This window comes from Celeribacter sp. ULVN23_4 (assembly GCF_054788345.1).
The window spans coordinates 1-112,320 of the sequence record NZ_JBTVYO010000007.1 but is presented as its reverse complement, the minus strand read 5'-3'; the positions used below and the strand labels follow the sequence as shown (position 1 = coordinate 112,320).

Here is a 112,320-nt window from a genome sequence, read left to right as displayed (position 1 = left end):
CGACGTCGTGGACCTTCTGGAACAGGCGGGGGAGCGCCTCGACCAGATCATGATCCCGAAAGTGGGCTGCGCCGAAGACATCTATGCCGTTGACGCTTTGGTCACGGCGATCGAACGCGCTAAGGGGCGGGAGAAAAAGATAGATTTCGAGGTTATCATCGAATCCGCCGCCGGCATCGCCCATGTCGAAGAGATCGCAAAAAGCTCTCCGCGTCTCGTCGCCATGAGCCTTGGGGCGGCGGATTTCGCCGCGTCCATGGGGATGCAGACCACCGGCATCGGCGGCACGCAGGAGAATTACTACATGCTTCATGGCGACACCCGGCACTATTCCGATCCGTGGCACTGGGCTCAGGCCGCCATCGTCGCTGCTTGCCGCACCTATGGCGTGCTGCCCGTGGATGGCCCGTTCGGCGATTTCTCCGATGACGAAGGCTACCGGGCACAGGCTCGCCGCTCCGCGACGCTGGGCATGGTCGGCAAATGGGCGATTCACCCGAAACAGATCGCGCTCGCCAATGAAGTTTTCACCCCCTCGGAAGCCGCCGTCACTGAAGCGCGCGAGATTCTCGCCGCGATGGAAGCGGCAAAAACGTCCGGCGCTGGCGCAACTGTTTACAAAGGCCGTCTGGTTGACATAGCCTCAATTAAACAAGCGCAAGTGATCGTGGCTCAGGCCGAACTGATCGCGAAGTCCTGACATCACTCCGGTTGGGAGGGGAGGCCCGACTGTTGAGGTGGTAACGCCCCGAGGTTCTGCTTCGGGGCGTTTTTATTCACTCACTGAATCGGCGCGCAGATCAACGTCACCAAATCTTCGGGTGCGGCATCCGTCGGCGTGTTCTCATAAATCTCGAACGGTGGCCCGTCGCGCGGCTCCTCGCCACTTTCGGGCAACCATTTGCCGTAGAGATAGTCATAGGCCTGACGCAGCCCCGGATAAGGCCCGACATGGCGCAACACGGCATAACGACCCCCACTGAGCGCAAAGGATTCGAGCGGCGGCTCAAGCGGCGCGTCCCCTGACAGGATGAACCCCGCCATGCTCCGCATCTCCTCAACCGGCACCTCGCCGGGGTTCGAGAAATACACCCCGACCATCGGCCCAAGCACCGGCCCCATCCCCCGCGACAGCGCGGTTTTCGCCGCCACGTCGAACGCCTGACTGATCCCCATATAATCGCCCTTATGGGCAACACCCGCAAAAGACGCAGGCGCACGGTCCTCGGTCGTGATCTCATACATAATGTAATCTCCTTTTTCATTGAGCCGCAAAGGCGGCATCTCGACGCCGCGCGCCCGAAAGACGGTGGGCGTCAGTCCAAAGGCATCTTGAAAGGCGCGGGCAAAACTGCGCGGATTGGGGTAGCCGCAATGGAGGGCGATATTCTCGATCTCATCATCGGTACGCACCAACAGATGCGATGCCTTGAACAGCCGCACCCGCCGGATGAACCCCGCCACAGTCTCGCCGGTCATGCCAGAAAACACCCGATGAAAATGGAACCGCGACAAGGCTGCGACATCCGCGAGCGTATCGAGCGATAGATCGCCATCGAGATGGGCATAGACGTGATCCAACACCCGCAAGAGGCGATCTTCATAAGCATGCCGCGTCATTGTATCCCGTTGTCCTTTCAACATATCCACGGCCAGAGAGATATCATTTCAACAGATCACAAATCTTGCTGAGTTGCACCCGCGCGCGAAAATAGCCATATACGGCATCGAAACCGTTCGGAGGTCCGCATGACTCACTATCTCGAATTCGAAAAGCCGCTCGCCGAAATCGAGGGGAAAGCCGAAGAGCTGCGCGCTCTGGCCCGCAACAATGAAGAGATGGACGTTGAGAAAGAAGCCGCTGCGCTCGACAAGAAAGCCGCGGATATGCTCAAGGATCTCTACAAAGGTCTGACCCCCTGGCGCAAATGTCAGGTTGCGCGTCACCCCAACCGTCCGCATTGCAAAGACTACATCGAAGCGCTGTTCACGGAATACACCCCTCTGGCCGGGGATCGTAACTTTGCCGACGATCACGCCGTGATGGGTGGCCTTGCCCGTTTCAACGATCAGCCCGTCGTGGTGATCGGTCAGGAAAAAGGCCATGACACCACCTCCCGTATCGAGCGCAATTTCGGCATGGCCCGTCCCGAGGGCTACCGCAAAGCCATCCGCCTGATGGATCTCGCCGACCGCTTTGGTCTCCCGGTGATCGCGCTTGTCGACACCCCCGGCGCCTATCCGGGCAAAGGTGCGGAAGAGCGCGGCCAGTCCGAAGCCATCGCGCGTTCGACCGAGAAATGCCTCAACCTCAAGGTTCCGATGATCTCCGTCATCATCGGCGAAGGTGGCTCCGGCGGTGCTGTGGCCTTTGCCTCGGCCAACAAGCTCGCCATGCTCGAACACTCTGTTTACTCGGTGATTTCCCCGGAAGGCTGCGCCTCGATCCTTTGGAAAGACGCGGAGAAAATGCGCGAAGCCGCTGAGGCCCTGCGCCTGACCGCTCAGGATTTGCAAAAGCTCGGCGTGATCGACCAGATCATCCCGGAACCGCTCGGCGGTGCGCAGCGAGATCGCGACGCGACGATTGCTGCCGTGGGCAAAGCCATCGAGGCCATGCTCGCCCCGCTGCAAAAGAAAAAGCCCGACACCATTCTCAAAGACCGTCGCAAGAAGTTCCTCGACATGGGGTCCAAAGGTCTCGCGGCCTGAGTTCAAGTCTTTGACCTGCAATAAAAAGGCCGTGCGACAGCGCGGCCTTTTTCGTTACCACATGCTGTTCGCCGCGCGCTCCGGCCATTCCGCGTCATAGGCCTTGCCACCGACTTCCCCGGCGGTGAGAGCCGCGAGAATATCGCCCACGCTCGGCAGACCTTCACTGTCGTCGCGCCCCTGCCAAAGCCCTGCCCGCATCAGGGCGCGGGCGCATTGGGTGTAGATCTCAGCAATCTCAAACACGATGACGGAGCGCGGATGCTTGCCATTGACCTCGAAGGACTGGCGCAGTTCATCATCCAAAGTCACAAACGCCCGCCCGTTCATCCGCACCACATTGTTCGATCCGGGAATGAAGAACATCAAAGACGCGCGCGGATCGCGGACGATATTGCGCAGGCTGTCGATTCGGTTGTTGCCTTGCCAATCGGGCAGCGCCAGCGTTCCGGGATCCAGCTCACGCACCACAGGTTCCTTGTCACCGCGCGGCGTCGCGTCCGTGCCTTCGGGACCAACGGTCGAAAGGATGCAAAAGCGGGACCGCTCCAGCCAGATGCGAAACTCCGGCGTTATCCGGCGCGCGACCTTCTCCGTCGCCGCAGGACCGGGCACACCATAGAGCGCTTCAAGTTCAGAAATATCTTGGACAGGTGTCATCATGCCAGGGCTTTACCCGACCAATGTCACCGCAAGATGACGGTTCAGGATTTCGGCGGCACCTGAAACCCGGCGTCTTCCATCAACGTGTCGGAAGCCGTTTCAACCGCTTCCTCCAGTTCCGACATAACCTCTTTCATGTCGCGTCCGGCCTCAATGCGCGGCAGGAATTCGACCACAGCTGTTCCGCGCCCGCGATACACGCCATGACGCGGCCAGAAGACACCGACATTGGTCGCGGCAGGCACAAGGTCCTGCCCGGTTTGCTCATAAAGCACCCCGGTGCCGATCTTGTACGGCAAATGCGCCCCGGCGGCGACGCGGGTGCCTTGCGGGAAAATGATCAATTGACCGGGCAAGGATGCGCCGGATTTCACATCGGAAATCATCTTCTTGATCGCTGCGCCGCGTTTACCACGATCCACGGCGACACAGCCGATGCGCTTGGCGTAATAGCCGACGATGGGCGCCCAGATGAGCTGCTTTTTCATAATGAATTTCGGACGCGGCACCGCCGAGACGATCAGAATAATGTCGAAGAAACTCTGATGCTTCGCCCCGATCAACACCTCGTCGGTCGGCACTTCGCCACGGATTTCAGATTTCAGCCCCACGATCACCCGCGCGGAGAAACGCACCCAATGGCAATAGGTATGCGCCGCCTTAAAGGCCCAATCGCGTTTGATCATGGCCAAAGGCGTGAAGAAAATCGCGAGAATGAACATCGCAAGATACATCTGGATCACGAAGATCAGCGACAGCAACCATTGGATCGGGTAAGGCATCACATCAATCTCCGAAGGGTTTGGATCGCCGCCACGCGCGTAGCGACAAATGCAACCAGAGCCGCAAGAACGGGAATTGTCAAAGGCCAGACCCACTGCCCGCCCGTAAATCCGAGCCCCGTGAGGAAGCTCCCGGCCTCCTCCGCACTCGGCAGCAGCGTGATTGCAAACATCCCGAGCACCGTCCCGATCACAGCCCCCATCAACCCGCGCAGGGTGAAGCGGCGCACGAAAGCGGCTGCGATGAAACTGTCAGTCGCGCCCACCAGACGGAGCGTGCGGATCACCTGCCCATTGGCGGCAAGAGCCGCGTTGGCCGCAAGCGTGATCATCCCGGCGGTGACGCCCGCGATCAGAACCAGCGAGACAACACCAAGCAGTCGCAGCCGTTCCGCCGCGCGCAGCAAGGGGCGCCGCCAGCGGCTGTGATCGTCCAGCACCGCGCCCGGCGCTTCCCCGGCCAACCGCAGGCGCAAGCCCTCCGCATCAAACCCATCGGAGGTTTCGCGCACGTCGATCAGGGCCGGCAAAGGCAGCGAATCGAGCGGCAGGTCCGGGCCGAACCACGGCTCCAGAAGATCGGTCTCTTCCTCTTCCGCCAGCAAGCGCGCTTCGGCCACGCCCGGCGTGGTTTCCAGCACTTTGAGCGCTGCGGCGACCTGTGTGTCGAGTTGGTCTGCCGGGGCGGAAATACGCACGGTGGAGCCGCGCGCCAATTCATTGCCCCAGCGTTCCGCCAAACGCCCGGTCGCCAAGGACAGTGCCATCGCGAACACCGCGAGAAACGCCATCGCGGCGGAGGTGAGAACGGTCAGTTGCGCCGTAAAGCCGGACGGCGGCACAACACGGCCAGAGGCTTTGTCGCCGAGATTTTGAAAGGAGCGAAGAATGAAATTCACAGATCCGCTCCCGATTGCTGAATGCGCCGATTGGAGATTCGCAGCACGCGCGCCTGAACCTGTGCCTTGGACTGACGGATCAAATGCAGGTCATGGGTGGCGATCACGACGGTCTTGCCCATGCGGTTCAACTCGATGAGAAGTTGCAACAGCCGCTGGGACATCTCCCAATCGACGTTCCCCGTCGGCTCATCGGCGAGGATCACATCCGGCGACATGATCACGGCCCGCGCCAGAGCCGCGCGTTGACGTTCGCCACCGGACAACTCCGGCGGACGGGCATTCACTTGCTCCGACAGTCCAACCCAAGACAATAGATCGCCGAGATCGTCCTCATTGCACGGCTGCCCGGCCACGGTCAGCGGCAGCGCGACATTTTCCGCAAGGCTCAGATGATCGAGAAACTGGCAATCCTGATGCACGACCCCGATCCGGCGACGCAGGGTCGCGACATCGTCGCGTTCCATTCTGCGCGTGTCCTCGCCAAAGATCGAAACCCGCCCTGCCGTCGCGTTCAACTCACGATAGCAGAGCTTCAAAAAAGTTGTTTTCCCAGCGCCCGATGGGCCGGTCAAAAAATGAAAAGACCCCGGCGCAAGCGTCAGGGACATTCCCGTCAGAAGCTCGCGCCCCCCATAGCCGTAACCAGCGTCATGAAACTCGATCACTTGGCACCTCTGTGAACCCCTTCGCTTTTCGCGACAGTTTTGCCTCACCGTTCAAAAGCTTTCAATCCAACTGTCGCAAAAACATGGACAATTCGGACATGGGCGTTAAGAATTACGAGAATTCGCGTACACTTTTACGTATACATCTCTCTGTGGCAGGAGAAAACATGCGGCTGATCTGTCCCAACTGCGGCGCTCAATACGAGGTCGATGCTCGTGTCATTCCGGACACAGGGCGGGATGTTCAGTGCTCGAACTGCGGTCATAGCTGGTTCCAGAGCCCCGCGCATCTCGATGCGGAGCTTGCCGACGAGCTTGGCTATGAGCTTCCGCCAGAAGCCGAAGCTGAGGACGTTCAGCCATCTACTGCCGAGACCGAAGCAAGTATTGACGCGTTCGAGGCCCCGCCCGAGGTTTCTGACACCGTCGAAGCAAAACCTATTCCGGAACCGGTTGAGGATGTCATCGAGGCTCCCATTGAGACACCCGAGGACTCTTTTGAAGCCCCTGTCGAGGTTGAGGACCCTGCTCAACCCGAGGAGAGCTTTGAAGAGGAACCGAAGCCAGCGCCGGGAGAAATGCCTTCCGCAGAGCCCGAACCGGTTGCCGAGATCGAACCGGAAGAGCCGGAAGTCGAGGACGAACCTGAGTTCACGGAACCGGACGACGACGAAGAGGACGCATTCGCCCCGCTCGCAGAGCCGCAAAACGGCGCGGGCCTGAAGGCCAGCGTCCGCGACATTCTGCGCGCCGAGGTCGAATTCGATCAGTCCATGCGCCAATCCGAAGGCGAAACGCTTGAGACCCAACCCGATCTTGGGCTTCAGGAACCGGAAGAGGACAACGCCAAGAAAAGCCTTCGGGATCGCATGGCGCGGCTGCGCGGCCTTGATCCCGCCGACAGCGGCATTGTCGCCGGAAGCGTCGCCGCCGCAAGCGGCAAGCGCCGCGATCTTCTGCCCGACATTGAAGAAATCAACTCGACCCTGAGCGCCTCGTCAGAACGTGACGACGATGGCACTGTGCCGGATGATGACACGCGCAAAGCACGTTCGGCGCGCGCGGGCTTCCGGACCGGCTTTCTCGTTGTGGTGCTTGCTGCGGCGATGCTCGTGGTGCTCTACGCCCTCGCCCCGCTCATTGCCGCGAAAGTGCCGGCGCTTGCGGATGCGATGGAAACCTATGTGACCACGGCCAATGCGTTCCGCCTCTGGCTGGATCACCTCCTGGCCGAGGCCAGCACACGGCTCAACACGCTTCTCGGGCAGTTGAACACAGAAAATTAAACGCAGGCAATTAAACGTGGTGAATTAAACGCGGGCAACCAAGCCCGCGTTCGCGTTTCATCTCACGCTCAATATTGATCCAGAAGTCGGTTCAAGTAATCGCGCTCTTCGGCTTGGCGTTCCTGATCGCCAGAGCGGCGACGGATTTCGTCCAAAAGCTCTTCTGCGCGGCGATACACATCGTCGCCCTCATAGAACTCTTCGTCACTCCCAAACCGTCCCGCATCTCCCGGCGCACGTCCCAGCGGATCGCGCTGCGCCATATCGGTTCCCGACTGCGCCCCGGCCTCGCCCTGCTGGCCCTCTTGGTTCTGCTGGTTCTGGGCCTGTTGTTCTCCAAGACGGCGCATGCCCTCGCGCAGGGCTTCCATCGCCTCCGCCTGACGTCCAAGCGCCCCGTTGAGATCGCCGTCGCGCAACGCGTCTTCGGCTTCCCGCATCGCCCCATCCGCGCGCTCAAGCGCACCGCCGGGGCTGTCGTCAGATTCGCTCTGGCCTCCGGGGATACTCCCACGTTGCCGCTGTAGCTCATCGCGCAGCGCCTGCTGGCGTTCCGACAGGGAAGAGCCATTCTCCCCCTCGCCGTTCTGCTGCCCCTCTTGCTGACCCTGACCATTCTCGCCCTCCTGATCTTGCGGTCCGTTTCCGAACTGCTCCTGAAGATCGGAGAACGTGTCATCGTTGAGCTGCTGCTGACCGCGCAGCATGTCCTGCAAGCCTTGAATCCCTTGCTGGCCCTGACTGCCGTTCTGCCCCTCACCCTTGGTGACGCGCATATTTTCAAGCATCTCGGCCAGCATATCCATGAGCTGCTGCGCCTCGGCCATGCGGCCCTGTTCCATCAGTTCCTGAATGCGGTCCATCAATTCCTGCAACTGATCCTGCGTGATCTGCTGGCCCTGATCCTGACCCTGATCGGGCATGTCGGTGTTGTCTTGCTGGTCGCCCTGCTGCTCCGCCAATTGCTGCATATACTCGCGCGTCGCATCGCGGAGTTCCTGCATCAGACGGTCGATCTCTTCCGGCGTCGCCCCGTCGCGCATCGCCTGTGACAGCCGCTCCTGCGCCCGGTGCAACCGCGCGAGTGCTTCTTTGAGCTGGCCGTCTTCCAATTCCAGAGCGATATCCCAAAGGCTCGCCGCGATCGTATCGACCTCTTCGTCGCTCAACGCCCCCGCGCGGCCTTCGATCTGGCCGATGGTTTCGCGAAGGCGGAAATAGGTGCTCATCTGGTCAAACATTTCGGTCGGATTGACCGACACGGCCCGCAGCACCTGCGCCGCGCGCGCCGCGTTTTCCCGGTTCCACAAAAGCTCCCGCCGCTGATCCGCAATCGCCGCCGCGAGCGGGTCGAAAAACCGGCGTGTCGGCAGAATGCTTTGCCCGAGAGCCGCCGTGCTTTCCTGCCCCGCCGCATCCCATGCGATCAGGCTCAGTTTCACCGGCAGCCCTGCAAACGGGTGCTCCGCCAAGTTCTCGGCAATCAGCCCCTCGATCTCCGTGCGATCCCCGGTTTGCGGCAACATGACCGGAAGCGTGACAGCCTCCCGCGGCTCTGGCGGCAGAGCAAAACCGTAGAGCCGATCCATTGCCTCCGGATCCCGCGTGATCGTCAGCTCCGCGCGCGAGACGCCGAAATCGTCGCTCAGTCGAAAGTCTTGGCGCGCCTCACCTGAGGGAGCGCGTGTCATCGGACCGATCAGTTCCGCGACGGGCGGTTGATCCGGCTGCAAGGCCACATCCCAAAGCCGCCCGGTCGGGCCGTCGATCTCGATCTCCCCAGCATGGCGGATGATGAAATCACGAAGCGCCGCCGGATCATCCCCGGACACGGTTTCGCGCAGCGTGAGCGCTCCGTCTTCGCCATAAAAGCGCAGGGTCACGTCAGAGCCTTTCGGCACTTCAAAACTCGGATCAAGATCGCCCAGATACAGCGTCGGCTTGCCGGAGTAGGCCGGAGGGCGCACCCAGCCCTCCCAGTTCGGCCCGGCTGCAATCTGCGTGCCGTCCTCGCCAAGTTCACGCAGCGAGCCCGCCCGTTCAAACGAGCCGAACAACAGCCCCATGGCCAAGGTCGTCAGCGCCATGAAGCGCAAAGCATAAGGATCGTGCGTCGAGAGATGGAGCTTCGGCCCCACGGCATGGACGCCACGCAGGCGCTCCGCCATGCGGCGACGGTGCGCCGCCCAGAGCGCCTCTGATCCGGCATCCCCCGCCCCGATGAGCGGCGTATCCAAGAGCGCCTGCAAAGGCCGCCCCGGCATGTCCGCATCGACACGCGCCATCGTCTCTGACGCACGCGGCAGGGACAGGTGCCGGAAGCCGAGGACCAGAGCCAGAAAAAGCCCCAGCCCAAACAGACCGGCAAGAGACCAGAGGAGCCAGAGCGGCAAAGCGTCCTGAACCCCGAGCATCGCCAGCCCGAGGCCGAAAAAAATCAGCGAAAAGAACGGCCAAAAGACCTGCGCCAGACGCTCGAAAGCAAAGCCGACCCGCGTGACAAACAGCGAAAACCTCACCCGTCGGGCGAGGTTAGGGCCAAGGCTTTTGTAAAACTGTCGGTCAATTGCCATACATCGCGCCCGGGTCCGGCCACGGGCGCGCATCAGGATGATCCGCGCTCAGAGCCACGTAGGGATCGTATCGCGGTTTATCATCTCGTCAAAGCTCGGACGCTTGCGAATGACAGCGAATTGATCACCTTTCACCAGAACCTCCGGGATCAGAGGCCGGGAATTGTACTCCGACGCCATCACCGCGCCATAGGCCCCGGCGGAACGGAAGGCGACAAGATCCCCCTCGCCAAGCTCCGGCATGTTGCGCGCCTTGGCAAAAGTATCCCCGGTTTCGCAGACCGGCCCGACGATATCCATCGGTCCCTGCTCTGCCCCGGCGGTCGGCTCCAGCACCGGCACGATGTCGTGGTAGGCGTCATACATCGACGGGCGGACCAAATCGTTCATCGCCGCATCGACAATCAGGAAATCGCGACCTTCGCCGTGTTTCAGGTAGATCACGGAGGACACGAGAATACCGGCATTTCCGGAAATCAACCGGCCCGGCTCGATCTCGATCTCGCAGCCGAGATGGCCGACGGTACGGCGGATCACATCGGTATATTCCACCGGCAGCGGCGGCGCGGTGTTCGAGCGTTCGTAGGGAATGCCAAGCCCACCGCCCAGATCGAGACGGCGAATGTCATGCCCGTCGGCGCGCAGCGCTTCGGTCAACTCAGCCACCTTGGTGAAGGCCAGTTCAAACGGTTCAAGCTGCGTCAGCTGCGAGCCGATATGCACGTCGATGCCGATGACATCAATGCCCGCCATCTCGCCCGCGCGCGTGTACACTTCACGGCAGGTCGCGATCGGAATGCCGAATTTGTTCTCGGACTTCCCGGTCGCAATCTTGGCATGGGTTTTCGCATCCACATCCGGGTTCACCCGAAGCGCAATCGGGGCTTTGACGCCAAGCGAGGTAGCCACTTCATTGAGCGCCACAAGTTCCGGCTCGCTTTCGACGTTGAACTGACGAATGCCGCCTTCGAGCGCGATGCGCATTTCCTCGCGCGTTTTACCGACGCCGGAGAACACGATGCGCTCGCCCGGAAAACCGGCGGCCTTGGCTTTGAGATATTCCCCGATCGACACCACATCGACCCCGGCCCCCAGCTCGCACATGAGTTTGAGCACGGCGAGGTTCGAGTTCGACTTCATCGCGAAACAGACGAGATGGTCCATCCCGCCCAGCGCCTCGTCAAACAGCTTGAAGTGACGGGTCAGCGTCGCGGTGGAATAGACATAAAACGGCGTGCCGACCTGCGCTGCGATATCGCTCACGGCAACGTCTTCGGCGTGCAACGCGCCGTCTTTGTAGAGGAAATGGTCCATCAGGTCTTTCTCGGATTAATAGCGTCAGTTGGCCGGGAAATGGATATTGATCTCAGTATCCGTGAACCCGCCGTGGTTCGACACGCCAACAGTGGTTTTGCCGCTGACCTCCGGCTTGACGGGCTCCCCGTCCACGCCGCAGCTGGCCAGAAACGCGAAAGCGAACATGGCTGTCACAAGTGATTTCATCCGAGCACCTCTTTCCAACGGGCGATCTGCGCACGCACCTGCGCGGGCGCGGTTCCCCCGTAGCTTGTGCGCGAGGCGACCGAGTTTTCAACCGTCAAGACGTCGTAGACGCCGTCGGTGATCGCATCGTGAACGGATTTCATCTCTTCAAGGCTCAGATCAGGCAGATCGACGCCTTTCTTCTCAGCCATCGCGACCAGCGCGCCGGTGACATGGTGGGCGTCGCGGAACGGCAGTCCCGCCTCGCGCACCAGCCAGTCCGCGAGGTCGGTCGCGGTCGAGAAGCCGGAAGCGGCAGCGGCGCGCAGGTTGTCGGTCTTGGCGGTCATGTCCGACACCATCCCGGTCATCGCGGCGAGCGCCAGCATCAGGTTGTCGGCAGCGTCAAACACCTGTTCCTTGTCTTCCTGCATGTCCTTGGAATAGGCGAGCGGCAGGCCCTTCATCACCATCATGAGCGCGACATTCGCCCCGAAGATACGCCCGATTTTCGCACGGATCAGCTCGGCGGCGTCGGGGTTTTTCTTTTGCGGCATGATCGAGGAACCGGTGGAGAACCGATCCGACAGTGCCACGAAGCGGAACTGCGCGGAGGACCAGATCACCAGCTCCTCGGCAAAGCGCGAAAGGTGCATCGCACAGATCGAAGCGCAGGACAGGAATTCCAGCGCGAAATCGCGATCAGCCACGGCATCGAGGGAGTTCGCCGTCGGGCGATCAAAGCCCAGCGCTTCCGCGGTCATATGACGATCAATCGGGAAACCGGTCCCGGCGAGCGCGGCGGAGCCCAGCGGGCTTTCGTTCATCCGGGCGCGGGCGTCTTTGAAACGCGACATGTCACGGCCGAACATTTCGACATAGGCCATCATGTGATGTCCCCAGGTGACCGGCTGCGCGGTTTGCAGGTGCGTGAAGCCCGGCATCACCCAATCGGCGCCCGCTTCGGCCTGAACCATCAGCGCGCGGATCAGCGCGTCGAGGCCCGAGATGGCCGCATCATATTGCTCGCGGGTCCAGAGTTTGAAATCGGTCGCGACCTGATCGTTGCGCGAGCGCGCCGTGTGCAGACGGCCGGCGGCTTCGCCGATGATCTCTTTGAGGCGCGACTCGACATTCATGTGAATGTCCTCAAGCGCCGTCGAAAAGACGAATTCACCGGCTTCGATCTCTGACAAAACCGTGAGCAGGCCTTCCCGAATGGCCTCTGCATCGGTATCGGTAAGGATGCCCTGTTTGGCGAGCATCGCCGCATGGGCACGCGAGCCTGAGATGTCTTGGGACGCCAGCCGCTTGTCGAAATCGATGGAGGCGTTGATGGCTTCCATGATGGCGTCAGGTCCGGCAGCGAACCGGCCGCCCCACATCGCGTTGGATTTCTTATCGGTCATGGACGTGTCCCGCATGTTGAAAAAGCTGATTGCCGCAACCCTTTATACGGCCCTGAGCCTCGGCGCAATTCCTGCCTCCGCAATGGACCTGAGCACCGCTGCGGCCCTTCGGGACGGCAGCATGCAAAAGCTCGCCTTTCACAGCGAGGCCAAGGACGTCAGCGCCCTGCCTTTTACGACCGTCGATGGTGTCGAAGAAACGCTTGCGGATTACCAAGGGCAGCTTGTGCTGTTGAATTTCTGGGCCACATGGTGCGCGCCCTGCCGCAAGGAAATGCCAGCCCTCGATCAACTCTCGGAGGCCTATGGCGACAAAGGCCTGGTCGTGTTGCCGATCGCGACCGGGCACAATCCCTTGCCCGCGATTCAGAAATTCTATGAGAAAGCTGGCGTCAAAAGTCTGCCGCTGCGCCTTGATGCCAAGGGCGCTATGGGCCGCGACATGGGCGTGCTCGGATTGCCGGTGTCGATCCTGATCTCCCCGGAAGGAAAAGAGATCGCCCGCATGACCGGGGATGCCGAATGGTTTTCGCCTTCTGCGCAGGCGATTGTCACCGAACTGCTAAGCCAGACTTCCGCGTCGCCGCTTGATACTGCAGAGAGCCATTGAAGCTACGCGGCATCGCCGCTTCCACAAGCGCCTTGATCCGTTCGGCCAATGCCATGATCCGCTCCAATGTCGCGTCGATCTCGACATGGAACGTGTCGAGTTGATTGATCACGGGCATCAGCGCGGCGGATTGCGGCCCGAGCCGACCAGCCTCGACCCGACACAGCACGCGAATCGAATCAAGACCGGTCACAAGCTGCCTCAAATCCTTGGCCGAGCGCGCCAGCGCCGTGACATCGTTAAACACAGAGATCAGCACCGTGCCCGAGTCGATCATGTAACTGTCGAGCAAGGTGGTCAGAACATCCGCCTCATGATGGAACCCTTCTTGCTCTGACCCTTTGTCGAGCGCCTCCACGGCATTTTCCTTCACCTCCCGTTGAAGACGCGAAGCCGCCATCATGAAAAGGCCGCTATAGACACGTTTCATCACGGACTCTGTGAGGCTTTTAGCACCGTTCTCCACCCGAAATCCGCCGAGATGATTGGTCACCTCATCCGACATGAGGCGATAATTCTGTGAGATCGCTGAAATCGGCCCGCCCGCCGGTTCAAGGCGCGAGGCGACGATCCGCATGTTGGACGGAATACCGCGGATTTTCTCAAAAGACGTAAAGAGCGCCCGTTGCTCGCCATCCAGCGCGGTGAGCGTTGGCAGCAAGTCTTTCAAACTGCGCAGACGACCGTCCTCCATCCGCGACAGGGCCGCATCGCGCGCACTCATTTCATGGGCAATCGCATAGGAACTATAGGCCCCGTAGCTTGGAAAGTTTAACGCACGCAGCCTCTCCCGAATAAGTGCGGCGCTTTCCTCCGGGGTGATCCCGGTTTCCTGCTCAAGCTTCAATATCTCTTGATAGACGGTCTTCGCGCCGTCGAACACGGTCGAGCTTGGCTTCATCCGGACAGAGACGAAGCCCCCCTCAATCGGGGAAACCACAGCGTAGACCCAATAAAACCGCCCGTCTTTCGCGCGATTTTTGACATAAGCACCGGTCGCGAGGCCCTTTTGGATGCGTTCCCAGAGGATGTAGAAAACGCCCTTTGGCATGTCAGCATGGCGAATGATTTTATGTGGCGCGCCAACGAGCTCCTCCCAAGAATAGCCCGAGATTCGGCGGAACACCTCGTTCCCCGCCGCGATCACCCCGCGCGGATCCGTGCGGGAGAAAAACAATTCTTCAATGCCGAAAGCCGCTTCATCGGCCTTCTCCGCAAAACGCGCGTCGGAATATTGGAGCGTCATCGCAAATCCTATTCTGTCGGTTGCGTCTCAGTTGACCAAAGCGAGCTTTCCATCCGGTTAATGCTGCGCCCTCCCCCGCAGAATGCGCACCGCGCAAAGGGAAAACCCGACATGAAAGAGGGTTGCATTCGAGACAAATCCGAATGGTTTCGCATCTTTGCCAAGGCACAGCGTGAAAAACGGCGAAAAATCAAAGCTCTGAACAATTGAGTAGAATTTAACGAAACAGATCGAAAAATTGTCGAATTTACCCGCCGTTATCCCAACCGCTTCAAACTGCCTCCTGCACAACGCAAGCGGGACAAGGTGACGGGATGAGCTATTCTGGCTATGGGAACAACGACATGGAGAGCCCTCTCTCCGTAGCGCTCGCCAACCGGGATCGGAAAACGATGGAAATGGTGCAGGAGGCCCTGCGCAAAAAGCAGGTCATGCTGGCCTATCAACCCATCGTGCAGACGTTACGCCCGGACCGCCCCGCCTTTTATGAGGGCCTCATTCGCGTGCTTGATCATTCCGGACGCGTCATCCCCGCGCGCGAATTCATCGGCGTCGCGGAAACCACGGAAACCGGGCGCAAACTTGACTGCCTCGCGCTTGAACTTGGCCTCAAGGCGCTGGATGAACACAAAACCCTGCGCCTTGCGATCAACATGTCCGCGCGCTCCATCGGCTATCCGCGCTGGAAGGCGACGCTTGAGGCCGGTCTTAGCAAAGACCAAACCATCGCGGAGCGGCTGATTCTCGAAATCACCGAAAGCTCGGCGATGATCATGCCCGATCTGGTCTGTGTCTTCATGTCGGAGCTGCAGGCGATGGGCATCTCCTTTGCGCTCGACGATTTCGGCGCGGGCTACACCGCGTTTCGCTATCTCAAGGAATTCTATTTCGACATGGTTAAGATTGATGGCGAGTTCATTCGAGGCATCGCCTCCAACCCTGACAATCAGGTTCTCACCCAAGCGCTGGTGTCCGTCGCCAAACATTTCGACATGTATACCGTCGCCGAATTCGTCGAAAACGCCGCCGATGCGAAATACCTCACGGAAATTGGAATCGACTGCATGCAAGGCCATTATTTCGGCGCAGCGACCATCGATCCGATATGGCGTGACCGCACATCGCGGCAAAAAGCCGGGTAAATCGGCGTCAAAGCGCCTCATCGCGTCCATGAAGGTTGAAAATGCTGCGAACGCAACATAGAGCTTTCACTGGGGAGCAAGCAACATTGTTGCAAATTTTACGGCCCTTGGGCAATCTCCCCATGAACTTTATGGGAGAGAGACAATCATCATGACCAATGTCGTTATCGCATCCGCAGCACGGACAGCCGTCGGCAGCTTTTCCGGCTCCTTCGCCAACACCCCGGCCCATGAGCTGGGCGCCTGTGTCCTCGAAGCGCTGGTGGAACGCGCGGGGATCGAAAAGGGCGACGTGTCCGAAACCATCCTTGGTCAGGTTCTGACCGCCGGTCAGGGACAAAACCCCGCCCGCCAGGCCCATATCAAGGCCGGTCTTCCGATCGAATCCGCCGCCTGGGGCATCAATCAGGTCTGCGGCTCCGGTCTGCGCACGGTCGCGCTGGCGGCCCAGCACATCATGCTCGGCGATGCGGATATCGTCTGCGCCGGTGGTCAGGAAAACATGTCCATGTCGCCCCATGTCGCCAACCTGCGCGCGGGTCACAAAATGGGCGACATGAAATTCATCGATTCGATGATCAAGGACGGCCTCTGGGACGCGTTCAACGGCTACCACATGGGGATCACCGCCGAGAACGTCGCCAAGAAATGGCAGGTGTCCCGCGAAATGCAGGACGCCTTCGCCCTCGCCTCCCAGAACAAAGCCGAAGCCGCGCAAAAGGCCGGTAAGTTCGCCGATGAGATCGTGCCCTTCACGGTGAAGACCCGCAAAGGCGAGACCATCGTCGATCAGGACGAATACATCCGCCACGGCGCGACCTTGGCCAACATGGAAAAACTGCGTCCGGCATTCGACAAGGAAGGCTCCGTGACCGCGGGCAACGCCTCCGGGATCAATGACGGCGCCGCCGGTGTGCTTTTGATGTCCGCCGACAATGCCGAGAAGCGCGGCATCCAACCCCTCGCGCGCATCGCCTCCTACGCGACGGTCGGCCTTGACCCGTCGATCATGGGCGCGGGGCCGATCTACGCCTCGCAAAAGGCGCTGGCGAAAGCCGGCTGGAAAGCCAGCGATCTCGACCTGGTGGAAGCCAACGAAGCTTTCGCGGCGCAGGCCTGTGCCGTGAACATGGACATGGGCTGGGATCCGGCCATCGTGAACGTGAACGGCGGTGCGATTGCCATCGGTCACCCGATCGGCGCTTCTGGCGCACGTATTCTCAACACGCTGCTGTTCGAGATGGTGCGCCGCGACGCCAAGAAAGGCCTCGCCACGCTCTGCATCGGCGGCGGTATGGGCGTTGCCCTCTGCGTCGAACGCGATTGATCAATGGGGGCGGGACCCATGGTCCCGCCCTAATCTCACCATCAGATTCAGAATTTCTGCATTTGCATGGCAATATTGTTGCGAATGCAGAATATTTTAGATAACAAGATTTCGAACAAGGATTGATAGGGAGGAGTATCATGTCCAGAGTCGCTCTTGTGACCGGAGGGTCGCGCGGGATTGGCGCCGCGATTGCCAAGGCTTTGAAAGCTGCGGGTTATACCGTCGCAGCCAACTATGCAGGCAATGAGGAAGCTGCCGCTAAATTCACCGAAGAAACCGGCATCAAAACCTACAAATGGTCCGTCGCCGATTATGATGCCTGCGCAGAAGGCATCGCCAAAGTCGAAGCCGATCTCGGCCCGATTGACGTGCTTGTGAACAATGCGGGCATCACTCGCGATGCGCCGTTCCATAAGATGACGCGCGAGCAGTGGACGCAGGTGATGGACACGAACCTGTCGGGCGTGTTCAACATGACCCACCCGCTCTGGCCCGCCATGCGCGAGCGTAAATTCGGCCGTGTGATCAACATCAGCTCGATCAACGGTCAAAAGGGTCAGTTCGCGCAAGCCAACTATTCCGCCGCCAAAGCGGGGGACATCGGCTTCACCAAAGCGCTGGCTCAGGAAGGTGCGCGCGCGGGCATTACCGTGAACGCGATTTGCCCGGGTTATATCGCCACCGAAATGGTCATGGCAGTACCGGAAAAAGTGCGCGAGTCCATCATCTCCACCATTCCGGTCGGACGGCTTGGCGATCCGGATGACATCGCGCGCTGCGTGGTCTTTTTGGCCTCCGACGACGCGGGGTTCATCACCGGTGCAACCATCACCGCCAATGGCGGCCAGTACATGACCTGACCCAGACAGACGTAAATCTGTGCAGGATCGCAGGATGAGGGGTCGCCGTTTCGGCGACCCTTTTCTGTTGCAGAGCGGAGAAACTCTGGCTTAATCGCGTCATGACACGCACAACCGCCACCGCCATCGGATTTATCGCCGTCCTTCTTTGGGCACTGCTCGCTCTTTTCACTGTCGGCGCAAAGGAAGTGCCTGCCCTGCAACTCAACGCCGTCTGCTTTGCCATCGGCGGGGCCATCGGGGTGATCTGGACCACAGCAAGCAAGCGGTGGCACGAGTTGCGCCATGTCCCGCTGTCGATCTATGCCTTCGGCACCGTGGGACTTTTCGGCTATCACTTTCTGTATTTCTCGGCACTCAAGGCCGCACCGCCCGCGGAGGCAGGGCTGATCGCATATCTCTGGCCGCTTCTGATCGTGCTCTTTTCCGGCCTGCTTCCGGGGGAGCGTCTCGGCCCGCTGCACTTGGTCGGGGCCGCCGTGTCCTTCGTCGGCGCCGCCCTGATCGTTGCGCAGGGCGCCTCGTTTTCCGGCGGGCATATGGCGGGCTATCTCTTGGCCGCAGCCTGCGCTTTAACCTGGTCCTGCTATTCCGTGATCTCGCGCCGGTTTCAATCCGTGTCCAGCATGGTCGTGACGGTCTATTGCCTCGCAACTGCCGTGCTCTCACTCATCGCGCATTTGGCTCTGGAAGACACGGTGTGGCCCTCCACGCAAATGGGCTGGGCCAGCATGATCGCACTTGGCCTCGGGCCTGTCGGCGCGGCTTTCTATGTCTGGGATATCGGGGTGAAACGCGGCAACATCCAGTTGCTGGGAACCGCGTCCTATGCAGCGCCGCTCTTGTCGACGCTGGCTCTGGTTGGCGCGAAGATCGCGGAACCCCGCGCCAGCCTGATCATATCTGCCGTGCTGATCACGGCGGGGGCCGGTCTGGCCGCCTATCAAAGCCGCCGGACCGGGTGATTCATCACGTCAAGCGGCGCTCAGACGTGCGATTTCTTCCTTGATGCGGAGTTTCTGTTTTTTGAGGCTGGCGATCCGAAGGGCGTCGATACCGGGCGAACGCTGGGCGTCTTCAACGGCCTCCGAGAGGGATTGGTGCTTTTTCTTCAGTTCCTGGATGTGGGACGTCAAGCTCATGTCTTCTCCTCTCTGAATGTGGCAGCTATGTAAAAGCTGTATGACAAGTGCAGCATAGAAACCGAGTCGTGTCACGGCTTTGTTTTGAAACAAAGTGACTGAAAAATTAAGCTGTGCGAAATATCGCCAAAATCAGCCGGACCACGGCAAAGCTTGGCCGCCTCGCAAAATCTTGACGGCTTGTGGGCTGTAATCGTCGCCATCGTGCTTATGTAACGCGCCCTCGTGCATCATGAGCGGCGCTTCGAGCGTAAAAGCCGCCCGCCCGCCCTTGCGCGCCTGCAAGATGACAAGTTCCGCAACGCGCCCCTCGCGCGGCTGCACCGGGCGAATACGGATGGAACCAAGACGGCTGTCGCAAGCCGCGAGCATATCCGGCAGACGATCCGCCTTTTGGATCATGGTCAGATAGCCCTTCTGCTTGAGCCGCCGTGTCGCCGCATCGAACCAATCCGACAAGGGCGTTTCCCCAGCCAAGGCCACATCGCGCCCAGCGTCCGAGGCCGCCGTGGAGCGGTGGCGTTCGTAATAGGGCGGGTTGGCGAGAACGTGATCGAAATGGCGCTCTTTCAATGGCGTAGGCAAATGACGCAGATCGGCCTCGAAGACCTCCATGTCAGTCTCATTTTCTACCGCGTTACGCCGGGCAAGATCGGCATAGAAGGCCTGCAATTCCACGCCGACACAGGACAGCCCCTCGACCCGCGCGGCCAGACAGAACGAGGCCACCCCGGCCCCACAGCCAAGCTCCAACACGGATTGCCCCGACCGCGCAGGAACCGCAGCGGCCAAAAGCACCGGATCAACACCGGCCCGGTAGCCTTTGACCGGCTGAAAGACATGGATACGCCCACCGAGAAATGCATCCCGGCTGAGATCGCCCGAAAGCTCCGAAGCCCCGGTCACAGATCCTCCAGATCGAATTTATTGTCCTTGAGGATGCGCCGGGCCTGAGCAAGGTCGCCATCGCGCACCATCAAACGGCGCGGCAAAATGCCGAGGCTGCCCTCAAGGACGCTCATATGGACGTCCATTTCAAAGCAGTCTATATCCTCTCCGGACAAGAGTGCTTTGGCGTAGACGATCTGGGATGGGTCGGTTGTACGTAGAAGCTGTTTCATCGCCGATGATTTAACGGCAGACCCACGGGTTTGTCGAGCCGAGGAGGTCCCATGGGACTGGATAAAGCCGCTGTGAAACCGCATGAGAGACTGGCCGCCGCGCTGGCGACCGAGCTTGAGGACGTGAACGCGCTGATCCGTGAGCGTATGTCTTCGAAACATGCCCCTCGCATTCCGGAAGTCACAGCGCATCTCGTGGAAGCTGGCGGCAAACGCCTGCGCCCGATGCTGACGCTCGCTGCGGCCAAGGCCTGCGGCTACACCGGCCCCTTTCACATCCATCTCGCGGCCACCGTGGAATTCATCCATACCGCAACGCTGCTGCATGACGATGTGGTCGACGAAAGCACCCAGCGCCGCGGGCGTCCGACGGCCAACCTGCTTTGGGACAACAAATCCTCTGTTCTGGTCGGCGACTACCTGTTCGCCCGCTCGTTCCAGTTGATGACCGACGCCGACAACATGCGCGTCTTGAACATCCTGTCGAACGCCTCCGCCACGATCGCCGAAGGCGAAGTGCTGCAGCTCACCGCCGCCCAAGACCTCAAGACGGATGAAGACGTCTATATTCAGGTCGTGCGCGGCAAAACGGCGGCGCTTTTCGCAGCGGCGACCGAAGTGGGCGCGGTGCTTGCCGAGGCCGATGAGAGCGTGGTGAAAGCGCTGTTCGACTATGGCGACGCGCTTGGGATCGCTTTCCAGATCGTCGATGACCTTCTCGATTACTGGGGGTCCGAGCAAACCGGCAAAAACGTCGGCGACGATTTCCGTGAACGCAAGCTGACCCTGCCGCTGATCAAAGCCGTCGCCAAAGCCGACGACGAAGAGCGCGCCTTCTGGGTGAAAACCATCGAGAAGGGCAAACAGGACGAGGGCGATCTCGAACATGCCATCGCGCTGCTCAACAAGCATGACGCTTTGGAAGAGACCCGTGTCATCGCGCTGGACTGGGCCGACAAGGCGAAAGACGCGCTGAAATCGGTGCCGGAAGGCGAGATTGTCGAGATGCTGTCGGATATCGCGGATTACGTGGTCGCGCGCCTGCGCTAAGCCTGACACCACAAGCAGATTAAAAAAGAGGCGGCCTAAGGTCGCCTTTTCTTTTGCGCCGGATCAGCCCGGAAGCGTGCTGGCGGATTTCACCCACCACCACGAGTTACCCTCGGCCAGCTGCAAGGCGGCGACATCGGCGGCGTAGCGATCCGCGAACAGGGCAAAACACGTCGCCCCGGACCCGGACATGCGCACCAGCTGCGCGCCGGGCGCGAGGGCCAATGCAGCCAAAGCCGCCGCCACTTCAGGAACGAGTTTCACCGCAGGCGGTTCGAGATCGTTGCGCTGCGCAGACAGCCAATCGATCAGCGCCAGCGTGTCCGGCCAGTGTGGCAGCTTGTCCGGCATCTCCGGGTTGGTCTTGCTTTCCAGGCGTTTGAACACGTCAGGGGTCGAGACCTCCACCCTCGGATTGACCAGAACCATGTGCAAGGCAGGCATGTGAACCGGCTCCAATGCCTCTCCGATCCCGCGCATGCGCATCGGTTTCGAGCGCAGGCACACCGGAACATCCGCCCCCAAGGCAAGCACCTCTTCCGCAGAGACAGGATCAGCCCCCAACCGCGCCGCAGCACGCAAGGTGGCCGCCGCATCGGCAGAGCCGCCGCCTATGCCCGAACTGGGCGGGAGATGTTTATCGAGGGTCAGTGCCATCGGCGTCCCTGAAAGCTCGGCGGCTTTCAGGACCAGATTGCTTTTGTCGGTCGGAACGCCCTCCGCAAACGGCCCTTCCACCGCGAGCGACGACTGCCCCGCAGAACGCGCTGTCACCTGATCGCCGACATCGACAAAGGCCACAAGGCTATCCAGAAGATGATAGCCGTCCTCGCGTTGTCCCGTGACATGCAGGCTCAGATTGATCTTGGCCGGTGCGAAGACCTTAACCGTCATTTCCGCCCCGCGTCGGCTCTTCGCCCTCTTCGATCAGAACCTTGTCGAGACCGATGTCGAGTTTGCGGCGAATACGGTTCGCTTCCTCCTCTTCCGGCTCGAACGACAGGGCGCGTTGCCATTGGAACCGCGCCTCGCGCTCGCGCCCGACCGCCCAGTACACGTCCCCAAGGTGATCGTTCACGATGGCATCGACCGGCATCAGCTCCACGGCGCGCTCCATCGGTTCCACCGCCTCGTCATAGCGGCGCAGACGATAGAGGCCCCAAGCGAGACTGTCGGTGATATAGCCATCTTCCGGACGCGCTTCGACGGCCTTGCGGATCATGTCCATTGCCTCATCGAGATTGGTTTTCATCTCAAGATAGGAATAACCAAGGTAGTTCAATACACGCGGCTGATCGGGCTCCAGCTCCAACGCCTGACGCAGATCTGCCTCGGCCTTGTCCCATTCCCCCATCCGCTCATACGCGGTCCCGCGGGTGAAATAGAGCGGCCATTGCATCCGCGTCGGCGGCTGGTGACGGTCGATCACCACGGAATAGGCCTTCACGGCCTCCGCGTAGTTTTCATCGCGGCGCAGAGCATCCCCGAGCGCCGTCTGCGCCTCGTCCAGTTCCGGGTGCGATTTTGCCAGTTGGCGCAAAACCTCAAGCGAGGCCTCGGAATTGCCGGATGCTCTCAGCGTCTCGGACCGGGCCAGACTTGCGATCGGGAAGGCAGGATCGTCCGCCGGGATCGTATCCAGCGCCGCCGTGGCGAGATCGTAATTCTCCAACCGCTCCAAAAGCGTCGCAACGCTCAAAACATAGCTGGCCTCATCCGGACGCAGCTCTTCGGCGATGCGGGCATAAAGCAGCGTGTAAGCATCATCGAGCCCACCATCGAGCGCGGAGGCAACGGCAAAGAACACATCCGCGATCCCGTCACTGGCGCTGCGCACGACGGTGAACGGCGCGGTGTCTCCGGCTTTGAGCGCTTTGCGCAGACTTTCGAGCTTCAGGTCCAAAGCACCCGAGCCGAAACTCTCATTGAGAAGCGTCAGCGCCTCGTCATCCCGTTCGAGCTGGCTGAGAATTTCCACCCGCGCGATCACGAAAAACCGGCTTTGCGGCATGTCAGGTTGCGACAGGGTGTCAAGCGCGCCCTCGTAATCGCCGACGAGCGCAAGGGCGAGCCCCTTGTTATACGCACCGAAATTCTCGAACTCCTGCCCCATGTCGGAGCCCTTGTCGAAAAGCTTCAAGGCGCCAGACATGTCGCCCTGACCAATATGCGCCCAAGCGAGCATGAGACCGTCCACAACGGAGCTGATGCTCTGCCCGCTTTCAAGTGCGGCCACCAGACCATCGAAATCGCCGTCGCGCGCCAGAAGCGTCAATTGCGCCATAGCCGCCATCTGGTTCGCGGGTTCGATCTCTGCCAGTTGGCTGGCAAATTCTTTGACCGGATCGAACTCACCCATGGAAATATGGGCGGAAATCACGGATTCGAGCAGGGCCGGGTTTTGCGGATCGCTGGCAACTGCGCGGGTGGCATAGTCGGCAAGCGCCGGGAAACTGCGATCCATCGTGGCTTGGCGGGCGGCCAGATACGGTCCCGCATCGGCGCGAACAGGAGATGGCAAGGCCACGCTTCCAAACAAAAGCCCCAAGGCAGTGAGGGCGGAAATCATGCGGCCGGCGCGGTCTGTCACCTGTCGTCTCCTTATGGTTCGTTCCGGCGAGCCTACCGTCCAAAGTGCCCCGCCGCAATGCAAACGGGGACCGCAATGGTCCCCGTCGCATGCTTTAAAAACACGTTGCCGTGAGAGGCTTACATGTTTGGATAATTAGGCCCATCGCCGCCCTGTGGGACGGTCCAAGTGATGTTCTGGCTGGCTTCCTTGATGTCACAGGTTTTGCAGTGAACACAGTTCTGGAAGTTGACGACGAACTTCGGCTCCTGACCTTCCTCGGTGAGGTATTCGTAGACGCCTGCCGGGCAATAGCGCTGCGACGGACCGCCGAATTCCTTGTAATCCACGTCAATCGAGACCTGCGGATCTTTGAGCTTGAGGTGACAGGGCTGGCTCTCTTCGTGGTTGGTTGCCGCGAAGGACACGTTGGTCAGCCGGTCAAAGGAGATCACACCATCGGGTTTCGGATAGTCGATCGGCTTGAACTTCTTCGCCTTGCCGGTCGCTTGCGCGTCGGTTTTGCCGTGTTTGACGGTGCCGAACAGCGAGACGCCGAACAGGTGATTGGTCCACATATCGAAACCGCCGAGCGCCAGAGAAGCGGTCAGACCGAACTTGGACCAGAGCGGTTTCACATTGCGCACACGCTTGAGGTCTTTGCCGACCGCGCCCTCGCGCAGCTCGGCCTCGTAGCTCTCAAGCGTATCGCCAGAGCGCCCCTCTTTGATCGCAGCGGCCACATGTTCCGCAGCCGCTTTGCCCGAGAGCATCGCGTTGTGGTTGCCCTTGATCCGCGGCACGTTGACGAGGCCAACGGAGCAGCCCAACAAAGCGCCGCCGGGGAAGGCCGCTTTCGGCATGGACTGATAGCCACCTTCGGAGATTGCGCGTGCGCCATAGGCAACGCGTTTACCGCCCTCCAAAAGCTCTTTCACCAGCGGGTGCTGCTTGAAACGCTGAAATTCCATGTAGGGGAAGAGATAGGGGTTTTCGTAGTTCAGGTGGACCACGAAGCCCAGATAAAGCTGATTGTTCTCCGCGTGGTAGACGAAGCCGCCACCGCCCGCATTCGAACCAAGCGGCCAGCCCATCGAGTGCCAAACCTTGCCCTCTTTGTGCTTCGCGGGATCGATCTCCCAGATCTCTTTCATGCCGAGACCGAATTTCTGGACGTCACGATCCTTGGAGAGGTCGTATTTCGCGATGATCTCTTTCGCCAGCGAGCCACGCACGCCTTCGGAAATCAGCACATATTTGCCGTGCAGCTCCATCCCCGGCTCGGAATCCGGACCGATAGACCCATCGGCTTCAAGACCGAAGACACCGGCCACCACGCCTTTGACTTCGCCATTTTCGCCATAGATCAGCTCGGAACAGGCCATGCCCGGAAAAATCTCGACGCCAAGCTCTTCGGCCTGCTCAGCCATCCAGCGGCAGACATTGCCCATTGAGACGATGTATTTGCCGTGGTTCGACATGAACGGCGGCAGGGGGAAGTTCGGAATGCGGATCGATCCGGCTTCGCCCAGAACATGGAAATGATCTTCCGACACCTCGGTGGTGATCGGCGCGCCTTTTTCCTTCCAATCCGGAATAAGCGCATCAATCCCGCAGGGATCGAGCACAGCGCCGGACAGAATATGTGCGCCAACCTCAGACCCTTTTTCCAGAACGACGACGCTCAGGTCTTCGTCCAATTGCTTCAGCCGGATCGCAGCAGACAGGCCCGCAGGACCGGCCCCGACGATCACGACATCATATTCCATCGACTCGCGCTCGATATTCGACATTAAATTTCCTCTGGCTTGAGCGGCTCTCCGGCGTCTACCTAACCGTTAAGCAAGGGCTGGGTCAATTTGAGACCCCTGTTTCGTTGCGTTAAAGCGTCATACGTTTCATTTGGGTCACCCGATGTCTTGAAGAAATGCGACAGGATCGGGAAATATTTGGACCTGAGCATGCATCTGGACGCCATATTCACGGGGGTTGCATGAGCTTGATCCCGACAGAAATTCTTTAAATCCACGCTACCCCCTTGCAATGGCCCTGCATTCCGGGTCAGGTAGTCCAACAATAAACGCAACACCACAAGCACGCGGCCGGCCTTGCCGACGCAGTGCTTTTTTCGTGCAGATGAGTGCCCTGATGGAAAAGATTCTCATGACCCGCGCGGGTTACACCGCGCTGAACGACGAGCTGAAAACCCTGAAATCCGTCGAACGACCGGCGATCATTCAGGCCATCGCCGAAGCCCGCGAGCTTGGCGATCTCTCGGAGAATGCCGAATACCATTCCGCACGCGAAAAGCAGAGCTTCATTGAGGGGCGCATCAAAGAGCTTGAGGGCATCCTGTCCCTGACCGATGTGATCGACCCGAAAACCCTGTCCGGCACGGTGAAATTCTCCGCCACGGTGACCATCGTGGACGAAGACACGGATGAGGAAAAAACCTATCAGATCGTTGGCGAGCACGAAGCCGACATCGAGCGGTCGCTCCTGAACATCAAATCGCCGCTCGCCCGCGCCCTGATCGGCAAGGACGAAGGCGATAGCGTTGAAGTCCGCACGCCCGGCGGCGAAAAGTCCTACGAAATCCTCAAGATCGCGTATATCTAATCTGTAAACGCGTTTGAGGAGGCTCCTTTGGCGAACGAAGGCCCCAAAAAAATTGAACTCGGAGTTTATCAACGCCCCGAGCAGGACCCGAAGATCACCGCAACCGAAATGATCGCGGCGGTCCTTTCCCTGCTATGGCTGGCGATGACGGCCGGGTTCTTCATGCTGATTGGTTCGGGCTCGGATGATTTCGACTCGATCCGTTTCGTCATGATGCTGATCGCCATTTTCATGCCCATCGCAATGATTTGGGTCGGAGCGCTTGCGGTGAAGACCTCCCGCACGATGCGCGAAGAAAGCCGCCGCTTGCAGGCCGCGATCTCCGCGATGCGCCAATCCTACCTTTCGGGTCAGGGCAACGGCGGCTCCAACGCCACGGTCGAGAAGAAGCTCGAAGAAATCGTCGCAGCCCAACGCAAGACGGAAACGACCCTCGCGACCTTTATCTCGATCCGTCCGGGCCAAACGCCCTCCGAGGACAAGCTCGCAATCGCAGCGCCCACATTGGTCGAAGAACAAGCCACGCTTGCGCTCGGCACCCCCTCAGAAAGCCTCGCGCCGCCGCTCTCTGTTGCGGATTTCATCAAGGCGATGAACTTCCCGGAAACGGCCGAGGACAAAGACGGTTTCCGCGCGCTGCGCCGGGCGCTTTCGGACCGCAAGGTCAGCCAGCTCATCCATGCCGCGCAGGATGTGCTCACGCTCCTGTCGCAGGACGGCATCTACATGGACGACCTGCGTCCCGACCGTGCCAAGCCCGAGGTCTGGCGTCGCTTCGCGAAAGGTGAGCGCGGGCATTCTGTTGCGCCTCTGGGCGGGGTGCGTGATCGTTCGTCCCTCGCCTTGGCTTCGGCCCGAATGAAACAGGACGCGATTTTCCGCGATGCCGTGCACCATTTCCTGCGCAAATTCGACAAGACCTTCGCGGAATTCGAGCAATCCGCCACGGACGAAGAAATCGCAGCCCTCACAGACACCCGCACGGCGCGTGGATTTATGCTTTTGGGCCGCGTCACCGGCACTTTCGACTAAACCCATTTCGCCGGCACCTACGGCCACATCATCCTCCGCAAAACCCATCTTCACATTTGACGATTGGTCAGAGCTTCGCGCCTCCATTAAGTTTGCGCGGCTCACAATAATTAAGGTCCCATGTCACTTTCTCCTGCCTCTCAGCAATTCCTCAAGGGCGCCAAAGACGGCCTGCCATTCCACATCGTGATTTGGCCCTTCGCCGCGATCTTTGGTGCGATCGCCACGCAGGCGGGACTGAACGTCGTGGAAGTCATGGGGTTCTCGATCCTCGTCATCGCCGGCTCCGCCCAGCTCGCAGCGCTGCAACTTATGTCGGATAATGCGCCGACCCTGATCGTCTTGACGACGGCTTTGGCGGTGAACCTTCGGATGGGGATGTATTCGGCTGCGATCACGCCGCATCTTGGCAAATCATCGCTCCTGACCCGCGCCTTCGCCGCCTATATGCTCTACGACCAGCCCTATGCGCTCTCGACGATCAAATTCGAGAAAGAACCGAACCTGAGCCTCTCGGAGAAGGTCGGCTATTTCTTCGGCTCCGCCATTCCGATTGCCATCGCCTGGTACGCACTGACCCTGACCGGCGCGCTCTTGGGGGAGAATATCCCGACAGATATCGGCGTCGATTTCGCCGTGCCCGTCACCTTCCTCGCCGTCGTCGCCCCGATGCTCAAGACCTTGGCGCATCTCGCCTCGGCGCTGACCTCCGTGGTGATGGTTCTGATCCTCGGCTTCATGCCCTACGGCACCGGCCTTCTGGTGGCCGCCGCCGCCGCGTTGATCGTCGGCGCGCAGGTTGAAATCTGGTTGGAAAAAAGAAAGGCCGCGCAATGATCGACATGAGCACCACGCAAATCTGGATCATCATCGTCGGCATGGCCATCGGCACGTTTCTGATCCGCTTTTCCTTCCTTGGCATGGTGGGCGATCGCCCCCTGCCCGCATGGCTGCTGCGCCTGCTGCGCTACACGCCGGTTGCCGTGCTGCCCGCCGTGGTCGCGCCAATGCTCCTCGGGGCAAAGGCAGAGGCAGACCCGCTGCGGCTGTTCTGCGCAGCGGCCACCATTGTGGTCGGCATTTGGACGAAAAACGTGCTTTGGGCGATCATCACGGGGCTTGGCCTGTTCTTTGGCCTCAGCGCCGTGATCGGGTAAAGCCTCAGGACAGGCCGCTGTGATGCAGCAGCAGCGGCGGCGCTTGAATGAGCTGGCCGTTCTCGTCGGGGCTGTCGTCATAGAAGACGTCTTCCGTCACCCCCGGCAATTCACCGAACCACTGCATCAGCTTTTTCGGCGACATGGTTTGCGGCGCTTTCTCAAACCCCGGCAGTTCCGCAAGAATATCTGACACGCTCTTGGCGCACATCGCCTTCGGCACCGCGCCATAAGCCTGCACCTTGGCCAGCGCCAGCGTCGCGACCTCGGGGCTGACCACGATGGTCTGCTCCACCACATGCCAAGTGATCCGCGCGTGATAGTCGATGTAGAAATCCACCGCCGCGTCGGACATGCCGTAATGCACGTCGTTCCGCTCCGGCAAATGCGGGTGATAGAAAGTGCCCGCCGGATCGAAGATCACCCGCTCGGACGGGGCGTTAACCATCAAAGAGCTATGCCCGCCGCTGCCGGACCGGTTGTTGATCACAGTAAAGAGCGTGAGCTGGTAGGGGGCGCCCTGCACGTAATGAGAGCGCGCCACTTCGGCATCCGGCGCCCATTTCGGTTCGGCCGCACCACAGGCGGTCAGGACAAAGAAAGACAGAAGCCAAACGGCTCGACGAACACTCAACAAAATACAGGCTCCGGTCCTTTATGCGCGGTTACAGGTGCTAACTATTGAAAACCGCAAGGATGATCAAAACAAAAACGGCAATGCCCGCGACCCAGGTCGACCATTTCACAAAACCGTCAAAGGTTTTCTCCTGAACGGAAATATCCATTTCGCCGTGCTTGTGCTCCGACATCGCTAGTCCTCCCTTATATTTGTGCTTTCACGGTAGACCGTTCACCGCGGTCTGTCACCTCTCGGGTCTCTCCTCGTTCAATTCCTGTTCGAGATCCGCCGCCAGCCGGAAACCGATCCGTGTGGGCGTCGCGGCCTCTGTCTGTTTCGGCATGGCCTGAAGCATCACGTTGAGCTGGGTCACATGCTGGATTAACTGGGTCTTTGTCCCCTCCTCGTCCATGCCATAAAAGGTGACGATATCCGGGTCGAAAAAGCCGATCCCCTCGATGCGGAGAATCCCGGAATCAGATCCGGCAAAGCCCATGGCGATCTCGTGCTCGCTGTCGAGCTGCTCTTCGAAGTTCTGGATATAGAGGATCAACCGTTCATAGGCCCATTCAGCGGGGCTTTTCTCCTCCATCGGTTTGCGCGAGACGGCTTCCGGGAGGGGCTTTTGTTCGGCGGTGCAAATATCGGGGTTCGCATGGACGACACGGGCCTGCGGCAGGGCGGCCTCTTCATGCGCTTCGGCAGTGGTGCGGATATGATCCCCTTGGGACATGGTTACTCTCCTGTTTGCCACAGGATCGCACCATCCTCCCTTTCCCGTCCAGTGATAAGACCGCGCCGCTCAAGGTGGCGGCAATGGGCCATCGCCTCGACCATCGCCAGCCCGTATTCGCCTTCTTTGATCGGACGCTTGAACAACACGTCGAAACAGTCGCAAGCCGTGCGCGGCTCATGCAGCGTTTCGCGCAGTCGATCCAACGCATGACGGTGATTGTCGATCAAATGCCGGAGCCGCGCGGGCAGCCCCGTATAAGGCAGTTTATGCCCTGTCAGCACCAACTGACCATCCCGCGCATGCGGCACAAATTTCTCGCAGGAGGTCAGCCACTCACCGACCGGATCGGCTTTCGGTTCCGTGGCGGAGACGCCAAGATTCGGAGAGATCGAGCCCAAAAGCTGATCGCCCCCGATCACCAGTTCGCCATCCCCGGACCAGAAGGTCGCGTGTTCCGGCGCATGGCCGTCGCCCGTGCGCACGGTCCAGAGCCGCCCGCCGATCTCGATCTCCTGCCCATCGACAATCCGCGTGTAACCCAGAGGCAAAGGGCTGACCGCGTCGGCGGTGTTGAACGGGCGTTCCATCAGGCGCTTTTCATAGATCTCAGAGACCATGCCGCAGGACCGCCAGAAGGCGAGCATCTCCGGCGTCGGGGCCTCCTGCACATCGAGCCGCAACATCCGCGCCATGAGGTAAGAGGTCCGTGTGGTCACCAATTCCGCGCCATGCTCCGTCACGAACCATCCGGCCAAGCCGACATGATCGAGGTGATGATGCGTGACGATCACCCGGCGGATCGGCTTGCCCCCAAGCGGCCCGTCGATCAACACCTGCCAAAGCCCGCGGCTTTGGCGCGTATCGACGCCGGTATCGACGATGGTCCACCCATCGCCCTCGTCAAACGCATAGACATTCACATGCGCCAAAGGCACCGGCAAAGGCATGCGCGACCAGAGAACGCCCTCGGCGATCTCGACCACGCCCCCGATCTCGGGTGGCTCGAAGGGCGTGCGGATCGGGGCAGTCATCAGGCGGTCAGGTCCTCTGGGCTCAAGGCATAAACATCACCGGCCCCAAGACGCGCCTGCGCCAGCAAAGCCGTGTGTTCCGGCAGCATACGGTTGATATAGAAAGCTGCAAGCCGCGAGCGCGGCCCTTGGCCGCCTTCGGTGATCGCCGCCTTGAGATGATAGTAGCCGCCAAGCACACGGGCAAAGGCGCGCAGGAACGGCACCGCCCCGGCGAAGCGATCATTCATCGGCAGAGCGAGCATCACCTCCATGCCCTCGCGCAGGGTCTCCGCCGCTTCCCAGACCGCTTTCGCCCGTTTCGGCAGGATCGCGCGCGCGGCCTCGGCAAAAACCTCGATCTCGTCGAGAATGCCGAACCCGGCCTCACCGCCGTCCATCAGCTTGCGCCCGACAAGGTCCATCGCCTGAATGCCGTTGGTGCCCTCATAGATCGAGGTGATCCGGGCATCACGGGCATACTGCGCCGCGCCGGTCTCTTCGATATAGCCCATGCCGCCATGCACCTGCACGCCGAGCTGGGCCACTTCGTGGCCGATATCGGTGGAAAACGCCTTGGCGATCGGGATGAGGAAAGCGCCGCGCGCCTGTTGCTCCGCATCCGTCCGCCCGAGATCAAGAGCCACACCGCAAGCCAGCGCAATCGTGCGGGCGACAAAAGTGTCGGCGCGCATATGGGCCAACATCCGGCGCACATCGGCGTGGTCGATGATCGAACCGTTCTCCGTCCCGATGGGAGATATGCCCTGCACGCGGTCATGCGCATAGGCCAATGCCTTTTGCGTTGCCGCCTCCGCGATGCCCACGCCCTGAACACCAACGCCGAGGCGCGCGTTGTTCATCATGGTAAACATGCATTTCATGCCCTGATGCTCTTCGCCCACGAGCCAGCCGGTCGCGTTTTCATATTCCATAACGCAGGTCGGGGAGCCGTGGATGCCGAGCTTGTGCTCAAGGCTCACGACCTTCACGCCATTGCGGTCACCGAGGCTGCCCTCCGCATCCGGGATCATCTTCGGCACCATGAAGAGCGAAATGCCCTTGGTGCCGGGCACGCCATCCGGCAGGCGCGCGAGCACGAGGTGACAGACGTTCTCAGAGAAATCATTGTCGCCCCAGGTGATGAAAATCTTCTGGCCGGAGATCGCATAGGTGCCATCCCCATTGCGCTCCGCCTTCGTGCGCAGCGCACCGACGTCCGAGCCCGCCCCCGGTTCCGTCAGGTTCATCGTCCCGGTCCATTCGCCGGAAATCAGCTTGGGGATATACAGCTCTTTGATCGCGTCCGAGGCGTGATGTTCCAGCGCTTCGATCTGCCCCTGTGTCATCAGAGGCTGCAGCGAGAGGGACAGGCAGGCCCCCGACATCATCTCATTGATCGCCGTCGCCACGGTCAGCGGAAGTCCCATTCCGCCATTGTCCGGATCGGCCAGCATGCCGACCCAACCGCCCTCGGCCACCTGCCCCAAAGCATCGGCAAAGCCCGGAGAGGTCTTCACGACTCCATCCACCAAAGCCGCAGGTGTCAGATCGCCGCCACGGTCGAGCGGCGCAATCACATCGCTCGACAGTTTCCCGGCTTCTTCAAGAATGGCTGCGACCGTCTCCGCATCGACGTCTTCAAAGGCCGTGCTTTCAAGCACCGACGCGAAGTCGACGATCTTGTCGAGAATGAATTGATAATCCGAAACCGGGGCGCGATAGGTCATGGCTGTCTCCTCCTCAGGCGCAGAAGGTTCTGCAACTTGACGGTCAGAGTAGCGAAGCGGGATCAGCCGCCCAACCCGAACGCTGCGTCACGCCCGTCCGGCATCCGCCGACAAAAGCGCGGGGCTGACCCCCATCGACAACAGCGCAGCCTGCCATTTCTCAAGATCCGGCGTGTCGAACACGATCTCAGGCGTTGCATCGCAGCTGAGCCAACCGTTCTCGGCAATCTCGCCCTCAAGCTGCCCCGGCCCCCAGCCGGCGTAGCCAAGACACAAAAGCCGCTCGGTCGGACCCTCACCCCGCGCCATGTCGCGCAGAATCTCGCGCGACGCCGTCATGGCGTAGCTCGACCCCACATCCATGGAGGCATGGTCGGCCTCGTAATCCGTACTGTGCAGCACAAACCCGCGTCCCATCTCAACCGGCCCACCGAAATGCACCGGCAAAGGCCGCATGTCGGGCGTGGCGCGAATCTCCAATTGGTCGAAGACATCGGACACCCCGATCTCGTCGGACACTTTGTTGATCATGAGCCCCATCGCACCTTCGTCCGAATGGGCACACATAAAGACCACCGCGCCTGCAAAACGCGGATCACCGATGCCCGGCATCGCAATGAGAAGTTTCCCGGTCAGGTCAGATGATTGTGCTTCCATATCTCCACCTCACCGCATGACGCGCCGAGGTGCAAGGCTTCGCGCGGGGAAAAGCGATCAATTCGCGCTCCGGAAGCAACACAGACCCATGATCACGACCGGATCGTCCAAATGTGAGTTTGCGCTTTGCCTGTGCATGCCTATATCGGGCATATGATCCGATATATCGCCCCTTTTGCATCCGTTGTTGTCCTCGGTCTCGCCACGCCTGCGCTGGCGCAAGATCCCGCAGAGATGGCCAAGATCGACATCCTGCCCGGCTGGCAGATGGCGAACGGACACCGCATGGCCGCGATCCGCGTGCAACTTGCGCCCGGTTGGCACACTTATTGGCGCACTCCGGGAGAGACCGGCATTCCACCGACGTTCGAGTTGAGCGGATCGGACAATCTGGCCCGGATGGATTTGCACTGGCCCGCGCCGAAACTCTTTGCCGATAACGGCATGTGGTATCTCGGATATGAGAATGAGTTGATCCTTCCGGTCGAACTGATCCCAGAAGCCTCGGGCGACATTCACCTCTCGGGGACGATGGACCTCGGGGTGTGCAACGACATCTGCGTGCCGATGCAGGCCATGCTGGACGCGAAACTTTCGCCGGAAAGCGTTGGCCCGGCCCGCAAAGAGATCGAATCTGCTCTGGCCGATCAGCCGAAGAAGATCATCAAGGCAACCTGCAAAGCAGCACCGATTTCGGACGGGATGCGGGTGTCCGTCGACATGTCCGTCCCCCAGCTTGGCCCCTATGAGGTGGCCGTGATCGAACATCCCGACCGCTCCGTCTGGGTGTCTGAGGCGCATGTCGCGCGCGCAGGCAACAAGATCAAAGTCGCGAGCGATCTGGTCCCGTCGGACGCACAGCCCTTTTTCATCGATCGTTCGCAGCTGACGATCACCGTGATCGGCGGCGACACGGCCTATGAGGCCGACGGCTGCAGCGGCGAGTGAGCGCTCAGACCCGGCGTCCGGCCCGCACCCGCGCGGCCGCCACCCCGAAATAGATCACAGCGAACACCACGATCAGCCCCAACAGGAAAAGGCCCAAAGCCGGCGCAAACGCTGCCCCGCCAAAGAGCGACGGCAAACCGGAGACCAAAATCGGGCCAATCGTCAGGGCGAACCACAGCACCGCAAAAGCGCTCGCGCCGATCAGCGCCTTGCCGACAAAACCGGTGCGTTTCGGATGCAGCAACCCGCGCCGCAACGCCGCCACCTGCCGCCCGACGTCGAGCTGCATCGCGAGAATGGCGGGCACCAGCACCAAGACGATGACCATGCCAAAGCCCAGACCATAGGACAGCGTGATCACCGTTGGCCGGAGGAACTGCGCATCGCGCGAGGTCTCATAGAGCAGCGGCGCGAGACCCAGAACCGTGGTCATCGTGGTCAGCATCACGGGGCGCAAACGATCCGCCGCCGCGTCGATCATCGCGGGCCACAAGCCACGCTCCTCGGCATATTCATCCACGGTCGAAACCAACACGATGGAATCGTTGATGATGATCCCCGTCATGCCGATCAGCCCGACGACCGAGAACATCGAAAGCGGCACACCCCAGATCGCATGCCCGTGGATCGCGCCGATGAGGCCGAAGGGAATGACGGACATGACCACAATGGGCCGGGTCCAGCTTGAGAAAATCCACGCCAGTGTCAGATAGATGCCAAGCAACACACCCGACAGGCCGAGGACCGCATCGGACAGGAACCGGTTCTCCTGTTCCGACAAACCGGACACAAGATGGGTCACACCAAAGGTCTCGTCGATTTCAGGCAGGATTTCCTCGGTGATCTTCTCTTGAATTTCCGCCGCCCGCGCGGCGTTGTCCTCGTTCATATCGCCGCTCACGGTCAGGGTCCGCAAACCGTTCTCCCGGCGCACGGTCGAGAACCCGGTTTTGCGGGTGACCGTGACGATATCGGACAGCGGGACATATGCGCCCGACGAAGCCCGCATCTGGGTCCGGCTCAAGAAATCGGCGGTCAGCTCTGCTTCCGGGATTTCCACCTGAATTGTCGCGGTGCGGGTGCCCGCCGGATAGGTCGCCGCTTCGATCCCACCCAAGCGATGGGTCAGGACCGTGCCCAGATCATTGATGTTGAAACCAAGCGCCTCGCCCTGTGCCGTCAACTCAAGGATCAACTCCTCCTTGTCATAGGACAGGTTGTCCTCCAGAGCCGAGACTTCCGGGAATTGCGCCAAACGGGCTTTGAGCGCTTCGGCTGCGGCCTTGAGCGTCTCCGAATCCGCACCATAGAGATCAACGTCAATCGCATCTCCGCCCGGCCCAAACCGCCCGCGACGGAAGGACACGGTTTCGGCCAGAGGATGGTTCACCACCTCTTGCTGAAGATCGCTCACGAAAGCGCCCGAGGAATAGGGACGCAGATCGGCGTCGATCAGCTCGATGGTGATCCCGCCAAGTTGGTAATCTTCCTTGCTGCTCGTTCCCGTAAGGCCACGCCCGGCATTCGAGCCGATCTGCGCTATGACATAGGCCAAGGGATTGGTGCCATACTCCTCCTCGTAGCGGGCCGCGACCACATCCGTCGCGCGCTGCAACTCATGCAGCATCGCCATCGTGTCGCTGCGCGCTGCGGTCGGAGCCATCGCGATGTTGCCGCTGATCACCGGCTGTTCGGGAGAGTTGAAGAAACGCCATTGCACCTGTCCCGAAATCAACAGGGAAATTTCGGTCATGAGCAAAAGCACTGCCGCCGCAACCACCGGATAGCGCAGGCGGATTGACCATGTGACGACAGGGCGGAACAGCTTTTCGCGGAACACGCGGAAGCCTTTGTCCACTTGCCGCGACGGCCAGTCATACCAATGCGTGCGCGCATGGGCGGCGAGCGAATGGCTCAGGTGGTTCGGCAGGATGATGAAACATTCCATCAGCGAGGCGATGAGCACCACGATGACGGTGAACGGAATGTCGGAGATCATATCCCCGAACCGCCCGGAGATCGCAGTCAGGCCGAGAAAGGCAATCACCGTGGTGATGGTCGAGGAAAACACCGGCGCGAACATACGGCGGGCGGCATTCTCAGAGGCTTCGACAGCGCTCTCCCCGAGACGTCGCACCCGAAAATCTGCATGCTCGCCCACCACGATGGCGTCATCGACCACGATGCCGAGCGTGATGATCAGCGCGAAGAGCGAGATCATGTTGAGCGTGATCCCTGCCACATACATCAGCGCAATGGCCGACAGCATCGCCACCGGAATCCCCGCCGCCACCCAGATCGCGGTGCGCGCGTTCAGGAAGAGGAACAGTAGGACGAGCACGAGGCCAAGCCCCATCGCCCCGTTTGTCAGCAAAAGATCAAGCCGCGCCTGAATCGCCTCGGCCCGTGTGCGATAGAGATCCATCGACACGCCATCGGGCAAGGTCGGCATCATCTCGGCGACAACGTCTTCGGTGGTCCCCTGTATCCCGATGGCGTCCCCAAGATCGGAGCGCGCCACGAGAACCGACACCGCCGGGTTGTCCCCAACGAAAAACGCCTCGTCTCGATCCACGCCTTCGACCCGAATGTTGGCAACATCGCCGATCGTGAGCTTGGACCCGTCGTCATTTGTGCGCAGGACAATGCTCGCAATATCCGCCGCGCCGCGTTTTTCGACGCCAGCCCGCACCCGCGACCCGCCGGACCCGACGCTCCCCGCCGGGCTGGTGTCGGCCTCGGCGGCAATCGCGGTGGCAATGTCGGACATGGAAATATCATGTTCGATCAGGTTCAGTGTCGGCACTTCGACGATGGTCTCAGGCGCGGCAACACCGGAAATCGTCGTCCGGGTCACCCCTTTGGTGAACAGCCGAGCGACCAGTTCATCGGCAAACCGCGCCAGTTGGTCGAGCCCCACGGGGCCGGTGATCGCGACATTGGTGACACTGTCGGTCCATCCGCCCCATTGAACGACGGGATCGTCGGCACCATCGGGCAGTTCCGTCACCGTATCAATCGCCGCCTTCACGTCATCGGCGGCGCGCTGAATGTCCCATCCCGGCTCGAACTCAAGCGTGATGTTGCCACGCCCCTCAATCGAGGTGGCGCTGCTTTCCAACACGCCTTCGACGGTCAGAAGCGTCGGCTCCAGCACCTGAACGATGGCGTTATCGACATCCTCCGGCCCCGCGCCATCCCATGCGACGGACACGCGCACAGAGTCGACCACGACATCCGGAAAAAACTGCGAGCGCATTTTCGGCAGAGAGGCGAGCCCCGCCGCCAAGAGCAAAACCAACACGAGGTTGGCCGCCGTGCGGTGCCGGGTGAAATAGGACAGGAGGCCCTTGGCCGGTGCGAAGCTTTTGGCACTCATGGGGATCAGCTCCCCATCCGTTGCTCTAGACGTTCCAAGAGATCGGCGGGCACTTTCTCAGCGGAGAGCTGTTCGAGCACCCGTGTCCGCATCTCTTCCGACATTTTCGAATTGTTCGTAACGAAATCACGCAGAGCCGCGCGGCGCTCTTCGCTCAGAGCGACCATGTCCTCACTCTCGCTCTCCGCGCTCGCCTCCGCGCCATTGACCTTGACCCGAATGCCCGCGCCCAAAAGCGGCGAACGCTCGGACACGATCTGGCGACCGGCGATCTCTTTCGCGCCGATGATCACATCATTGCCCTGACGACGCAGGACCGGCACGGCCACTTCTTCGAGGCGGCTTTGCGCGGTGACGGCGAGCACAGTGTCGTTGCCGCCCACCGCAGTCGCGGGCACCCGCGCCACCCCGGTCAACTCCGGCTCAGCAAGTTCGACCGTGACAAAATCGCCCGGACGGAAACCCGGTGCATCCTCAAGCCGCGCGTAAAGCGTGCGCCCGCTCTGGCCCTCGGCCACGGCAGCGCTCTCGCGCACGACATGCCCCTTGGCCCGAAGCGCCAGACCGGCGACATCCAGCGTCACGGTCACTTCCATTTGCGGCAGCGCGCCGCGGTCCTGCACCAGACGAGCATATTCTTCGGTGGAAATCCGGAAGGCGACTTCCAACTCGTCGGGCGCGATCAGCGTCGCGAATTGTTCATTGCTGCTCAAAAGCGTCCCGAGCGCGCCGGACACATCGCTCAGCACACCGTCAAAGGCCGCCGCGACCGTCATGTCATCCAGCGAGCGACGCATCTCATCGAGATCAATCTCGGCCCGCAGCACGGCGGTCTTCGAACTGTCCACGGCCGCCTCCGCATCGGCGAGCGCCTGACGTTTCGACAAGACCGACTGCCCCGCAGCGGCATGCGACAGGGCCGCCTCTTCAACGGAAGCCGCGCTGCCAACGCCGCGATCGAACAGACCCTGCTGACGATCAAGCGCCGCTTGGCGCAGGTCGAGCTGCGCCTGCGCCGCCGCAAGATCGTCCACCGCAATCTCGCGCGCTCGTTCTGCATCCCGCAAATCGGCCTGAGCCTCAATCAGATCGGCCTCGGACACGCGCACCGCCGCTTCGGCGTCAGCCGTGTCGATCTTCAGGATTACGTCACCCGCTTTGACCGCCCCACCCTCTTCGAAAGCTTCAGAGAGTTCGACAATGCGGCCCGCCTCCGGCGCGCGCAGCTGAAGACTGCGCCGTGCGGCCACCTCGCCATAGCTGGTCAGAACGGGCGTGAGCCGTCCGTGTTCCACCACCGTGACATTGACCGCAAATTGCCGTTCGCGGCCTTGAGCCGGTTGGCTCTCTGCGGCACGGCGCTCCTGAACGGCGGAAAAAACCTTGTAACCGGCACCTGCGAGCAGGGCGAGCGTGGTCGCGGTGAGGAAAAGCCCGATCAGGGAACGGCGGAGAAATCGCATTCAGGGAAACCTTTGGCTGGCCTGTCTGTGGTTCGAAAAAGCGGACGTAGCTATCTCATGGTGAATGCACATCATACGGCGGGAATTACAAAACCCGACGCGCTTTTTTGTCATCTCACGGGAATGTTGGACGCGAGTGTGTCACTTGCGCCGTTTGTGCTCTTCGAGTCGCGGGAAGATTTCCACGAAATTGCAGGGGCGGTGCCGGTAATCGAGCTGGAATTTCAAAATCTCGTTCCACGCATCCTTGCAGGCCCCGGTGGAACCCGGAAGCGCAAAGAGATAGGTGCCGCCCGCGACCCCGCCCGTGGCGCGGGACTGCACGGCGGAGGTGCCGATTTTGGCCATGGAGACGATGGTGAAGATCGTGCCGAAGGCGTCGATCTCTTTCTCATAGACATCGCGATGCGCCTCGACCGTCACATCACGTCCGGTCAACCCGGTGCCGCCCGTTGAGATCACCACATCCACGTCCTTGTCCTCGATCCACCCCTGAAGCGTATCGCGGATCAAAGGCCGGTCATCGGTGACGATCTTGCGGTCCGCGATGCTGTGCCCCGCCGCTTCGATCATCTTGACCAAAGTCTCCCCGGATTTGTCATCCTCGAATGTCCGCGTGTCAGAGACGGTCAGAACGGCGATGCGGACGGGAATGAAATCGAGGCTTTCGTCAATGCGGGTCATGCGCGGCGCTCCGTGGCGAGTTTGAGGGCAAGCAATCCGAAGACGGATGCCGAGAGATAGCGTAGAACACGTTCCGCCCCTTGGCTGCGTGCCAAAACGCCGCCCAGCCCGACGGCGAACCACCCGACCACAGCGTTTATGACGAACCCGCCGAGCGAGATCACCGAACCGAAGATCAGGAACTGCGCCAAGACAGACCCGCGCGCCGGGTCCACGAATTGCGGGATAAAGGCGAGGATGAACAGGATCACCTTGGGGTTGGAGACATTGACCAGAAAGCCCTCGCGGAACGCCCGCGCCGGGGATTTCATCGCCTGACCTTTGGCCCCGACCACATGCGGGCTGCGCAGGGTGCGGAGCGCGAGCCAGACCAGATATGCGACCCCAATCCAGCGGATTGTCGCGAAAAGATGCGGGCTGGCCGCGACCAGAGCGCCAAGCCCGAGCCCCGCCAAGGTCACGTTGACCAGAGAGCCCGCCGAAATGCCCGCGCTTGCGGCCACGGCTGCGCGCCGGTTGCCGCGCAGCCCCTGCGCCAGACAAAACATCATGTCCGCCCCCGGCGTCATGTTGAGCGCCAAAGCTGCGGGCAGGAAAGCGGCCAGCGTCAGCGGATCGACAATCATGACGCCCCTTTCAGCCGTGCCTGAATCTCCAGAAGGTCATTCCACGCCTCTCGCTTGGCGATCGGGTTGCGCAACAGATAGGTCGGATGGGTCATCGGCATCGCCGGTTTGCCCAAGACGGTCTGCCACTTGCCCCGAAGCCGCGTAATCCCGGCCCGACCGAGCAAAGCGTTGCAGGCCCAGTTGCCCATGAGCACCACCACATCCGGGTCCGCCAATTCGATATGGCGGATCAGGAAGGGCTTCAGCATCGCGATTTCGGCGGGATTCGGGTCTCGGTTCTGCGGCGGACGCCAGGGAATCGGGTTGGTGATATAGAGCGCGCTTTCAGGGTCGGGAGACGTTCGCTCCAGCCCGATGGCCGCGAACATCTTGTCCAGAAGCTGACCGGAGCGGCCAACGAAGGGCTTGCCCTGAATATCCTCGTCGCGTCCCGGCGCTTCGCCGACGACCATCACCCGCGCTTTCGGGTTACCGTCCGAGAACACCAGATTGCGCGCGCCGCGTTTCAGATCGCAATAGTCGAACCCAGCCAAAGCCTCGCGCAAATCCTCCAGCGAGCGTGCGGATTTCGCGAGATTTGCGGCGACCTCGATCCCCTCATCGCTGCGCGAGACTTTCGGGGGAAGCGCGACAGGTCCGGAGGCTTTGCCGGCCTCTGCGGGTGGTTTCGGCTTGGCGATGTGATCGGGCAGCTCATAGCGATTGACCGGCGCATCCATGATGGCCTCGGTCACGCCGAGTTCCACCTGCCATTCCAAAAGCGCATGCGCCTGCCAATAGTCGATCTGAGTCTCCATGTCGGCCAAGCTACAGGCCGGATCGTCAGAGGTAAATCACTCGTGAGAGTGATAACGCGCATTGCCCGCTCCGGCGCAGCTTTCTATAAGCAGGTCAAAGATACCAGAAGGGGGCATCATGGCATTCCGGCAAAAACACCTTTTGGGGATCGAGCCGCTTCACCCCGAAGAGATCACCACCGTTCTCGACGTGGCGGAGCGTTACGTCGATCTGAACCGACAATCCGAGAAACACTCGGACGCGCTCAAAGGTCTCACCCAGATCAACATGTTCTTCGAGAACTCGACCCGAACCCAGTCGTCTTTCGAGCTGGCGGGCAAGCGTCTCGGCGCGGATGTGATGAACATGGCGATGCAGGCCAGCTCGATCAAAAAGGGCGAAACGCTGATCGACACCGCCCTGACCCTGAACGCGATGCATCCCGATTTGCTTGTCGTCCGGCACCCGCATTCCGGGGCGGTCGATCTGCTGTCGCAAAAGGTCAACTGCGCCGTGCTCAACGCGGGCGACGGCAAACATGAACACCCGACGCAAGCCTTGCTCGATGCCTTGACCATCCGCCGCGCCAAAGGGCGCCTTCATCGCCTCAACATCGCGATCTGCGGCGACATCACCCATAGCCGCGTGGCGCGCTCCAACCTGATCCTTCTGGGCAAGATGGAAAACCGTGTGCGCCTCGTCGGCCCGCCCACTCTGGTGCCGCAGCAGTTCAAAGAGTTCGGCTGCGAGATTTACGACGATATGGCCGAGGGGCTCAAAGACGTGGATGTCGTCATGATGCTGCGCCTCCAGAAAGAGCGCATGGACGGCGGCTTCATCCCCTCCGAGCGGGAGTATTTCTATCGCTACGGTCTGGACGCCGAGAAACTCGCCCATGCCAAACCTGACGCCATCGTCATGCACCCCGGCCCAATGAACCGCGGCGTCGAGATCGACGGCACCATTGCCGATGATATCAACCGCTCGGTGATTCAGGAACAGGTGGAGATGGGCGTCGCCGTGCGTATGGCCGCGATGGATTTGCTGGCCCAGAACCTGCGCGCCGCGCGCGCAGCCGACACTGGTGTCATGGTGTAAGGAGTATCCTGTGAGCGATCCGCGCGACATTCCATCAGATGGCGGACGCTACGCCTGGGTTCTGTCTTATGACGGGACCGTCGAAGATCTGAATGCAACCTTAAGCAGCCCCGAAACCTACAAAGACGCGTTTGGTCTTTTGGAGGCTCCAGAAGAAGGAGCCATCGAATGGTTCGATCTGGCTGCGATGAAAGAGTATGGCTTCGCGCGTTACCTGTCCGAGGCCAGCGAGTTCGACATTGCAAAAGATACGCAAAAGCTTGATGCGCTCAGCAGCACAGTTGTGTTGATCTACTCAACGGGGCTGCACGAAAAAGACAAACAGCTTTCTCCGAAACCGCCGTTTGAAGTGATCGGACGTTATGAGACACCGCTGACAACGCGCCCCTTCGAGCCGCTCACCTCGAAAAGCGCCGAAGGGCTGCTGATGCAGGGCAAACCGCCGAAATCTCCGGCTCGGATTTCCGGCATGGTCGCGACCTTCGTTCTGGTGTTCCTCGCTTTGTTCGTCACGCTTTTCGTCTGGATCAGCGGATGATCGACGGCTGGAACGACATATTGCGCCCCGGCGAGCGGGTGCTCTGGCAGGGCCAGCCGGATCTCAGCATCCAATGGCGTGGCCCGGCTTTGCCCTTCGCCCTGTTCGGGTTGATCTTTGCCGGGTTTGCCCTGTTCTGGATGGTTATGGCCATGCGCGCCGGCGAATTCTGGCTCTTTGGCCTGATCCATTTCGTCGCCGGCCTGACGATTGCCGCCGCCCCTCTGCTTCTCGGGCCGTTCATCGCCCGCCGCACATGGTATTCGCTCACCTCGCGCCGGGCGTTCTTTGCCAATGACCTCCCCTTCGCCGGGAAAACCCTTCTCGCCCTCGATCTGCGCCCCTCTCTGGGCGTTGAGTTTGACGGGCAGAATCCCGGCACCATTCAATTTCGCGACCGCGCCGAACCGATTGTCGGAGACCGCTTCGACAGCGCGCCCGCGTTTGCACTTATCCACGATGCCCGCTCCGTCTACGGGCTGATCCGTGACATCCAGAAAGGCTCAGTATGACCATTTTCACCAATGCCCGACTGATCGACCCCGAAGCACAGACCGACGAAATCGGCTGGCTTCGGGTCGAAGGCCCGACGATTGCGGAACGCGGCACCGGCACACCGCCGAAAGGCGAGAGCATCGATTGCGGCGGCAAATGCCTTGCGCCGGGGATCGTCGATCTCGGCGTGAAAGTTTCCGAACCGGGCGAACGCCACAAGGAAAGTTTCGCCTCCGCAGGCCGCGCCGCAGCGGCGGGCGGTGTGACCACGATGGTGACACGCCCCGACACGATGAATGCGATCGACAGCCCCGAGGTTCTCGAATTCGTACAGCGCCGTGCCGCCTCGGATGCGGTGGTAAAGGTGAAACACATGTCCGCGCTCACCAAGGGCCGCGCAGGGCGCGAGATGGTCGAGATCGGCTTCATGCTCGACGCCGGGGCCGTGGCCTTCACCGATTGCGATCATGTCATTGCCGAAACCAAAGTCCTGCAACGTGCGCTGACCTATGCGAAATCCACCGGCGCTCTGGTGATCGGGCACCCGCAAGATCCCGGCCTCTCAAAAGGCGCTGCCGCAACCTCCGGCAAATTTGCAGCGCTGCGCGGTCTGCCGTCCGTGTCGCCGATGGCCGAGCGCATGGGGCTGGACCGCGATCTTGCGCTCATTGAGATGACAAACGTCTCCTATCACTTCGACCAGATCACCACCGCCCGCGCCCTTCCGGCGCTGGAGCGCGCGAAACAGAACGGGTTTGATGTGACCGCAGGCGTATCGATCCACCACCTGACGCTCAACGAGCTGGACATCGGCAATTATCGCACCTTCTTCAAAGTCAAACCGCCTCTGCGCTCCGAAGAAGACCGGCTTGAGATTGTCGATGCCGTGGCCTCCGGCCTGATCGACATCATCAGTTCGATGCACACGCCGCAGGACGAGGAAAGCAAACGTCTGCCGTTTGAGGAAGCCGCCTCCGGGGCCGTGGCGCTGGAAACCCTGCTGCCCGCCGCAATGCGTCTCTATCACGCCGGTCAGCTCACCCTGCCGCAACTGTTCCGCGCCATGGCGCTCAACCCGGCGAAACGGCTTGGGCTGGCCAGCGGACGGCTGAGCGAAGGCGCGCCCGCCGATCTCGTGCTGTTCGATCCAGATGCGCCTTTCGTGCTGGATCGTTTCAAGCTCAAGTCCAAATCGAAAAACACCCCCTTTGACAGCGCCACGATGCAAGGCAAGGTGAAGGGAACATGGGTTGACGGGATGCGGGTCTTCGAAAGCTGAGGCTCCCTTCTGCCACCACATATCTGAACCATTTCAAAACCAGCGAGACAGACCATGACGTTCATCGCCACCGCCATCCTCGCCTATCTTCTCGGATCGATCCCCTTCGGCATCGTCATGGCGCGCCTCTTCGGCCTTGGCGATCTGCGCCAGATCGGATCGGGCAATATCGGCGCCACCAATGTGCTGCGCACCGGCAACAAACTGGCCGCCTTCCTCACGCTTCTGGGCGACAGCGGCAAAGGCGCGCTGGCCGTGGTGCTCGCGCGGGTGATTGTCGGAGAACAGGCTGCGGGGATCGCGGGGCTGTGCGCCATGCTCGGGCATCTCTACCCGGTGTTCCTTCGGTTCAAGGGCGGCAAGGGCGTGGCGACCTTCCTCGGCACGCTTCTGGCACTGAGTTTCCCGGCGGGGCTTCTGGCTTGCGCCACATGGCTCCTAGTCGCGGTGATCACCCGGTATTCGAGCCTGTCCGCGCTGATCGCAGCCCTCGCAGCGCCGTTCTACACGGCCTATTTCTATCACCTGCACGGCGCGTTTCTCGTGCTCGTTCTCACGGCGCTGATTTTTTACAAACACCGTGAAAACATCGCGCGGCTTAAGGCCGGGACAGAGAGCAAAATCGGGAAGAAGGGATAACGCTTGACCTGAACGCTCACCGGAAAAACAGACACCGAAAGTGCGATCCCCTCGATCAGCCGTAAGTGAGACTGACCCACCGCTTTGGCTCTGTCGCAATTTTTTCGATCTTTCGTTTGTTGGCTGATTTTGCGACATGGTCCTCAAACAAGCAAGCAGCAGGGTGTATTGGATGTCGGTTGATTTCAAGTGAGCCCATTATCCGAAAAGCGTGATCCTGTACGCGGTGTATTTCTATGTGCGATATGGCGCTTCCTATCGCGACCTGGAAGAAATCATGGCTGAACGTGGGGCTGACGTTGACCATGCGACATTGAACCGGTGGGTGATCAAGTTCTCGCCCATGATCGCCGCGAATGCCCAAGCACGGAAGCGGCCGACCGCCATATCTTGGCGCATGGATGAAACCTACATCAAGGTTCAGGGACGGTGGACCTAAAGCGTTTCTACTTAAACCTGAATCAGGGTTTGAGCAGAAACGCGGAGCAACGTCCAAGCGGAGCGGGCGTTTCGACTTTATGTGATAGATCAAGTTAAAGTCGAAACGCTTTATTATTGCCGAGCCGTCTACAAGACAGGCAAAACCCTTGATTTCATGCTCTCTGAACGCCGCGACAAGGCTTCGGCGCGGCGGCTCTTCACGCGGGCAATTGGCACCAATGGCGTGCCGGATCGGGTCGTAATTGACAAGAGCGGCGCCAATCTAGCGGGCCTGGAAAGCGTTAACATCATCCTGAAGTTCACGGGTTCTGGAAGCACGATTAAGATCCTCCAGGTCAAATACCTCAACAACATCGTGGAACAGGACCACCGTTTCATAAAACGTATCACGCGCCCCATGCTTGGCTTCAAGGCCTTCCATTCAGCCGACGCTACACTGGCTGGGATCGAAGTTGCGCACATGATCCGAAAGGGGCAACTCGACACCAACGAGCGCACCACATTCCAGCAGTTTGCAGGACTCGCAGCATAAATGTGTCAACAGAATGGCCGCCCTCAATCCTCAAAAAAGTTTGCGACAGAGCCCTCGGCCATCATCTCTTCCAGGTCTCGATAGCTAACCCCGTAGCGGCAATACCAACGCACAGCCCAAAGCACGACTTCACCCCGGAAATGACGGCCTTTGAAGGCGCTCATCCCATACCCCTTATCTCAGCAATGACGCGCAAGATGCTCACAGCCAGAAAAATTTGCAACAGAGCCCTTGAAAGCGCTTGCGCGCGACATGGGATTGACGGTGGCCTTCATCTCCCACGACCTCACGGTGATCCGCCATCTCTGCGACAATGTGATCGTGCTGAACCATGAAAAAATCGTCGATCACGGTCCTGTGGCGAAGGTATTCGATAACCCGAAATCTGAAATCACGCGAACACTGTTGTCAGCCATTCCACTGCCAGAGCTGGACGACAACTGGTTCACGTAACTCTAAATTCGTTTGGGCGGTACTACCGCAAAGTTTCTGGTTTATAGAAATCCGGCAGGTCAAATACCTGAACAACATCGTCGCGCACATCATCCGCAAGGGTCAAACCCCAGGGTATGGCGCAAGCGCCTTCCTGACCTTTGCGATCTTGACAGCATAATTATGTCCAGCGACCAGCTCCTAAAATCTTACCGAGAAGTCTGCGACAGAACCCGTTTGATCGGCAGGCTCACGGCGCGGCGTCGATCGCCTTGCGAAACGTACCGATCTCCTGGTCGACACAGTTGAGGAAATCCGGGCTTGCAGGATCGTCGTCCTGTGCCGCCTGCTGGAACAGATCAATCAGCGCCGTGGCCACGATCACCCCGTCAGCTACCCGACCGACATCTGCGGCCATGGCCGGGGTCTTGACTCCAAAGCCGACCATCACCGGCAACGGGCTTTCCGCCCGGCAGCGGGCCACCCCTTCGGCGATGGCATTGATCGAGGCAGAGGGACCACCGGTGGGCCCCACGACCGGGATGCAATAGAGAAAGCCCCCCACCGCCGGGTGCTCCGATGTGAAATCCTTGGGCGCTAGCGTCGGCGCCGCCATCGGGATCAGATACAGGCCATGGTGCGCCAGCGCATCCAGCAAAGGCCCGGCTTCCCGCAGCGGGAAATCCCCGGCAATCAGGCCGTCCACCCCCGCAGCCGCCGCGCGTGCCGCGAAGCGTTCGTATCCCATCACCGCCAGAGGATTGGCGTATCCCATCAGAATAAGCGGCGTGGTGGTATCCTGTGCGCGAAAGGCAGCGCAGAGTTCCAGCGTCCGCTCCAGATTGCCGCCCGCCGACAATGCCCGGATATTGGCTTGCTGAATTGTGGCCCCATCGAGGATCGGATCTGAAAACGGGTGGCCGATTTCGATCATATCGATGCCCGACGCCACGAATTGATGCAGCCGCGCAAGGCAGGCCTCAAAGGACGGATCCCCTGCCACCGTATAAGTGACAAAGGCCGGTCGTTGCGCGTCGTTCAAACGCCGGAACATGGCCGCGATTCGTTGCGTTTCCGGCGTAGTTTGCTCGCAGGGAATCGACGCGCTCATTCTGTCGTCTCCTCGGTCAAAGTTTCAATATCCTTGTCCCCGGACGATTGCGCCATCACGACAACCGATTGGTCCGGCCCCATTTCCAAGGCCAAACGTTCAGCCGCAGCCAGCGCGTGACCGGCCTCAAGGCACAACAGAATGCCTTCGCGCTGCGCAAGTCTCAGGACAGCCTCTTTGGCCGCAGCATCGGAAATCGCCATGGTTTCGACCCGACCGCTCTGGACCAGATCGGCCAGTTGCGGGGCTGAACCGGGATAGGACAGCCCCGGCGCGATAGAGCGCGTCGGCAGGATCTGCCCCTGCGCATCTGACAGCACGAGCGTCTCCGCCCCGTGAAATATGCCCCGCCGCCCGCGTGACAGCCGCGCGGCATGTGCAGCAAAGCCATCGTCCGCCCCGGCCCCTTCGACGGCGATCAGACGCACCTGCGGATCGCCCCAGAAGGCCGAAAACAATCCGATGGTCGAAGACCCACCGCCGACGGCCGAGACATAGGCCGAAGGGGCCAGCCCGTGATCGATCAGCTGCAAGCGGGTTTCACGACCGATCACCGCCTGAAACGCCGCCACCATCGCGGGATAGGGATGCGGGCCGATGGGGGCCCCTGCGACATAGGCCGTGGTGTCGCTCGCACCCATCCAATGCCGCATAGCCGCGCTTAGGGCGGCGCTCAGGGTCTGATCGGCATCGTCTACGACCTTCACCTCGGCGCCGAACAGGCGCATTTTCTTGACGGCCGTGGGTTGCCGGGCTGCGTCGCTGGCCCCGATGTAGATCGTGCACCCCATGCCAAAGCGCGCCGCCACGGCAGCGGTCGCAATGCCGTTCTGCCCCGAGCCAGTCTCACAGACCACGGCCTCCAGCCCCATGCGCTTGGCCAGAAGACATTGCCCGACGGCGGAGTTGGCATAGTTGCCGCCATTGAATGTCAGGTCATCGCGCTTGAGCACGATCAGTGCCCCACCCGCCTCACGCGGGAAGGCAGGGATGTCGAACAGCGGCGTCGGACGCCCGACATAGCGGTTCAGCAAAAGCGTCAGCCTGTCCCGGAACGCGGGATCGGCCCAGGCTTCATGAAACCCGTCTTCCAGCCGGTCCAGAACCGGCAACAATACAGGGGCCACGAATTGCCCGCCAAAACTGCCGAACCGCCCTGTTTGGGTTGCGATATGTGCATCCAGTCCCATGATCTGTCCCTGTCTCAGCAGCTTTGCGTTCCGGTGCGTCGCACCAGAACGGCGGCGAGGATGATCATCCCGGTGATGATGTCCTGCATAAAGGTCGACACCCCCAGAATGGTCAGGCCGTTGCCGACAACGGCGATGATGGCCGCACCGACAAGCGTGCCCGGGACATTGGCTTCGCCTTCGCGAAAGGCAGTCATGCCCAGAAAAACGGCGGCATAGGCCGACAGCAGGAAACCGCCTCCGCCCGTCGGGTTGGCGCTGCCGATCCGTGCGGTCAAAAGCATCCCGACCAGTGCCGACAACATGGCCGAGCCGATGAAGGCCACCATTGTGTTCGACACGATGCGCACCCCGGCAAGCCGTGCCGCCTCGCGGTTGCCGCCGATGGCATAAAGCCTGCGACCGATTTCCACCTTGTCGAGCACCACCCAGGCCACGATGGCCACGCCGATTAGCCAGAATGTCAGCGTCGGGATGCCAGAGATCTTGCCCCGTGCCAGATCACGAAAGCCCACCGGGATGTCCCCGAACAGGGTCGCGCCGTCGGACAGCCAGAAGGTGATCCCCCCGATGATGGTTCCGACGGCCAGCGTGGTGATGAAGGACAACACCTCAAAGCGGGCGACGATAAACCCGGATACCGCACCGAACACCCCTGCGGCGGCCAGAACCGCCAGACAGGCCAGCGGTGCGGGCACTCCCGCCTTGAACAGGAAGACCACGAATATCCCGCCAAAGGATACAACCGCCGCCGTCGACAGATCGAATTCTCCGACCGCCATCACAAGCGTGGCCCCGATTGCGACGATCGCCAGAAGCGTCATCTGTTGCGTGATATTGATCAGGTTGTTGGGGGTGCCAAAGGCGTTTGGGGAGGCGAGGGAAAAGGCGATGATGATCGCCAAAAGGGCCACCAAGGTCCCGTAGCGCCGGACAAAGGAAGTCATGCGTGGGTCTCTTTTTCTGTCTGTGTGTCTGTATCGGAGGTCTCTGACTGGTGCTGAAAGGCCGCGTCGATCACCCGTGCCGGTGTCAGGCTGTCACCGGAAAGCTCTGCGGTGATGTCACCACCGGCCATCACCAGCACCCGGGCGCTCAGCGCCATGAGTTCATCCATGTCACTTGTTGTCATCAACACCGCCGCGCCGTCACGGGCAAACTGGCGGGCCAAGGCATGAATTTCCGCCTTGGCGCCGACATCGACGCCTCGGCTGGGTTCATCCAAGATCAAAAGCCGTGTCGGTTCTCCGAACCAGCGTCCGAACAAAAGCTTCTGCTGGTTTCCGCCCGACAGAGTCAGAGGGCCGTGCCAGGGTGATCCCATCTTGACGGACAGCATGGATTGCACCGTCGCGCTGCGCTCCGCCATCTTGCGACGGCTGGTCCATGGCATCTGCGGCCGGGCACGCACCTGCGACAGATGCGCCACCGCCAGATTGTCCGCAATCGATCGGCTGGTGATCAGCCCCTCGTTACGGCGATCTTCGGGCACATAGGCCGCCCCGCACGAAATCCTGTCCCCGATCCGTCCCGGGCGCAGCGGCACGCCGTCAAGTTCGATCTGCCCTCCGACATGTGGCGCAGCGCCCCAGATCAGCTTCATCAGAGAGGAGCGCCCGGCACCGACAAGCCCGTAAAGGCCGAGGATTTCTCCGGCGCGAATATCAAAGGACACCGACTGTCCGCACGTGCCAAAGGGCAAATCCCGCACCTTCAGCACAACAGGGCTGTCCACCGGCGGGGTCTCGGCAGCCCCCAGCACCTCTTCGCGCCCGGACATCAGATGCACCAGCCCGGCCCGGTCGATCTGGTCGATGCGACCCGCACCAACCGTGCAGCCATTGCGCAGCACTGTGAAACTGTCGCAGATCTCCATCAGCTCATCGAGACGGTGCGAGATGAAAATCACCGCCACGCCGGTGTCGGACAGTCGTTTGACCGCCTTGTGCAGGCGCGCGGCCTCCCCATCCGACAACGAGGCCGTAGGTTCATCCATCACCACCAGACGCGCGGGCGCGCCGATCAGGGCACGAATGATTTCAACCAGTTGCTTTTGCCCGGTCGTCATCTGCCCCACCGGAATATCCAGCGGCAAATCCGGCGCGATATCACGCGCGGTGTCTTCGATGGCCTGACGCATCGCCCAACGATCGATAAAGGGGCCTTTGCGCGGATAGGGACGTCCGATGAATGCGTTTTCCACTGCCGTGAAATGCGGCACGAGGCTCAACTCCTGATGGATGAAGCGAAAGCCCAGAGCCTCGGCCTGTTGCACCCCCGCGATCTCAACGGGCTGGCCATCGATCAAAATGCCGCCCGCATCCGGCTCGATCAGCCCCGACAGAATTTTGATCAGGGTCGACTTCCCGGCCCCGTTTTCGCCAACGAGGCTGTGAACGGAGCCGGCCTCCACCAAAAGGTCAGCACCATCGAGCGCCTTGGCGCCGCCAAAGTGTTTTTTGACACCGCGCAGGGACAGGAAACTCTGCCCCTGCTGTGCCATGTGGTCCGGCTCCGTGTGTGTCATTCGCAGCTGACCCCAAGGCTGTCTGCGGTGATCGGCACGGCCGGAACAAAAATCTCGTCACTGTCCGGGCTTTCACCGTTCAGGATCTTTTCAAGCTGCTCCACACCGATCTTGGCCATGCCCGGAAAATCCTGGCGCAGTGTCAAAGCATAGTGCGTGCAGGACGCGATCATATCGACGGCCTGTTCATTGCCATCGATCCCCATGATGATTGCATCCGAGTCCGGCGCTTCGGATTCGAACGCCAGTTCCGCACCAATGCCCGGATCATCAAAGGCCGCCCAGACACCGTCGATCTCATCGCCATATTGGCGCAGGATGTTTTCCATGGCCACGCGCCCGTCATCGACCGGCCCCGGCACCTGCACGAAATGCTCCGCAATCACGTTGATATCGGGGTAGTTTTCCAAAGTCGCATCCAGCCCGAGTTCCCGCTGGTGCACGCCGGGGTGGGCGGAGTGAAAGAATTTGACGATATTGCCCTTGCCGCTCAGCGCAGTGAACAGCGCCTCGGACAATTGCACCCCCAGATCGAAATTGTTCGAGGTGACATTGACCGCCACATTTTCTGCCTTTACCCCGTCCAGAGACACCACTGGGATGCCAGCCTCCGCCGCCATGGCGACCTGATCGGCCACCAGTTCGGCCGAGGTGGACACCAGCACGATCGCATCGGCGCCCGCGTTCACAGTATCTTCCATCCGGGATGCAAGCTGGGCAAAATCGTTGCGAGTGTCGATCACGGTCACGTCCCAGCCGAGGGCTTCGCCCTCAGCTTTGAATGCCTGCACCATGTCGTTGGTCGGAATGGAGCTCATATAGGGCGTCACGACGTTCACATCCGTGGCCAGAGCCGGCAGACTGGTGCTCGCCAAAAGCGTCAGCGCAGTCAAAGACAGTTTCAGGTTGGTCATCACAAGTATCCTCATCTGTTGCGTTAGGACGGCATCTTTTCGCGATGCTCTTTGCTGTTAAAAAGGGCAATAGGTTCAAGCGCCTCCATGGCGCGCAGATAGGCGTCGAACATCGCATCATAGCGCGGCTTCTGCGCCGGGTCAGGTTCGAACACGGCTTCGACATGGGTCATCTTGGGTACCGCGCTTTTGATGTCGGGGAAGGCTCCCAGGCCGACCGCCGCCATGATTGCCGCCCCAAGACAGCCGACGTCCCCATATTCGAAACGATGCAGCGGAATGCCTAGCGCATCTGCGCGAATCTGGCTCCACAGATCCGAGCGTGCGCCACCTCCGCCATAGAGCAGATACTCAGGACGGCAGCCTGCGGCCTCGGTCAGCGCCTCAAAGAGATGACGGGCCGACATGGCGACCCCTTCCAGCACGGCAAGCGCGAACTCCGGCCCCGCCGTGCGGCTATCCAAACCGATGAAAGAGCCGCGAATGATCGAATTCCAGATCGGCGCGCGTTCGCCCTCAAGTTGCGGCAGGAACAGGACATTGCTATTGGCGCGGTCTACCTGCCGGGCCATCTCAACCAGCTCTGCCGGCGATTTCCCGACCGTTTCCCCCCACCAACGCAGGCTGTCCGCCCCGCTTTGCGTGGGACCTGCGTTCACCACTAGATCATCGACGGTAGCAAAGGTCACGATCCCCGGCGCCCCGATGCGCGCAGCCCCGACCACCGCCAGAATTTCACTGGTGCCGCTGACATACATGCCCTGCCCCGGCGCAAAGACGCCACAGCCGAACAGATTGCCCCAAGCGTCCATCGTGCCCGTCACCACGGGGACCGACCGGCCACTGCGGCCCAATGGCATCTTGCCGACAACATCCGTGAAAAAGCGCAGGACAGGCAGGCGCTCTGCCGCGCCCGGTATCAACTGCAACAGCGGCTCGATATAAGCCAGATCCAGCCCCACCTGACCAAAGGCGGAAATCGGATCGGTGACCGCCTGCCCGGTGAGTTTGAACAGGCAATAATCCTTCGGTGATAACACATAGCGCGTGCGCGCCCAGAGGTCGGGATGGTTGTCCGCCATCCATTGCATCTTGGCCATCACATGGCTGGCCCCGATGGGCATATCCGCCCCCCACCAGGCCAGTTTATCTTCGGCTGAAATACGCGCGTTCAGAGCATCCGCCTGAGGGGCTGCGCGTACATCCTGCCAGGTGATGGCGGGAAACAGCGGCGCACCCTCGGCATCCACGAAAACCTCGGTGTTGACCTGACTGCACATGCCCACGGCAGCGACACGCGCCGGATCCCGCCCCTTGAGCAAGGCGTCAATCGCATCATACACCCCATTCAGCCAATGTTGCGGGTCCTGTTCGACCAGCCCCGGCCCGGGGCGTTGTGTGGGATAGCTGCGGCTCCAGTGATCCACCACGGTGCCATCCACTCCAAAGAGACCCGCCTTGACGGCAGTGGAGCCAATGTCAAAGCCAATCACCCATGTCTCTTCTGCACATGACTCTTCAGGCATCGAGACCTCCTCGCAAATCTTTCAACAGCGCAGCCAGGTCGCGCGCGCCTTGCAGTGTCGCGCGCAGCACTTGTGAGCCAACAATGATGCCATCCGCCCCAAGTGCCCGCGCAGCCTTGGCCTGCGTGCCATTTGAAATTCCAAAGCCCAACAGGATCGGCGCACTGACACCCCCGGCGCGCAGGTAATCAATGCGCCCCCGGTTGTCGGGATCAAGCGACCTTCGCGGGCCCGTCAACCCAGCGCCCGCCTGCAGCATGACATAGAAGGACGACGCGCGGCCCGCCGTCAGAGCCGCGTCATCCAAAGGCAGGCCAATGAATTCGGAAGGAGCCACACCGGCGGCAACGGCCTGCGCCCGCAAGCTCTGAGCCAGAGGATCGCCCGGCTGCGCGACGATCAGGCAACTGTCCAGTCCCTGCCAGAACCCGGGCGCCTCATGAGCCGGGTGATCGGCATCCGCGTAACACATCAATAGGGCTTTCGGCGCATTGCGATGGCGGGCCAGACGTTCCAGAACCGCCTCCAGATCCCTCTGCGAGCGCGCCCGGTCGGCCCGTGCCATCGAAGCACGTACATCGGCGCCATCCATGAACGGATACGAGGAGGCCAGCCCAATCTCCAGCACATCGACCCCCTGCTCCGCATAGACGTCGATCATCTCTACCGGCACCTCTGGATCGCCGAGCGGGAAGTAGCAGCTCAACAGTGCGTTGCCATCTTGACGTTTCAGGGGGCTGTCCACAAAGGACGCAGGGGAGGCGCGCATTGTATTCCTTTCTGTGTCCGCAACAATCGGACATAGCTGTGCGATGGCTCATACAGACCGAGGCCTTCATGTTCCGGTCAAGGCGTCCTGCGCTGCGCGCGCGACATTTCTGCAGGATGCGGATAAAACGCCGATGCGGCGTTACGATTTTAGGCCAATGGCCTGCCGGCGGTCTTCGAGTGGTCTCAGACCGAAGCTCTTTTTATACTGCGCTGAAAAGCGCCCCTGATGCGCCATGCCTACGCGCCGGGCCACATCGGAAAGCGACAGATCGCCTGCACGGACAAGCACGCGGGCGTGCTCCATGCGAATCCGCATCAGGACCTCATAGGGGGGCTTCTGGTAATAGCGCTGGAACCCATCATAAAGCGTGCGCTCAGACACGCCGATGTCACCGGCAATGTCTGCCACGGACAGCGGGACCGCAAAGCGATCCTGCATAATGTCGATTGCCTGGCGCACATGGTACGGCGTCGCATGCAAGCGCTGCGGCACGGGTGATCCGTCCCGAAAATAGGGCAGATTGGCCACCAGAAGCGACACAACAGCGTCAATCTGTTTCTGAAAGCTGTCTGTGAGTTGTGCGTCAAACGTGTCGGAGGTCGTCGCCAGCCGCTGCATGGCCTGCAACAGGGTGCGCCCATGTTCTGACCGCAGATCGATCACCGGATCGAAAACGATATCGCCGGCGACTCGGCGACGGGCCCGCTGTTCAAAGGCGGCCTCAATCGCGGCCCGGCTGATTTGCAACATCCATTGATAGGTGTCCTGGCGCCAGCGCGATCGGAACCGTTGCCCGGGCGACAGACACAATGCATGTCCCGGCGCAGACCGGGCCTGCTGCTGACCGATTTCAATATCGACACCACCGCGCAACGGCATTTCGAACATATAGAAATCTTCGAGCCCCTTGGCCTGCACTTCGATTTCGGCCCCATAACTGAGCGTGTTGAAGGCGTTCGCTCCCAAGGCCGCGGCAGAATGGGCAAACCGCACGGCACGGGTGCCGCAAGGCACCAACTGGTGGCGGCAGAATGATTGCGTAAGATGCGCTTGGGCGTCTTCGAAACGCCTGCTGGTAAAAGTTAGAATGCCCGCCATGGCTCCCCATTGTCGACAGGTATACAGCACAGATCGTGCTCCTGCGTAACGCAATTATGACGTGGCGCGGGCGTGTTGCAAGCTTGACGTGATGCACGCCTTGGTCACTCCGGCGGGCTTATCAGAATATGCGCAATGCAAAGCGATAATGTCACCCATGAGCAAAGCAGTATCCGTGTTGATCAAGCGTAGGATTCTGCCCCCTCCGGCATCAGACCCCTACATGGGCAATTCTCAGTGAAAATTATGGGGGTGACTGAGCCCCTTTTTGTCGAAAGCCGTCACCTTTGAAACCGATAGGCGGAGTGATTGGAGGTGTGGCGAAGAATGTTTCTTGACAGCTGATATTATATAAATAACATTTATGAAATAAATAACATCCAAGACTCGCGCTGGGGAGAGGAGCCCCGGCGAGAGGCGCGCATATCCGGCGCGGGATTGGAGTTGGTTTCTCTGGAGGAGAGGGGCCTGAAACTGAGCATGCGTGGAGGCATGCTCTCAATGGGAGGAAACTATGAGAAAACTTATGCGCGGTCTTTCGGCCGCAGCCTGTGGTATTGTGTTTGGCACAACGTTGGGCGCAACAAGCGTATCGGCTCAGGACGCAGTTCCTGAGATCAAGGACGAATATCGCTTTGTGATGATCCCGATCTTGGCGCAGGCGTGGTTCGACATCGTTCACGACGCTGCGGCGGACACCGCGGAGCAGTTGAGTGCCCAGCTCGGCACCAAGATCACCATCGATTACCAAGCCCCGGCGCAGGCCGATCTGGTCGAACAAAACACGCTTTTGGAGCGCGCCATCGCGACCAAACCCGACGGCATCGCCATCGATGCCATCGATGTGAATGCCAGTATGCCGATCCTCAACGAAGCCCGTGATCGCGGCATCCCGGTCGTGCTTTTTGTCTCGACCGCGCCGCAGGGCTCGCAATTCACCTATATCTCCAATGATTTCTACGATCAGGGGCGGATTTTGGGCGAAGAACTTTTGAAGCGCATCGACAACAAGGGCAAGATCGCGATCCTGCACGGGGTGCCGACCAACTCCGCCCATGCGGACCGTTACAAGGCGCTGATGGACCTGTTCGCGCAATACCCGGATGTCGAGATCGTCGACGAGGGCTTTGATTATGACGATGTGCAAAAGGCCCAGACCGAAGCCTCGCGCATGTTGGCGGCCAATGCCGATCTCGATGCCATCGCCGTGGTGGATGCCGCCGGTCCCGTTGGTGTGGGGCTCGCGCTGCGCGAAGCGGGGCGTGTCGGCGAGGTGCAATTCGTCGGCATCGACGATGTGCCGCAGCTTCAAGAACTGATGCGTGACGGGGTGCTCGATCTGTCCATTGCCACCCGCCCGCGCATGATCGGCGAATGGTCCACGGTGGCGCTGATGCTTCAGAACATGGGCGTGGAAACGCCGTCCTGGATCGACACAGGTATCGGCTACATGACGCCTGACATGGTGGCCGAAGGCAATATCGACGGCTTCTAAGATCCGGTTTCAGAACATCGACCGGGCGCATCCCTGCGATGCCCCGGTCTCCTTCTCAGGCCAATCTCAGGGAGATCGATATGAGTCTTTTGGAAGCCCGTGGCATCACCAAGCGCTTTCCCGGTGTGATCGCGCTGGATGCGGTGGATTTGCGGTTCGAACGCGGCGAAGTGCATTGCATCGTCGGCGAAAATGGCGCGGGGAAAAGCACGCTGGTCAAGGTGCTGACTGGCATCTACCGTCCCGATGAGGGCGATTTGCACCACGATGGCGAGGCACCTCCGGCGATCGGTTATGTGCCGCAGGAGTTGAACCTCTTCGACCATATGACAGTCGCGGAAAACATGTTCCTGCCGCTGGAAAATGGCGCGCTGTTCCGGCGCAAGGCGCTTGAAGAGGCGGCGCGGCCCTTTCTCGATGATTTGAAAATGACCTGTGCGCCGGAGGATCTGGTGCGCGACATTTCGGTGGCTGAAAAGCAGCTTTTGCAAATCGCCCGCGCGCTGGCGAGCCGCCGATCCGACATTCTCATCCTCGACGAACCCACTGCCTCTCTGACCGCGACCGAGATTGAACGGCTCTTTGCGATTGTCGAAGAGTTGCAGGCCCGCGGCACCGCGATTGTCTTTATCACCCATCGGCTCGACGAGGTGATGCGGCTGCATTCCGTGGTCTCCGTTCTGCGCAACGGCTGTGTGGTCGGCAATTCCGATGGCGAGGAGGTTTCAGAGGCCTGGATCGTCTCCAAGATGACCGGCAAGGAGATGGACCTGAGCACGCTCTACCGTCCGCGCACCCCGCGTGGCGCCCCAGTGTTCCGGGTCGAGGGGCTGTCTGGCGATGGCTTCGAAGAGGTTTCTTTCGATCTTCACGCGGGTGAGGTTCTGGGGTTTGCCGGGCTGGTGGGCGCCGGGCGTTCCGAAGTGCTGCAAACGCTCTTCGGGATGCGCAAACCGACGGCGGGGCAAGCGTGGTTCGACGGTGAGCCATGGGTGTTCAACAAACCGGCCCGCGCGATTTCCAAAGGGGTGATGTATCTCTCTGAGGAGCGCAAGGCGCATGGGATTTTCCCGCATATGTCGGTGCGCCAGAACGTCGGCGCAGGTCTGTTGCGGGACGTGGCGCGGCTGGGTGTGGTGTCCAATGCACGCGAGGCAGAGGCCGCAGCCAAGATCATCGGCGACTATCGGGTCAAAACCGCCTCATCCGAGACCAAGATCATGAACCTCAGCGGCGGCAATCAGCAAAAGGTGCTGATCGGGCGGGGCCTTATGGCCAACCCGCGGGTGATGATTTTCGACGAACCGACGCGCGGCATCGACGTCAACGCCAAGGACGAAATCTACCGCCTGATGCAACAGTTCGCCGAGGACCAACAGATCGCCGTGGTGCTGATCTCCTCGGAGATCGAAGAGCTGTTGAAATGCAGCAACCGGGTTCTGAGCCTCTATGACGGGCGGATCAATGCGGAGATCGCGGGCAAGGAGCTGAGCGAAGAACGCTTGCTGTCCTCGATTATCAACACGGGCGGCGCCTCTGATGCGACGGCCGCAAACAGGGAGGATGCCCATGTCTGACGGGCTGGTGAACATGACGCAGAGACGAGGTTTCAATCTGAAAGGCGGCGGCCAGATCGTCGGGGTTTTGATCGCTTTTGTGGTGATCTGTTTGGTTGCGTCTCTTGTCGCGCCGCAATTCCTGACAAGCTACAACATGACGATCATTTCCCGCGATCTCGCCTTTATCGGCATCGTGGCCATCGCGCAGGGCCTGTTGCTTTTGCTCGGTGACATTGACGTCTCCATCGGGGCCATCGCGGGGCTGTGTGGCATTGTCTGCACCAAGCTTTTGGTCGATGCGCAGCTCGATCCGGCGCTCGCCATTTCGGCGGGGTTGGCGGTCGGGGCCATTGCCGGCGCAGTGAATGGCACGATCATCACCATGTTCAACCTGAACTCACTGGTGGTGACCATCGGCATGCTCAGTGTCTATTCGGGTCTCAATCTCTGGATCACCAAGGGCCGCACCATCGTGGGGCTGCCGAAAGAGGTGACGGTTCTGGGCGGTGGCACGCTCATGGGGGTGCCGGTGCCGGTCTATATCATGGCGGGCGTGTTTCTCGTGATCCTGTTCCTGACCACGAAAACGGTCTACGGGCGCCGCCTTTATGCCGTGGGCAACAGTCGCGAGGCCGCCAAGATCATCGGCATCCACGAACAACGTGTCCGCATCACCGCCTATGCCGTGGCGGGCGCATTGGCCGGGCTGGCGGGGATGCTGTTGTGCTTTCGCCTTGTGTCGGCGCAGGCCTCGATGGGGCAATCCTGGCTTTTGCCGTCGATTGCCGCGCCTGTCATCGGCGGGATCGCCACCACGGGCGGCATCGGCACGATCTGGGGCGCTCTTCTGGGCGCGGCCATCATCGCGGTGATCGGCAATGTGATCGTGCTGGGCGGTGTCGACGTCTACCTGCAACAGGTGGTTACGGGTGCGATCGTGGTGATCGCCGTCGCTCTCGATGCCATCACACGCAAAATGGGCCGGAGCTGATCCCCCGCCCGCAGATTCATTCCAAAGGAGGAGATAGGAATGTCCGAGGAAACCAAAATCACTCAGATCGGTGTCGTCGTGCGCGATCTGGATGCGACGATGAAAATGTATCACCAGCTTCTGGGCTGGGGGCCGTGGAATGTTTACGAACATACTGCTCCCGTGCTGCATGACACCCATCTGCACGGCAAGCCTGCCACCTATTCGATGCTCTGCGCCGAGGTGATGGTGGGCGACATGTGTTACGAGCTGATCCAGCCGCTTGAGGGCGACTCGATTTACAAGGAATGGCTCGAAGAACATGGCGAGGGCCTGCACCACGTCGCCGTGATGAAACACGGTCAGGATGCGGCCGATCAGTTCAAGAAGGACATGGATGCGGCGGGTGCAAAGATGCTCATGGGCGGGCGCATCGGCGAGACCATCGAGTTCTATTACCTCGACAGCGAGCCGCAACTAAAGGTGATCCTTGAATCTGGCACTGGCCACGCCATCGACCTGAAGCCGATCCGCACATACCCTGAGTGAACGATCCCGGTCCCAAGACAAAGCCCCCGCATTGCGGGGGCTTTTTTAGGTCTCGCTTTGTGGCGCTTTAGGCCGCGATGCGCTGATCGTCCTTGTCAAAGACCATGATATGTTCGGGCCGAATGCCAAGCGCGAGGGTCGCAGGGCGCTCTGTGTCGCTACCTTGCCGGATCACTTCGATCTCACCGTCGCCAAGAGTGGCGAAATAGCTCGTCGAGGTGCCAACGACCTGTTGAGTGGTGACATCGAGTGTCAGCCGGTTGGCCTCGGAGGTGCCATCGAGGAAATGTTCAGGTCGGATGCCGAGGGTGACCGCGCCTGTCGCGGCGGTGGCGCTGGTCAGAACCGTGCCGTCGCTCAGTGTCATCTGATGCCCGTCGGCCCGCGCGGTGACAAAACTCATCTGCGGCGAGCCGATGAACCCCGCGACAAAGCGGGTTCTCGGCGCGGTGTAAAGCTCGGCCGGGCTGCCGACCTGTTCGATCCGCCCGTCCTTCATCACCACGATACGGTCCCCCATGGTCATTGCCTCGACCTGATCGTGGGTCACGTAGATCGAGGTCACGCCGATCCGCTGTTGCAGGGCGCGGATTTCCTTGCGCATCTGGACGCGGAGCTGGGCGTCGAGGTTCGACAGCGGTTCGTCGAACAGGAAAGCGTTGGAATGTTTGACCATGGCGCGGCCCATGGCCACCCTTTGACGTTGCCCGCCTGACAAGGCGCGCGGGCGGCGGTCGAGATAGGGGGTGATGGCCAGAATGTCGGCAGCCCATTTCACCCGCTTTTCGATCTCCTCTGCGGAGGTCTTGCGCACCTTGAGGCCGAAGGCGAGATTTTGCGCCACCGTCAGATGCGGGTAGAGCGCATAGTTTTGAAACACCATCGACAGATCGCGTTCTTGCGGCGGCAGGTGGCCGACCGGCGTGCCGTCGAACAGAATATCGCCGCCCGAGATCGGGTTCAGCCCGGCCACACAGCGCAGCAGGGTCGACTTGCCACAGCCTGAGGGGCCGACGAGCACGATGAATTCGCCATCGTCGATCTCAAGGTTCAGCCCGTGAAGTGCCTTCACCTTACCGTAGTGTTTTTCGAGGTTCTGGATGTTGATTGAGACCATGGGTTCTCCTCCCAAGAATGGTGGCGTCGCAGGGCGCGCGCTATTTGATGCTGCCCTGTGTCAGGCCGCCGACGAGATGTTTCTGAAACAAGAATGCGATGAGGTAGATCGGCACCATGCCGGTGAAGGAGGCCGCCGCCATCTGTCCGAAATTCACCAGTCGCTCACCCTGAAAGAGCGACATGCCGACCGTGATCGTGCGGCTCGCTTCGCTGAATGTCAGGGCCGAAGCAAAAAGAAACTCGTTGTAAGACAGGATGATACAGATCAGCGCGGTGGCCAGAATGCCGGGAAAAATCAGCGGCAGGATCACCGCGAAGAGCGTGTGCCAATAGCCCGCGCCGTCGATCCAGGCGGCTTCGTCGATCTCTGCCGGGATGTCGCTGACAAAACTCTTGAGCAACCAAAAAGCGACGGGCAGGTTCATCAGCCCGTGAACCAGCGCAAGGCCCGGAATGCTGTCCATCAGCTGTGCGGTTTGCAACAGATAGAACAGCGGGATCAGCGCGATGATCGGGGGCGCGGCATAAGAGGCCAGCGTGATGTTGGGGACGGTCCTGCGAAAGGCCCCGAGTTTGATCGTGGCATAGGTTGCGGGCACCGCGATCACCAGCGTGATCGCCCCGCTCAAAAGCGCCACAGCGACCGAGTTCCAAATCATGCGCAGCACCGGGACATGCGCGAAGGCATTGGGGTAATTCTTGAGCGTCGCGGCCTCTGGCAGGAGCCGACCTTGCAACACATCGTCGGGCGTTTTGAACGAGGTCGAGAACAGGTAGACGATGGGCAGCGCGAAAAAGATCAGCATCGCGGCCAGAAAGCCGAACCGGATCAGGCGATCCGTGCGGGTGTCCTGAACAGAGGCGGTCATCGACGTTTCTCCAGATGATTGTGCAGCAAAACGATGGGCAGGGTGACGACAGAAACGGTGATCGCGAACATCAGCGTCTGGGCCGCGGCGAGGCCGACATCGAATTCCCGCAGGGCGGTTTTCCAAATCTCGAACGTGGCGATGTTGGTGGCATTGCCGGGGCCGCCGAAAGTGAGCGTATAGACCAGATCAAAGGTCTTGAGTGCCATGATCACCCGCAGCAGGTAGACGGAGAGCAGCGCAGGCGCGATCATCGGCAGGGTGACGGTCCAGAAAATCCGTTTCGGATAGGCGCCATCGAGGGCGGCGGCCTCTTCGACGTCATGCGGCACGCCTTGCAGGATCGCAAAGCACAGGATCACGATCAGCGGTGTCCATTGCCATGTGTCCGCCAGCATGATCGCTGGAAAGGCGAGGTCATGGTTGCCGAAAAACGAAATCGGGTCGTCGATCAGCCCGGTACGTAGCAAGATGCCGTTCAGCCAGCCGCCTGACGGGTTGAGGATCAGCTTCCACGCGATCCCGACCATCACCGGCGGTGTCATCAGCGGCAAAAGCACGATGGTCCGAAGCCACCGCCCGCCACGCACGATCTTGCTCAGGATCACCGCAAGGTAGAGCCCAAGCGCCAGTTGCACCAAGGATACGATCAGCGCAAACAGGATGGCATGGCCCACGGAGCCCGAAAAATTCGTGCCGCTCAGCGCCCAATCGAAATTTTCGAGGCCCACAAAGCCCTGAAATTGTTGACCGAGATCGGAGCGGGAAAAGGCCAGAAGCACGAGGTACACCAAAGGGTAGCCCGCGAAAATCGCAAGCCCGGCCATCAAGGGCAGGGTCATGCTCCATTCCGCACGCTTGCGCTGGTTTGCGCCGCGATCTGATCCGAAAGAAGCTGCCGGTGGCGTCGCCATCATGGGGCCTCCTCTGTGTTGTCATTCATGAAATTACACCCCTTGGGCGCGGCATCCGCGATGCGCGTCCAAGAGGCAGGTCCTGTCCGCAGGGGGCTTAACGCAGCAGGCGTTCCCAGCTTTTCTGTGCCAGCTCCATCGCCTCTTCGGGCGTGCTTTCGCCGGAGATCATGATGGCGAGCTGCTCGGACAGGCTTTCGAGCATGCGCGGCGCTTGCGGTCCGGTGGGCCAGGCCATCGCCCCATTGAGCGAGGCGCTCGCGGCCCGTTGGCTTCGGGCGTTGAAGGCCTCGTACTCCGGGCTGGTCAGAGCGGAGATGCGGGTCGGATCGATGCCGGAGCCGGTGGTGGTCAGCAAATCGAGATGCATCTTCGCCGAGGAGGCCAGTTTGATGAACTCCCAGGCAAGATCTTTTTTGCTGCCATAGGCCGCGATGCCAAGCGCCCATCCCGCGTTGAGCGGCGCGCGGCTTTCGGTCTGGCTGCCACCGACCGGCAATTGCACCACGTCCCATTTTCCGGCGATCTTCGAGGTCTCATTGTCTTCGGAATAGGCGCCGAGGTCGATCCAGCCTTCGGTCATTGCGGCGCGTCCGCCAACAAAGGCGGTGAGCGCCTGATCAAAGCCGGTTTCCGCTGGTGTTGGCAGAGCCGAGGGCACCGTGGCGACAAGGTTCTGGGCCGCCATGAGTGCGGCGTCGCTGTCGAGCGCCGGACGCCCGTCGGCATCGAGGAACTCGCCGCCATAGTTGGCGAGACGGTTGGCAAAGACGGAAATGTTCTGAAGCGGCGCGCGAATGCCCATCAAGGCCATGCCATAGATGCCATTGGCGCTTTCGGCTTTGGTGATGGCCTCAGATGTGGTGATGACCTCATCCCATGTTTTCGGAGGCGTCAGACCGTTTCGCTCGAAAATCTCGGTGTTGTAGAACAGCGCATGGGTATCGCCATCGAAGGGCAGGGCGTAACGACGGTCATTATAGAGGCTGTAGGGATCGTAGACGGTCGCGATGAAATCTTCCGGCATGATTTCGTCCGCGTCGGCTTCGATCCGGTCGGTGATGTCCTCAAGAACACCGGTTTCGACCAGCGAGCCTTTCGAGATGTACCAATAATCGAAGGCGTCGAATCGTTTCGCGCCGGATTGCAGGTCGAGGGTGAGTTGCTGCTGAATCTGGTCGAGCGGTACGGGGACGATTTCCACTTTCACGCCGGTTTCCGCCTCGAAAGCTGCGGCGACGATTCGGGCACCGCCTACCTGAGGCTGGGACATCAGCACGGTGATGGTCTCGCCCGCCTGCGCATAAGCCCGCGCTGATAGCACGCCACTGCCCAAAGCGGCGCCGACCGCCATTCCCATACCACCGCCCAAAACCTGGCGCCGCGACAGCGCGGTCCCCGTGCTTTGCGGTTTGGTCCGATTATTCGTCTGAGTTTTGCTGTTCATATTTTCCTCCCTTTGGGCTGGGCCCTGTTTCCTCCCGGACCGGCAGCCGCATAAATAACCTTGACATGAAATTAATATCAGTCAAGTTATTTATAACATATGTAAGACATGGAATGGGAGGACGACATGGAGAAACTCAAGATTGCCGCCATCGGTGATCAATTCATCACCTCGGCGGTTTTTGAGGCTGCGGTGCGTGATGCGGTTGGCGCGGAATGCGACGTGGTCACGCGCGATTTGCAATGGCCGGAGGTGCCGTTCTTTGCGCATGACGGACCGGCAGGAACGGAAATCAAGGAATACAGTGGCAACCCCAAGGATCTCGAAGCCATGCTGGCGGAGGCAGAGGTTCTGGTGACGCATTTGGCGCCTGTGACCGCAGCGCTTTTGGAAAAAGCGCCGCGCTTGAAATTCATCGGTGTGTCACGCGGTGGGCCGACCAATATCAACATGGAGGCGGCCCGCAACCGCAATGTGACCGTGTGCAATGTCCCCGGTCGCAACGCCTCCGCCGTGGCGGAGTTTACCGTCGGGGCGATCCTCGCCAATGTGCGCCGCATCACCGTGGGCCATGCCGGGCTGTCTCAAGGCATCTGGCGCGGCGATCTCTACCGTTACGACCGCACCGGCGACGAGTTGTCGGATCTGACCGTCGGGCTTTTGGGGTACAGCCATATCGGACAGCGGGTGGTGCGTCTGCTCAAACCCTTCGGCTGCCGGATCTTGATCTGCGATCCCTATGCGAAACTGACCGTGCAGGATGCCATTGACGGCGTCGAGCAGGTCGAAATCGACGATCTGATTGCGCAATCCGATATTCTGAGCCTGCATGCGCGGGTGACGCCAGAGACGACGGGTATCATCTCGGAGGAGCGGATCGCGAAGATGAAAAAAGGCGCGGTTCTGGTGAACTCGGCGCGGGGTGAATTGGTCGATCAACCGGCGCTTTGCGAGGCTTTGGTTAGCGGGCAACTCGGTGGTGCGGCGCTTGATACTTTCGAGGTGGAGCCGCCTAAAAACGACGATGAATTGTTGCGATTGCCCAATGTCACCCTGACCCCTCATATTGCCGGTGCATCGCGCCGTGTGGCGACATTCGCCGCCGAGCAGATCGCAGAAGATCTGGCGCGCTTTCTGAAAGGGGAAAAACTCAGAAACCCATGTAACTGAGGCAGAATGCGAGACATTGCGAGATGGTGCGGGGAGGCATCGTCAGGGAGGATATGATGAAGACAGCCTATGTGATGGCGGTCGATGCCGGCACTGGCAGCGGGCGCGCGATTATTTACAACACGCGAGGTGAGATTGTCGGAAGTGCCCAGGAAGAATGGGGGCATCCGGCGGTGGAGGGTATCCCCGGTGGTCTGGATTTCACAACCGGGCCAAATGGCGAACTGATTGACCGGGTGATTGCTCGATCCATCGTCGCCGCTGAAATCTCCGCCGAGGAGATCGCCGCCGTGTCAACGACCTCGATGCGTGAGGGGATCGTGCTTTACGACGATGCGGGCGAGGTGCTTTGGGCCTGTCCGAATGTCGACGGGCGCGCGCAGGTTCAGGCCGAGGCGCTGACCGAGGCGGGCATCTCGGATGAGATTTACCGTCGTGGCGGAGATTGGGTGTCGATCACGGCGCCTGCGCGGTTGCATTGGCTGCGTGACAATCGTCCCGATGTGTTCGCGCGTGTGCATCGCCTCGGGATGATTTCCGACTGGATGGCGACCCGGCTGACCGGCACCTATGTCACCGAACCGACAGCGGGCTCGTCGAGTGCACTTTTCGATCTTGCGGCGCGGGGCTGGTCGAAAGAGTTGCTCGCTCTGATTGGACTGTCGGAAGAAACCGTGCCGACGGTGGTCGAAGCCGGGACGAAAATCGGCGAAGTCACACCAGAGGCCGCGGCACGCTGCGGTTTGGCCGAAGGTACGCCGGTGGCGGCGGGCGGCGGCGATACCCAGCTCGCGCTCTTGGGGCTTGGCCGTCGGGCCGGGCAGGCCACGCTCGTTGGTGGAAGTTTCTGGCAGATGACGATCCTGTCGGATCAGCCGCTGGTCGATCCGGCTTTCGGGCCGCGCACGCTGTGCCACGCGCGTCCGGAAGAATGGATGGTCGAAGGGATCGGTTTTCTGAGCGGCTTTGCGCTGCGCTGGGTTCGGGACGCGTTTTTTGAGCCTTTGATAAAGCTTTCTGGCGGCGAGGTTGACGCCTTCGATCTGATCGAAAAGTTGGCGCAAGACACGCCTGCGGGCTCTGCTGGGGCGATTGCCGCCACGGCCTGTCCGATGCAGTCGGATGCGTGGAAACAGCCGCCGCTGAGTTTTCTGGGCCTCGATCTGAACGCGCCGGGACTGGCGCTTGGACAGGTGGCGCGCTCTGTCATGGAGGCGGGGGCCTTCCTGGCCAATCACCACCTTGAGACGCTCGAAGCTCTATCGGGGCAGCGCTATGACACGCTGCAATTCACGGGTGGATCGAGTCAGGGCAGGCTTTGGCCGCAGATCATTGCGGATGTGACGGGTCGGGACATTGAGATCCCAGTGGTCAAGGAAACCACCGCGCTGGGGTGCGCCATGTTGGCGGCTGTGGGGGCGGGACTGTTTGCGACGCTGGACGAGGCGGTCGCGGCAATGGCCAGCCCGATCGAACGCCGCGTGGTGCCCGATCCGGACAACATGGCGCTCTATGCGCCGTTGAAAGCGCGTTGGTCTGAGGTGACTGACGGCCTGCGCGATCTTGGTGAGGCCTCCGGGTTGGAGCCGATCTGGCGTCCGGCGGGGGCGCGTGTGAAACGGTAATTATGGAAAAGGACATGTGATTATGAAGTCTCTTTGGGACGAAGCGGAAGCGGAGCGTTTGCGTCGCGCGGCGGGGGATGACCCGGCGGAACAGGATCTTGCGATGCGGGTCTACACGTCGCAGCTGATCGGACAGGAGCCGGATCTGGTGCTGCATGGTGGGGGCAACACCTCGGTCAAAACCCGGCGGCGCGACGAGAGCGGCGCGGAGCACGATGTCATCCATGTGAAGGGTTCCGGCTGGGATTTGGCGACCATCGAGGGGCCGGGTTTGCCCGCGATGTGGCTCGATCCGCTATTGGAGGCCCGCAAGACGGCGACGATGTCGGACGAAGAGATGGTCGCTTTCCTGCGCCGCGAGATGTTGGACCAAAGCGGGCCGAACCCGTCGGTGGAGGCGTTGCTGCACGCATTTTTGCCGGCGAAATTCGTCGACCACACCCATTCCTGTGCGGCGCTGGCCATTGCCAATCAACCGGACGCCGCCGAGCGCGCCCGCGAGATTTTCGGCGATGAGCTGAGCATCGTGCCCTATGTCATGCCCGGTTTCAAACTCTCGCACGCGGCGGATCAAATCCATGTCCAAGAGGGCGCGGGAACGTCGGGGCAGTTTCTGGTGAACCACGGCCTGTTCTCCTTTGGCGACGATGCCCGCACCTCTTACGAGCGCATTCTGCGCTATACGACGATGTGCGAAGAGTATCTTGCCGCGAAAGGCGCGGCTTTGTTGCCTGAAGAGGTCGGCACGAAGGCGCAGGACCCGGAGGCGCATCCCTCGGTTGCGGCGCTGCGGGATGCTTTGAAAGAATGGGGATTTTTTGCAGACAATCTGGCGCTCGATTTGCGTCTCAGCGATGCGAATGACCGTTTTCTGGCGCTGGAGGGATTGGCGGAGATCACCGGGCGCGGCACCGCGACGCCGGATCACGTCATCCGCATCAAGCCCCGTCCGGTCATCGGCGAGGCGACATTCGGCGTCGAAGACTGGCGCGCGGCGATCAAAGATTTTGCGGCATGGTACGAGGCCTATTTCAACCGCAATGCGCCCCATGCCGACGAGCCGAAAACCATGCTCGATCCGTTGCCGCGTGTGGCGCTGATCCGGGGGCTTGGGATTGTCGGCATCGGGCGGACGCCCAAAGAGGCCGGTGTGGCCGCCGATCTGGCCGAACAAACCGCGCGGATCGTTTTGGCCGCAGAAGGGATCGGGCGTTTCACGCCGCTCAACGAGCGTGATCTGTTCGACATGGAATATTGGTCTCTGGAGCAGGCCAAGCTTAAGCCGAAAGCCTAAAAGAGGCCGCTACTCGGCGTCCAGAATACGCTGGGCCACGCTATAGGATGAAATGAAGCCATTGAGCAGGCCCGAGCGCAGCGCCGCACGGGCCGCTTGCCATTTCTCGATCCCGGCGCAGACGGCGACGATTTCGCGGTCATGCATCAGGTCGCGCTCCATCCCCAACATGCGTTTTGCGATGCCGCTGTCGATAAAGGCGCCTGTATCGTCGATCAAATTGCCCGCAAGGTCGGCGGCCACGCCCTGGCGGATCATGTCGCCCTGTTCGGCATCGGTGATCAGACCGAAAGAACGAAAAAACGAGCCGGGGCCGACATGCCCGACGCCTATCATGATCATGGAGGCGTCGCGCAACCGATCAAAGGATTCCCGGATACTGCGTTGACGCAGGAACAGGTTGCGGTCCGCTTCGCTGTCGACGATCAAGGGTGCGGTAAAGGCGTACCCCTTGCCTTCGGTCTTGTCGATCAGGGCGTGAATGACTTCGAAAGGGTTGGCATCACTCAGGGCCGCAAAATCGCCAGTGACGGAAATGAACTCCGCTTTTTTGCGTTTGATCGCGGGCATGGCTTTGACAATCGCGGACATGGTGCGCCCTGACCCGATGCCGAGGATCATCTGATCCGTGTTTTCCAACCGGCCATGCAAGAACCGCGCCCCGGCGCTGGCGACGGCGGGCATCGAAATATCCATGGTCTGGAGTTCGTTCACATCCGGGACGATGGTACAGCTCGACAGACCGTAATCCTCGATCAGGCGGCTTTCGAGTTCCATGCAATTCGTCGGGACATTGTTTACGAAAATCTTGACCAGCCCCTGTTCATGGGCGGCTTGCACGAAGCGATGGACTTTCATCTTGCTCAGACCGCGACGCGTGGCGATTTGCGCCTGAGTCAGGCCGCCAACGTAATGCATCCATGCGATTTCACGTATCTGGTCTTGCGTGTCAGAGTTCGATCCCATGTGCTTTATGTCTTTATTCCGAAATATACTGTCAGGTGTCGCATATGATAGTCATGTGATGGTGCGTCGCAATAGCTGTCTATGATGTGCAGCTCTGGAGTGGCTATCAAGGCTGGGACCTGTCGTCTCAGGTTCTGCCGCAAATATTCCCGTTGGTTAAGTGCAGGCCTTTGGCCAAGCACGCTTATCCCGCGAGTGCCGCGAACTGCTGAAATGCGTTCTTGCCTGCGACAGGGAGTTGTCCCTTGCGGATCATGTGGGCGGTCTCGATCCCGGCCAACGGCGCTTCGGCGTTCCAGAACTTTGCGGAGTTGGTAGCATAATCATGTCCGCTGGAAGCCTGTTTGCAGTCATCAGAAAAATTTGCGACAGAGCCCTCCTACGAGCCCGAATTTGACCTTGTTCTGCAACATTTCTCCTTTCTCAATAAGCGGGAAAAAGCGGTGCTGCGAGAAACGCTCTGCAAGTTTGTTGATTACTCCTTGAAGCCGTTCTGCGCCGAGATCACAAGGCTTTCTTTTTACTTGAGGACTATCTGGATCGCCGTGAGTTTCACCACGTGCTGGTGGCGGCAATCAAGCAAGCCGACAACGAGAGCATCGACCGTGACACAAACCCCAAATTCCGCTGGCAGCCGAAATACTCGGACCTGCATGTCGCCAGGCGTTTCATCGAGTTCGCGAGTTTGTGCTCATGGAATACCGCTTACAGCCCGTTCATTATGGCGGATATCTGGATCAATGGCCAAGACACCGGGGAAGCTCTCCCCTTTTTCCGAATGTCGACGGACCGCCTGAATATGTTTGGCAAGTATCTCCGCGCGGAGGAGAATTTCGGAGCCGCGCTGCGGGAGAACGGACGGCCCGCTGGCACCGTTCCCGCCCTTGAATTGCACGGTATCCTCAACAGGCACATCCCGATGATCAAAAGGGACATGTTTGAGGACGTTTCACCGCGAGACTGGCCCGCCTTTAACGCTGAGGTTCAGTTTGTAAACGGTGAAGATATCCGAGTACGGAAAGAACCTCTCAGTTACTTTCCGCTGGGGAGTAAAATTGCGTGGGCGGGCATGCCAGAGGTGCGGGTGTTGCTTTGAGCGTTCGGCCTTTAACCTGAGACAACAGATAAAGGCGGGGCGCGTGCTGCGCTGAGAGATTTAACAGCGTTCGTCCCAAAACTATGTTTCAGATCTTTGCTCTAACTCTTCGGAGCTCAAAGAGCATCAAATGAATCCACATAAGCAACTCAGAAAACCTGCGCTTAAGAATTATCTTTTCTTATAAGACATATCTCATTAGGTTTTCCTCAGCCGCCTCTGGCACCACTTTTTACAAGTGATCGCCGAGATCAAGTCAGCCCGCCCTCCGAAGGCGCGTGACTGTCAGCCCATCAGACCAAATCGTTGTATTGGCAGAGGATCAGTCATGGCTGCTTTTATTGATCGTTGGATAGCAGACCTGTTTCGAAACCATCATCGGGACATGCTGACGCGCGCAGCCCGGATCGTCGGGGACCGCGATGCCGGCGAAGATGTCGTCCAGACCACCTATGTCAAACTCATTGCCAGTGCGACGCTTGAGCGTGACATCGCCAATCCCCGAGCTTACGCCATCACCGCACTTCGACGGGCAGCCTTCGACTTTACGGCCAGACGCCATCGGGAATGGCTATATCGGATTGATCTGGATAGCATGGATGAACTGGCGGGGCCTGCTGACAGTGAAGCGCAGTATCAGATCCGTGAACAGGTCCTGCGGCTGGCCGTGTTGCTCAACGAGCTTCCGAGCAGTTGTGCGACGGCGTTTCTCTTGAACAAGATCGAGGGGATGACTCATCGAGAGATCGCAAAAAGCATGGGGATTTCAACGAGTATGGTCGAAAAACACATCATGCGCGCCTTGAAACATTGCAGAGATGTTCTGAAAGACAGTTAAAAATGCAATGCCCTGTTGAGGAACATCGCTACTGCCACGGTCTATAAGAATAAGAGACACAAACCGGAGCCCCTCTCATGCCGAAGCCAGGGTCAAACCTCAGCGCAGATGAAGAACTCTCAAATCAGGCTCTCTCATGGATCGTGCGCCTCAATTCCGGCGAGGCGACGTCTACGGATCGGCGCCAGTATCAGGATTGGTGCAATCTGAGTGTGGCACATACACAAGCGGCAGCCGAGGCGCAGGCGCTCTGGGGTATGGCCGGACATGTGCATCGCAACTCTGAGACGGGCCGGATCGAACCGGGACGGAAAACGCCGCGCGTGACACGGCGTCAGGTAATCGGAGGTCTTGCTGGCGCGGTTGCCATGGGGGCTAGTGCGCCCTGGGTGAACCGTCAAGCCACGCGCCTCTTGGCCGATGAAGTGACCGGAGTCGCGGAGCTCAGGACGCTGGAGATGCCAGATCATTCAAAGGTTATTCTCAATGCCAAATCGGCACTGGATACCGAGTTTTCTCAAGGTCTTCGCCAAGTTGTGTTGAAACAAGGTCAGGGATATTTCAAAAGCTCCGACACGACACAAACGGCAGGGTTCGATATTCTTGCAGGCCATTTGCAATTCGGCCTTGCGGTCGGTGGGGGGGCGGATGTGAACCTGAACTTGCTCAATGGCGACATGATCGTGACCGCCGACACAGCCCCCGTTCGTGTCATGGATCGCACGCAAGGATCTGTTCTTGAGATTGCCCCAGCCACGCAGGCCCGGTTTAGTGCAGAAGGAGCCCTGTTGTCAGAGACGACGCTCGACACCACAACCGCAAGCGCATGGCGCGAGGGGCTGTTAATCGCGGAAGATACCTCACTCGCCGATATCGTTGCCGGGCTGCGTCCCTGGCATCCGGGCTGGATCGTTTTCACCGATGAGGCCTACGCGCATATTCTCAAAGTCAACGGCGTTCTGGATTTGAATGACCCGGCAGGCGCTCTCTCTGCTCTGTCAGAAGGCCTACCGATCAAATTGCGCCATGCGGGTGATCTTGTGACAGTGATTTCCTTTACGTGATGCAAAGGCTTGTTTCACGAATAACAAAAACATTAAGAAACAATGGTTTAATATTTTAATTGAGTCTTTTTGTCAGTTTTATTGAGGACTCTCCCTTGTCTCGCGGTCTATACAGTTGAGGGATAGCAAATAGCCCAGCCACCCCTCGCAAGGACGCATCTTCAAGAGGGACATTTCATGACGGGCAGCAAGCCCCCGCAGCGGCTCCACCTATTACGCACAGCTCTGCTTTCAACGACCATTCTCGCGGCATTTGCGCCTGCCACAGGCCATGCCCAAAACGGCTCCGCCGAATATCAGCTTGCCATCCCGGCCCAGTCGCTTGGCAGTGCCCTGAATGCCTTTGCGCGGGAAACCGGCCTGCGCCTCGCCTATCCGGCGCATCTGGTGTCCGGCAAATCAAGCCCCGGGCTGAATGGCGACTATGACCGCAGCCAAGCGCTCAACATCCTGCTGTCCGGCACTGGGCTGATCTATCAGATCAGCGGCAACACGGTCACGATTCAGGATGTGCTTGGAGGCGACGCCACTGCCGAAAGCGGCGATGTGACCGTACTCGATACAATCGTTGTGGCCTCGGAGTTCAATCCGAACGCCTCCTCAGGTGCCGGATTTCAAGCCACGCCGGACTGGGTCTATGAGACGCCTGAAAGTGTGAGTGTGCTGAGCGGAGAGGCCATAGAAGCGACGCAACCCCGTGACTCCGGCGATCTGTTCACCGGTATGGCAGGCGTCAGTACCGCGGGCGCAACCCAAAATCCGGGCATCAGTGTCAATATTCGCGGACTTCAGGATCAAAACCGGGTCACTTCGACCATCGACGGGGCGCGGCAAAACTTCCAGCAGGGCGGGCACGGCTACACGTCGAATGTCTATATTGATCCTTCGCTCTTGCGCATGGTCGAGGTGGAAAAGAACGCGACGACGGGTGTCGGCTCTGGCGGGTCACATGGTGGTGTGGTCAATTACCGGACACTTGAGGCTGATGACATTCTCGATCCGGGGGAGACATATGGTGGCGAGATCGACCTGACAACGGGGTCCAACGCGTATGACTTCAACGGCTCAGCCTCCTTTGCCGCGCAATTGTCCGATACCGTCGATTTCGTTGCGGCCCTGAGCCATAAGTCTCTGGGGGCGTATGATGTCGGACAGAATGGCTCTGCCCCCTCAGACATCGAAGACTACTATGAGGAAAGTGATGGGCAGGCGGTGTTCACCGGCTCTGAAACGTGGTCCGGTCTGCTAAAAGCCGGATGGGACTTTGCCCCGGACCAGCGACTTACTTTTGGCTTTGTCGGATATGATACGGAGTTCACGACCAGTACCATCGCAGAAGGCTATGTCAACACCAACCATGTTCGCAACCTGACCGGCACGCTGACTTATGACTGGACCCCGGACGATCCCCTATTCGATCTTCAGGCCCGCCTTTGGTACAACCGGACCGAGAATGAACAATATCGGACTGAGCGGACCACCTATGGGGCTTTCGATGTCGACTACGCAATCGACAGCTATGGCGTGAGCCTCGAGAACACCAGCCGCTTCCAACTCTCTGCAGGCGATCTCGCGCTTCATTACGGGCTGGAAGCCTTCAAGGATACGACCGACACGGCCGTTGTGACCTATGATGAGGATGATGAGGGCAGCGATTCCTGGTACACCGGGCCAAACCCGAACGGCGACCGCTCGCTCTACAGTGCATTCCTGCGGGCGACCTATGAACAGCCGAACGGGTTCGAAGGCTGGATTGGCGGACGTTACGATTACTATGATCTCTCTGGAGAAACGGCTTACACGGCCTGCACCTCGCCGCGTGCGGACGGGCGCTGTGCAAGGCGAAACCAAGTTTACATGACAGCAGACGCGGAAAGCGACGGCGGTGCGTTTTCCCCGGAAATCGGTGCCGCGTGGACCTTTAAAAACGGTGTGCAAATGTTCGGAAAATATGCCGAAGGCTATCGTCCGCCAAGCCTTGCCGAAACGCTTCTTGGCGGTGGGCATATCGGGGACTTGCTTTACTATGCTCCCAACGCCGACCTCGAAGCCGAAACGTCACGCAGCTGGGAAATCGGCGCGAACCTGTCCTATGACAGTCTTTTCCGGGACGGGGATTCATTGCGGCTGAAGGCCGCATGGTTTGATCGAAGGGTCAATAATTTCATCGCTATGGGATCCGTGAACGGTACGCCCGATTATGACAGTGCTTATAAGACAAATTTCTATCAATATACCAACCTGTACGGCACGACCCATCTGAAGGGGTTGGAACTCGAAGGGAATTATGATGCCGGTCCTTATTACATCGGCGCATCCTTCACCCGTACGATGGGGGACTATCCTGACAGCTATAACAATGATCCGTGGGGCAACGGTACAGCAACAACGCACGAGATTTACTACATATTCGTGCCACCCGAATATAAAGTATCTCTCGATGCCGGACTGCGTCTCATGGACAACCGGCTGACACTTGGCTCCCGTGCGACACATGTCGTCCCCGGAGACCAACTGGGCTTGAACGGGATCAACGGCTATGAAGCGAACACCTATACCACTGTTGACCTCTATGGCTCCTACGCGTTGCGCGACAATGCCATGCTGCGCTTTGCGATCAACAACGTGACAGACAAAGCCTATGTCGATGCAATGAACTCCGCTGACTTCCTCGCTCCGGGCCGCACGGCCACGATTTCTCTGAAGATGGAGTTCTGACCCACCGCTTTGGCTCTGTCGCAATTTTTTTCGATCTTTCGTTTGTTGGCTGATTTTGCGACATGGTCCTCAAACAAGCAAGCAGCAGGGTGTATTGGATGTCGGTTGATTTCAAGGGAGCCCATTATCCGAAAAGCGTGATCCTGTACGCGGTGTATTTCTATGTGCGATATGGCGCTTCCTATCGCGACCTGGAAGAAATCATGGCTGAACGTGGGGCTGACGTTGACCATGCGACATTGAACCGGTGGGTGATCAAGTTCTCGCCCATGATCGCCGCGAATGCCCAAGCACGGAAGCGGCCGACCGCCATATCTTGGCGCATGGATGAAACCTACATCAAGGTTCAGGGACGGTGGACCTAAAGCGTTTCTACTTAAACCTGAATCAGGGTTTGAGCAGAAACGCGGAGCAACGTCCAAGCGGAGCGGGCGTTTCGACTTTATGTGATAGATCAAGTTAAAGTCGAAACGCTTTATTATTGCCGAGCCGTCTACAAGACAGGCAAAACCCTTGATTTCATGCTCTCTGAACGCCGCGACAAGGCTTCGGCGCGGCGGTTCTTCAAGCGGGCAATTGGCACCAATGGCGTGCCGGATCGGGTCGTAATTGACAAGAGCGGCGCCAATCTGGCGGGCCTGGAAAGCGTTAACATCATCCTGAAGTTCACGGGTTCTGGAAGCACGATTAAGATCCTCCAGGTCAAATACCTCAACAACATCGTGGAACAGGACCACCGTTTCATAAAACGTATCATGCGCCCCATGCTTGGCTTCAAGGCCTTCCATTCAGCCGACGCTACACTGGCTGGGATCGAAGTTGCGCACATGATCCGAAAGGGGCAACTCGACACCAACGAGCGCACCACATTCCAGCAGTTTGCAGGACTCGCAGCATAAATGTGTCAACAGAATGGCCGCCCTCAATCCTCAAAAAAGTTTGCGACAGAGCCGGAGTACCAACACAAAAGGGGCCGCAAGGGCCCCTTTTTCAATTCGAACGGTTCGAAAGCTTAGTAGGAATATTCGCCGAAGACTTTCGAGGCATCGCCATTCCAATCGCCGTTGAACCGGTCGATCAGCTCAGCCGCCGGAGACTGACCGCTCTCGATGCTGTCTTTCAACGCGCTGAGGAAGTGGGTCTCGTCCGGGATCATGCCGCCAGCGCCCTGACGGCCGCGCGCCTTGAGACCGGTTTCGGCGATCTCGACACATTGACGGGCCAGATCGATCATTTTGACGCCACCCACCTCGGCTTGAAGTGCATCAACAGAGGCCGCAACCCGCAATTCTTCGCGGAACTCGGGCGTCCAACCTTTGATCAGCTCAGAGGTCGCATCGAGCGCGTTTTGGTCGTACATCAGACCAACCCAAAAGGCCGGGAGCGCACAGAGACGACGCCACGGGCCACCGTCGGCGCCGCGCATTTCCATGTATTTCTTGATCCGGGCTTCCGGGAAAAGCGTCGTGAGGTGATCCGCCCAATCGGACATCGTCGGCTTTTCGCCCGGCATCGCCGGAAGCTCACCCTTGAGGAAGTCGCGGAAGGACTGGCCCAGCGCGTTGATATATTTGCCGTCGCGGTAGACGAAATACATCGGCACATCGAGCGCGTATTCGACGTAGCGCTCAAACCCCATGCCGTCTTCAAACACAAACGGCAGCATGCCGGTGCGCGACGGGTCGAGGTGACGCCAGATGTAGGAGCGCCATGATTTATGGCCGTTCAACGCACCCTCTTTGAAGGGAGAGTTGGCGAAGAGCGCGGTTGCAACCGGTTGCAGCGCCAGCGCGGTGCGGAATTTCTGCACCATGTCGGCCTCGGACGCGAAATCGAGGTTCACCTGCACAGTACAGGTGCGGCGCATCATCTGGGTGCCGGTGGTACCGACCTTGTCCATGTAGGCGTCCATGAGCTTGTAACGGCCCTTGGGCATCAAGGGCATATCCTCATGGGTCCACGTCGGCGCCATGCCCAGACCGATGAAGCGCGCGCCGATCTCATCGGCCACCGCATGCACTTCCTTGAGGTGTTCGTTCACCTCGTCGCAGGTCTGGTGAATATTGTCCAAAGGCGCGCCGGAGAGCTCAAGCTGCCCGCCCGGCTCCAGCGACACATTGGCGCCGTTCTGCTCCAATCCGATCAGATGCTCGCCCTCGAAAATCGGGTTCCAGCCGTAGCGGTCCTGCAGACCTTCGAGGATCGCCTTGATCGAGCGCTCGCCCATATAGGGCAAAGGCATCAGCTTATCTTTGCAATAGCCGAACTTCTCGTGCTCGGTGCCGATCTTCCATTGATCCTTCGGCTTGCAGCCCTCTTCGAAATATCCAACGAGGTCGTCATAGCTTTCGATCGGGCCGCCGCCGGATTGAGGAATTGACATTTAGGGATACTCCGAAGCTTTTCTTGGTTCGGTAGAGATGTGGCAAAGGCCTTGGGAAGTCAATGCAACCTGCAAGCTCTCAGCCGTGTTCTCAGTGCAGAACCGCTGTGCGTTTGCGCCAAATAACCACCGGCTGCTCCGGGTGGGATTTGATCTCGCGCAGCATTTTCTCCGTCTCAAGCCCTTCCAGCCCGACGAACACATCGAACAGCGCCTCCGCCCCGTGGGCGTTGAGCGGGATGGTCAGGGAGGGCTGCCCGAAGGCGTCGATCTGCCAATGCGCATGTCCTTTATTGCCGGGAATGAGGGTCACGGAGGTGATGGCTTCGATCTCGACCTGCCCGCCACTGAGCGGTGAAAAGAAACTGACGACACCCTCGTCCACTTCGACAGCCCCGAAACCGCCACCGCCCTGCGCGAACCGCGCGCGTTGCACGGCGGCAATGGCGAAAATCACTGCGATCCCCGTCACGGTGAGCGCGATCCAACGCATCACGCCGTAAGACGACAGCGCCCAGGACGCGAACAGCGCAACGATCACCAGCCCGACGATCACTTCGCGCCAGCGATAAAGAAGCGCTTTGATCTCTGGCCTCACGACCAGTCTCCAAGCAGTTGTTGCCAGACCGTCATGGCCGCCACCGCCGCCGTGTCGGCGCGCAGGATGCGGGGGCCGAGGGAAACCGCATGGGCGTAGGGCAACGCATGGAGGCGCTTGCGTTCCGCCTCGGAGAACCCGCCTTCGGGACCGATCAGGATGGCCCATTTGCCGCCCTTCACATTGCCCTCTTTTGCGCCAAGCGCCTCGGCCGCGCCGACAAGCGTTTCGTCACAGAACATGATCTGACGCTCGTCATCCCAATCCGAGAGCAGACGGTCGAGCTTCACGAGATCCGCCACCTCAGGCACATAAGTCCCGCCACATTGCTCCGCGGCCTCGACGGCGTGCGCTTGCAGACGATCCTGCCGGATACGCTCTGAATTGGTGAAATCGGTCGCCACGGGGCAGATGCGCTTGGCCCCCATCTCGGCGGCTTTCTCGACGATGAAATCGGTGCGCGCCTTTTTGATCGGTGCGAACAAAAGCCACAAATCTGGCGGCATCTGCAACTCGCGGGTTTTCTCGACACAGGTGAGAACCCCGCCACGTTTGCCCGCTTCCGTCACTTCTGCGACAAACTCCCCATCTTTGGAATTGAACAGCGCGACAAATGCGCCCTGAGCCAGCCGCATCACCCCGAAAAGGTAATGTGCCTGCTCCCGTTCCAGAGGAATGGATTGCCCCTCGCCCAGAGGGTGCTCTACATAGAGCCTGATTTTTGCTTCAACCATGGATCCTACATATGACCGATAAGCGCGCGACGCCAGAGATGACCGGGCTCGAAGAAAACGGGCAAGTGGCCGATGCTGTCAAGGGCAATTGGGTGGATCATCGCGCGCCCGCTTGGACGCGGCCCTATCTTCGGCTGTCTCGGGCAGATCGTCCCGTCGGCACATGGTTGTTGCTCATCCCCTGCTGGTGGGGCGCTTTGCTGGCCTCGGCGGAGACCGGATCGCTCTCGCTGCGCACAGTCTGGATCATGATCGGCTGCGCGCTTGGCGCTTGGCTCATGCGCGGGGCGGGCTGTACGTGGAACGACATCACCGACCGGGATTTCGACGACAAGGTGGAACGCACCAAGAGCCGCCCGATTCCCTCGGGACAAGTCACGGTAAAACAGGCGGCGACATGGATGATCGTGCAAAGCCTCATCGCCTGCGCGATCCTGTTCACCTTCGGCAAGCTTGCGATCCTCCTCGGCATCGTCTCCCTGCTGCCCGTCGCGGTCTATCCTTTCGCCAAACGCTTTACATGGTGGCCGCAGGTCTTTCTTGGCATCGCGTTCAACTGGGGCGCTTTGCTGGCCTATGCCGCCGTCTCCGGCACAGTGACCGCCGCCCCTGTGTTCCTCTATCTCGCAGGCATCGCTTGGACGATTTTCTACGACACGATCTATGCCCATCAGGACAAGGAGGACGATGCGCTGATCGGGGTGAAATCCACCGCGCGTCGGTTCGGCGAAGAGACCCCGCGCTGGCTCAAGCGTTTTCTCGTGATCACCGTCGTCCTCATGGCGGGCGGCATCATCGAAGCCATGTCGGGTCGCTCCGTTCTGGCCCTCGTGGTGGCGCTTGGCGCACCTTGGGCGATGGGGCTTCACATGACGTGGCAAATGTCGAAGCTCGACACCGAAGACCCGGACCGCTGCCTCTACCTGTTCCGCGCCAACCGCGACACGGGGCTTTTGGCTGCGCTGTTTCTCGCCATTGCGATCTTCCTTTGATTGCAGCCACGGCCCTATGCCCCTAAGACAGAGCCCACACACCACAACAGGCCTCTTTGTTTGATGCGTATTTCGACCTTTCTGCCCGTTTTCGCCGCGCTGATCCTTGGTGCCATTCTCTGTCTGGCCGGGGCCTCAATCGGCGCCCGGTTCATCGAGAGCACCTCGACCAAAGCGGTCAAGAACCAGATGAACCTGCACGGCTATGAATGGGTCGATGTTGAGGGCGACGGACTTCAGATCGTGCTCACGGGCGTTGCCCCGGATGAGCAGACCCAGCTGGCCGCCCAACGCGCCGCAGGTCACGTGGTCGACCCGGCGCGTGTGATCAACGTGATGAGCGTGATCCAGCAAGAATCCATTCCCGCCCCGCGCTTCTCCATCGAAATCCTGCGCAACGACAATGGCATCTCGCTGATCGGGCTCGTACCCTCCTCTTGGGACCGCACCCGTTTCGTCGAGCATCTGAAAAAGGCCAGCAGCACCGGCTCCGTCGCCGATCTGATGGAACAGGCGGATTACCCTCAGCCAGAGGCATGGGAGGAGGCGATGGAATTCGGGCTCGAAGCCATCGCGCTTTTGCCTCGCTCGAAAATCTCTCTGGCCGCAGATGAGATCAACGTCACCGCGCTGGCCGAAAGCAAAGCTCAGAAGGCCGAGTTCGAGAAAAAGCTGAAAGCCGATCTGCCAGAGGCGATCCGCACGCGCCTCGACATTGACGCCCCGCGCCCGGTGATCACCCCCTTCACTGCGCGGTTCCTGATCGACGACACCGGCCCGCATTTTGTCGCCTGTGTCGCAGAGACCCCGCAAGGCCACCTGCGTCTTCTGGCCGCCGCCAAGACACTCGGCATCGACGATCCGCATTGCACGGTCGGCCTCGGCGCGCCATCGGCGCAATGGGCCGTCGCGGTCGAAACAGGGATGCGCGCCCTGTCCGAACTGGGCCAAGGCAGCATCACCTTCACCGACGGCGACGTCCGGCTGATCGCGGCAGAAGGCACGTCCGCCTCCGTGTTCGACACGGTTGTGGGCGAATTGGAAGCCGACCTGCCGTCAACCTTCACGCTGCATGCGACCCTGCCGGAGACGCAGGCTACCGATGAGGAGGAAGCCCGTCCGGAATTCATCGTCACCCGCTCCCCGGAAGGACAGACGCAACTGCGCGGGCGCATCCCCGATGCGCGCAGCAAGCAAGCGACCGAAGCACTGGCCCGCGCCGAGTTCGGGTCGCAGTCCGTCTACTCCGCCATGCGCGTCGATGACACGCTCCCTGCGGGTTGGGCGACACGCGCGATGGCGGCCATCGAAGCCCTGGGCGAGTTGAACCGCGGCTCTGCCGTGATGACCGAGGACACGGTCGAAATTCGTGGCGAGACCGGCAATGAAAACGCCAAAGCGGCGATTGCCGGTATTCTGTCCGGCAAGCTGGGCGATGGCGCAGAGTTCACCATCGACGTCACCTATGTGAAAAAGCTCGATCCGGTCCTCAACCTGCCCTCGCCTGAGGAATGCGTTGCGCGCGCCAATGCGATCGTCGCCAGCTCAAAAATCGTGTTCGATCCGGGTTCCCTCGATCTGAATGTCGAAGCCAATGACACGCTCGACCAGATCGCCGAGGCGCTGAAGGATTGCGAAGATGTCGAGATGGAAATCGGCGGCCATACTGACAGTCAGGGCGGCGAGACGATGAACCTTAACCTCTCGACACAACGCGCAAATTCCGTCCTCGACGGGCTTTTGATGCGCCGTGTGGCCGGGGTGAGCTTCACCGCGAAAGGCTATGGCGAAAGCGAACCGATTGCCGACAACGGCACCGAGGAAGGCCGCGAGGAAAACCGCCGCATCGAGTTCAAGCTTCTCGGAGCGGATGAGCCGGACATGGATGACGCCGAAGCGGCAGATGCAGAGGCGGAGACGCAAGCGGGGGCCGGCGACACGGCCGCCAATACAGAGAGCGCAGAGGAAGAGACCGCCACGGAGGCGGCGGGTGAGACTGAAAGTCCGGCAGAGGACGGGGAAACGGAATGAACAGAACCGAATTGATCATCGCCACGGCGATCGTACTTTTCATCGCCTTCGTGATGGGCTGGTTCGCGCATTGGCTGGTGCACCGCTTCGTGCGCGTGGGTCAGGGCGAGATGAACGATCTCGACACCATGGCCCAGCAATTGCACGAGGCCGAGGAAGAGCGCGATCAGGCGATTGCCTATTACCAGAACCGCGAAACCGAGATGACGACGCAGACAAATCAGACCGAAGCAGAGCTGCGTGCGGCGATGGACGGGCTGCGTGAAGCGCGGCAAGAGGCCGAAGAACTTCGCGCCTATATCGAACGGATGAACGCGGGCTGAGCCCCGCGTTTTTGCTGTCGGCAAAGCGTCGGACATGTGTCGGACTTCTGTCGGGCACGATGTCGGGCAAAAACCCGACGCTCGAAAGCGCCGGGCCTCTGTCCGGTCGATCTCAGGACCGACACGGCGACCTTGGGAGAACGATGGCCTCCCCTGCTCTCACCAAGGCTGACTTGCCGGACCAACCGTGAACTCGTTCACCGTCGTATCTTCCGGCAGATCGAGGGCGAAGCTTACCACCTTGGCGATCCGATCCGGCGAAATGCCGAAGGTCTCATAAAGCCCCTGCATCCCGTCCGCCGCCTGCTGATCGGTGATTGTGCCAAGCAACTCGGTGTTGATCGCTGCCGGGTAGAGCGTCGCGGTCCGGATGTTCGTGCCTTCCATCGCCGCTTCCATCCGCAGCACTTCCATGAAGTCGCGCAGGAACCATTTGGTACCGCCATAGATCGCAGTGCCCGGATAGGCCTTGAGACCGGCGACGGAAGACACCGCAAGAATATGCCCCGACTTCTGCGCCAGAAATTCCGGCATCACGGCGGCAACGCCGTTCAGAACGCCATTGATGTTCACATCGACCATCTGTTTCCACTCATCGGTCTTGAGCGCAGAGACATTGCTGACCGGCATGATCCCGGCGTTCAGAAAGATCGCATCGACACGGCCAAAGCTTTCCTTGGCACGCGCGACGATGGCGGCATTGTCCTCGGGCTTGGTGACGTCGAGCGCCTGATAGATCGCCTCTCCGCCTGCGGCTGTGATGTCTTCGGCAATTTGGCGAAGCTTGTCTTCGCGGCGCGCACCCAGCACGACTTTTGCGCCCTTGGCCGCGATCTCTTTGGCGGTGGCCTCGCCAATACCCGACGATGCGCCGGTGATGATGACAACTTTATCTTTGATCATTGGTCTTTTCCTTTTCGGGAGTTCGATCCGCGCGCTCAGGCGCCGTAATCTTCGTCGGAGACATGCTCCATCCAGTCGACAACCTCACCGTTCTCGACTTCCTGAATGGCGGTGTGGGTCATGGCGCTGTCCGGGGCCGCGCCGTGCCAGTGTTTCTCACCGGGCGCGAACCAAACCACGTCCCCGGTGTGAATGGTCTCAATCGGCCCACCGAGCCGCTGAACCCGCCCGACACCTGCGGTCACAATCAAGGTCTGGCCGAGCGGGTGCGTGTGCCACGCGGTGCGTGCGCCGGGTTGGAACGTGACACTTGCACCTTGCACGCGGTCCTTGTCGAACCCGTTGAACAACATCTCGACTTCGACCGCCCCGGTGAACCAGTCACTCGGCCCCGCCATCTTGGGCAGATCATTTGCACGGATGATTTCCATGGTGCATCCTTTCCAGTCTTATCAATTCTGATGGATATCTAGGGCCGGACGCGCTATTCGATTAGAGGATATAATTGGGATGAACTAGTGAGCTGTATTCAGTAATGGCGCGAGATGAATTGGGAGAATTGCGGGCATTCCTCGCTGTTGCCGAAGCGCAAAGCTTTACCAAGGCGGCAGCACGTCTTGGTGTGTCCTCCTCCGCCCTGAGCCATACGATCCGAGCGCTGGAAGAACGGCTCGGCCTGCGCCTTCTGGCGCGCACGACCCGAAGCGTGGCGACGACGGAAGCCGGGGAGCGGCTGTTCCGCTCCATCGCCCCGCATTTCGACCAGATCCACGCGGAGATCGACGCCCTGAGCGAATTGCGCGACAAACCGGCGGGCACTTTGCGGGTCAGCTCGGGCGAGCATGCTGCGGAGACGCTCCTGCGCCCAATGCTCGCGCGGTTCCTGCCGGAGTACCCGGACATCAATGTCGAAGTGTCGATCGACAACGGGCTGGTCGATATCGTCGGCGCGCATTTCGATGCGGGTGTGCGGCTCGGCGAATCTGTGAGCAAGGACATGATCGCCGTGCGGATCGGGCCGGATTGGCGATTTCTCGTGGTTGGTACGCCGGACTATTTCACCAAGCACCCCGCGCCGCAGCATCCCAGAGAGTTGACCGATCACCGCTGCATCAATCTGCGGCTAACGTCACTCGGCGGGCTGTACGCCTGGGAGTTTGAAAAAGACGGGCATGAGATGGAGGTCCGGGTCGGCGGGCAACTGACCTATGACAGTATCCATTCTGTGCTGCACGCGGCGCTCGACGGGCATGGGTTGGGCTTTGTGCCGGAGGACATGGCGCAACCCTATCTCGACGATGGACGGTTGCAGGTGGCGCTGAGCGATTGGTGTCCGCCCATTCAGGGCTATCACCTCTACTACCCGAACCGGCGACTGGCCTCCCCGGCCTTCACGCGATTTGTCGAAGCCTTGCGTTACAGAACCTAAGCCTACCAGCGCTTGAGCGCGTCCTCGTCGGCCTCTTTCGCGGCGACCCAATCGGCGCCGTCGCGCGTCACTTCTTTTTTCCAGAAGGGGGCGCGGGATTTCAGGTAGTCCATGAGGTATTCGGCAGCCTCGAAGGCCTCGACCCGATGCCGGGCGGCGGTGGCGACCATCATGATCTGATCGCCGGGGCGCAGTTTGCCGTAGCGGTGGATCACGAGGCAGTCGGTGAGGGACCAGCGTTGCGCGGCCTCCTCGGCAATCTTGGAAATCGCGGCCTCACACATGCCGGGGTAATGCTCGATCTCCATGAGATCGAGCGTGCCGGTGTCGTCCCGCACCAGCCCCGTGAAGCTGACCGTCGCGCCGGTGTTGGGCGCTTTGCCAAAGCCTTTGAGCACTTGAGCGAGATCGAAATCTTCGGATTGGACGGTGATCCGCATTTTACCCCCCCGTCATCGGCGGAAAGAACGCCACCTCGCGCACACCGTCCAAGGAGGCGTCGAAGTCGGTCAACTCCTGATCCAGCGCCACGCGCAGGGATTTGAGATCGGAAAACGCCAGATCGTAGCGCGGCTCGCGCGCCTTCAACTCTTCGACCAGCCCCATCACCGTCGCGGCAGAGGTCTCCACCGTTTCGCGGGGCTCGCCGATGCGTTCGCGCACCCATGCGAAATAGAGCACCTCAATCTTCATGGCTGTCACGCAGGAAGGGCATGGCCTTGGTCAGATAATCCCAACCGGTGATCACGGTCAGAAGCCCCGCAATCCAGAAGATCGCGATGCCAAGGGTGAAGACCGGCGCAACATCCGTCGCACCATAGGCAAAAAGCACGGCGATGGCGACCATCTGGAACGTGGTTTTCCATTTGGCGAGCTTGGTGACTTTCAACGTCCCGGCGGTATCCCCGAGAAATTCGCGCAGGCCGGAGACAAAGGTTTCGCGCAGAAGGATGAATGCGGCGGGGATGACAATCAAAGCATTCGCACCATGGAGCATGGTCAGAACCGCGATCGCCGTCACCACCATGGCCTTGTCGGCGATCGGGTCGAGCATAGCGCCGAATTTCGACATCTGGTCCCATTTGCGCGCCAGATAGCCATCAAGGAAATCGGTGATGGACGCCGCAGCGAAAAGGATCAACGCGGCCCAATCAGCCACGGGGCGCGGCAGGATCAGGAAAACGAGGGCCACCCCCGGCGCACAGAGCAGCCGGAAGACGGTGAGGATATTGGGCAGGTTCCATGTCATGGTCTTCTCCTTACTCCCTCACCCGTGCTCATGGAAGAAGTCGTAGACGGTCTGCGCCACTTTCTCGGAAATTCCGTCCACCGCCTTGAGATCGGCAAGGTTCGCGCCCTCCACCGCCTTGGCAGAACCGAAATGCGCCAGAAGCGCCCGTTTGCGCGTCGCGCCGATGCCGGGGATGTCGTCGAGCTTTGTGAGGCCCATCGCCTTGGAGCGTTTGGCGCGGTGGGTGCCGATGGCAAAACGGTGCGCCTCGTCGCGCATGCGCTGGATGAAATAGAGCACCGGATCGTTGCGGCGCAGCGCCATGACGCGGTGACCAATGCGATGAAACTCTTCCTTGCCCTGATCGCGGTCGATGCCTTTCGCAACGCCGATCATCGGAATGTCGGTCACACCCTCTTTCACCATAATCTCATGCACCGCAGAGACCTGCCCCGCGCCGCCGTCGATCAGCAGGAGATCGGGCCAGAGCCCCTTGGAGCGGTCGGGGTCATCCTTGAACAGGCGTTTGAAACGGCGGGTCAGCACCTCTTTCATCATGCCAAAGTCATCGCCCGGCGTGATGTCGTCACCGCGAATGTCATATTTGCGGTAGTGGTTCTTCATGAACCCTTCCGGCCCTGCAACGATCATCGCACCGACGGCATGGGCCCCCTGAATGTGCGAGTTGTCGTACACCTCGACCCGCTGCGGCACGCGGGGCAGATCGAAGGCCTCCTTGAGACCTTCGAGCAGTTTCTCCTGCGCCGCACCTTCGGACATTTTGCGTCCAAGGCTTTCACGGGCGTTGCGCAAAGCTGAGGCGACAAGTTCTTGTTTCTCGCCGCGCTGGGGGACGAGGATTTCGATTTTCTTACCGGCTTTCTCCGAGAGCGCGGCTTCCATCAGCTCGCGCTCTTCAATGTCATGGGACAGGATCAGCTGACGCGGCGGATCGCGCTTCTCGTAGAATTGCCCGATGAACCCCGCCAAGACCTCTTCGGCTTCGGCCCCGTTGGTTTTCGGATAGAAATCCTTGTTGCCCCAGTTCTGATGCGCGCGGATGAAGAAGACCTGCACACAGGCCTGCCCGCCTTCCATATGAAGCCCGATCACATCGCCCTCGCCCACAGTGCGCGGGTTGATGCCCTGCGCCGTCTGGACCTGCGTCAAGGCGCGAATCCGGTCGCGGAAGGCGGCGGCGCGTTCAAACTCCATCGCATCAGAGGCTTCCTGCATCTCATGGGCGAGCTTTTCCTGAAGACCGGAATGGCGGCCCTGCAGAAAGCGCTCCGCCTCATTCACAAGCTCGGCGTAATCCTCTTTGGAGATTTTTCCGACACAGGGCGCGGTGCAGCGTTTGATCTGGTATTGAAGGCAAGGACGCGTCCGGCTCTCAAAATCCGTGTCGGCGCAGGTGCGGAGCAGAAAGACCTTTTGCAACTGGTTGATCGTGCGGTTGACCGAAGAGGCCGATGCAAACGGGCCATAATAAGACGCCTTGCGCTTGCGCGCGCCGCGATGTTTCGCAAGCTGCGGGAACTCACCGTCCTTCGTCAGCATGATATTCGGAAAGCTCTTATCGTCGCGCAGAAGCACGTTGTAGCGCGGCTTGAGCTGTTTGATCAGGTTCTGTTCGAGAAGCAGCGCCTCGGTTTCCGTCCGGGTCGTCAGGAACATCATCTGAGAGGTTTCCGAGATCATCCGGGCGATACGCGCGGAATGGCCGGACGGGCGGGCATAGCTCGACACGCGGTTTTTAAGGTTCTTCGCCTTGCCGACATAGAGCACGTTATGCTCAGGATCGAGCATGCGATAGACCCCCGGCGAGCCGTCGAGCTGCTTCACATAGGCGTCGATCACGGCGTGACCGCGCGGCACATCCCTGTGCGCGTCCTGCCCTGGCAGAGCGTCTTGCAGATCGTTTTTGTCGGTCCCGTTTACGTCGTCCATGTGCCTGCCTTTGATTCCCCCTCTGGCTGCAATCTTATCGGTCTGAGGGCAAGAGGAAACTCATCCACCATTTCTGTGGATAACCCTGCCTATAAGTTTTCGTGAACGGCCATTTTCCCATGATTTCATGTGATTTCGCCCATTTGCACAAAAAACAGACCTATTTTTAACCCATTGTTTTCAAATGGAATTTTTTACAATCACACACAACCCATTGAAATTATTTACATTTTAGTAACGGAAATGAAACAATTCAGGCCGGCGTGCAAAACTTTTGGTTGAATAGGTGAGAAGCCCTTACTCACTTCCCCTCACATCCGCCGTTTCCCATGCCAGATGTTGACCGCTGTCAGGGCAGATTAGCTGCCCCGTCACCACAGGCGCAGAGACCAAATAAGCCAGGGCCGCCGTCACGTCTGACGGCTCCGCCCCGCGCTCCAGAAGGGTGGCTTTTTGCTGGTCGCGAAAGTCCTCGGGGGTTTGCCGCGCGCCTTGCAAGGTCGGGCCGGGGCCGATGCCATTGACACGCACTTTCGGAGCCAAGGCCTGTGCCGCCGTCTGGGTCAGGGTCCAGAGGGCAGATTTCGCCAGCGTGTAGGACATGAACTGCGGCGTCAGCTTGCGCACGCGCTGGTCGATCATATTCACCACGAGCGCCTGCGACAATGGCCGACCATCGGGCTGGAGATGCGGCGCGGGGGCTTGGGCGGCGAACATCTGGGTCAGCACGAAAGGCGCGCGCAGGTTGCTTTCGAAATGGCGGTCCCAGCTTTGCCGGGTCGCCGTCTCAAGCGTGTCATCCTCGAACAGGGAGGCGTTGTTGACCAGAAGCGTCAAAGCCCCGTCCAAGGCCTCCACAGCGCGCGGCACAAGGGTTTCAACCTGCGCCTCGTCGAAAAGGTCGGCTTGCAAGACGCTTGCGCGCCGCCCCATTCCACGAAGGGTTTCGACCACCTCCGCCGCCTCATGCGTGGAGCGGTTGCAATGCACCGCGACGTCAAACCCCATCTCGCCAAGAGACAAGGCCATAGCCCGTCCGAGCCGTTGCCCTGCTCCGGTCACAAGCGCTTTTCGCGGCGTCATAATCCCTCCTCAACACCCGTCGATCATATCACGGCTGGTTTTGAGCGGGCCTGTCAGCCCAGCACAGCCAGAACGTAGAGGATATATAGGGCGGAAAGCACCGCACCCCAAAGACGGTTGATGTCGATGCGTTTGAGCACGAAGAGACCGAGCAGAAGCGACACCCCGAGCATCACCCAGATATCGAAATCCATAAGGTCCGCATCGACGGGCAGCTTACCGACGAGGCTCGACACCCCGATGATGCCCAAGAGGTTGAACATGTTCGACCCGATGACGTTGCCAAAGGCCACATCCGCTTGTTTGCGCAGCGCCGCCATGACGGTCGTTGCGAGCTCAGGCAAAGAAGTTCCGAGCGCCACGAGGGTCAGGCCGATCACCTCATCGGAGACGTTGAAGGCCCGGGCGATATTGGTGGAAGCATCCACAAGGATATCCGCCCCCAAAGGCAGCCCGACCAGACCGACCAGCAAAAAGCCGATGATCTTGAACCACGGCATATCGGGGTCAGCGCCTTCGAGGTCATCGACCTCGATATCGCGCTGCGCCACGCGGTGACATCGGGCCTTATAGATCGCATGGCCGATCATGGAGAAGAGCGCAGCGAGAAGGACAACCCCGGCAATCCAGTCAAACGTCCCGCGCAGCGCCAGAAGGATGAACAGCACGGTGGCAGCGATCATCTGTAGATAAGAGGCGCGGGTGGAATTATCGACCACATGCAGGGTCGAAATCATCGCAGGGACGCCGAGCACCAAAAGGACGTTGGCCGTGTTCGAACCGATCACATTGCCCAGCGCAAGACCGGGCGCATTGTCGAAGATTGCGGAGATCGACACCAATAGCTCCGGCGCGGAGGTGCCGAAGGCGACCACGGTCAGCGAGACGATCAGTGCGGGAATGCCGAGGCGCAGCGACAGGTTCACCGCCCCGCGCACCAACATGTCACCCGCGATCAAAAGAATGATCAGACCCGCAATCGCATAAATAAAATCCATCAGGATTTGTCCTTTTCACAGGCACAAGGGCCCTTGCCTATTCTGTAGCGTCCGCATTTGGGACATTTCATATTTTTCAACGTCTGCTGACCGGGAAAGCGCAGACGCCCGAAGATCGCGAGGATCATCATGAAAATCAGGAAAATACTGATGATTTTGAAGATCATGACGTCAGAGCCCGAACCTCGCCCAGAGCGCCTGTTCCTCGACCTGCGCGGTCAGGCCCGCAGCCAGTTCGGTCCCGAAACGGCGAAAGAGCGGACGTTTGGGGCCGAAAACCGAAAGCTTCACCTTGTCGCCGTAAATCTCTTTCATCTTGGGCACGAGATGGGCGATGCCATCCGCAAGTCCAAGCTCCACGCCTTTCGCGCCGGTCCAGAAGGAGCCGTCGAACAGCTCAACCTCTTTTGACAGACGCTCAGCGCGCGCGGCGGTGACATGGGCGATGAAGGCTTGGTGAATCTCTTCCTGAAGCCCTTTGATGCGGCCGACGTCTTCGGGGTTTTCCGGGCGGAAGGGATCAAGCTGGCTTTTCGATTTGCCGGAAGTGTAGACCCGGCGCTCAATCCCGTGCTTGCCGATAAACTGATCAAAACCGAACCCGGCGGAGATCACGCCAATTGAGCCGACGATCGAGCTTGGATCGACGAAAACCTTGTCGGCGGCGCAGGCCAGCCAATAGCCACCGGAGGCGGCAACATCTTCGACGAAGGCGTAGACCGGAAGCTCTTTCTCTGCCGCGAGGCGGGAAATCCTTGCCGCGATGAGCGACGATTGCACCGGAGAGCCGCCCGGTGAATTGATCAACAGCGCCACAGCCTGAGGTTTGCCCTTGCGAAAGGCCCTCTCGATGGCGGGCGCGAGGCTTTGGTCATTGAGACCTCCCTGACGGGTCATGATGGTGCCGCTCAGACGAACGACATTGACCCTTGGGGGCGAAGAGAGAAAGGGGATGCTGAGGCTCATGCCTTGGGATGTAAAGTCCCCCCCCCGTACAAACAAGGGCACGAGGAGATCCCCCGTGCCCTTTTTTTTCGTTTCGTCAAAAATGACGTCTGGGATTACTCGGCCGCGCAGGCTTCGAAAGCTCCGGCAACCTCGTCCATCAGCTCGCCGTAGAAACCGGCGCCTGCGGTGAGGCCAACGCCCAGCGGGTCGATGACGCCGGATTTCGCGTCGGAACCATCGAGCACGGTGTTGATCAGGCCGGCATTGAATTGCGGCTCGGAGAACACGCAATCGACACCGATTTCCTTGATCTTGTCTTGGATCTCTTTCACGCGGGCCGGGCTTGGCGCGGTCGCATCGGAGAGCGAGATGGAGCCAGCGGCCTGAAGACCGAAGCGGTTTTCGAAATACTGGTAGGCATCGTGGAAGACGATGAATTTCAGATCTGCGAGCGGTTCCATTTCGCCTTGGATTTCGGCGATCTTCACGTCCAGCGCGTCTTGGGCAGCGGCAGCATTGGCGGCGTAGGTCGCCGCGTTTTCCGGGTCATGCTCGGACAGCTCTTCTGCGATGACACCGAGCCAAGCGCGAGCGTTCATCGGATCGAGCCATGCATGCGGGTCTGCGCCATGGTGATCGTGATCGTCGTGATCCGCGTGTTCATCATGATCGTGGTCATGATGATCGTGGTCATGTGCCTCGTCATGGTCATGATCATCATCATGCGCGTCGTGGTCATGGTCGTCGTGGCCATGGTCGTCATGCTCGGCGTGTTCATCATGATCATGATCATCCTCATCGGCGTCATGATCGTGTTCGTCATGGTCATGGACGTGACGCTCAAAGGTTGCCCCTTCGCGGGTCGCCAGAGTGGTGGTGCCTTCAGACAGCGCCAGCGGGATCGAATGTGCATCCCCGGCAACCTCATCGATCATCTCATCGAGCCAAGGCTCAAGTGCCGGACCAGTCCAGAACACGATATCTGCGGATTGCAGAGCCTTCGCCTCGGACGGGCGCATGGAATAGCCGTGCGGCGAAGCGCCCTGCGGCATCAGCTGGGTCGAGGTTCCGAGATCACCCATGACCTGCGCAACAAGCGAGTCGATCGGTGCCATGTCGGTGACGACATTGGGAACCTCGGCATGGGCGGCAACGGCCGCGAATTGTGCGCTGGCGAGAAGCGTGACGGAGAGGAGGGAGGAGCGAAGGGTCATTCTGGCCTCGGATGTGTTATGTTATTACGTCTCGGGCTTGATATAGGAGAGGTGATAACATATCAAGAGCTCCTGTCACGAAAGATTTCCCCAAGCGACTCGTCATCACGGAGCACTGTCATGGACCCGAACCCGATCGGATTTCATCAGCACGATCACAGCCATTGCGTCAAAGACGCGGTCTCTGCTGCGGACCAATCCTGTCGCGAGTCGGGGCTTCAACTGACTCCGGTGCGCAAACGCGCGCTTGAGATTTTGCTCGAAGAACACCGCGCGCTCGGCGCCTATGACGTGCTCGCACGGCTCGCGGAAGACGGGTTCGGAAGCCAGCCCCCAGTGGCCTATCGCGCACTCGATTTCCTCACGAAACACGGGTTTGTCCACAAAATCGAGAAGCTGAACGCCTTTATCGCCTGCGCGCATCCCGGCGAGCTTCACACCCCGGCGTTTCTGATCTGCACCACCTGTCAGGCCGTCGCGGAAGCGGAAACCGATCCCTCGCACAGCCTTCTGTCCCAGATCGCACAAACCACAGGCTTTCGCATCTCGCGCGCCGTTCTGGAGGCCGAGGGCACCTGCCCGAACTGCCTCGCCGCAGAGACTACGAAGGAAAAGGCATGAGCCTGATTGATCTCGAAAACGTGACCCTGCATCTCGGCGGGCGCTTGGTGCTGGACCACGTCTCCATGACGGTCGAGCCCGGAGAGATTCTCACCATTGTCGGGCCGAACGGCTCCGGCAAATCGACGTTGATGAAGGTCGTGATCGGCGCGATGAAGCCGGAAAGCGGCAAGGTCACGCGCAAGGGCGGGCTTCGGATCGGCTATGTGCCGCAAAAACTGCATATCGACCCGACCCTGCCGCTGACCGTGCGGCGGTTTCTCTCCCTGCCGAAACGGGTGAGTGACGATGCCGCCCATGCGGCCCTCAACGATGCGGGCGTGGGCCATCTTTGCATGCGCCAGATGACCGACCTGTCCGGCGGCCAGTTTCAGCGCGTGCTTCTGGCGCGGGCCTTGCTATCGAAGCCGGATCTTCTGATCCTCGACGAAGCAACGCAGGGGCTCGACCAGACCGGCTCCGCCGATTTCTACAGCCAGATCGAAACCCTGCGCCAAGACAAGGGCGTCGCCGTGCTTATGGTCAGCCATGAATTGCACGTCGTCATGTCCACATCGGATCGGGTGATCTGTCTCAATGGTCACGTCTGTTGCCACGGCGCGCCGGAACATGTCGCGTCTGCGCCGGAATACCGGGCACTGTTCGGCACCGGCACCCATGGCGCTTTGGCGCTCTATCGGCACAAACATGATGATGCGGTTTGTGATCATGACCATGAACCGGGGCATGTGCATACGCATGATCGCCCCCATGCCCACACGCATGACCAGCACGAACAGCATGAACACAGGGACGCGGTATGAGCTTTCTGGACGATTTTCTGGTCCGCGCTGTGCTCGCGGGCCTTGGCCTTGTGCTCGCGGCAGCGCCCTTGGGCTGTTTCGTGGTCTGGCGCCGGATGGCCTATTTCGGCGACGCGACTGCGCACGCGGCGCTTTTGGGCGTCGCTTTGGCCCTCGCGTTCAACGTCTCAATTTTTGCGGGCGTCCTCTGCATCGCCCTCCTGATGGCGCTCACCGTCTCGACCCTGTCGGGGCGCGGATTTGCCTTGGATACGCTGCTGGGCGTCATGGCCCATAGCGCGCTGGCCTTTGGCCTCGTTGCCGTCAGCTTCGTGCCGAATGTCCGGGTCGATCTGAATGCCTATCTCTTCGGCGACATTCTCGCCGTCGGACGCATGGATCTTGCAGTGATCTGGGGCGGCGCGGCACTTGTCTCAGCGCTGCTCTACTGGCGCTGGTCGAGCCTGTTGACCACCACGCTCAACCCCGATCTGGCGATTGCCTCCGGCATCTCGCCCCGCCGCGAACAGGTGATTTTGTCGATTGCTCTGGCTCTGGTGGTGGCGGTCGCGATCAAGGTGGTCGGCACGCTCCTGATTGCTGCGATGCTTCTGATCCCGGCGGCGAGCGCCCGTCCCTTCGCCCGCACCCCGGAGCGCATGGCCGTCATTGCCACGCTGATCGGTGTGCTCTCCATTTTCGGCGGCATTCAGAGCGCTTTCACCTTCGACACGCCGACCGGGCCGACCATTGTGACGGTCGCCGCCCTGATTTTCGTGATCTCCAACCTGTTCCGCCTGCTGCGCCCGTCCGCGAAATAAACGCCGGACGGATCAGCAAGGTTCAACCAAGCTCAAGTGTGGCCACACCGAACAGGGTTTCGGGGTGGCCCGCCTCAGGTGGATCGCCGCGATACATGCGGGCGGTCTCAAAAGTGACTTTCCAATCCTGCCCGACGAGCAAATCGCGAAAGCCCAGTTGCAGGTCCGGCACATCGACAATCGCACGGGTTTGTCCCAAGGCCCCGGCAGCGGCAGAGATCAGGCGCAGCGCGCTATTCCCATCGGGCGCGACCACGGGACCAATTTTGCAGCCCTCACGGCAAAGCCGCGCGGTGGCAAAGCCAATCGGCCCTTCCGGTCCGTCGAGCACGACCGTGCGGCGGGTCTCGCTATCGCCCAGCCAGGACGCCAGAAACCGGTGCCGCAGGAATCCATTGGCCAACAGATCCAGCCCGCCGAGATCGGCCACATCGGGACCCGTCACAGACCGGATGCCTTGCGTGTCCAAGACGGGCACCGGACCTTCGAAACGGGCGGTTGAGCCGGTTTTGACAAAGCCGGAGCGGGCATAATTGGCTTGCTGCTCCGCGACTCCATCCAGCCCGACCGTGCGCCCGTTCGCATGTTCCATCGCATGGGTCCAAAGCTTCAACCCGATGCCCCGCCCGCGATATTTCGGACGACAGATATAGAGACCGAGAAACGAGAAACCGGGACAGTGGTTCACCACGGAGATCGCAGCGGCGAGACCGCTTTTCTTTTCGGCAACGAAAAAACCGTCCGGGTCGGCCTCTGCGAAAGGGACGGCATCGTCGATGCCTGGGTTCCATCCTTCCTCCGCCGCCCAGTCCAAAAGCGTCGAGACTTCGGCGGGGCTGGCGGTGCGCAGGATCAAATCAAAGCCTCCTTCAAGGACTTCGGCGCTGAGGGCTGATCGCGCAGATCGAGCGAGGTCAGGAGATCGAGCAGGTGATGCTTCATCATCTCTTCCGCGGCCTCCCCGTCATGGCGGGCCAGCGCCTTGATCAGCGCGTCATGGGCATGGCTCTCACAGAGCGCGGTACGGCGCTGCCAATAAAGGGCGATGATCAGAGAGGAACGCGACACGAGCTGCGCGACAAAATCCGCGACAGTGGTCTGATCGGCGATACGCGCGATTTCGACATGGAAGAGCCCCGACAGGTGCAGCGCCCGACCGGTGTCCCCGGCATGGATCGCCGCGTGTTCTTCATCGATATGTCTTTGCAGAATTTCAATGTCTTCCGGCGTTGCGCGTTCGGCAGCGGATTTTGCGGTGCGCGGCTCAAGCAATGCGCGCGCCTCAAACACTTCACGTGCTTCCTTGATCGACGGCTGCGCGACAAATGCACCGCGGTTGCGCTTGAGTTCGACGAGATGATCATGGGCAAGCTGTTGCAGGGCGGCCCGTACCACTGTGCGACTCACACCGTAAATCTCGCCGACCTCATCCTCGCTCAGTTTCATCCCCGGAGAGAGACGGTGTTCATGGATGGCCATCGCAAGGCTCTCTGCTACCCGCGCGCTGCCGCTTTCTTTTTGTTCCGCCTGCCCGGTCATGACATCGTCCTTTGTCTTCTGGTCGGTCTACTTTCCGCCCCGTGCACTGATTCTCAAGCCCAGGGGGCAAAAAATATCGTCCACAAAATTGTATACGATATTAGCGCATAATTAATGCACTCTTATGTACGAGCCGCCCAAACAGAAGGCATTTCATGTTCCGCCTCCGTTAAGCAGACAAAAAAACTTCGCCATTGCAGAAAACCGAACCAGCGTCGGGGCATCGAAACGCACAAAGGCGGACGGCACATGCGCTCCGGAAAAGATCTCGAACTCGTACATTTGACCAAGCGTTACGGCGACACCGTGGCGGTGAGAGACGTGAATTACGTCTTTCGCAATGGCACCTACGTCTGTCTTCTCGGGCCGTCGGGCTGCGGCAAATCAACGACGCTGCGCATGATTGCCGGGCATGAAGACGTCTCTGACGGCTCCATCCTTCTGGACAGCATGGATATCGCGCCCCTGCCCCCAGCCAAACGCGGCACAGCGATGATGTTCCAAAGCTACGCCCTGTTCCCGCATCTCTCGGTACGCGACAACGTCGCCTTTTCCCTGCGTATGAAGGGCATCGACAAGGCCCAGCGCAACAAGGCCGCCGACGAAATGCTCGAATTGGTCCACATGACCGATTTTGCCCGCCGCCTGCCCGCGCAACTTTCCGGCGGTCAGCAACAGCGTGTGGCGCTCGCCCGCGCTCTGGTAACCAAACCTCGCGTTCTACTCCTCGACGAACCCCTCTCCGCGCTCGATCCTTTCCTGCGCATCAAAGTGCGCGCCGAGTTGAAACGCCTGCAACGCGAGTTGGGTATCACCTTTATCCACGTGACCCACGGGCAGGACGAAGCGCTGGCGCTCGCCGACGAAATCGTCGTGATGAACAACGCTGTGATCGAACAGGCCGGGGCCGCACGCGAAGTGTGGAACGCGCCTAAGACCGAATTCGTGGCGCGGTTTATGGGCGGACATAACGTGATCTCTCTCGGCGGCGCAAAAGTTGCGCTACGTGCCGATGAGGTGGTTCTGGGCGATCAGGGCCTGTCGGCCACGGTGACATCGGTCGAATATCAGGGCGCGCATGTTGCGATGACCTCGATGACCGAAGCGGGCGAAGAGGTGCTCGCGCTCGTGCCGGAGGGCACCTTCTATTCCAATCCCAAAAATCCGGGCGATGCCGTGAACCTCGCTTGGGACGAGGGGCGGGCCCACCGCCTCCAAGCTTAATCACTTCATCATTTCACTCACAAAGACCACTCCAACAAGGGAAGAACTCACATGTCTAAAATGCGTTATTCGCGTCGCGCCGTGCTCAAGGGCGGTGCTGCAGCCGCTGCCGCCTCCGCCCTTCCGGCGCCCATGGTCTGGGCTCAGGAGATCAAGGACATCACGCTCCGCCAGTTCGGCACCGGCGTGTCGAACCTCAACGATGTGGCCAACAAGGTGAAAGAAGACCTCGGCTTCACGCTTGAGATGACCGCTCTGGATTCCGACAGCGTGACGCAACGCGCCGCGACCCAGCCGGACAGCTTTGACATTGCCGACATCGAATACTGGATTTGTAAGAAAGTCTGGCCGACCGGCAACCTTCAGGCGATGGACGTGTCGAAAATCAAAAACTACGACAAGATCGTCGGCATCTTCAAAGACGGCAAACTGACGCCCGAGAGCGTCATCGCACAGGGCACCGCGCCGCACACAGTGGGCTTTGTAGAAGGCGAAACCTCCAAGACCTTTGCGACGGAACAGACCAACTGGATGACCCTGATCCCGACGATCTACAACGCCGATACACTGGGCATCCGTCCGGACCTGATCGGTCGTCCGATCGACACTTGGGCCGAGCTTCTGAACCCGGAGTTCAAAGGCAAAGCCTCCATCCTCGACATCTCTTCCATCGGCATCATGGACATGGCGATGGTCTGCGAAGCCATGGGCGAAATCCAGTATGGCGACAAAGGCAACATGACCCGCGAGGAGATCGACAAGACGATGGCGATCTTCACCGAGGCCAAGAAGAACGGCCAGTTTCGCGCCTTCTGGAAGACCTTTGACGAGTCCGTGAACCTGATGGCCTCGGGCGAGGTTGTGATCCAATCCATGTGGTCTCCGGCGATCACCGCGGTGAAATCGCGCGGCATCGACTGTGTCTACCAACCGCTGAAAGAGGGCTATCGCTCCTGGGGCGGCGGCATCGGACTGTCCGCGAACCTGTCGGGCATGGCTCTGGACGCGGCCTATGAATACATCAACTGGTACCTCTCCGGCTGGGTCGGCGGCTACCTGATGCGTCAGGGCTATTATTCCGCTGTGCCGGAAACCTCGAAAGACTTCATGACCGAGAACGAGTGGGGCTACTGGTTCGAAGGCAAGCCCGCGACCGACGTCATCACCTCGCCCACCGGCGACACGCTGGCGCAGGCAGGCGAGACGCGCGATGGTGGCTCCTTCTATGACCGCATGGGCCACGTCGCCTGCTGGAACTCCGTCATGGACGAGAACCAGTACATGGTCCGCAAATGGAATGAGTTCATCGCGTCGTGATGAAGCGAGGGGGCGCTGCCCCCTCCACCGTGCAGGCGTACCGCCTGCACGCCTCCTCCCCCGGGATATTTTTTGACAAAAGAAAGCGTGCAATGCTCAAGAACCGACATATCCAAGGCTGGCTTCAGGCCGCGCCGTTGAGTTTGGTGCTGCTTGGATTTCTGATCCTGCCGATCATCACCATCGTGGTGGTGAGCTTCTGGCAAGCGACCGAGTTTTCGATCATCCCGGCGTTTTCTCTGGAGAATTACGAATTCCTGTTCGGCTCCCCGGTGACCTACAAGGTGTTCTTCGCGACGTTCAAATACGCCGCGATCACATGGGCGCTGACACTCGCGATCGGGTTCACGGTCGCCTATTATCTCGCCTTTCACATCCGCAACCAAACAACGCAGATCGCGCTGTTCCTGCTTTGCACCATTCCGTTCTGGACCTCGAACATCATCCGGATGATTTCCTGGATTCCCTTCCTCGGGCGCAACGGCATCGCCAACTCGACGCTACAAAGCTGGGGTGTGATCGATCAGCCGGTGGAGTGGCTTTTGTATTCCGACTTCTCGGTGATCCTTGCCTTCGTGCACCTCTACACGCTGTTCATGGTCGTGCCGATCTTCAACACGATGACGCGGATTGATCACAGCCTGATCGAGGCCGCACGGGACAATGGCGCGAGCGGATTTCAGACCCTAATCCACGTAATTTTGCCCCTCACGAAGCCCGGCATCATGATCGGAACGATCTTTGTGCTGACCCTCGTGATGGGCGACTTCATCACCGTGCGCTTTATGTCCGGCTCGCAAAAAGCCAACGTCGGGCGGCTGATCTCGAACGACATTTCTCTGCTGCAATATCCCTCCGCCGCCGCAACCGCCGTGATCCTTTTGATCACCGTCTTGATCGTGATCGGCATCCTGTTGCGCTTCGTCGATATCCGAAAGGAGCTCTGAGCCATGGAAAAGAAATCCAAGTCCTTCTACGTGCTGACCGCCTTCTTCGCGCTCTTCATCCTGTTCCTGTACGGCCCCACGATCACCATCGGCATCCTGTCCTTCCAAGGGCCGGGCGGCGGCCTCACCTTCCCGATGCAGGGCGTCTCGCTCAACTGGTTCCGCGAGCTGTTCCAAGAGCAGGCCGTGGGCGACATCTGGGGCAGTTTCCGCCGCTCCTTTGCGCTTGGCCTCATGGTGATGGTGACGACCGTTGTGGTCTCTGTCATGGGTGGCTTTGCTTTCCGCAAACGCTTCTATGGCTCCGGCATCCTGTTCTACCTGATCATCGCCTCGCTGGTGATCCCCTCGATCCTGATCTCTCTGGGCGTCGGCCTGATCTTCAACCAGTTCGGGTTGAAAATTCACTGGGCCACCTCGGGGTTCGGCTCGCAGCTCACATGGACCCTGCCCTTTGGCCTGTTGATCATGTTCGCCGTGTTCAACCGTTTCGACAAATCCTTCGAGGAAGCCGCCCGCGATCAGGGCGCCTCCCCTTGGCAAACCGTACGCTATGTGGTTCTTCCAATCATCGCGCCCTCGCTCATCGGTGTCGGCCTCTTTGGCTTCACGCTCTCCTATGACGAATTCGCACGCACGCTGTTGACTGCCGGGTCTTACAACACCCTGCCCTTGGAGATTTTCGGGATGACGACCAATGTGACCACGCCGGTGATCTACGCGCTGGGGACCATGACCACGCTGTTTTCCCTGCTGATCATCGGGGCCTTCCTGCTGACCGTTTGGATCCTTGGCAAACGCCGGGCACGGTTCGGCTCGGATGCCGGGCAAGGCGTTTAAGGGAGACGCGAGGTGAAGATCCTCTTTCTCAATCCCAACTCCACCAGCGCGATGACCGAGAGCGTGGTCGAGACGGCCAAAAGCATTCTGCCCGAGGCCGAGATTTTGGGATGGACCAACACGGACGGCCCGCCCGCCATTCAGGGTGCCGCGGACGGCGAAGCCGCACTGCCCGGAGTTTTGGCGCTCTTGCCGAAAGCCCATGAAGCAGGCGTCGAGGTCATTGTCATCGCCTGTTTCGATGACACGGGGCTCGAAGAGTTGCGCGCGGAGGCAAACTGTCCGGTGATCGGCATTGGCCAAGCCGCCTTTCACATCGCCCTCTTGTCCGGGCAAAGCTATGGCGTCGTGACCACCATGCCCGGCTCCGTTCCGGTGATCGAAGACAATATCACCCGGCATGGTTTGGAGAGCGGCTGTCTTGGCGTCGTGCCCGCCGGGCTTCCTGTACTCGATGTCGAAGAAGGCCGCCCCGACGTGCTCGAAAAAATTTCTTCCGAGATCGTCGAGATGGGCGCGCGCGGGGCACAGTCCGTGATCCTCGGCTGTGCGGGGATGACCACGCATTACAAGGCGCTCAGCGCGGCGAGCGGCGTGAAACTGATCGATGGGGTGCGGGCCTCCGCCGTTCTGGCACAGGCAATGATCCGACTGGAACAGCCCTCAGTGTGAGGCGCTCCACGTCGCATTCGCCCGGCTCAAAAGGCTGTTCGGCTCTGGCACGGGAGGCTCGACGGGCAAGGCCGCAACGGCTTCGGCTTTTTCATAACTGACCCCAAGAACCCGCAGCATCGCCGCAACGAAGGCCGCGATATCGACGTCTTCGCCTTCCATCAGACGGCGAAGAACAGCGATCACGCCGCCTTCCAGCACATCGAAAAACAGGGTTTCCGGGACGGGGCGAAATTCCCCGGTCTCAATCGCGTTGTCGATCAGTCCCGGCGCGGTTTCGCGCAGAAAATTCGCATAGCTGTACCCATGCCGCCCGAGCCGTGCGGTGAACTCCAGAAACATCTGGTTTTGCCGCGCCACTCCGATGAAGGCGTGAATGCCGTAGGCCATGCGTTCCGCCGGCGGTCGGTCGAAATCCGTCGTTGCCTTGACCAGCGAGATCAGCTCGCGTTTGAGCAGGAGGCGGGCCGCTTCCAGAACCTCTTCGATCGTGTCGAAATAATTGTAGAACGTCCCGCGCGAGACACCGGCTTGGCGCACCACATGATCGATCACCGTGCCTTTGAGGCCGCGTTCGGCAAAGACCATGATCGCCGCTTCGCAGAGACGCTCATGGGTCTTTTCCCGCCGCGCCTGTCCGATCCGCGTGCGGTGATCAAGATCGGCGGTCTCCCCCTTCGACATGATCAGGTTTCCTTTTCAGGCTTCACGCCAAAGACGAGACAGTAAAGCGCTGGAGCGAAGAGCAGGGTGATCAGCGTCCCGGCGATGATGCCGCCCATCATGGCGTAGGCCATCGGCCCCCAGAAGACCTGACGCGAGATCGGGATCAGCGCCAGAGAGGCGGCGGCGGCGGTCAGAAGGATCGGACGTGCGCGGCTGTCGGAAGCCTCAAAAACCGCCTGCCACCGCGATTTGCCTTCGCGCCTGAGGTCCTCAATGGCCTGCACGAGGATGATCGAGTTGCGCATCAGAATACCGATCAGCGCCAGCACGCCCAACAGGGCCACGAAGCCCATCGGTGCATGGGCCGACAACAGAGAGGCCACCACCCCGATCAGCCCCAAGGGCGCGACCGCGAGAACGACGAACATCAGACGGAAGCTCTGAACCTGCATCATGGTCAGCGTCAGCATGATCAGGATCATGATCGGCATAATGGCCAAAATCGGGGCCTGACTGTCCGCACTGCTTTCGACCGTCCCGCCAATCTCGACCGAATAGCCGCGCGGCAGATCAGCAGAGAAAGCGTCAATCGCCGGGGTCAGATCATCCACAATCGTTGCGGGCAGATCGTCGGTCAGGATCGCCGCTTTGACGGTGATCACCGGTTCGCGGTCTTCTTGGCGGATCAGCGGCTGTTCCGTCACCCAATCCAGCGTCGCGATGGAAGACAGCGGGATGGAGACACCATCGGTGTTCGCGAATTGCAGGTTCTCCAAGGCAGAGAGCGTTTTACGGTCCGCCTCGTCGCCCCGGATTTCCACATCGATCAGATCGCGCCCCTGACGGATTTGCGTCACGGTGTAGCCCTCGAAGAGAGAGGACAGCACCCCTGCAACATCGGATTGCGTCAGACCGAGCTGGCGCAAACGCGCCTGATCGAGATCGACACGCACCACGCGGCTGGGCTCATTCCAATCGAGCGCAATCGCGGCCAGCCGGTCATCCCCGGCCATGACTGAGGCAAGGTCACGTGCATGATCGCGCAGTTCCGCATAGTCCGGCCCGGAAATCCGGTATTGCACCGGCTTGCCGACGGGCGGGCCAAGTTCGAAGGTCTTCGGATAGAACTCGGTCCCGGGCTGCGCGTCGGAATAGCTGCGCACTTTGGCGATGAGCCGATCCCGCGCTTCGAAATCCGGCGTGACGATCAGAAGTTGACCGATGTTCGGCCCCGGTGCGCGGGGTTTCAGCGTCAGGATCACACGCGTCGCGTCGGTGCCGATATAGGAAGTCCAATAGCTTGCCTCCTCCTGATCCGCGAGCCAGCTCTCGAAATCAGAGATGGCGCTGTCGGTCGCGTAGATGCTGGCGTTCTGCCGCAGGGTCACGTCAACCAAAACCTCCGGACGGTCCGAGTTCGGGAAGAACTGTTGTTCGACCTTGCTCATGCCGACGACGGAGACCGCGAAGGCGAGGAAGGTGAGCGCGACCGTGATGATCTTGAACCGCATCGCCCGCCGCAGCCAGACATGGAAGGTGCGGCGCAGCCAGCCCGGATCGCCATGTTCATGCTTCCACTTTTTCGGCAGCAGCGTCGCGCCCAGAACCGGCGCGAAGAGCACGGCGACGATCCAGCTCAACACGAGAGAAATCGCGATGACGTAGAACAGCGTGCGGGTGTATTCGCCCGCCTGAGAACTGTTCAGACCAATCGGAATGAAGCCCGCCGTGGTGATCAGCGTACCGGTCAGCATTGGCCAAGCGATGGTGGTCCAAGCATAAGACGCCGCCTTGCGCCGACCTTCGCCGCGCTCCAGACGGGAAATCATCGTCTCAATCGCGATCATTGCGTCATCGACCAGAAGGCCCAGCGCAATGATCAAAGCGCCAAGCGAAATCCGCTGAAGCGTGATGCCCATGAATTCCATGAACACAAAGGTCAGCGCCAGCACGAGCGGGATCGTCAGGCTGACGACAAACCCCGCGCGCATGCCGAGAGAGACAAAGCTCACGGCGAGAACGATCACCACGGCTTCGATCAGAGCGCGCACAAAGTGACCGACAGATTCATCGACGACCTTGGGTTGGTCGGCGACGTGATGCACGTCGATGCCAATCGGCAGGGCGGCGGTCAGCTCCGCCATGAGTTCATCGACGGCCGCGCCGTAATCGAGGATATTGCCCCCATCGCGCATACCGACTTTGAGGCCAATGGCTGGCTGTCCGTTGTAGCGATACAGCGAATCCGGCGGGTCATCGTAACCTGCGGACACATCGGCCACATCGGCCAGCGTGAAGAAGATGTCATCGGAACGCAAAGGGGCCTGAGCCAACGCCTCGGCGCTGTCGAACTGTCCCGTCACGCGCAGCAGAATGTTCTCGCCCTGCGTCGAAATCATGCCGGACGACACGATCTCGTTTTGCGCGGCAAGCGAGTTCAGAACCGATTGCGCATCCAAACCGAAGGCTGCCAAACGGCGCGAGGAGAATTCGATATGGATCACCTGATCGCGGGTGCCGAACAGCTCGACCTTGCCCGCATCATCCAGCTTTTCGATCTCGTCGCGCATGTCTTCGACATAGTCTTTCAACTCTTCGGGGCGGAACCCGTCTGAGGTGAAGGCATAGACCGTGCCAAACACATCGCCGTAATCGTCATTGAAGGAAAAGCCCTGAAACTCCTGCGGGAATTCGCTGGTGATATCCGTCATCATCTGACGCACGCGGGTCCACACCGCCGGAATTGCATCCGACGGGCTGTCGTCACGCAGTTCGACATAGACCATGGAAATGCCCGGGTACGTCACGGAACGCGTGCTGTCGAGTTGGGGAAGCTCCTGCAACTTGCGCTCGATCCGGTCCGTCACCTGCGTCACGGTTTCCTCGGCTGTGGCGCCCGGAAGGCTGGCCGTGACCACCATCGTGCGTATGGTGAAAGACGGGTCTTCCTCACGGCCCAAGCGCGAGTAGCTCAGCGCCCCGGCGACCACCGCGACGATCATCATGAACCAGATGAAGGAGCGATGCCCCAAGGCCCAATCGGACAGGTTAAACCCTTTCATTGCAGACGCTCCCCAACCTCTTGGCCGTCTTCGAGCACATGCACGCCCCGGACCGCAATTTCATCCCCTTCGCTCAGCCCCGATGTGATCACCACCCGATCACCAATCTCACGGCCAAGCGTGACGGGCACAGATTGCACATGTCGCCCCGCCCCCACGCGCCACACGAATGGCGCCTCGTCCGTTCCGGCAATCGCGGTTTGCGGCAGCGTCATCACAGGTGCGGCCTGGCTGTCGTAGGTCGCGGTGATCAGCGTACCGATGCGGTAATCTTCGGGCGGATCGTCGAGCGTGAGCCGAAGCCGCCGTGTCTCAAGACTGGTCTCCGCGACAGGTTCGATCACGCTCAAATGCGCAGCCACAGGGGCCACGCCTTCCGCACGGTGGCGCACGATAAAACTCGCGTCCTCGGCAATCACCATCGCAAAGCTTTCCGGCACGTCGATGATCGCTTCACGCCCCAAGGGATCAGCCATTTCAACAACACTGACACCAGAGCTCACCATCGTTCCCGGTTCCACATCCGTGTTCAAAATGATGCCGTCGCGCGGCGCGATCAGTTGCCCATAGCCCTCGGCCTCTTTGGCCTGCGCCAGATCGGCGCGAGCGCTGTCGGCATTGGCCCGCGCCGCATCGCGCGAGGCACGGGCCGCTTCGATCTGTGCCGTGGTGGCGACATTGCGGCTCACCAGCGCTTCGATCCGCTCATATTGCGTCTGTGCAAATTCTGCCTGCGCCTCGGCCGAGGACAAAGCGGCTTCGGCGACGGTCACATCCTGCGCCAGAGTGATCTGGTCCAGCGTGGCCAACACATCCCCGGTCTCGACACGGTTTCCGGCATCCACGTCCAGCGTCGCAAGCCGACCACTGGTCTGAAAGGCGAGGGTCGAAACGTCCTGCCCCCGGATCACGCCGGAAAATTGACGCTCGCTCACGGGGACCGTCGACAGGAATTCCGTGATCACTGAACGCGGGGTTTGGGAAACAGCCGTTTCTTCGGCTAGCGCGCCTGCGCTCAGAAGGCTCATCACACAAAGGGTTGCAAGGGTATGAAACCGAATACTCATTGCGCAGCCTCCGCCTGTATGACCTGTCGCCCGTTGTAAAGCAGGTTCGATCCCCGCCCGACCACAACGTCTCCGTCCTTTAGACCAGAGGCGATGGACACCATGTCATTTTCATAGCGATCAATGGTGACCGCCGTCAGCGTCACCGTGCCGCTCTCCGGTGCAACGACCCAAACGGCGGGACCGTCCGCATTGGCGCTCAGCGCGGTCCACGGCAAAAGGATGCGTGTCTTCGTCACCAAAGGAATGCGCCCGGTGATCGAGGTTCCGATCGGAATGTCAGCAACGCGGTCCTCCGGGATATCAGCGTGGATTTCCACCGTGCCGGTGTCATTGAGCACCGGAAGCACGTCCGTCACAATCGCCGAAAACGGCTCGTGCGGTCCATTGGGGTCAAGCTCAAGCGCATGATCGCGAATGTCGGAAAGACCCGCCGTGTCCGGGGCAAGAAACACCGCTTGCAGCTGACCTTCCGGCGCGAGCTGCACCACGGCGGTTCCGGCGGAGACGACCTCGCCGAGATCGACATAGCGCTCAATGACCGTCACATCGCGATCCGCTTTCAATTCGGTATCTTCGTAAGATTGCTGCGCGGTTTCCAGGAGCGCTGCGGTTTGGTCCCGGCTGGCCTTGGCTTCGAGAAAATCCTGTTGCGCCGCATCATAGTCCGCTTGGGTACCGACCCCGCGATCCAACATTGACTGGGCGCGACTGCGGGCTTGTTCCGCCTGAACCAAAGCGGCCTCTGCCGCGTGGAGGTCAGCTTGGGCCGCATCGAGTTCTGCAACGACATTCGCGGGATCAATCCGGGCGATCATCTCTCCCTCGGCGAACTTTTGTCCCACTTCTGCGTTCAAATGAGCGACCTGACCGCCGCGCCGGAACGAGGCGGGATAGCTATCCATGGCTTCGACCGAACCGACGACACGCAACTCCTGCACCACTGGCGTCGGGGTCGCTGTGATCAGTTCGACGTTCAGAGGCGTTTCGGCCTGCGCGAAGCCGGGCAGCAGACTCGATAACAAAAAGCCGCAGACGACGAACTTGTTTCGAATGACCATCTTAAACCTCGACATGACCTCAACACCGTCACTCAGATGACATATTAGAATTGACACACATGTCAACTTTAACGTGATCTTATCCTCAAGATACGCAGCGGGCCTAGTTTTGTATTCGTATTGCATTGTTATGTAGAAAAATTCTCCGCGTTCGGAACATTTCCGCGGAGCGCAAAAAATTCCTCAACGATAAAGTTGACAGAAAAACTCAGGCTTATTATTCAGATAGTAGAGACGGGAGACTCCCGTGAGTCGCGCACTCGGCGCGGCCCCATGGCAAGCAGAGGTGATCAACACCCAGCCAGTCTTGGTGATCCTCAACCACGTGAAGCAATTCACCGCCACCCGAAAGGCCGGCGGATTGAGATGACTGACAAAGACACAAGCCCAAAGGCACCGAAAATGAACGCACATGTATCCTCCCTGACCGTGGAGACCGCTCAAATCGCTCCCCTTGACGCCCGTAGCTTGATCACCGAGGGCAGCACGCGCCAGATCAATCTCGATGGCCAGATTTACACCCTGCGCATCACCCGCGCGGGCAAGCTCATCTTGACGAAATGACCCGGCGCATCTCTCGGCGAGGAGATGAAACCATCCCCCCAATCGGCAACGAGAGCCGTTTGGGCGAGGTTTTCCGTGCGCTTCGCTTTATATCAGCGCTCCACACCCAAGGGTGAGTAAAGCCTGACCGCCCAGCCCGGAAGCATGACGCCGGCTGGGCGGGCGAACACGGCCCTCACTCGGCGTGGCCTACGCGATATTGGATGAGATCGACCACTTCTCGATGAAACCCCGCCGGAAGCCTTCTGCCCGGCCTTCATCGAAACGCCGGACACGTTGCCCCGTCCAACCTCGCAGGTGCCCGAACGCCCCCGCCCCAAACGTATGCGCGCCCGAATTTTTGGACGCGCAGGTTTATTTGGCTTCTTATTTGGCTGCAGCACAGACCGAGACACCTTCCCGATCCCCGCAACCATCGATACACTGGCCGCATGACTGCGTCGCCCAAAGCCCCCCTGCCAGACGATCTGATCGCCTGCCCGTCCTGCGACGCGCTGCTGCATGATCGCGATGTGGCGCTTGGCGAGACCCTGCGCTGTCCACGCTGCCATGCGGTGATCGAAGCGCCGCGGGCGCTGGCGATGACCCGGATCATCATGCTGGCCCTGGCCGCGCTGATCCTGATGATCGCGGCGATTTTCTTTCCCTTCCTTGAACTTGGAGCCGCCGGGATGGTCCGGCGCAGTTCGCTTTTGGATACGGTGATGGCGTTTTCGACCGGACTGACCGCGCCCCTGACGCTCGCCATGGCGGCGCTGATCGTGATCCTCCCCGTGACACGGTTTCTAGCCCTCCTATATGTCTTGGGTCCGATGGCTTTTGGCTGGCGCCCCGCCCGCTTTGCCGCCCCGGTGTTTCGTCTGGCCGAAGCACTCCGGCCTTGGGCCATGGCGGAGGTCTTCGTCGTCGGCGTGGCCGTGGCCTTGGTCAAGGTTGCGGGGCTTGCGCATATTTCCCTCGGCCCTGCCTTCTGGGCCTTCGTCGCGTTGGTGATCGTGACGGTATTGAAAGACAACTTCATGAGCAGAGTAACGGTTTGGAAAACGCTGGACGCCCGACGCAAATCGTAACCGCGCGTGACGCCGGGCTGATCGGTTGCACCCATTGTGGGCGCGTCCACCCTCTGGGGACGCGGGTCTGTACCCGTTGCGGCGCCAAAATGACGCCGCGCAGCGGGGCGTCTCTGCAACGGGTCTGGGCGTGGTGGATCGCCGGTCTGGTTGTCTATATTCCCGCCAATCTTTATCCGATGCTGCGTACCTCCTCTCTCGGCAAGACGCTTGAGAACACGATCCTTGGCGGGGTTGTCGAGCTTATGCATCACGGCGACTATGGCGTCGCCCTCATCGTCTTGGTCGCCTCGATCGTCATCCCCGTGGCCAAATTCATCGCCATTGCCTATCTCGCGCTCAGTGTCTCGCACCGCGTGCGACTTTCGGCACACCGGCGGCATATCCTCTTCGAGGTGGTTGAATTCATTGGCCGCTGGTCCATGATCGACGTATTCGTGGTGGCGATCCTGTCCTCTCTTGTACGGCTGGATTTCGCCGCAACGATTTCACCGGGGATCGCTGCGGTGAGTTTCGCGCTCTCCGTGGCCTTTACGATGCTGTCGGCTTTGAGTTTCGATTCCAAACTGATCTGGGACGCGGGTGAAAAAGAGACCGTCGGGCCGCAAGACCGAGAACTGAAAAAGGAGCGCTCAATTGGATGAGCCACAGATCGCAGAGCCTCTGATCGAAGGACCGAAACAGTCGTTTTGGCGCAATCTTTCGGTTGTCTGGCTCGTGCCGCTCGCCGCGCTGGCCGTCACGCTGTTTATCGCGTGGCAAAGCTGGGCGGAGCGCGGGCAGCCGGTCGAGATTTTGTTCGAGAATGCCGCCGGTGTCACCGCCGACGAAACCATGATCCGTTACCGCGATGTCGATGTCGGTGTGGTCGAAAGCGTGTCTTTCTCCGACGATCTTTCCTCCGTCTTGGTGCGCGCCCGGATCGACCGGGCCGTCGCCAATGCTCTGCCTTCGGACGCGGAATTCTGGGTCGTGCGCCCAGAAGTCAGCGCCAGCGGCATCTCCGGGCTCTCCACCGTGCTCTCCGGTGTCTATATTCAGGCCGCTTTCGACCCGAACACAGCAGGAAGCGGTGCCTCCCGCTTCACCGGGCTCGACACACCTCCGCTGGTTCTGCCCGGTATGAAAGGAACGAAAGTGACCCTTCGCACCTCCGATGGCGGACAGCTCACCGCCGGAGCCCCGATCTATTATCAAGGCATCGAAGTCGGCAAGATCGAAAGCCCGCGCCTTCTCGACAATGGCGAAGGGGTCATGGTTGACGCCTTTATCAACGCGCCGCATGACAAACTCCTGACCACGGCGACCCGTTTCTGGCAGACCTCAGGCTTCTCCGTGAACATCGGTCCCGGCGGTTTGAACCTTTCGGTCGGTTCTGTTGCCGGCCTTTTGCGCGGTGGGCTATCCTTCGATACCGTATTCTCCGGCGGAGAGCCGCTCTCGAAAGGACAGATTTACGATCTCTATGAAAGCGAAGAGGACGCGCGCTCCAGCGTGTTCAACGAAGCCATTGAGAATCCCGTCGATCTGACCGTCGAGTTTGAACAATCCGTCGCCGGTCTCACCGTTGGCTCTCCCGTAGTCTACAAGGGCGTGAAAATCGGCGCGGTCTCGACGCTGGGCGCTTTTGTCGAAGATGTCACGGACGGTCAGGCCGTCATTTTGCGCGCCACGATCTCGATTGATCCGGGGCGCCTTGGGCTTGCTGCGGACACGCCCCCGGCGCAAACCATCGCCTTCTTTGCCGATGCGGTGAAAAACGGGCTGCGCGCCCGGCTCATGTCGCAAAGCATCTTCAGCCGCTCGCTCGCTGTCGAACTCGCGGAATTGCCGGATGCAGAGCCTGCGACCCTCGGGATTTTCGCGGCCACCGCGCCGCTTCTGCCCTCCGTCACCGCCAATCTGCCAGATGCCAGCGCCACGGCTGAGGGGCTGTTGAAGCGCGTCAACGGCCTTCCGGTGGAAGATCTGATGGAGCAAGCCATCGCAACGCTCGCCTCGATCGAAAGCCTCGCCGGTGACGAAAACCTCCGCGCCGCGCCCGACGCCTTTGTCGGGCTGATGGACGATGCCCGCGCGATCATCGGTGATCCGGACGCACAGGCCCTGCCCGCCGAGCTACGTCAGGCCGTGTCTGAACTGCGTGGGGTCGCCGAAGACCTGCGCACAGCCGAAGCGGTCACGAAACTTGTCACCGCCTTGGAAGACGCCTCGGAAGCGGCGACCTCCGTCACCGAGGTTGCGGGCGATTTCGACGAGGCCATCGCTGGCGTCCCCGATCTCGTGAACGGGTTGAACCAACTGACCCAGAAGGCCAATTCGCTTGAGCTTGAACAGTTCCTGACCATGGCGACCCAGCTTCTGGACGGGGCCGACAAGCTCATTGATCAGGATAGCACGCGTAAGCTGCCCGAAAGCCTCACTGGTGCTCTGGACGAGGCACGCACGGCACTGGCCGAGCTGCGCGAAGGCGGCGCGGTTGAGAACACCAACGCAACGCTCGCCTCCGCCCGTAGTGCTGCCGAAGCGGTCGAAGCCGCCGTCGCCGACCTGCCGCAGATCGCCGAACGGATCGACGGCCTTGTGTCGGAGGCGGAAGGCGTTCTCTCGGGCTACGGCCAGAATTCCCGATTCAACCGCGACACGCTCGACACTCTGCGAGAGCTCCGCGCGGCGGCGCAATCGCTGTCGAGCCTTGCCCGCGCGCTTGAACGCAATCCCAATTCTCTCTTGTTTGGACGGTAAGCCATGCGACGTTTCCTGCCCCTTCTGCTTCTCAGCCTTGCCGCCTGCGGCGACACGGACCCGCGCTATCTGATGACCAGCGCACCTCCGATGGAAACGGCCCGCACGTCGCTGCGCGTGGCGACGATGGAAATCCGTCAGGTCACATTGCCCACCTATGCCAATAACGATCTGATCCTGCGCGAGGATGCCAACGGAGCGCTCACCCCCATCGAGGGGGCGCTGTGGGCCGATACTCCCGCGCGGGCAGTGACCCAACATCTCGCCGACCGGATCGGGGCCACAACCACCGCCCAGACAGCCCCCGAACCTTGGCCTCTCGCCCAACCGGCGCAGGTCGTGGTGGATGTGCGCGTGTCGCAAATGGCGGCCCGTAGTGACGGCAAACTGCACCTGACGGGTCAATTCGCGATTTCATCGTTCGATCAGGTGGTGCGGGAACGGATCGTGCCCTTCGGCATTGCTGTGCCGTTGCAAAACGAAACCCCTGCCGCGATTGCCGATGCCTCCGGTCGGGCCGTTGATCAGCTGGCCACACAGATCACGGGCCTTCTGGCGCGGTAATACGCGGCAATTTGATTGCATGATCACAGCTCCTTCGCGCGAGCACTACACACAAGCGGTCCATAAGTGATGATTTTGCACCTTACAGATATTTCTAAGCGGTCGGGACGATCCCCGCTTTAGCGGCCACTCGACCACCTCTAGGCCGGCGTCCGCTTGGCGGGTCTGATGTCGCTTGGCTCCGATGGCAAGGAGACTGAATCAGAAACGGCCCGAAGCGTTTGCTCTACGGGCCGTTCTGTAACTTTGGTTTCGGGAGTAGGCTTTGCACCTACGCGCTTCAGGTTATGGTGTAGGGGACCGATATGCCGGGGGCATATTGAAGCTCCGGAACGACGGGGTTCAGACGTTAATCAATTGATCCGGGGGATCAATTTTAGTCTGGGCTGTCATATTTGGCTTTATTCGATTTTGGTTGCGGGAGTAGGATTTGAACCTACGACCTTCAGGTTATGAGCCTGACGAGCTACCGGGCTGCTCCATCCCGCGACAGTTTTGTGGGCTACCGCGCGGAGCGCTACTTGAGCCCGAATGTTTGGGCTACCGCACGGAGTGCTACTTTAGCCCGATGTCTGGCCTATCGCGCGGAGCGCTACTTGAGGCCTTTGTTTTGGCCTTTTGCACGGAGTACGTGATGAGGCCGCTGTCCCCCACGGGCGAATGTTTGTTCGA

Annotated in this window: 108 protein-coding genes, 1 tRNA gene and 4 pseudogenes (1 of these 113 only partly in view); 51 read left to right on the top strand and 62 right to left on the bottom strand. The window is 60.2% G+C overall.

What is annotated here, in order from left to right; all coding sequences use genetic code 11:
* A protein-coding gene (locus ACYBHZ_RS15065; RefSeq protein ID WP_460275100.1) for an L-malyl-CoA/beta-methylmalyl-CoA lyase crosses the window boundary here: on the top strand, positions 1–700 show its 3' portion. The gene continues 260 nt to the left of window position 1, outside the view; only the last 700 of its 960 coding nucleotides appear in the window; the start codon falls outside the window, past its left edge; its stop codon occupies positions 698–700.
* A gap of 80 nt (positions 701–780) precedes the next feature.
* On the opposite strand, the gene ACYBHZ_RS15060 is transcribed toward ACYBHZ_RS15065, so the two are convergent.
* On the bottom strand, positions 781–1,620 hold the full coding sequence (locus ACYBHZ_RS15060; protein ID WP_460275099.1) for an AraC family transcriptional regulator: 840 nt from the start codon (positions 1,618–1,620) through the stop codon (positions 781–783).
* Positions 1,621–1,749: 129 nt separating this feature from the next.
* On the opposite strand from ACYBHZ_RS15060, the gene ACYBHZ_RS15055 reads away from it, so the two are divergent.
* Positions 1,750–2,712, top strand: coding sequence for an acetyl-CoA carboxylase carboxyltransferase subunit alpha (locus tag ACYBHZ_RS15055; RefSeq protein ID WP_460275098.1), 963 nt, complete (start codon positions 1,750–1,752; stop codon positions 2,710–2,712).
* A 54-nt stretch (positions 2,713–2,766) separates the two neighbouring features.
* Here the strand turns inward: ACYBHZ_RS15055 and ACYBHZ_RS15050 are convergent, their stop codons facing one another.
* Genes ACYBHZ_RS15050 through ACYBHZ_RS15035 form a run of 4 tightly spaced genes read right to left on the bottom strand, consistent with a single transcriptional unit; the run spans position 2,767 to position 5,667 of the window.
* Positions 2,767–3,372 carry a pyridoxamine 5'-phosphate oxidase family protein gene (locus ACYBHZ_RS15050; protein WP_460275223.1) on the bottom strand — a complete coding sequence of 202 codons (606 nt, stop codon included), beginning with the start codon at positions 3,370–3,372 and terminating at the stop codon, positions 2,767–2,769.
* Between the two features lie 44 nt (positions 3,373–3,416).
* Entirely contained in the window at positions 3,417–4,157 is a 741-nt protein-coding gene (locus ACYBHZ_RS15045) for a lysophospholipid acyltransferase family protein (protein WP_460275097.1), read from the bottom strand.
* On the bottom strand, positions 4,157–5,056 hold the full coding sequence (locus ACYBHZ_RS15040) for a cell division protein FtsX (protein WP_460275096.1): 900 nt from the start codon (positions 5,054–5,056) through the stop codon (positions 4,157–4,159). The genes ACYBHZ_RS15045 and ACYBHZ_RS15040 overlap by 1 nt, the downstream gene beginning before the upstream one ends.
* Entirely contained in the window at positions 5,053–5,667 is a 615-nt protein-coding gene (locus tag ACYBHZ_RS15035; protein WP_460275222.1) for a cell division ATP-binding protein FtsE, read from the bottom strand. Before ACYBHZ_RS15035 ends, ACYBHZ_RS15040 begins: the two co-directional genes overlap by 4 nt.
* 224 nt (positions 5,668–5,891) lie before the next feature.
* On the opposite strand from ACYBHZ_RS15035, the gene ACYBHZ_RS15030 reads away from it, so the two are divergent.
* Positions 5,892–7,010 (top strand): zinc-ribbon domain-containing protein, encoded by a 1,119-nt coding sequence (locus ACYBHZ_RS15030; RefSeq protein WP_460275095.1) that lies wholly within the window; start codon positions 5,892–5,894, stop codon positions 7,008–7,010.
* Between the two features lie 68 nt (positions 7,011–7,078).
* Here ACYBHZ_RS15030 and ACYBHZ_RS15025 read toward each other — a convergent pair whose 3' ends face one another.
* From ACYBHZ_RS15025 to argH, 4 genes are read right to left on the bottom strand one after another with little or no spacing between them, the layout of a single operon-like run.
* Positions 7,079–9,583, bottom strand: a complete 2,505-nt coding sequence (locus ACYBHZ_RS15025; protein ID WP_460275094.1) for a DUF4175 domain-containing protein — start codon at positions 9,581–9,583, stop codon at positions 7,079–7,081.
* A 48-nt stretch (positions 9,584–9,631) separates the two neighbouring features.
* A complete protein-coding gene (lysA, locus tag ACYBHZ_RS15020; protein ID WP_460275093.1) occupies positions 9,632–10,897 on the bottom strand; it encodes a diaminopimelate decarboxylase in 1,266 nt (421 codons plus the stop codon).
* Positions 10,898–10,921: 24 nt separating this feature from the next.
* Entirely contained in the window at positions 10,922–11,086 is a 165-nt protein-coding gene (locus ACYBHZ_RS15015) for a hypothetical protein (protein ID WP_460275092.1), read from the bottom strand.
* On the bottom strand, positions 11,083–12,474 hold the full coding sequence (gene argH / locus ACYBHZ_RS15010) for an argininosuccinate lyase (protein WP_460275091.1): 1,392 nt from the start codon (positions 12,472–12,474) through the stop codon (positions 11,083–11,085). Before argH ends, ACYBHZ_RS15015 begins: the two co-directional genes overlap by 4 nt.
* Positions 12,475–12,487: 13 nt before the next feature.
* Here argH and ACYBHZ_RS15005 point away from each other — a divergent pair, with 13 nt between their 5' ends.
* On the top strand, positions 12,488–13,084 hold the full coding sequence (locus ACYBHZ_RS15005) for a TlpA disulfide reductase family protein (protein WP_460275090.1): 597 nt from the start codon (positions 12,488–12,490) through the stop codon (positions 13,082–13,084).
* Here the strand turns inward: ACYBHZ_RS15005 and ACYBHZ_RS15000 are convergent.
* Positions 13,026–14,330, bottom strand: coding sequence for a PAS domain-containing protein (locus tag ACYBHZ_RS15000; protein WP_460275089.1), 1,305 nt, complete (start codon positions 14,328–14,330; stop codon positions 13,026–13,028). The genes ACYBHZ_RS15005 and ACYBHZ_RS15000 overlap by 59 nt on opposite strands.
* Before the next feature lie 314 nt (positions 14,331–14,644).
* Between ACYBHZ_RS15000 and ACYBHZ_RS14995 the strand changes: the two genes are divergently transcribed.
* From ACYBHZ_RS14995 to yddG, 4 genes are all read left to right on the top strand, one after another.
* Positions 14,645–15,472 (top strand): EAL domain-containing protein, encoded by an 828-nt coding sequence (locus tag ACYBHZ_RS14995; RefSeq protein ID WP_460275088.1) that lies wholly within the window; start codon positions 14,645–14,647, stop codon positions 15,470–15,472.
* Between the two features lie 151 nt (positions 15,473–15,623).
* Positions 15,624–16,799 carry an acetyl-CoA C-acetyltransferase gene (locus tag ACYBHZ_RS14990; RefSeq protein ID WP_460275087.1) on the top strand — a complete coding sequence of 392 codons (1,176 nt, stop codon included), beginning with the start codon at positions 15,624–15,626 and terminating at the stop codon, positions 16,797–16,799.
* A gap of 140 nt (positions 16,800–16,939) precedes the next feature.
* Positions 16,940–17,662 (top strand): acetoacetyl-CoA reductase, encoded by a 723-nt coding sequence (gene phbB, locus ACYBHZ_RS14985; protein ID WP_460275086.1) that lies wholly within the window; start codon positions 16,940–16,942, stop codon positions 17,660–17,662.
* A 101-nt stretch (positions 17,663–17,763) separates the two neighbouring features.
* Positions 17,764–18,627 carry an aromatic amino acid exporter YddG gene (gene yddG / locus ACYBHZ_RS14980; RefSeq protein WP_460275085.1) on the top strand — a complete coding sequence of 288 codons (864 nt, stop codon included), beginning with the start codon at positions 17,764–17,766 and terminating at the stop codon, positions 18,625–18,627.
* A gap of 9 nt (positions 18,628–18,636) precedes the next feature.
* On the opposite strand, the gene ACYBHZ_RS14975 is transcribed toward yddG, so the two are convergent.
* The 3 genes from ACYBHZ_RS14975 to ACYBHZ_RS14965 form a co-directional block, all read right to left on the bottom strand.
* Positions 18,637–18,804, bottom strand: coding sequence for a YdcH family protein (locus ACYBHZ_RS14975; RefSeq protein ID WP_460275084.1), 168 nt, complete (start codon positions 18,802–18,804; stop codon positions 18,637–18,639).
* Between the two features lie 132 nt (positions 18,805–18,936).
* Entirely contained in the window at positions 18,937–19,710 is a 774-nt protein-coding gene (locus ACYBHZ_RS14970; protein WP_460275083.1) for a tRNA1(Val) (adenine(37)-N6)-methyltransferase, read from the bottom strand.
* Complete coding sequence (locus ACYBHZ_RS14965; protein ID WP_460275082.1) at positions 19,707–19,925, bottom strand: putative signal transducing protein; 219 nt, start codon at positions 19,923–19,925, stop codon at positions 19,707–19,709. The genes ACYBHZ_RS14970 and ACYBHZ_RS14965 overlap by 4 nt, the downstream gene beginning before the upstream one ends.
* Positions 19,926–19,976: 51 nt before the next feature.
* Here ACYBHZ_RS14965 and ACYBHZ_RS14960 point away from each other — a divergent pair, with 51 nt between their 5' ends.
* Positions 19,977–20,975, top strand: coding sequence for a polyprenyl synthetase family protein (locus ACYBHZ_RS14960; RefSeq protein WP_460275081.1), 999 nt, complete (start codon positions 19,977–19,979; stop codon positions 20,973–20,975).
* A gap of 63 nt (positions 20,976–21,038) precedes the next feature.
* Here ACYBHZ_RS14960 and ACYBHZ_RS14955 read toward each other — a convergent pair whose 3' ends face one another.
* From ACYBHZ_RS14955 to ACYBHZ_RS14945, 3 genes are all read right to left on the bottom strand, one after another.
* The gene (locus ACYBHZ_RS14955; RefSeq protein WP_460275080.1) at positions 21,039–21,869 is read right to left on the bottom strand and encodes a 4-(cytidine 5'-diphospho)-2-C-methyl-D-erythritol kinase; all 831 of its coding nucleotides are present in this window, start codon (positions 21,867–21,869) and stop codon (positions 21,039–21,041) included.
* Entirely contained in the window at positions 21,859–23,565 is a 1,707-nt protein-coding gene (locus ACYBHZ_RS14950) for a tetratricopeptide repeat protein (protein WP_460275079.1), read from the bottom strand. The genes ACYBHZ_RS14955 and ACYBHZ_RS14950 overlap by 11 nt, the downstream gene beginning before the upstream one ends.
* A gap of 119 nt (positions 23,566–23,684) precedes the next feature.
* Positions 23,685–25,337, bottom strand: a complete 1,653-nt coding sequence (locus ACYBHZ_RS14945; protein ID WP_460275078.1) for an electron transfer flavoprotein-ubiquinone oxidoreductase — start codon at positions 25,335–25,337, stop codon at positions 23,685–23,687.
* Between the two features lie 355 nt (positions 25,338–25,692).
* Between ACYBHZ_RS14945 and greA the strand changes: the two genes are divergently transcribed.
* The 4 genes from greA to ACYBHZ_RS14925 all read left to right on the top strand — a co-directional run bounded on the left by greA (position 25,693) and on the right by ACYBHZ_RS14925 (position 28,352).
* Positions 25,693–26,163 (top strand): transcription elongation factor GreA, encoded by a 471-nt coding sequence (greA, locus tag ACYBHZ_RS14940; protein WP_460275077.1) that lies wholly within the window; start codon positions 25,693–25,695, stop codon positions 26,161–26,163.
* A 27-nt stretch (positions 26,164–26,190) separates the two neighbouring features.
* The gene (locus ACYBHZ_RS14935) at positions 26,191–27,195 is read left to right on the top strand and encodes a hypothetical protein (protein WP_460275076.1); all 1,005 of its coding nucleotides are present in this window, start codon (positions 26,191–26,193) and stop codon (positions 27,193–27,195) included.
* Positions 27,196–27,315: 120 nt separating this feature from the next.
* Positions 27,316–28,032, top strand: a complete 717-nt coding sequence (locus ACYBHZ_RS14930) for an AzlC family ABC transporter permease (RefSeq protein WP_460275075.1) — start codon at positions 27,316–27,318, stop codon at positions 28,030–28,032.
* Complete coding sequence (locus tag ACYBHZ_RS14925; protein WP_460275074.1) at positions 28,029–28,352, top strand: AzlD domain-containing protein; 324 nt, start codon at positions 28,029–28,031, stop codon at positions 28,350–28,352. Before ACYBHZ_RS14930 ends, ACYBHZ_RS14925 begins: the two co-directional genes overlap by 4 nt.
* A 4-nt stretch (positions 28,353–28,356) precedes the next feature.
* Here ACYBHZ_RS14925 and ACYBHZ_RS14920 read toward each other — a convergent pair whose 3' ends face one another.
* From ACYBHZ_RS14920 to ACYBHZ_RS14895, 6 genes are all read right to left on the bottom strand, one after another.
* Positions 28,357–28,986: a hypothetical protein gene (locus ACYBHZ_RS14920; RefSeq protein WP_460275073.1), complete on the bottom strand. Its 630-nt coding sequence runs from the start codon at positions 28,984–28,986 to the stop codon at positions 28,357–28,359.
* Positions 28,987–29,026: 40 nt separating this feature from the next.
* Entirely contained in the window at positions 29,027–29,161 is a 135-nt protein-coding gene (locus ACYBHZ_RS14915) for an aa3-type cytochrome c oxidase subunit IV (protein WP_460275072.1), read from the bottom strand.
* A gap of 54 nt (positions 29,162–29,215) precedes the next feature.
* Positions 29,216–29,704, bottom strand: a complete 489-nt coding sequence (locus ACYBHZ_RS14910) for a DUF6173 family protein (protein ID WP_460275071.1) — start codon at positions 29,702–29,704, stop codon at positions 29,216–29,218.
* Between the two features lie 2 nt (positions 29,705–29,706).
* Positions 29,707–30,738, bottom strand: coding sequence for an MBL fold metallo-hydrolase (locus tag ACYBHZ_RS14905; protein ID WP_460275070.1), 1,032 nt, complete (start codon positions 30,736–30,738; stop codon positions 29,707–29,709).
* Positions 30,738–32,447: an acyl-CoA dehydrogenase gene (locus tag ACYBHZ_RS14900; RefSeq protein WP_460275069.1), complete on the bottom strand. Its 1,710-nt coding sequence runs from the start codon at positions 32,445–32,447 to the stop codon at positions 30,738–30,740. The genes ACYBHZ_RS14905 and ACYBHZ_RS14900 overlap by 1 nt, the downstream gene beginning before the upstream one ends.
* An 87-nt stretch (positions 32,448–32,534) precedes the next feature.
* Positions 32,535–33,104: a YqgE/AlgH family protein gene (locus ACYBHZ_RS14895; protein ID WP_460275068.1), complete on the bottom strand. Its 570-nt coding sequence runs from the start codon at positions 33,102–33,104 to the stop codon at positions 32,535–32,537.
* A 132-nt stretch (positions 33,105–33,236) separates the two neighbouring features.
* Here ACYBHZ_RS14895 and ACYBHZ_RS14890 point away from each other — a divergent pair, with 132 nt between their 5' ends.
* Positions 33,237–34,052, top strand: a complete 816-nt coding sequence (locus ACYBHZ_RS14890) for a protein-disulfide reductase DsbD domain-containing protein (RefSeq protein ID WP_460275221.1) — start codon at positions 33,237–33,239, stop codon at positions 34,050–34,052.
* A 4-nt stretch (positions 34,053–34,056) separates the two neighbouring features.
* Here the strand turns inward: ACYBHZ_RS14890 and ACYBHZ_RS14885 are convergent, their stop codons facing one another.
* From ACYBHZ_RS14885 to ACYBHZ_RS14865, 5 genes are all read right to left on the bottom strand, one after another.
* The gene (locus ACYBHZ_RS14885) at positions 34,057–37,431 is read right to left on the bottom strand and encodes an efflux RND transporter permease subunit (protein WP_460275067.1); all 3,375 of its coding nucleotides are present in this window, start codon (positions 37,429–37,431) and stop codon (positions 34,057–34,059) included.
* 5 nt (positions 37,432–37,436) lie between these two features.
* Positions 37,437–38,894 carry an efflux RND transporter periplasmic adaptor subunit gene (locus tag ACYBHZ_RS14880; RefSeq protein WP_460275066.1) on the bottom strand — a complete coding sequence of 486 codons (1,458 nt, stop codon included), beginning with the start codon at positions 38,892–38,894 and terminating at the stop codon, positions 37,437–37,439.
* Between the two features lie 141 nt (positions 38,895–39,035).
* Positions 39,036–39,578, bottom strand: a complete 543-nt coding sequence (moaB, locus tag ACYBHZ_RS14875) for a molybdenum cofactor biosynthesis protein B (protein WP_460275065.1) — start codon at positions 39,576–39,578, stop codon at positions 39,036–39,038.
* Entirely contained in the window at positions 39,575–40,201 is a 627-nt protein-coding gene (locus ACYBHZ_RS14870) for a LysE family translocator (protein ID WP_460275220.1), read from the bottom strand. The genes moaB and ACYBHZ_RS14870 overlap by 4 nt, the downstream gene beginning before the upstream one ends.
* Positions 40,201–41,004: a uracil-DNA glycosylase gene (locus ACYBHZ_RS14865; RefSeq protein ID WP_460275219.1), complete on the bottom strand. Its 804-nt coding sequence runs from the start codon at positions 41,002–41,004 to the stop codon at positions 40,201–40,203. Before ACYBHZ_RS14865 ends, ACYBHZ_RS14870 begins: the two co-directional genes overlap by 1 nt.
* A 118-nt stretch (positions 41,005–41,122) precedes the next feature.
* Here ACYBHZ_RS14865 and ACYBHZ_RS14860 point away from each other — a divergent pair, with 118 nt between their 5' ends.
* The 6 genes and pseudogenes from ACYBHZ_RS14860 (at position 41,123) to ACYBHZ_RS14835 (ending at position 46,006) form a co-directional block, all read left to right on the top strand.
* On the top strand, positions 41,123–42,082 hold the full coding sequence (locus ACYBHZ_RS14860; RefSeq protein WP_460275064.1) for an aspartate carbamoyltransferase catalytic subunit: 960 nt from the start codon (positions 41,123–41,125) through the stop codon (positions 42,080–42,082).
* A gap of 10 nt (positions 42,083–42,092) precedes the next feature.
* Positions 42,093–42,620 (top strand): hypothetical protein, encoded by a 528-nt coding sequence (locus ACYBHZ_RS14855; RefSeq protein ID WP_460275063.1) that lies wholly within the window; start codon positions 42,093–42,095, stop codon positions 42,618–42,620.
* Positions 42,617–43,132, top strand: a complete 516-nt coding sequence (locus ACYBHZ_RS14850) for an aspartate carbamoyltransferase catalytic subunit (RefSeq protein WP_460275062.1) — start codon at positions 42,617–42,619, stop codon at positions 43,130–43,132. Before ACYBHZ_RS14855 ends, ACYBHZ_RS14850 begins: the two co-directional genes overlap by 4 nt.
* Positions 43,129–44,394 carry a dihydroorotase gene (pyrC, locus tag ACYBHZ_RS14845; RefSeq protein ID WP_460275061.1) on the top strand — a complete coding sequence of 422 codons (1,266 nt, stop codon included), beginning with the start codon at positions 43,129–43,131 and terminating at the stop codon, positions 44,392–44,394. Before ACYBHZ_RS14850 ends, pyrC begins: the two co-directional genes overlap by 4 nt.
* A 54-nt stretch (positions 44,395–44,448) precedes the next feature.
* Positions 44,449–45,033, top strand: coding sequence for a glycerol-3-phosphate 1-O-acyltransferase PlsY (gene plsY / locus ACYBHZ_RS14840; protein WP_460275060.1), 585 nt, complete (start codon positions 44,449–44,451; stop codon positions 45,031–45,033).
* A 211-nt stretch (positions 45,034–45,244) separates the two neighbouring features.
* Positions 45,245–46,006: pseudogene (locus ACYBHZ_RS14835) on the top strand (IS6 family transposase).
* Between the two features lie 44 nt (positions 46,007–46,050).
* On the opposite strand, the pseudogene ACYBHZ_RS14830 reads toward ACYBHZ_RS14835, so the two are convergent.
* Positions 46,051–46,170 (bottom strand): annotated as a pseudogene (locus tag ACYBHZ_RS14830) (IS6 family transposase); the annotation flags it as partial.
* Between the two features lie 67 nt (positions 46,171–46,237).
* On the opposite strand from ACYBHZ_RS14830, the gene ACYBHZ_RS14825 reads away from it, so the two are divergent.
* Positions 46,238–46,459 (top strand): peptide transporter, encoded by a 222-nt coding sequence (locus tag ACYBHZ_RS14825; protein WP_460275059.1) that lies wholly within the window; start codon positions 46,238–46,240, stop codon positions 46,457–46,459.
* A 229-nt stretch (positions 46,460–46,688) separates the two neighbouring features.
* On the opposite strand, the gene trpA is transcribed toward ACYBHZ_RS14825, so the two are convergent.
* From trpA to ACYBHZ_RS14785, 8 genes are all read right to left on the bottom strand, one after another.
* Complete coding sequence (trpA, locus tag ACYBHZ_RS14820; protein WP_460275058.1) at positions 46,689–47,549, bottom strand: tryptophan synthase subunit alpha; 861 nt, start codon at positions 47,547–47,549, stop codon at positions 46,689–46,691.
* Positions 47,546–48,739, bottom strand: a complete 1,194-nt coding sequence (gene trpB / locus ACYBHZ_RS14815; protein WP_460275057.1) for a tryptophan synthase subunit beta — start codon at positions 48,737–48,739, stop codon at positions 47,546–47,548. The genes trpA and trpB overlap by 4 nt, the downstream gene beginning before the upstream one ends.
* A 14-nt stretch (positions 48,740–48,753) precedes the next feature.
* Positions 48,754–49,686, bottom strand: a complete 933-nt coding sequence (locus ACYBHZ_RS14810; protein ID WP_460275056.1) for an ABC transporter permease — start codon at positions 49,684–49,686, stop codon at positions 48,754–48,756.
* Complete coding sequence (locus ACYBHZ_RS14805) at positions 49,683–51,242, bottom strand: sugar ABC transporter ATP-binding protein (RefSeq protein WP_460275055.1); 1,560 nt, start codon at positions 51,240–51,242, stop codon at positions 49,683–49,685. The genes ACYBHZ_RS14810 and ACYBHZ_RS14805 overlap by 4 nt, the downstream gene beginning before the upstream one ends.
* A gap of 20 nt (positions 51,243–51,262) precedes the next feature.
* Positions 51,263–52,180 carry a sugar ABC transporter substrate-binding protein gene (locus ACYBHZ_RS14800; protein ID WP_460275054.1) on the bottom strand — a complete coding sequence of 306 codons (918 nt, stop codon included), beginning with the start codon at positions 52,178–52,180 and terminating at the stop codon, positions 51,263–51,265.
* 23 nt (positions 52,181–52,203) lie between these two features.
* Complete coding sequence (locus ACYBHZ_RS14795) at positions 52,204–53,706, bottom strand: xylulokinase (RefSeq protein ID WP_460275053.1); 1,503 nt, start codon at positions 53,704–53,706, stop codon at positions 52,204–52,206.
* Positions 53,699–54,475, bottom strand: coding sequence for a tryptophan synthase subunit alpha (locus ACYBHZ_RS14790; RefSeq protein ID WP_460275052.1), 777 nt, complete (start codon positions 54,473–54,475; stop codon positions 53,699–53,701). Before ACYBHZ_RS14790 ends, ACYBHZ_RS14795 begins: the two co-directional genes overlap by 8 nt.
* Before the next feature lie 141 nt (positions 54,476–54,616).
* Positions 54,617–55,576: an AraC family transcriptional regulator gene (locus tag ACYBHZ_RS14785; RefSeq protein WP_460275051.1), complete on the bottom strand. Its 960-nt coding sequence runs from the start codon at positions 55,574–55,576 to the stop codon at positions 54,617–54,619.
* 514 nt (positions 55,577–56,090) lie between these two features.
* On the opposite strand from ACYBHZ_RS14785, the gene ACYBHZ_RS14780 reads away from it, so the two are divergent.
* The 4 genes from ACYBHZ_RS14780 to ACYBHZ_RS14765 all read left to right on the top strand — a co-directional run bounded on the left by ACYBHZ_RS14780 (position 56,091) and on the right by ACYBHZ_RS14765 (position 60,149).
* Positions 56,091–57,071 carry a substrate-binding domain-containing protein gene (locus ACYBHZ_RS14780; protein WP_460275050.1) on the top strand — a complete coding sequence of 327 codons (981 nt, stop codon included), beginning with the start codon at positions 56,091–56,093 and terminating at the stop codon, positions 57,069–57,071.
* 80 nt (positions 57,072–57,151) lie between these two features.
* Positions 57,152–58,648, top strand: a complete 1,497-nt coding sequence (locus ACYBHZ_RS14775) for a sugar ABC transporter ATP-binding protein (protein WP_460275049.1) — start codon at positions 57,152–57,154, stop codon at positions 58,646–58,648.
* The gene (locus ACYBHZ_RS14770; protein ID WP_460275048.1) at positions 58,641–59,621 is read left to right on the top strand and encodes an ABC transporter permease; all 981 of its coding nucleotides are present in this window, start codon (positions 58,641–58,643) and stop codon (positions 59,619–59,621) included. The genes ACYBHZ_RS14775 and ACYBHZ_RS14770 overlap by 8 nt, the downstream gene beginning before the upstream one ends.
* 39 nt (positions 59,622–59,660) lie before the next feature.
* Positions 59,661–60,149 carry a VOC family protein gene (locus ACYBHZ_RS14765; protein ID WP_066604082.1) on the top strand — a complete coding sequence of 163 codons (489 nt, stop codon included), beginning with the start codon at positions 59,661–59,663 and terminating at the stop codon, positions 60,147–60,149.
* A gap of 67 nt (positions 60,150–60,216) precedes the next feature.
* On the opposite strand, the gene ACYBHZ_RS14760 is transcribed toward ACYBHZ_RS14765, so the two are convergent.
* The 4 genes from ACYBHZ_RS14760 to ACYBHZ_RS14745 all read right to left on the bottom strand — a co-directional run bounded on the left by ACYBHZ_RS14760 (position 60,217) and on the right by ACYBHZ_RS14745 (position 64,498).
* The gene (locus ACYBHZ_RS14760; protein ID WP_460275047.1) at positions 60,217–61,266 is read right to left on the bottom strand and encodes an ABC transporter ATP-binding protein; all 1,050 of its coding nucleotides are present in this window, start codon (positions 61,264–61,266) and stop codon (positions 60,217–60,219) included.
* Between the two features lie 40 nt (positions 61,267–61,306).
* On the bottom strand, positions 61,307–62,137 hold the full coding sequence (locus ACYBHZ_RS14755; protein ID WP_460275046.1) for a carbohydrate ABC transporter permease: 831 nt from the start codon (positions 62,135–62,137) through the stop codon (positions 61,307–61,309).
* The gene (locus tag ACYBHZ_RS14750) at positions 62,134–63,054 is read right to left on the bottom strand and encodes a carbohydrate ABC transporter permease (protein WP_460275045.1); all 921 of its coding nucleotides are present in this window, start codon (positions 63,052–63,054) and stop codon (positions 62,134–62,136) included. The genes ACYBHZ_RS14755 and ACYBHZ_RS14750 overlap by 4 nt, the downstream gene beginning before the upstream one ends.
* A gap of 94 nt (positions 63,055–63,148) precedes the next feature.
* Complete coding sequence (locus ACYBHZ_RS14745; RefSeq protein ID WP_460275044.1) at positions 63,149–64,498, bottom strand: ABC transporter substrate-binding protein; 1,350 nt, start codon at positions 64,496–64,498, stop codon at positions 63,149–63,151.
* A gap of 126 nt (positions 64,499–64,624) precedes the next feature.
* Between ACYBHZ_RS14745 and ACYBHZ_RS14740 the strand changes: the two genes are divergently transcribed.
* From ACYBHZ_RS14740 to ACYBHZ_RS14730, 3 genes are read left to right on the top strand one after another with little or no spacing between them, the layout of a single operon-like run.
* Positions 64,625–65,668 (top strand): 2-hydroxyacid dehydrogenase, encoded by a 1,044-nt coding sequence (locus ACYBHZ_RS14740; RefSeq protein WP_460275043.1) that lies wholly within the window; start codon positions 64,625–64,627, stop codon positions 65,666–65,668.
* Positions 65,669–65,721: 53 nt separating this feature from the next.
* Entirely contained in the window at positions 65,722–67,293 is a 1,572-nt protein-coding gene (locus ACYBHZ_RS14735) for an FGGY family carbohydrate kinase (RefSeq protein WP_460275042.1), read from the top strand.
* Positions 67,294–67,315: 22 nt separating this feature from the next.
* Positions 67,316–68,587: a class II aldolase/adducin family protein gene (locus tag ACYBHZ_RS14730; RefSeq protein ID WP_460275041.1), complete on the top strand. Its 1,272-nt coding sequence runs from the start codon at positions 67,316–67,318 to the stop codon at positions 68,585–68,587.
* A gap of 9 nt (positions 68,588–68,596) precedes the next feature.
* Here ACYBHZ_RS14730 and ACYBHZ_RS14725 read toward each other — a convergent pair whose 3' ends face one another.
* Together ACYBHZ_RS14725 and ACYBHZ_RS14720 are read right to left on the bottom strand one after the other, a co-directional pair.
* On the bottom strand, positions 68,597–69,553 hold the full coding sequence (locus ACYBHZ_RS14725) for a sugar-binding transcriptional regulator (RefSeq protein WP_417263481.1): 957 nt from the start codon (positions 69,551–69,553) through the stop codon (positions 68,597–68,599).
* Positions 69,554–69,737: 184 nt separating this feature from the next.
* Positions 69,738–69,854 (bottom strand): annotated as a pseudogene (locus ACYBHZ_RS14720) (IS6 family transposase); the annotation flags it as partial.
* A 258-nt stretch (positions 69,855–70,112) separates the two neighbouring features.
* Between ACYBHZ_RS14720 and ACYBHZ_RS14715 the strand changes: the two are divergent.
* The 5 genes and pseudogenes from ACYBHZ_RS14715 to ACYBHZ_RS14695 all read left to right on the top strand — a co-directional run bounded on the left by ACYBHZ_RS14715 (position 70,113) and on the right by ACYBHZ_RS14695 (position 76,168).
* Positions 70,113–70,649, top strand: coding sequence for a hypothetical protein (locus tag ACYBHZ_RS14715; RefSeq protein WP_460275040.1), 537 nt, complete (start codon positions 70,113–70,115; stop codon positions 70,647–70,649).
* Positions 70,650–70,977: 328 nt separating this feature from the next.
* Positions 70,978–71,487: an RNA polymerase sigma factor gene (locus ACYBHZ_RS14710; protein WP_460275039.1), complete on the top strand. Its 510-nt coding sequence runs from the start codon at positions 70,978–70,980 to the stop codon at positions 71,485–71,487.
* 77 nt (positions 71,488–71,564) lie between these two features.
* Positions 71,565–72,551 carry a FecR family protein gene (locus ACYBHZ_RS14705; protein WP_460275038.1) on the top strand — a complete coding sequence of 329 codons (987 nt, stop codon included), beginning with the start codon at positions 71,565–71,567 and terminating at the stop codon, positions 72,549–72,551.
* A 177-nt stretch (positions 72,552–72,728) separates the two neighbouring features.
* Complete coding sequence (locus ACYBHZ_RS14700; protein WP_460275037.1) at positions 72,729–75,269, top strand: TonB-dependent receptor; 2,541 nt, start codon at positions 72,729–72,731, stop codon at positions 75,267–75,269.
* Positions 75,270–75,367: 98 nt separating this feature from the next.
* Positions 75,368–76,168 (top strand): annotated as a pseudogene (locus tag ACYBHZ_RS14695) (IS6 family transposase).
* 113 nt (positions 76,169–76,281) lie between these two features.
* Here the strand turns inward: ACYBHZ_RS14695 and ACYBHZ_RS14690 are convergent.
* The 3 genes from ACYBHZ_RS14690 to ACYBHZ_RS14680 all read right to left on the bottom strand — a co-directional run bounded on the left by ACYBHZ_RS14690 (position 76,282) and on the right by ACYBHZ_RS14680 (position 78,984).
* Positions 76,282–77,652: a glutamate--cysteine ligase gene (locus ACYBHZ_RS14690; protein ID WP_460275036.1), complete on the bottom strand. Its 1,371-nt coding sequence runs from the start codon at positions 77,650–77,652 to the stop codon at positions 76,282–76,284.
* A 91-nt stretch (positions 77,653–77,743) separates the two neighbouring features.
* Positions 77,744–78,250 (bottom strand): hypothetical protein, encoded by a 507-nt coding sequence (locus ACYBHZ_RS14685; protein ID WP_460275035.1) that lies wholly within the window; start codon positions 78,248–78,250, stop codon positions 77,744–77,746.
* Positions 78,247–78,984 (bottom strand): 16S rRNA (uracil(1498)-N(3))-methyltransferase, encoded by a 738-nt coding sequence (locus ACYBHZ_RS14680; RefSeq protein WP_460275034.1) that lies wholly within the window; start codon positions 78,982–78,984, stop codon positions 78,247–78,249. The genes ACYBHZ_RS14685 and ACYBHZ_RS14680 overlap by 4 nt, the downstream gene beginning before the upstream one ends.
* An 11-nt stretch (positions 78,985–78,995) precedes the next feature.
* Between ACYBHZ_RS14680 and ubiA the strand changes: the two genes are divergently transcribed.
* The 3 genes from ubiA to ACYBHZ_RS14665 all read left to right on the top strand — a co-directional run bounded on the left by ubiA (position 78,996) and on the right by ACYBHZ_RS14665 (position 82,330).
* Positions 78,996–79,976: a 4-hydroxybenzoate octaprenyltransferase gene (gene ubiA, locus ACYBHZ_RS14675; protein WP_460275033.1), complete on the top strand. Its 981-nt coding sequence runs from the start codon at positions 78,996–78,998 to the stop codon at positions 79,974–79,976.
* Positions 79,977–80,039: 63 nt separating this feature from the next.
* A complete protein-coding gene (locus ACYBHZ_RS14670) occupies positions 80,040–82,007 on the top strand; it encodes an OmpA family protein (protein ID WP_460275032.1) in 1,968 nt (655 codons plus the stop codon).
* The gene (locus ACYBHZ_RS14665; RefSeq protein WP_460275031.1) at positions 82,004–82,330 is read left to right on the top strand and encodes a hypothetical protein; all 327 of its coding nucleotides are present in this window, start codon (positions 82,004–82,006) and stop codon (positions 82,328–82,330) included. Before ACYBHZ_RS14670 ends, ACYBHZ_RS14665 begins: the two co-directional genes overlap by 4 nt.
* A 159-nt stretch (positions 82,331–82,489) precedes the next feature.
* Here the strand turns inward: ACYBHZ_RS14665 and ACYBHZ_RS14660 are convergent, their stop codons facing one another.
* On the bottom strand, positions 82,490–83,233 hold the full coding sequence (locus ACYBHZ_RS14660; protein ID WP_460275030.1) for an SDR family oxidoreductase: 744 nt from the start codon (positions 83,231–83,233) through the stop codon (positions 82,490–82,492).
* A gap of 35 nt (positions 83,234–83,268) precedes the next feature.
* Positions 83,269–83,664 carry a (R)-mandelonitrile lyase gene (locus tag ACYBHZ_RS14655; RefSeq protein WP_460275029.1) on the bottom strand — a complete coding sequence of 132 codons (396 nt, stop codon included), beginning with the start codon at positions 83,662–83,664 and terminating at the stop codon, positions 83,269–83,271.
* Positions 83,665–83,768: 104 nt separating this feature from the next.
* Between ACYBHZ_RS14655 and ACYBHZ_RS14650 the strand changes: the two genes are divergently transcribed.
* Entirely contained in the window at positions 83,769–84,662 is an 894-nt protein-coding gene (locus tag ACYBHZ_RS14650; RefSeq protein ID WP_460275028.1) for a LysR family transcriptional regulator, read from the top strand.
* Between the two features lie 2 nt (positions 84,663–84,664).
* On the opposite strand, the gene ACYBHZ_RS14645 is transcribed toward ACYBHZ_RS14650, so the two are convergent.
* From ACYBHZ_RS14645 to ACYBHZ_RS14610, 8 genes are all read right to left on the bottom strand, one after another.
* Positions 84,665–85,102, bottom strand: a complete 438-nt coding sequence (locus tag ACYBHZ_RS14645; protein WP_460275027.1) for a molybdenum cofactor biosynthesis protein MoaE — start codon at positions 85,100–85,102, stop codon at positions 84,665–84,667.
* A gap of 1 nt (position 85,103) precedes the next feature.
* Complete coding sequence (gene moaD, locus ACYBHZ_RS14640) at positions 85,104–85,355, bottom strand: molybdopterin converting factor subunit 1 (protein ID WP_460275218.1); 252 nt, start codon at positions 85,353–85,355, stop codon at positions 85,104–85,106.
* Positions 85,345–85,911, bottom strand: coding sequence for a CDP-diacylglycerol--glycerol-3-phosphate 3-phosphatidyltransferase (gene pgsA, locus ACYBHZ_RS14635; RefSeq protein WP_460275026.1), 567 nt, complete (start codon positions 85,909–85,911; stop codon positions 85,345–85,347). Before pgsA ends, moaD begins: the two co-directional genes overlap by 11 nt.
* Positions 85,912–85,929: 18 nt before the next feature.
* Complete coding sequence (gene uvrC, locus ACYBHZ_RS14630; protein ID WP_460275025.1) at positions 85,930–87,843, bottom strand: excinuclease ABC subunit UvrC; 1,914 nt, start codon at positions 87,841–87,843, stop codon at positions 85,930–85,932.
* A 297-nt stretch (positions 87,844–88,140) separates the two neighbouring features.
* Complete coding sequence (locus ACYBHZ_RS14625) at positions 88,141–88,926, bottom strand: SDR family oxidoreductase (protein ID WP_460275024.1); 786 nt, start codon at positions 88,924–88,926, stop codon at positions 88,141–88,143.
* A gap of 53 nt (positions 88,927–88,979) precedes the next feature.
* On the bottom strand, positions 88,980–89,924 hold the full coding sequence (locus ACYBHZ_RS14620) for a calcium/sodium antiporter (protein ID WP_460275023.1): 945 nt from the start codon (positions 89,922–89,924) through the stop codon (positions 88,980–88,982).
* A gap of 171 nt (positions 89,925–90,095) precedes the next feature.
* Complete coding sequence (locus tag ACYBHZ_RS14615; RefSeq protein WP_460275022.1) at positions 90,096–90,890, bottom strand: S49 family peptidase; 795 nt, start codon at positions 90,888–90,890, stop codon at positions 90,096–90,098.
* Between the two features lie 95 nt (positions 90,891–90,985).
* Positions 90,986–92,086: a zinc ABC transporter substrate-binding protein gene (locus ACYBHZ_RS14610; RefSeq protein WP_460275021.1), complete on the bottom strand. Its 1,101-nt coding sequence runs from the start codon at positions 92,084–92,086 to the stop codon at positions 90,986–90,988.
* Between the two features lie 120 nt (positions 92,087–92,206).
* Here ACYBHZ_RS14610 and ACYBHZ_RS14605 point away from each other — a divergent pair, with 120 nt between their 5' ends.
* From ACYBHZ_RS14605 to ACYBHZ_RS14595, 3 genes are read left to right on the top strand one after another with little or no spacing between them, the layout of a single operon-like run.
* Entirely contained in the window at positions 92,207–92,707 is a 501-nt protein-coding gene (locus ACYBHZ_RS14605) for a Fur family transcriptional regulator (protein WP_460275020.1), read from the top strand.
* The gene (locus ACYBHZ_RS14600; protein WP_460275019.1) at positions 92,704–93,510 is read left to right on the top strand and encodes a metal ABC transporter ATP-binding protein; all 807 of its coding nucleotides are present in this window, start codon (positions 92,704–92,706) and stop codon (positions 93,508–93,510) included. The genes ACYBHZ_RS14605 and ACYBHZ_RS14600 overlap by 4 nt, the downstream gene beginning before the upstream one ends.
* A complete protein-coding gene (locus ACYBHZ_RS14595; protein ID WP_460275018.1) occupies positions 93,507–94,310 on the top strand; it encodes a metal ABC transporter permease in 804 nt (267 codons plus the stop codon). The genes ACYBHZ_RS14600 and ACYBHZ_RS14595 overlap by 4 nt, the downstream gene beginning before the upstream one ends.
* A gap of 22 nt (positions 94,311–94,332) precedes the next feature.
* Here ACYBHZ_RS14595 and ACYBHZ_RS14590 read toward each other — a convergent pair whose 3' ends face one another.
* Both ACYBHZ_RS14590 and ACYBHZ_RS14585 read right to left on the bottom strand, forming a co-directional pair.
* On the bottom strand, positions 94,333–95,166 hold the full coding sequence (locus tag ACYBHZ_RS14590) for a GNAT family N-acetyltransferase (protein WP_460275017.1): 834 nt from the start codon (positions 95,164–95,166) through the stop codon (positions 94,333–94,335).
* The gene (locus tag ACYBHZ_RS14585) at positions 95,163–95,849 is read right to left on the bottom strand and encodes a GntR family transcriptional regulator (protein ID WP_460275016.1); all 687 of its coding nucleotides are present in this window, start codon (positions 95,847–95,849) and stop codon (positions 95,163–95,165) included. Before ACYBHZ_RS14585 ends, ACYBHZ_RS14590 begins: the two co-directional genes overlap by 4 nt.
* A gap of 249 nt (positions 95,850–96,098) precedes the next feature.
* On the opposite strand from ACYBHZ_RS14585, the gene ACYBHZ_RS14580 reads away from it, so the two are divergent.
* The 5 genes from ACYBHZ_RS14580 to ACYBHZ_RS14560 all read left to right on the top strand — a co-directional run bounded on the left by ACYBHZ_RS14580 (position 96,099) and on the right by ACYBHZ_RS14560 (position 100,849).
* Positions 96,099–97,073 carry an ABC transporter ATP-binding protein gene (locus ACYBHZ_RS14580; RefSeq protein WP_460275015.1) on the top strand — a complete coding sequence of 325 codons (975 nt, stop codon included), beginning with the start codon at positions 96,099–96,101 and terminating at the stop codon, positions 97,071–97,073.
* Between the two features lie 51 nt (positions 97,074–97,124).
* Entirely contained in the window at positions 97,125–98,390 is a 1,266-nt protein-coding gene (locus tag ACYBHZ_RS14575) for an ABC transporter substrate-binding protein (RefSeq protein ID WP_460275014.1), read from the top strand.
* Between the two features lie 92 nt (positions 98,391–98,482).
* Positions 98,483–99,337 (top strand): ABC transporter permease, encoded by an 855-nt coding sequence (locus ACYBHZ_RS14570; RefSeq protein WP_460275013.1) that lies wholly within the window; start codon positions 98,483–98,485, stop codon positions 99,335–99,337.
* A 3-nt stretch (positions 99,338–99,340) separates the two neighbouring features.
* Positions 99,341–100,177 carry an ABC transporter permease gene (locus tag ACYBHZ_RS14565; protein WP_460275012.1) on the top strand — a complete coding sequence of 279 codons (837 nt, stop codon included), beginning with the start codon at positions 99,341–99,343 and terminating at the stop codon, positions 100,175–100,177.
* A 12-nt stretch (positions 100,178–100,189) separates the two neighbouring features.
* On the top strand, positions 100,190–100,849 hold the full coding sequence (locus ACYBHZ_RS14560) for an aspartate/glutamate racemase family protein (protein ID WP_460275011.1): 660 nt from the start codon (positions 100,190–100,192) through the stop codon (positions 100,847–100,849).
* Here the strand turns inward: ACYBHZ_RS14560 and ACYBHZ_RS14555 are convergent.
* Genes ACYBHZ_RS14555 through ACYBHZ_RS14540 form a run of 4 tightly spaced genes read right to left on the bottom strand, consistent with a single transcriptional unit; the run spans position 100,841 to position 106,720 of the window.
* Positions 100,841–101,533 (bottom strand): TetR/AcrR family transcriptional regulator, encoded by a 693-nt coding sequence (locus ACYBHZ_RS14555; protein WP_460275010.1) that lies wholly within the window; start codon positions 101,531–101,533, stop codon positions 100,841–100,843. The two genes, ACYBHZ_RS14560 and ACYBHZ_RS14555, sit on opposite strands and share 9 nt — an antisense overlap.
* A 2-nt stretch (positions 101,534–101,535) precedes the next feature.
* Complete coding sequence (locus tag ACYBHZ_RS14550; RefSeq protein ID WP_460275009.1) at positions 101,536–104,577, bottom strand: efflux RND transporter permease subunit; 3,042 nt, start codon at positions 104,575–104,577, stop codon at positions 101,536–101,538.
* Entirely contained in the window at positions 104,574–105,644 is a 1,071-nt protein-coding gene (locus tag ACYBHZ_RS14545) for an efflux RND transporter periplasmic adaptor subunit (RefSeq protein WP_460275008.1), read from the bottom strand. The genes ACYBHZ_RS14550 and ACYBHZ_RS14545 overlap by 4 nt, the downstream gene beginning before the upstream one ends.
* Complete coding sequence (locus ACYBHZ_RS14540) at positions 105,641–106,720, bottom strand: efflux RND transporter periplasmic adaptor subunit (RefSeq protein ID WP_460275007.1); 1,080 nt, start codon at positions 106,718–106,720, stop codon at positions 105,641–105,643. Before ACYBHZ_RS14540 ends, ACYBHZ_RS14545 begins: the two co-directional genes overlap by 4 nt.
* A 232-nt stretch (positions 106,721–106,952) precedes the next feature.
* On the opposite strand from ACYBHZ_RS14540, the gene ACYBHZ_RS14535 reads away from it, so the two are divergent.
* The 6 genes from ACYBHZ_RS14535 to ACYBHZ_RS14510 all read left to right on the top strand — a co-directional run bounded on the left by ACYBHZ_RS14535 (position 106,953) and on the right by ACYBHZ_RS14510 (position 111,648).
* Complete coding sequence (locus ACYBHZ_RS14535) at positions 106,953–107,075, top strand: hypothetical protein (protein ID WP_460275006.1); 123 nt, start codon at positions 106,953–106,955, stop codon at positions 107,073–107,075.
* A 32-nt stretch (positions 107,076–107,107) separates the two neighbouring features.
* Entirely contained in the window at positions 107,108–107,269 is a 162-nt protein-coding gene (gene hemP / locus ACYBHZ_RS14530) for a hemin uptake protein HemP (RefSeq protein ID WP_460275005.1), read from the top strand.
* A gap of 431 nt (positions 107,270–107,700) precedes the next feature.
* Positions 107,701–108,339, top strand: coding sequence for a paraquat-inducible protein A (locus ACYBHZ_RS14525; protein ID WP_460275004.1), 639 nt, complete (start codon positions 107,701–107,703; stop codon positions 108,337–108,339).
* On the top strand, positions 108,306–108,983 hold the full coding sequence (locus ACYBHZ_RS14520) for a paraquat-inducible protein A (RefSeq protein ID WP_460275003.1): 678 nt from the start codon (positions 108,306–108,308) through the stop codon (positions 108,981–108,983). Before ACYBHZ_RS14525 ends, ACYBHZ_RS14520 begins: the two co-directional genes overlap by 34 nt.
* Positions 108,976–111,084 (top strand): MlaD family protein, encoded by a 2,109-nt coding sequence (locus ACYBHZ_RS14515; RefSeq protein WP_460275002.1) that lies wholly within the window; start codon positions 108,976–108,978, stop codon positions 111,082–111,084. Before ACYBHZ_RS14520 ends, ACYBHZ_RS14515 begins: the two co-directional genes overlap by 8 nt.
* A gap of 3 nt (positions 111,085–111,087) precedes the next feature.
* Positions 111,088–111,648, top strand: coding sequence for a PqiC family protein (locus ACYBHZ_RS14510; RefSeq protein ID WP_460275001.1), 561 nt, complete (start codon positions 111,088–111,090; stop codon positions 111,646–111,648).
* Positions 111,649–112,060: 412 nt separating this feature from the next.
* Here ACYBHZ_RS14510 and ACYBHZ_RS14505 read toward each other — a convergent pair.
* Positions 112,061–112,137, bottom strand: a tRNA-Met gene (locus ACYBHZ_RS14505).
* Positions 112,138–112,320: the final 183 nt, after the last annotated feature.

Excerpts from the sequence above, each read along its gene's own strand:
- ACYBHZ_RS14960 (WP_460275081.1), top strand. The coding sequence starts at position 19,977 with ATGGGACTGGATAAAGCCGCTGTGAAACCGCATGAGAGACTGGCCGCC.
- ACYBHZ_RS14705 (WP_460275038.1), top strand. The coding sequence starts at position 71,565 with ATGCCGAAGCCAGGGTCAAACCTCAGCGCAGATGAAGAACTCTCAAAT.
- ACYBHZ_RS14850 (WP_460275062.1), top strand. The coding sequence starts at position 42,617 with ATGATCGACGGCTGGAACGACATATTGCGCCCCGGCGAGCGGGTGCTC.
- ACYBHZ_RS14575 (WP_460275014.1), top strand. The coding sequence starts at position 97,125 with ATGTCTAAAATGCGTTATTCGCGTCGCGCCGTGCTCAAGGGCGGTGCT.
- ACYBHZ_RS14525 (WP_460275004.1), top strand. The coding sequence starts at position 107,701 with ATGACTGCGTCGCCCAAAGCCCCCCTGCCAGACGATCTGATCGCCTGC.
- ACYBHZ_RS14710 (WP_460275039.1), top strand. The coding sequence starts at position 70,978 with ATGGCTGCTTTTATTGATCGTTGGATAGCAGACCTGTTTCGAAACCAT.
- ACYBHZ_RS14795 (WP_460275053.1), bottom strand. The coding sequence starts at position 53,706 with ATGCCTGAAGAGTCATGTGCAGAAGAGACATGGGTGATTGGCTTTGAC.
- ACYBHZ_RS14670 (WP_460275032.1), top strand. The coding sequence starts at position 80,040 with ATGCGTATTTCGACCTTTCTGCCCGTTTTCGCCGCGCTGATCCTTGGT.
- trpB (WP_460275057.1), bottom strand. The coding sequence starts at position 48,739 with ATGGGACTGGATGCACATATCGCAACCCAAACAGGGCGGTTCGGCAGT.
- ACYBHZ_RS14650 (WP_460275028.1), top strand. The coding sequence starts at position 83,769 with ATGGCGCGAGATGAATTGGGAGAATTGCGGGCATTCCTCGCTGTTGCC.
- ACYBHZ_RS14885 (WP_460275067.1), bottom strand. The coding sequence starts at position 37,431 with ATGAGTGCCAAAAGCTTCGCACCGGCCAAGGGCCTCCTGTCCTATTTC.
- ACYBHZ_RS14755 (WP_460275046.1), bottom strand. The coding sequence starts at position 62,137 with ATGACCGCCTCTGTTCAGGACACCCGCACGGATCGCCTGATCCGGTTC.
- ACYBHZ_RS14610 (WP_460275021.1), bottom strand. The coding sequence starts at position 92,086 with ATGACCCTTCGCTCCTCCCTCCTCTCCGTCACGCTTCTCGCCAGCGCA.
- ACYBHZ_RS14915 (WP_460275072.1), bottom strand. The coding sequence starts at position 29,161 with ATGTCGGAGCACAAGCACGGCGAAATGGATATTTCCGTTCAGGAGAAA.
- trpA (WP_460275058.1), bottom strand. The coding sequence starts at position 47,549 with ATGAGCGCGTCGATTCCCTGCGAGCAAACTACGCCGGAAACGCAACGA.
- ACYBHZ_RS14545 (WP_460275008.1), bottom strand. The coding sequence starts at position 105,644 with ATGAGTATTCGGTTTCATACCCTTGCAACCCTTTGTGTGATGAGCCTT.
- hemP (WP_460275005.1), top strand. The coding sequence starts at position 107,108 with ATGAACGCACATGTATCCTCCCTGACCGTGGAGACCGCTCAAATCGCT.
- ACYBHZ_RS14745 (WP_460275044.1), bottom strand. The coding sequence starts at position 64,498 with ATGAACAGCAAAACTCAGACGAATAATCGGACCAAACCGCAAAGCACG.
- ACYBHZ_RS14910 (WP_460275071.1), bottom strand. The coding sequence starts at position 29,704 with ATGTCCCAAGGGGATCATATCCGCACCACTGCCGAAGCGCATGAAGAG.
- ACYBHZ_RS14730 (WP_460275041.1), top strand. The coding sequence starts at position 67,316 with ATGAAGTCTCTTTGGGACGAAGCGGAAGCGGAGCGTTTGCGTCGCGCG.
- ACYBHZ_RS14790 (WP_460275052.1), bottom strand. The coding sequence starts at position 54,475 with ATGCGCGCCTCCCCTGCGTCCTTTGTGGACAGCCCCCTGAAACGTCAA.
- ACYBHZ_RS14580 (WP_460275015.1), top strand. The coding sequence starts at position 96,099 with ATGCGCTCCGGAAAAGATCTCGAACTCGTACATTTGACCAAGCGTTAC.
- ACYBHZ_RS14860 (WP_460275064.1), top strand. The coding sequence starts at position 41,123 with ATGGCATTCCGGCAAAAACACCTTTTGGGGATCGAGCCGCTTCACCCC.
- ACYBHZ_RS14625 (WP_460275024.1), bottom strand. The coding sequence starts at position 88,926 with ATGACGCCGCGAAAAGCGCTTGTGACCGGAGCAGGGCAACGGCTCGGA.
- ACYBHZ_RS14810 (WP_460275056.1), bottom strand. The coding sequence starts at position 49,686 with ATGACTTCCTTTGTCCGGCGCTACGGGACCTTGGTGGCCCTTTTGGCG.
- ACYBHZ_RS14775 (WP_460275049.1), top strand. The coding sequence starts at position 57,152 with ATGAGTCTTTTGGAAGCCCGTGGCATCACCAAGCGCTTTCCCGGTGTG.
- ACYBHZ_RS14800 (WP_460275054.1), bottom strand. The coding sequence starts at position 52,180 with ATGACCAACCTGAAACTGTCTTTGACTGCGCTGACGCTTTTGGCGAGC.
- ACYBHZ_RS14540 (WP_460275007.1), bottom strand. The coding sequence starts at position 106,720 with ATGTCGAGGTTTAAGATGGTCATTCGAAACAAGTTCGTCGTCTGCGGC.
- ACYBHZ_RS14735 (WP_460275042.1), top strand. The coding sequence starts at position 65,722 with ATGATGAAGACAGCCTATGTGATGGCGGTCGATGCCGGCACTGGCAGC.
- ACYBHZ_RS15055 (WP_460275098.1), top strand. The coding sequence starts at position 1,750 with ATGACTCACTATCTCGAATTCGAAAAGCCGCTCGCCGAAATCGAGGGG.
- ACYBHZ_RS14510 (WP_460275001.1), top strand. The coding sequence starts at position 111,088 with ATGCGACGTTTCCTGCCCCTTCTGCTTCTCAGCCTTGCCGCCTGCGGC.
- ACYBHZ_RS14780 (WP_460275050.1), top strand. The coding sequence starts at position 56,091 with ATGAGAAAACTTATGCGCGGTCTTTCGGCCGCAGCCTGTGGTATTGTG.
- ACYBHZ_RS14805 (WP_460275055.1), bottom strand. The coding sequence starts at position 51,242 with ATGGCACAGCAGGGGCAGAGTTTCCTGTCCCTGCGCGGTGTCAAAAAA.
- ACYBHZ_RS14865 (WP_460275219.1), bottom strand. The coding sequence starts at position 41,004 with ATGGAGACTCAGATCGACTATTGGCAGGCGCATGCGCTTTTGGAATGG.
- ACYBHZ_RS14565 (WP_460275012.1), top strand. The coding sequence starts at position 99,341 with ATGGAAAAGAAATCCAAGTCCTTCTACGTGCTGACCGCCTTCTTCGCG.
- ACYBHZ_RS14645 (WP_460275027.1), bottom strand. The coding sequence starts at position 85,102 with ATGCGGATCACCGTCCAATCCGAAGATTTCGATCTCGCTCAAGTGCTC.
- ACYBHZ_RS14555 (WP_460275010.1), bottom strand. The coding sequence starts at position 101,533 with ATGTCGAAGGGGGAGACCGCCGATCTTGATCACCGCACGCGGATCGGA.
- ACYBHZ_RS14975 (WP_460275084.1), bottom strand. The coding sequence starts at position 18,804 with ATGAGCTTGACGTCCCACATCCAGGAACTGAAGAAAAAGCACCAATCC.
- ACYBHZ_RS14925 (WP_460275074.1), top strand. The coding sequence starts at position 28,029 with ATGATCGACATGAGCACCACGCAAATCTGGATCATCATCGTCGGCATG.
- uvrC (WP_460275025.1), bottom strand. The coding sequence starts at position 87,843 with ATGGACGACGTAAACGGGACCGACAAAAACGATCTGCAAGACGCTCTG.
- ACYBHZ_RS14620 (WP_460275023.1), bottom strand. The coding sequence starts at position 89,924 with ATGGATTTTATTTATGCGATTGCGGGTCTGATCATTCTTTTGATCGCG.
- ACYBHZ_RS14690 (WP_460275036.1), bottom strand. The coding sequence starts at position 77,652 with ATGTCAATTCCTCAATCCGGCGGCGGCCCGATCGAAAGCTATGACGAC.
- ACYBHZ_RS14570 (WP_460275013.1), top strand. The coding sequence starts at position 98,483 with ATGCTCAAGAACCGACATATCCAAGGCTGGCTTCAGGCCGCGCCGTTG.
- ACYBHZ_RS14680 (WP_460275034.1), bottom strand. The coding sequence starts at position 78,984 with ATGGTTGAAGCAAAAATCAGGCTCTATGTAGAGCACCCTCTGGGCGAG.
- ACYBHZ_RS14965 (WP_460275082.1), bottom strand. The coding sequence starts at position 19,925 with ATGAAACAGCTTCTACGTACAACCGACCCATCCCAGATCGTCTACGCC.
- ACYBHZ_RS14550 (WP_460275009.1), bottom strand. The coding sequence starts at position 104,577 with ATGAAAGGGTTTAACCTGTCCGATTGGGCCTTGGGGCATCGCTCCTTC.
- ACYBHZ_RS15025 (WP_460275094.1), bottom strand. The coding sequence starts at position 9,583 with ATGGCAATTGACCGACAGTTTTACAAAAGCCTTGGCCCTAACCTCGCC.
- plsY (WP_460275060.1), top strand. The coding sequence starts at position 44,449 with ATGACGTTCATCGCCACCGCCATCCTCGCCTATCTTCTCGGATCGATC.
- ACYBHZ_RS15045 (WP_460275097.1), bottom strand. The coding sequence starts at position 4,157 with ATGCCTTACCCGATCCAATGGTTGCTGTCGCTGATCTTCGTGATCCAG.
- ACYBHZ_RS15005 (WP_460275090.1), top strand. The coding sequence starts at position 12,488 with ATGTTGAAAAAGCTGATTGCCGCAACCCTTTATACGGCCCTGAGCCTC.
- ACYBHZ_RS14750 (WP_460275045.1), bottom strand. The coding sequence starts at position 63,054 with ATGATGGCGACGCCACCGGCAGCTTCTTTCGGATCAGATCGCGGCGCA.
- ACYBHZ_RS14655 (WP_460275029.1), bottom strand. The coding sequence starts at position 83,664 with ATGGAAATCATCCGTGCAAATGATCTGCCCAAGATGGCGGGGCCGAGT.
- pyrC (WP_460275061.1), top strand. The coding sequence starts at position 43,129 with ATGACCATTTTCACCAATGCCCGACTGATCGACCCCGAAGCACAGACC.
- ACYBHZ_RS14930 (WP_460275075.1), top strand. The coding sequence starts at position 27,316 with ATGTCACTTTCTCCTGCCTCTCAGCAATTCCTCAAGGGCGCCAAAGAC.
- greA (WP_460275077.1), top strand. The coding sequence starts at position 25,693 with ATGGAAAAGATTCTCATGACCCGCGCGGGTTACACCGCGCTGAACGAC.
- ACYBHZ_RS14785 (WP_460275051.1), bottom strand. The coding sequence starts at position 55,576 with ATGGCGGGCATTCTAACTTTTACCAGCAGGCGTTTCGAAGACGCCCAA.
- ACYBHZ_RS14895 (WP_460275068.1), bottom strand. The coding sequence starts at position 33,104 with ATGGAAGCACAATCATCTGACCTGACCGGGAAACTTCTCATTGCGATG.
- ACYBHZ_RS14770 (WP_460275048.1), top strand. The coding sequence starts at position 58,641 with ATGTCTGACGGGCTGGTGAACATGACGCAGAGACGAGGTTTCAATCTG.
- ACYBHZ_RS14660 (WP_460275030.1), bottom strand. The coding sequence starts at position 83,233 with ATGATCAAAGATAAAGTTGTCATCATCACCGGCGCATCGTCGGGTATT.
- pgsA (WP_460275026.1), bottom strand. The coding sequence starts at position 85,911 with ATGACATGGAACCTGCCCAATATCCTCACCGTCTTCCGGCTGCTCTGT.
- ACYBHZ_RS14605 (WP_460275020.1), top strand. The coding sequence starts at position 92,207 with ATGGACCCGAACCCGATCGGATTTCATCAGCACGATCACAGCCATTGC.
- ACYBHZ_RS14945 (WP_460275078.1), bottom strand. The coding sequence starts at position 25,337 with ATGTCGAATATCGAGCGCGAGTCGATGGAATATGATGTCGTGATCGTC.
- ACYBHZ_RS14765 (WP_066604082.1), top strand. The coding sequence starts at position 59,661 with ATGTCCGAGGAAACCAAAATCACTCAGATCGGTGTCGTCGTGCGCGAT.
- ACYBHZ_RS14760 (WP_460275047.1), bottom strand. The coding sequence starts at position 61,266 with ATGGTCTCAATCAACATCCAGAACCTCGAAAAACACTACGGTAAGGTG.
- ACYBHZ_RS14905 (WP_460275070.1), bottom strand. The coding sequence starts at position 30,738 with ATGACTGCCCCGATCCGCACGCCCTTCGAGCCACCCGAGATCGGGGGC.
- ACYBHZ_RS14600 (WP_460275019.1), top strand. The coding sequence starts at position 92,704 with ATGAGCCTGATTGATCTCGAAAACGTGACCCTGCATCTCGGCGGGCGC.
- moaD (WP_460275218.1), bottom strand. The coding sequence starts at position 85,355 with ATGAAGATTGAGGTGCTCTATTTCGCATGGGTGCGCGAACGCATCGGC.
- ACYBHZ_RS14725 (WP_417263481.1), bottom strand. The coding sequence starts at position 69,553 with ATGGGATCGAACTCTGACACGCAAGACCAGATACGTGAAATCGCATGG.
- phbB (WP_460275086.1), top strand. The coding sequence starts at position 16,940 with ATGTCCAGAGTCGCTCTTGTGACCGGAGGGTCGCGCGGGATTGGCGCC.
- ACYBHZ_RS14615 (WP_460275022.1), bottom strand. The coding sequence starts at position 90,890 with ATGAGCCTCAGCATCCCCTTTCTCTCTTCGCCCCCAAGGGTCAATGTC.
- ACYBHZ_RS14665 (WP_460275031.1), top strand. The coding sequence starts at position 82,004 with ATGAACAGAACCGAATTGATCATCGCCACGGCGATCGTACTTTTCATC.
- ACYBHZ_RS14880 (WP_460275066.1), bottom strand. The coding sequence starts at position 38,894 with ATGCGATTTCTCCGCCGTTCCCTGATCGGGCTTTTCCTCACCGCGACC.
- ACYBHZ_RS15000 (WP_460275089.1), bottom strand. The coding sequence starts at position 14,330 with ATGACGCTCCAATATTCCGACGCGCGTTTTGCGGAGAAGGCCGATGAA.
- ACYBHZ_RS14900 (WP_460275069.1), bottom strand. The coding sequence starts at position 32,447 with ATGACCTATCGCGCCCCGGTTTCGGATTATCAATTCATTCTCGACAAG.
- ACYBHZ_RS14740 (WP_460275043.1), top strand. The coding sequence starts at position 64,625 with ATGGAGAAACTCAAGATTGCCGCCATCGGTGATCAATTCATCACCTCG.
- ubiA (WP_460275033.1), top strand. The coding sequence starts at position 78,996 with ATGACCGATAAGCGCGCGACGCCAGAGATGACCGGGCTCGAAGAAAAC.
- ACYBHZ_RS15035 (WP_460275222.1), bottom strand. The coding sequence starts at position 5,667 with ATGTCCCTGACGCTTGCGCCGGGGTCTTTTCATTTTTTGACCGGCCCA.
- ACYBHZ_RS14995 (WP_460275088.1), top strand. The coding sequence starts at position 14,645 with ATGAGCTATTCTGGCTATGGGAACAACGACATGGAGAGCCCTCTCTCC.
- moaB (WP_460275065.1), bottom strand. The coding sequence starts at position 39,578 with ATGACCCGCATTGACGAAAGCCTCGATTTCATTCCCGTCCGCATCGCC.
- ACYBHZ_RS14955 (WP_460275080.1), bottom strand. The coding sequence starts at position 21,869 with ATGACGGTTAAGGTCTTCGCACCGGCCAAGATCAATCTGAGCCTGCAT.
- ACYBHZ_RS14585 (WP_460275016.1), bottom strand. The coding sequence starts at position 95,849 with ATGACCGGGCAGGCGGAACAAAAAGAAAGCGGCAGCGCGCGGGTAGCA.
- ACYBHZ_RS15060 (WP_460275099.1), bottom strand. The coding sequence starts at position 1,620 with ATGACGCGGCATGCTTATGAAGATCGCCTCTTGCGGGTGTTGGATCAC.
- lysA (WP_460275093.1), bottom strand. The coding sequence starts at position 10,897 with ATGGACCATTTCCTCTACAAAGACGGCGCGTTGCACGCCGAAGACGTT.
- ACYBHZ_RS15050 (WP_460275223.1), bottom strand. The coding sequence starts at position 3,372 with ATGACACCTGTCCAAGATATTTCTGAACTTGAAGCGCTCTATGGTGTG.
- ACYBHZ_RS14990 (WP_460275087.1), top strand. The coding sequence starts at position 15,624 with ATGACCAATGTCGTTATCGCATCCGCAGCACGGACAGCCGTCGGCAGC.
- ACYBHZ_RS15030 (WP_460275095.1), top strand. The coding sequence starts at position 5,892 with ATGCGGCTGATCTGTCCCAACTGCGGCGCTCAATACGAGGTCGATGCT.
- ACYBHZ_RS15015 (WP_460275092.1), bottom strand. The coding sequence starts at position 11,086 with ATGAAATCACTTGTGACAGCCATGTTCGCTTTCGCGTTTCTGGCCAGC.
- argH (WP_460275091.1), bottom strand. The coding sequence starts at position 12,474 with ATGACCGATAAGAAATCCAACGCGATGTGGGGCGGCCGGTTCGCTGCC.
- ACYBHZ_RS14700 (WP_460275037.1), top strand. The coding sequence starts at position 72,729 with ATGACGGGCAGCAAGCCCCCGCAGCGGCTCCACCTATTACGCACAGCT.
- yddG (WP_460275085.1), top strand. The coding sequence starts at position 17,764 with ATGACACGCACAACCGCCACCGCCATCGGATTTATCGCCGTCCTTCTT.
- ACYBHZ_RS14595 (WP_460275018.1), top strand. The coding sequence starts at position 93,507 with ATGAGCTTTCTGGACGATTTTCTGGTCCGCGCTGTGCTCGCGGGCCTT.